100 protein-coding genes and 3 pseudogenes (2 of these 103 running past the window's edge) are annotated in these 113,015 nt (G+C 64.6%); 35 read left to right on the top strand and 68 right to left on the bottom strand.

From position 1 onward, the window contains the following. The 9 genes and pseudogenes from paaZ to paaA form a co-directional block, all read right to left on the bottom strand. Positions 1-261 carry the start of a phenylacetic acid degradation bifunctional protein PaaZ gene (paaZ, locus tag ACKLLE_RS01755; protein ID WP_420056569.1) on the bottom strand. The gene continues 1,794 nt to the left of window position 1, outside the view, so the window shows 261 of its 2,055 coding nt (coding positions 1-261); its start codon is at positions 259-261; its stop codon lies off the left edge, out of view. A 33-nt stretch (positions 262-294) separates the two neighbouring features. Beyond that, positions 295-1,521, bottom strand: a complete 1,227-nt coding sequence (locus ACKLLE_RS01750) for an OprD family porin (RefSeq protein WP_420056568.1) — start codon at positions 1,519-1,521, stop codon at positions 295-297. A gap of 31 nt (positions 1,522-1,552) precedes the next feature. Then, a pseudogene (locus tag ACKLLE_RS01745) lies at positions 1,553-3,121 on the bottom strand (cation acetate symporter); the annotation flags it as partial. Further along, positions 3,112-3,420, bottom strand: coding sequence for a DUF485 domain-containing protein (locus ACKLLE_RS01740; protein ID WP_009398359.1), 309 nt, complete (start codon positions 3,418-3,420; stop codon positions 3,112-3,114). The pseudogene ACKLLE_RS01745 and the gene ACKLLE_RS01740, both read right to left, overlap by 10 nt. Before the next feature lie 172 nt (positions 3,421-3,592). Beyond that, a complete protein-coding gene (gene paaE / locus ACKLLE_RS01735) occupies positions 3,593-4,669 on the bottom strand; it encodes a 1,2-phenylacetyl-CoA epoxidase subunit PaaE (RefSeq protein WP_420056567.1) in 1,077 nt (358 codons plus the stop codon). Between the two features lie 20 nt (positions 4,670-4,689). Next, positions 4,690-5,223, bottom strand: coding sequence for a 1,2-phenylacetyl-CoA epoxidase subunit PaaD (paaD, locus tag ACKLLE_RS01730; RefSeq protein ID WP_420056566.1), 534 nt, complete (start codon positions 5,221-5,223; stop codon positions 4,690-4,692). Next, positions 5,210-5,965 (bottom strand): 1,2-phenylacetyl-CoA epoxidase subunit PaaC, encoded by a 756-nt coding sequence (gene paaC / locus ACKLLE_RS01725; protein ID WP_420056565.1) that lies wholly within the window; start codon positions 5,963-5,965, stop codon positions 5,210-5,212. The genes paaD and paaC overlap by 14 nt, the downstream gene beginning before the upstream one ends. A gap of 11 nt (positions 5,966-5,976) precedes the next feature. Beyond that, positions 5,977-6,258: a 1,2-phenylacetyl-CoA epoxidase subunit PaaB gene (gene paaB, locus ACKLLE_RS01720; protein WP_009398366.1), complete on the bottom strand. Its 282-nt coding sequence runs from the start codon at positions 6,256-6,258 to the stop codon at positions 5,977-5,979. Between the two features lie 23 nt (positions 6,259-6,281). Further along, entirely contained in the window at positions 6,282-7,271 is a 990-nt protein-coding gene (paaA, locus tag ACKLLE_RS01715; RefSeq protein ID WP_279898671.1) for a 1,2-phenylacetyl-CoA epoxidase subunit PaaA, read from the bottom strand. A gap of 202 nt (positions 7,272-7,473) precedes the next feature. Here paaA and ACKLLE_RS01710 point away from each other — a divergent pair, with 202 nt between their 5' ends. Further along, positions 7,474-8,049: an NAD(P)H-dependent oxidoreductase gene (locus ACKLLE_RS01710; protein WP_420056564.1), complete on the top strand. Its 576-nt coding sequence runs from the start codon at positions 7,474-7,476 to the stop codon at positions 8,047-8,049. A 3-nt stretch (positions 8,050-8,052) separates the two neighbouring features. Continuing rightward, complete coding sequence (locus ACKLLE_RS01705; protein ID WP_420056562.1) at positions 8,053-8,634, top strand: TetR/AcrR family transcriptional regulator; 582 nt, start codon at positions 8,053-8,055, stop codon at positions 8,632-8,634. Positions 8,635-8,744: 110 nt separating this feature from the next. On the opposite strand, the gene paaK is transcribed toward ACKLLE_RS01705, so the two are convergent. The 6 genes from paaK to paaF all read right to left on the bottom strand — a co-directional run bounded on the left by paaK (position 8,745) and on the right by paaF (position 14,891). Beyond that, a complete protein-coding gene (gene paaK, locus ACKLLE_RS01700; protein WP_420056561.1) occupies positions 8,745-10,064 on the bottom strand; it encodes a phenylacetate--CoA ligase PaaK in 1,320 nt (439 codons plus the stop codon). 73 nt (positions 10,065-10,137) lie between these two features. Further along, positions 10,138-11,349 carry a 3-oxoadipyl-CoA thiolase gene (gene pcaF, locus ACKLLE_RS01695; protein ID WP_420056560.1) on the bottom strand — a complete coding sequence of 404 codons (1,212 nt, stop codon included), beginning with the start codon at positions 11,347-11,349 and terminating at the stop codon, positions 10,138-10,140. Further along, positions 11,346-11,786 carry a hydroxyphenylacetyl-CoA thioesterase PaaI gene (gene paaI / locus ACKLLE_RS01690; RefSeq protein WP_009398376.1) on the bottom strand — a complete coding sequence of 147 codons (441 nt, stop codon included), beginning with the start codon at positions 11,784-11,786 and terminating at the stop codon, positions 11,346-11,348. Before paaI ends, pcaF begins: the two co-directional genes overlap by 4 nt. Further along, the gene (gene paaH, locus ACKLLE_RS01685) at positions 11,779-13,296 is read right to left on the bottom strand and encodes a 3-hydroxyacyl-CoA dehydrogenase PaaH (protein WP_420056559.1); all 1,518 of its coding nucleotides are present in this window, start codon (positions 13,294-13,296) and stop codon (positions 11,779-11,781) included. The genes paaI and paaH overlap by 8 nt, the downstream gene beginning before the upstream one ends. Positions 13,297-13,300: 4 nt before the next feature. Continuing rightward, a complete protein-coding gene (gene paaG / locus ACKLLE_RS01680) occupies positions 13,301-14,092 on the bottom strand; it encodes a 2-(1,2-epoxy-1,2-dihydrophenyl)acetyl-CoA isomerase PaaG (RefSeq protein ID WP_420056558.1) in 792 nt (263 codons plus the stop codon). Between the two features lie 28 nt (positions 14,093-14,120). Further along, on the bottom strand, positions 14,121-14,891 hold the full coding sequence (gene paaF, locus ACKLLE_RS01675; protein WP_420056557.1) for a 2,3-dehydroadipyl-CoA hydratase PaaF: 771 nt from the start codon (positions 14,889-14,891) through the stop codon (positions 14,121-14,123). Positions 14,892-15,129: 238 nt separating this feature from the next. Here paaF and paaY point away from each other — a divergent pair, with 238 nt between their 5' ends. Both paaY and paaX read left to right on the top strand, forming a co-directional pair. After that, positions 15,130-15,729 carry a phenylacetic acid degradation protein PaaY gene (paaY, locus tag ACKLLE_RS01670; protein WP_064301286.1) on the top strand — a complete coding sequence of 200 codons (600 nt, stop codon included), beginning with the start codon at positions 15,130-15,132 and terminating at the stop codon, positions 15,727-15,729. 76 nt (positions 15,730-15,805) lie between these two features. Further along, entirely contained in the window at positions 15,806-16,729 is a 924-nt protein-coding gene (paaX, locus tag ACKLLE_RS01665) for a phenylacetic acid degradation operon negative regulatory protein PaaX (protein WP_420056556.1), read from the top strand. A gap of 12 nt (positions 16,730-16,741) precedes the next feature. Here paaX and ACKLLE_RS01660 read toward each other — a convergent pair whose 3' ends face one another. The 5 genes from ACKLLE_RS01660 to wecB form a co-directional block, all read right to left on the bottom strand. Continuing rightward, positions 16,742-17,833, bottom strand: a complete 1,092-nt coding sequence (locus tag ACKLLE_RS01660) for a GGDEF domain-containing protein (protein WP_420056555.1) — start codon at positions 17,831-17,833, stop codon at positions 16,742-16,744. Positions 17,834-17,957: 124 nt separating this feature from the next. Continuing rightward, on the bottom strand, positions 17,958-18,791 hold the full coding sequence (locus tag ACKLLE_RS01655) for a DUF4434 domain-containing protein (RefSeq protein WP_420056554.1): 834 nt from the start codon (positions 18,789-18,791) through the stop codon (positions 17,958-17,960). After that, positions 18,791-21,928: an NfrA family protein gene (locus ACKLLE_RS01650; RefSeq protein ID WP_420056553.1), complete on the bottom strand. Its 3,138-nt coding sequence runs from the start codon at positions 21,926-21,928 to the stop codon at positions 18,791-18,793. The genes ACKLLE_RS01655 and ACKLLE_RS01650 overlap by 1 nt, the downstream gene beginning before the upstream one ends. Further along, positions 21,925-24,099: a cyclic di-3',5'-guanylate-activated glycosyltransferase NfrB gene (gene nfrB / locus ACKLLE_RS01645; protein ID WP_420056552.1), complete on the bottom strand. Its 2,175-nt coding sequence runs from the start codon at positions 24,097-24,099 to the stop codon at positions 21,925-21,927. Before nfrB ends, ACKLLE_RS01650 begins: the two co-directional genes overlap by 4 nt. Further along, entirely contained in the window at positions 24,096-25,250 is a 1,155-nt protein-coding gene (wecB, locus tag ACKLLE_RS01640) for a non-hydrolyzing UDP-N-acetylglucosamine 2-epimerase (protein ID WP_420056551.1), read from the bottom strand. Before wecB ends, nfrB begins: the two co-directional genes overlap by 4 nt. Before the next feature lie 331 nt (positions 25,251-25,581). Here wecB and ilvA point away from each other — a divergent pair, with 331 nt between their 5' ends. The 5 genes and pseudogenes from ilvA (at position 25,582) to ACKLLE_RS01615 (ending at position 30,978) form a co-directional block, all read left to right on the top strand. After that, the gene (ilvA, locus tag ACKLLE_RS01635; RefSeq protein WP_420056550.1) at positions 25,582-27,141 is read left to right on the top strand and encodes a threonine ammonia-lyase, biosynthetic; all 1,560 of its coding nucleotides are present in this window, start codon (positions 25,582-25,584) and stop codon (positions 27,139-27,141) included. 79 nt (positions 27,142-27,220) lie between these two features. Further along, positions 27,221-28,369, top strand: coding sequence for an L-threonine dehydrogenase (gene yiaY, locus ACKLLE_RS01630; protein WP_420056549.1), 1,149 nt, complete (start codon positions 27,221-27,223; stop codon positions 28,367-28,369). Positions 28,370-28,547: 178 nt separating this feature from the next. Further along, positions 28,548-29,567: an HTH-type transcriptional regulator GntR gene (gene gntR / locus ACKLLE_RS01625; RefSeq protein ID WP_420056548.1), complete on the top strand. Its 1,020-nt coding sequence runs from the start codon at positions 28,548-28,550 to the stop codon at positions 29,565-29,567. A gap of 91 nt (positions 29,568-29,658) precedes the next feature. Then, positions 29,659-30,441: pseudogene (locus tag ACKLLE_RS01620) on the top strand (PAS domain-containing protein); the annotation flags it as partial. A gap of 42 nt (positions 30,442-30,483) precedes the next feature. Further along, positions 30,484-30,978, top strand: coding sequence for a methyl-accepting chemotaxis protein (locus tag ACKLLE_RS01615; protein WP_420056672.1), 495 nt, complete (start codon positions 30,484-30,486; stop codon positions 30,976-30,978). Positions 30,979-31,073: 95 nt separating this feature from the next. Here the strand turns inward: ACKLLE_RS01615 and ACKLLE_RS01610 are convergent, their stop codons facing one another. The 5 genes from ACKLLE_RS01610 to ACKLLE_RS01590 all read right to left on the bottom strand — a co-directional run bounded on the left by ACKLLE_RS01610 (position 31,074) and on the right by ACKLLE_RS01590 (position 36,472). Next, positions 31,074-32,270 (bottom strand): MFS transporter, encoded by a 1,197-nt coding sequence (locus ACKLLE_RS01610; RefSeq protein ID WP_420056547.1) that lies wholly within the window; start codon positions 32,268-32,270, stop codon positions 31,074-31,076. A 61-nt stretch (positions 32,271-32,331) separates the two neighbouring features. After that, complete coding sequence (locus ACKLLE_RS01605) at positions 32,332-33,381, bottom strand: heme-dependent oxidative N-demethylase family protein (RefSeq protein WP_420056546.1); 1,050 nt, start codon at positions 33,379-33,381, stop codon at positions 32,332-32,334. Positions 33,382-33,397: 16 nt separating this feature from the next. After that, entirely contained in the window at positions 33,398-34,366 is a 969-nt protein-coding gene (locus tag ACKLLE_RS01600) for a PDR/VanB family oxidoreductase (RefSeq protein ID WP_420056545.1), read from the bottom strand. Beyond that, positions 34,363-34,968, bottom strand: coding sequence for a dimethylamine monooxygenase subunit DmmA family protein (locus tag ACKLLE_RS01595; protein ID WP_009398401.1), 606 nt, complete (start codon positions 34,966-34,968; stop codon positions 34,363-34,365). The genes ACKLLE_RS01600 and ACKLLE_RS01595 overlap by 4 nt, the downstream gene beginning before the upstream one ends. Positions 34,969-35,047: 79 nt before the next feature. Continuing rightward, complete coding sequence (locus tag ACKLLE_RS01590) at positions 35,048-36,472, bottom strand: gamma-aminobutyraldehyde dehydrogenase (protein WP_420056544.1); 1,425 nt, start codon at positions 36,470-36,472, stop codon at positions 35,048-35,050. A 227-nt stretch (positions 36,473-36,699) separates the two neighbouring features. Between ACKLLE_RS01590 and ACKLLE_RS01585 the strand changes: the two genes are divergently transcribed. Both ACKLLE_RS01585 and ACKLLE_RS01580 read left to right on the top strand, forming a co-directional pair. Next, positions 36,700-37,449: a FadR/GntR family transcriptional regulator gene (locus tag ACKLLE_RS01585; protein ID WP_009398404.1), complete on the top strand. Its 750-nt coding sequence runs from the start codon at positions 36,700-36,702 to the stop codon at positions 37,447-37,449. Positions 37,450-37,503: 54 nt separating this feature from the next. Next, a complete protein-coding gene (locus ACKLLE_RS01580; protein ID WP_064301264.1) occupies positions 37,504-38,244 on the top strand; it encodes a PDC sensor domain-containing protein in 741 nt (246 codons plus the stop codon). 26 nt (positions 38,245-38,270) lie between these two features. On the opposite strand, the gene ACKLLE_RS01575 is transcribed toward ACKLLE_RS01580, so the two are convergent. The 3 genes from ACKLLE_RS01575 to ACKLLE_RS01565 form a co-directional block, all read right to left on the bottom strand. Continuing rightward, a complete protein-coding gene (locus ACKLLE_RS01575; protein WP_420056543.1) occupies positions 38,271-41,510 on the bottom strand; it encodes a transporter substrate-binding domain-containing protein in 3,240 nt (1,079 codons plus the stop codon). A gap of 7 nt (positions 41,511-41,517) precedes the next feature. Next, the gene (locus ACKLLE_RS01570) at positions 41,518-42,132 is read right to left on the bottom strand and encodes a response regulator transcription factor (protein WP_064301262.1); all 615 of its coding nucleotides are present in this window, start codon (positions 42,130-42,132) and stop codon (positions 41,518-41,520) included. 286 nt (positions 42,133-42,418) lie between these two features. Continuing rightward, the gene (locus ACKLLE_RS01565; protein WP_420056542.1) at positions 42,419-42,988 is read right to left on the bottom strand and encodes an eCIS core domain-containing protein; all 570 of its coding nucleotides are present in this window, start codon (positions 42,986-42,988) and stop codon (positions 42,419-42,421) included. 146 nt (positions 42,989-43,134) lie between these two features. Here ACKLLE_RS01565 and ACKLLE_RS01560 point away from each other — a divergent pair, with 146 nt between their 5' ends. Continuing rightward, the gene (locus ACKLLE_RS01560; protein ID WP_420056541.1) at positions 43,135-43,764 is read left to right on the top strand and encodes a LysE family translocator; all 630 of its coding nucleotides are present in this window, start codon (positions 43,135-43,137) and stop codon (positions 43,762-43,764) included. Between the two features lie 2 nt (positions 43,765-43,766). Here ACKLLE_RS01560 and ACKLLE_RS01555 read toward each other — a convergent pair whose 3' ends face one another. Further along, positions 43,767-44,324 carry a TetR/AcrR family transcriptional regulator gene (locus ACKLLE_RS01555; RefSeq protein ID WP_420056540.1) on the bottom strand — a complete coding sequence of 186 codons (558 nt, stop codon included), beginning with the start codon at positions 44,322-44,324 and terminating at the stop codon, positions 43,767-43,769. 92 nt (positions 44,325-44,416) lie between these two features. Here ACKLLE_RS01555 and ACKLLE_RS01550 point away from each other — a divergent pair, with 92 nt between their 5' ends. Both ACKLLE_RS01550 and ACKLLE_RS01545 read left to right on the top strand, forming a co-directional pair. Next, positions 44,417-45,148, top strand: a complete 732-nt coding sequence (locus tag ACKLLE_RS01550; RefSeq protein WP_420056539.1) for an SDR family oxidoreductase — start codon at positions 44,417-44,419, stop codon at positions 45,146-45,148. A 27-nt stretch (positions 45,149-45,175) separates the two neighbouring features. Further along, positions 45,176-45,769, top strand: coding sequence for a 2-hydroxychromene-2-carboxylate isomerase (locus ACKLLE_RS01545; protein ID WP_420056538.1), 594 nt, complete (start codon positions 45,176-45,178; stop codon positions 45,767-45,769). A gap of 60 nt (positions 45,770-45,829) precedes the next feature. Here ACKLLE_RS01545 and ACKLLE_RS01540 read toward each other — a convergent pair whose 3' ends face one another. The 3 genes from ACKLLE_RS01540 to ACKLLE_RS01530 form a co-directional block, all read right to left on the bottom strand. Next, positions 45,830-46,894 carry a 3-deoxy-7-phosphoheptulonate synthase gene (locus tag ACKLLE_RS01540; RefSeq protein WP_420056537.1) on the bottom strand — a complete coding sequence of 355 codons (1,065 nt, stop codon included), beginning with the start codon at positions 46,892-46,894 and terminating at the stop codon, positions 45,830-45,832. Positions 46,895-47,431: 537 nt separating this feature from the next. Then, positions 47,432-48,097, bottom strand: coding sequence for a response regulator (locus tag ACKLLE_RS01535; protein WP_009398444.1), 666 nt, complete (start codon positions 48,095-48,097; stop codon positions 47,432-47,434). Positions 48,098-48,145: 48 nt separating this feature from the next. After that, on the bottom strand, positions 48,146-48,694 hold the full coding sequence (locus ACKLLE_RS01530) for a PQQ-dependent catabolism-associated CXXCW motif protein (RefSeq protein WP_064301256.1): 549 nt from the start codon (positions 48,692-48,694) through the stop codon (positions 48,146-48,148). 170 nt (positions 48,695-48,864) lie between these two features. On the opposite strand from ACKLLE_RS01530, the gene ACKLLE_RS01525 reads away from it, so the two are divergent. Continuing rightward, positions 48,865-49,497, top strand: coding sequence for a response regulator (locus ACKLLE_RS01525; protein WP_064301255.1), 633 nt, complete (start codon positions 48,865-48,867; stop codon positions 49,495-49,497). Between the two features lie 106 nt (positions 49,498-49,603). On the opposite strand, the gene ACKLLE_RS01520 is transcribed toward ACKLLE_RS01525, so the two are convergent. Together ACKLLE_RS01520 and exaA are read right to left on the bottom strand one after the other, a co-directional pair. Next, a complete protein-coding gene (locus tag ACKLLE_RS01520) occupies positions 49,604-50,257 on the bottom strand; it encodes a pentapeptide repeat-containing protein (RefSeq protein WP_420056536.1) in 654 nt (217 codons plus the stop codon). Between the two features lie 167 nt (positions 50,258-50,424). Then, a complete protein-coding gene (gene exaA, locus ACKLLE_RS01515; protein ID WP_240160484.1) occupies positions 50,425-52,212 on the bottom strand; it encodes a quinoprotein ethanol dehydrogenase in 1,788 nt (595 codons plus the stop codon). A 369-nt stretch (positions 52,213-52,581) separates the two neighbouring features. On the opposite strand from exaA, the gene pedF reads away from it, so the two are divergent. The 3 genes from pedF to ACKLLE_RS01500 are packed head-to-tail and all read left to right on the top strand — an operon-like array spanning position 52,582 to position 54,714. Continuing rightward, entirely contained in the window at positions 52,582-53,019 is a 438-nt protein-coding gene (gene pedF / locus ACKLLE_RS01510; RefSeq protein WP_064301253.1) for a cytochrome c-550 PedF, read from the top strand. A gap of 4 nt (positions 53,020-53,023) precedes the next feature. Further along, positions 53,024-53,779 carry a quinoprotein dehydrogenase-associated SoxYZ-like carrier gene (locus tag ACKLLE_RS01505; protein ID WP_064301252.1) on the top strand — a complete coding sequence of 252 codons (756 nt, stop codon included), beginning with the start codon at positions 53,024-53,026 and terminating at the stop codon, positions 53,777-53,779. A gap of 8 nt (positions 53,780-53,787) precedes the next feature. Next, entirely contained in the window at positions 53,788-54,714 is a 927-nt protein-coding gene (locus ACKLLE_RS01500; protein WP_420056535.1) for a quinoprotein relay system zinc metallohydrolase 1, read from the top strand. A gap of 44 nt (positions 54,715-54,758) precedes the next feature. Here the strand turns inward: ACKLLE_RS01500 and ACKLLE_RS01495 are convergent, their stop codons facing one another. Beyond that, positions 54,759-55,706 (bottom strand): LysR family transcriptional regulator, encoded by a 948-nt coding sequence (locus ACKLLE_RS01495; protein ID WP_420056534.1) that lies wholly within the window; start codon positions 55,704-55,706, stop codon positions 54,759-54,761. Positions 55,707-55,791: 85 nt separating this feature from the next. On the opposite strand from ACKLLE_RS01495, the gene ACKLLE_RS01490 reads away from it, so the two are divergent. After that, positions 55,792-56,715, top strand: coding sequence for a carbon-nitrogen hydrolase family protein (locus ACKLLE_RS01490; RefSeq protein ID WP_420056533.1), 924 nt, complete (start codon positions 55,792-55,794; stop codon positions 56,713-56,715). Positions 56,716-56,825: 110 nt separating this feature from the next. Here the strand turns inward: ACKLLE_RS01490 and ACKLLE_RS01485 are convergent, their stop codons facing one another. Both ACKLLE_RS01485 and ACKLLE_RS01480 read right to left on the bottom strand, forming a co-directional pair. Further along, positions 56,826-57,965, bottom strand: a complete 1,140-nt coding sequence (locus tag ACKLLE_RS01485) for an HlyD family secretion protein (protein ID WP_420056532.1) — start codon at positions 57,963-57,965, stop codon at positions 56,826-56,828. After that, positions 57,962-59,611 (bottom strand): MFS transporter, encoded by a 1,650-nt coding sequence (locus tag ACKLLE_RS01480; RefSeq protein ID WP_420056531.1) that lies wholly within the window; start codon positions 59,609-59,611, stop codon positions 57,962-57,964. The genes ACKLLE_RS01485 and ACKLLE_RS01480 overlap by 4 nt, the downstream gene beginning before the upstream one ends. A 298-nt stretch (positions 59,612-59,909) precedes the next feature. On the opposite strand from ACKLLE_RS01480, the gene ACKLLE_RS01475 reads away from it, so the two are divergent. After that, entirely contained in the window at positions 59,910-60,974 is a 1,065-nt protein-coding gene (locus ACKLLE_RS01475; RefSeq protein WP_420056530.1) for an MBL fold metallo-hydrolase, read from the top strand. A 177-nt stretch (positions 60,975-61,151) separates the two neighbouring features. Further along, positions 61,152-62,492: a diguanylate cyclase gene (locus ACKLLE_RS01470; protein WP_420056529.1), complete on the top strand. Its 1,341-nt coding sequence runs from the start codon at positions 61,152-61,154 to the stop codon at positions 62,490-62,492. Between the two features lies 1 nt (position 62,493). Here ACKLLE_RS01470 and ACKLLE_RS01465 read toward each other — a convergent pair whose 3' ends face one another. From ACKLLE_RS01465 to cprA, 5 genes are all read right to left on the bottom strand, one after another. Continuing rightward, positions 62,494-63,213, bottom strand: a complete 720-nt coding sequence (locus tag ACKLLE_RS01465; protein WP_009398475.1) for a TorF family putative porin — start codon at positions 63,211-63,213, stop codon at positions 62,494-62,496. Then, complete coding sequence (locus ACKLLE_RS01460; RefSeq protein ID WP_420056528.1) at positions 63,128-64,054, bottom strand: phosphatase PAP2 family protein; 927 nt, start codon at positions 64,052-64,054, stop codon at positions 63,128-63,130. Before ACKLLE_RS01460 ends, ACKLLE_RS01465 begins: the two co-directional genes overlap by 86 nt. Positions 64,055-64,056: 2 nt before the next feature. Next, positions 64,057-64,746: a lipopolysaccharide core heptose(II)-phosphate phosphatase PmrG gene (gene pmrG / locus ACKLLE_RS01455; protein ID WP_420056527.1), complete on the bottom strand. Its 690-nt coding sequence runs from the start codon at positions 64,744-64,746 to the stop codon at positions 64,057-64,059. Positions 64,747-65,062: 316 nt separating this feature from the next. Beyond that, positions 65,063-65,377 carry a DUF7693 family protein gene (locus ACKLLE_RS01450; RefSeq protein ID WP_420056526.1) on the bottom strand — a complete coding sequence of 105 codons (315 nt, stop codon included), beginning with the start codon at positions 65,375-65,377 and terminating at the stop codon, positions 65,063-65,065. A gap of 93 nt (positions 65,378-65,470) precedes the next feature. After that, positions 65,471-66,607, bottom strand: coding sequence for a cationic peptide resistance protein CprA (cprA, locus tag ACKLLE_RS01445; protein WP_420056525.1), 1,137 nt, complete (start codon positions 66,605-66,607; stop codon positions 65,471-65,473). 350 nt (positions 66,608-66,957) lie between these two features. On the opposite strand from cprA, the gene ACKLLE_RS01440 reads away from it, so the two are divergent. Continuing rightward, entirely contained in the window at positions 66,958-67,938 is a 981-nt protein-coding gene (locus ACKLLE_RS01440) for an alpha/beta hydrolase family protein (RefSeq protein ID WP_420056524.1), read from the top strand. A gap of 45 nt (positions 67,939-67,983) precedes the next feature. On the opposite strand, the gene ACKLLE_RS01435 is transcribed toward ACKLLE_RS01440, so the two are convergent. Next, positions 67,984-69,777: an ABC transporter ATP-binding protein/permease gene (locus ACKLLE_RS01435; RefSeq protein WP_420056523.1), complete on the bottom strand. Its 1,794-nt coding sequence runs from the start codon at positions 69,775-69,777 to the stop codon at positions 67,984-67,986. A 172-nt stretch (positions 69,778-69,949) separates the two neighbouring features. Between ACKLLE_RS01435 and ACKLLE_RS01430 the strand changes: the two genes are divergently transcribed. From ACKLLE_RS01430 to ACKLLE_RS01420, 3 genes are all read left to right on the top strand, one after another. Continuing rightward, complete coding sequence (locus ACKLLE_RS01430) at positions 69,950-71,287, top strand: dihydroorotase (RefSeq protein WP_420056522.1); 1,338 nt, start codon at positions 69,950-69,952, stop codon at positions 71,285-71,287. Positions 71,288-71,289: 2 nt separating this feature from the next. Then, positions 71,290-71,697 carry an RNA polymerase-binding protein DksA gene (gene dksA / locus ACKLLE_RS01425; protein WP_420056521.1) on the top strand — a complete coding sequence of 136 codons (408 nt, stop codon included), beginning with the start codon at positions 71,290-71,292 and terminating at the stop codon, positions 71,695-71,697. A gap of 533 nt (positions 71,698-72,230) precedes the next feature. After that, complete coding sequence (locus ACKLLE_RS01420; protein ID WP_279898623.1) at positions 72,231-72,455, top strand: hypothetical protein; 225 nt, start codon at positions 72,231-72,233, stop codon at positions 72,453-72,455. 39 nt (positions 72,456-72,494) lie between these two features. Here ACKLLE_RS01420 and ACKLLE_RS01415 read toward each other — a convergent pair whose 3' ends face one another. The 13 genes from ACKLLE_RS01415 to ACKLLE_RS01355 form a co-directional block, all read right to left on the bottom strand. Then, positions 72,495-73,727 carry a hypothetical protein gene (locus ACKLLE_RS01415; RefSeq protein ID WP_009405358.1) on the bottom strand — a complete coding sequence of 411 codons (1,233 nt, stop codon included), beginning with the start codon at positions 73,725-73,727 and terminating at the stop codon, positions 72,495-72,497. A gap of 124 nt (positions 73,728-73,851) precedes the next feature. Then, the gene (locus tag ACKLLE_RS01410; RefSeq protein ID WP_420056520.1) at positions 73,852-75,603 is read right to left on the bottom strand and encodes a phosphoethanolamine transferase CptA; all 1,752 of its coding nucleotides are present in this window, start codon (positions 75,601-75,603) and stop codon (positions 73,852-73,854) included. A gap of 146 nt (positions 75,604-75,749) precedes the next feature. Beyond that, entirely contained in the window at positions 75,750-76,844 is a 1,095-nt protein-coding gene (locus ACKLLE_RS01405) for an NAD(P)-dependent alcohol dehydrogenase (RefSeq protein WP_279898614.1), read from the bottom strand. Positions 76,845-76,982: 138 nt separating this feature from the next. Then, positions 76,983-78,038, bottom strand: coding sequence for a hypothetical protein (locus ACKLLE_RS01400; RefSeq protein WP_420056519.1), 1,056 nt, complete (start codon positions 78,036-78,038; stop codon positions 76,983-76,985). 73 nt (positions 78,039-78,111) lie between these two features. After that, positions 78,112-80,511 (bottom strand): hypothetical protein, encoded by a 2,400-nt coding sequence (locus tag ACKLLE_RS01395; protein ID WP_420056518.1) that lies wholly within the window; start codon positions 80,509-80,511, stop codon positions 78,112-78,114. A gap of 10 nt (positions 80,512-80,521) precedes the next feature. Next, on the bottom strand, positions 80,522-81,676 hold the full coding sequence (locus ACKLLE_RS01390; RefSeq protein ID WP_420056517.1) for a hypothetical protein: 1,155 nt from the start codon (positions 81,674-81,676) through the stop codon (positions 80,522-80,524). After that, positions 81,655-83,091, bottom strand: coding sequence for an alkaline phosphatase family protein (locus tag ACKLLE_RS01385; RefSeq protein ID WP_420056516.1), 1,437 nt, complete (start codon positions 83,089-83,091; stop codon positions 81,655-81,657). The genes ACKLLE_RS01390 and ACKLLE_RS01385 overlap by 22 nt, the downstream gene beginning before the upstream one ends. Then, positions 83,078-84,313, bottom strand: a complete 1,236-nt coding sequence (eboE, locus tag ACKLLE_RS01380) for a metabolite traffic protein EboE (protein WP_420056515.1) — start codon at positions 84,311-84,313, stop codon at positions 83,078-83,080. Before eboE ends, ACKLLE_RS01385 begins: the two co-directional genes overlap by 14 nt. Then, complete coding sequence (locus ACKLLE_RS01375; protein ID WP_009405369.1) at positions 84,310-85,194, bottom strand: TatD family hydrolase; 885 nt, start codon at positions 85,192-85,194, stop codon at positions 84,310-84,312. The genes eboE and ACKLLE_RS01375 overlap by 4 nt, the downstream gene beginning before the upstream one ends. A gap of 56 nt (positions 85,195-85,250) precedes the next feature. Next, positions 85,251-85,991, bottom strand: a complete 741-nt coding sequence (locus tag ACKLLE_RS01370) for an EboA domain-containing protein (protein ID WP_420056514.1) — start codon at positions 85,989-85,991, stop codon at positions 85,251-85,253. Then, on the bottom strand, positions 85,988-86,875 hold the full coding sequence (locus ACKLLE_RS01365) for a UbiA family prenyltransferase (protein WP_420056513.1): 888 nt from the start codon (positions 86,873-86,875) through the stop codon (positions 85,988-85,990). Before ACKLLE_RS01365 ends, ACKLLE_RS01370 begins: the two co-directional genes overlap by 4 nt. Further along, entirely contained in the window at positions 86,872-88,758 is a 1,887-nt protein-coding gene (locus ACKLLE_RS01360) for a 3-dehydroquinate synthase (RefSeq protein ID WP_420056512.1), read from the bottom strand. Before ACKLLE_RS01360 ends, ACKLLE_RS01365 begins: the two co-directional genes overlap by 4 nt. Before the next feature lie 186 nt (positions 88,759-88,944). Further along, positions 88,945-89,217, bottom strand: coding sequence for a hypothetical protein (locus tag ACKLLE_RS01355; RefSeq protein WP_420056511.1), 273 nt, complete (start codon positions 89,215-89,217; stop codon positions 88,945-88,947). 134 nt (positions 89,218-89,351) lie between these two features. Between ACKLLE_RS01355 and ACKLLE_RS01350 the strand changes: the two genes are divergently transcribed. Continuing rightward, positions 89,352-90,458, top strand: coding sequence for a Gfo/Idh/MocA family protein (locus tag ACKLLE_RS01350; RefSeq protein ID WP_420056510.1), 1,107 nt, complete (start codon positions 89,352-89,354; stop codon positions 90,456-90,458). A 43-nt stretch (positions 90,459-90,501) separates the two neighbouring features. On the opposite strand, the gene ACKLLE_RS01345 is transcribed toward ACKLLE_RS01350, so the two are convergent. Next, on the bottom strand, positions 90,502-90,966 hold the full coding sequence (locus ACKLLE_RS01345) for a hemerythrin domain-containing protein (RefSeq protein ID WP_009405377.1): 465 nt from the start codon (positions 90,964-90,966) through the stop codon (positions 90,502-90,504). Between the two features lie 96 nt (positions 90,967-91,062). Continuing rightward, complete coding sequence (locus ACKLLE_RS01340) at positions 91,063-92,817, bottom strand: glycoside hydrolase family 15 protein (RefSeq protein WP_420056671.1); 1,755 nt, start codon at positions 92,815-92,817, stop codon at positions 91,063-91,065. A gap of 197 nt (positions 92,818-93,014) precedes the next feature. On the opposite strand from ACKLLE_RS01340, the gene ACKLLE_RS01335 reads away from it, so the two are divergent. Beyond that, positions 93,015-94,070 (top strand): M28 family peptidase, encoded by a 1,056-nt coding sequence (locus ACKLLE_RS01335; protein WP_420056509.1) that lies wholly within the window; start codon positions 93,015-93,017, stop codon positions 94,068-94,070. Here the strand turns inward: ACKLLE_RS01335 and ACKLLE_RS01330 are convergent, their stop codons facing one another. Beyond that, positions 94,071-94,928: an SDR family oxidoreductase gene (locus tag ACKLLE_RS01330; RefSeq protein ID WP_009405380.1), complete on the bottom strand. Its 858-nt coding sequence runs from the start codon at positions 94,926-94,928 to the stop codon at positions 94,071-94,073. Positions 94,929-95,099: 171 nt separating this feature from the next. Between ACKLLE_RS01330 and ACKLLE_RS01325 the strand changes: the two genes are divergently transcribed. Beyond that, positions 95,100-95,624, top strand: coding sequence for a hypothetical protein (locus tag ACKLLE_RS01325; RefSeq protein ID WP_420056508.1), 525 nt, complete (start codon positions 95,100-95,102; stop codon positions 95,622-95,624). A 175-nt stretch (positions 95,625-95,799) separates the two neighbouring features. On the opposite strand, the pseudogene ACKLLE_RS01320 reads toward ACKLLE_RS01325, so the two are convergent. Both ACKLLE_RS01320 and ACKLLE_RS01315 read right to left on the bottom strand, forming a co-directional pair. Beyond that, positions 95,800-96,093, bottom strand: a pseudogene (locus ACKLLE_RS01320) (short chain dehydrogenase); the annotation flags it as partial. A 14-nt stretch (positions 96,094-96,107) separates the two neighbouring features. Further along, positions 96,108-97,310, bottom strand: a complete 1,203-nt coding sequence (locus ACKLLE_RS01315; RefSeq protein WP_420056507.1) for a zinc-dependent alcohol dehydrogenase — start codon at positions 97,308-97,310, stop codon at positions 96,108-96,110. Between the two features lie 141 nt (positions 97,311-97,451). On the opposite strand from ACKLLE_RS01315, the gene ACKLLE_RS01310 reads away from it, so the two are divergent. Then, the gene (locus ACKLLE_RS01310) at positions 97,452-98,093 is read left to right on the top strand and encodes a dTMP kinase (protein WP_420056506.1); all 642 of its coding nucleotides are present in this window, start codon (positions 97,452-97,454) and stop codon (positions 98,091-98,093) included. Here the strand turns inward: ACKLLE_RS01310 and dapA are convergent, their stop codons facing one another. Further along, positions 98,094-98,957, bottom strand: coding sequence for a 4-hydroxy-tetrahydrodipicolinate synthase (dapA, locus tag ACKLLE_RS01305; protein WP_420056505.1), 864 nt, complete (start codon positions 98,955-98,957; stop codon positions 98,094-98,096). Positions 98,958-99,710: 753 nt separating this feature from the next. Here dapA and ACKLLE_RS01300 point away from each other — a divergent pair. Then, positions 99,711-100,532, top strand: coding sequence for an NADPH-dependent oxidoreductase (locus ACKLLE_RS01300; RefSeq protein WP_420056504.1), 822 nt, complete (start codon positions 99,711-99,713; stop codon positions 100,530-100,532). Positions 100,533-100,581: 49 nt separating this feature from the next. Here ACKLLE_RS01300 and ACKLLE_RS01295 read toward each other — a convergent pair whose 3' ends face one another. Then, positions 100,582-101,070 carry a DoxX family protein gene (locus tag ACKLLE_RS01295; protein WP_420056503.1) on the bottom strand — a complete coding sequence of 163 codons (489 nt, stop codon included), beginning with the start codon at positions 101,068-101,070 and terminating at the stop codon, positions 100,582-100,584. Positions 101,071-101,161: 91 nt separating this feature from the next. Then, entirely contained in the window at positions 101,162-101,461 is a 300-nt protein-coding gene (locus ACKLLE_RS01290; RefSeq protein ID WP_420056502.1) for a DUF2790 domain-containing protein, read from the bottom strand. Between the two features lie 131 nt (positions 101,462-101,592). On the opposite strand from ACKLLE_RS01290, the gene ACKLLE_RS01285 reads away from it, so the two are divergent. The 3 genes from ACKLLE_RS01285 to ACKLLE_RS01275 all read left to right on the top strand — a co-directional run bounded on the left by ACKLLE_RS01285 (position 101,593) and on the right by ACKLLE_RS01275 (position 103,882). Beyond that, positions 101,593-102,501, top strand: a complete 909-nt coding sequence (locus ACKLLE_RS01285) for a LysR family transcriptional regulator (RefSeq protein ID WP_420056501.1) — start codon at positions 101,593-101,595, stop codon at positions 102,499-102,501. A gap of 160 nt (positions 102,502-102,661) precedes the next feature. Then, a complete protein-coding gene (locus tag ACKLLE_RS01280; RefSeq protein ID WP_420056500.1) occupies positions 102,662-102,958 on the top strand; it encodes a GIY-YIG nuclease family protein in 297 nt (98 codons plus the stop codon). A gap of 309 nt (positions 102,959-103,267) precedes the next feature. Further along, the gene (locus ACKLLE_RS01275) at positions 103,268-103,882 is read left to right on the top strand and encodes a class I SAM-dependent DNA methyltransferase (protein ID WP_420056499.1); all 615 of its coding nucleotides are present in this window, start codon (positions 103,268-103,270) and stop codon (positions 103,880-103,882) included. A gap of 62 nt (positions 103,883-103,944) precedes the next feature. Here the strand turns inward: ACKLLE_RS01275 and ACKLLE_RS01270 are convergent, their stop codons facing one another. From ACKLLE_RS01270 to hflK (ACKLLE_RS01255), 4 genes are read right to left on the bottom strand one after another with little or no spacing between them, the layout of a single operon-like run. Continuing rightward, the gene (locus ACKLLE_RS01270; protein ID WP_420056498.1) at positions 103,945-105,894 is read right to left on the bottom strand and encodes a heavy metal translocating P-type ATPase; all 1,950 of its coding nucleotides are present in this window, start codon (positions 105,892-105,894) and stop codon (positions 103,945-103,947) included. 13 nt (positions 105,895-105,907) lie between these two features. Next, a complete protein-coding gene (hflK, locus tag ACKLLE_RS01265) occupies positions 105,908-106,936 on the bottom strand; it encodes a protease modulator HflK (RefSeq protein WP_420056497.1) in 1,029 nt (342 codons plus the stop codon). Further along, complete coding sequence (gene hflC / locus ACKLLE_RS01260; protein ID WP_420056496.1) at positions 106,933-107,931, bottom strand: protease modulator HflC; 999 nt, start codon at positions 107,929-107,931, stop codon at positions 106,933-106,935. Before hflC ends, hflK (ACKLLE_RS01265) begins: the two co-directional genes overlap by 4 nt. After that, a complete protein-coding gene (gene hflK, locus ACKLLE_RS01255; protein WP_420056495.1) occupies positions 107,928-109,916 on the bottom strand; it encodes a protease modulator HflK in 1,989 nt (662 codons plus the stop codon). The genes hflC and hflK (ACKLLE_RS01255) overlap by 4 nt, the downstream gene beginning before the upstream one ends. A gap of 213 nt (positions 109,917-110,129) precedes the next feature. Here hflK (ACKLLE_RS01255) and ACKLLE_RS01250 point away from each other — a divergent pair, with 213 nt between their 5' ends. After that, positions 110,130-110,345, top strand: coding sequence for a hypothetical protein (locus ACKLLE_RS01250; protein WP_420056494.1), 216 nt, complete (start codon positions 110,130-110,132; stop codon positions 110,343-110,345). A 112-nt stretch (positions 110,346-110,457) separates the two neighbouring features. Beyond that, positions 110,458-113,015 carry the 5' portion of a CheR family methyltransferase gene (locus ACKLLE_RS01245; RefSeq protein ID WP_420056493.1) on the top strand. The gene runs 1,564 nt beyond the window's last position, so only the first 2,558 of its 4,122 coding nucleotides appear in the window; the start codon lies at positions 110,458-110,460; its stop codon lies off the right edge, out of view.

Genomic DNA, 113,015 nt, shown 5'->3' with positions numbered 1-113,015 from the left:
CAGGGCATAGAGCTGCTCCTTGCGCTCGGCAAGGTACAGCGCCAGGGCCTTGAGCCGCGCTGCACGCTGCTGGAAATCCAGGGCCATCAGGCCGGTGCGGCCCTGCTGGCGCCCCCAGGCGAGGGCCTCGGCGAAGTCCGGACGTTCCTCATGGCTGTAGCCCAGTAAGTGGCCGTCGATGGCGCTGCGCAGGGGCTGGGCGCCGTGCTGGCCGATCCAGCGGCCGGCGATGAAGCTTTGCAAGGTAGGGGCAGCAGACATCGGTGTATCCTCCAATTCTTTCAGGAAGCGCTGTTACCACAGCGCCAGGGTGTAGCCGACGATCAGGCGGTTTTCGTCCAGGGCATTGGTCAGGCCGTTGCCGGAACGGAAGGTGACGTTGCGCCAACGCAGGCTGACGTTTTTCAGCGGGCCGCTCTGGATCACGTAGGCGATATCGGTGTCGCGTTCGCGCTCGCGGCCGTTGTCGATACCCGCCGCCTTGGCGTGGCGGCCGTCGGTATAGCGGGTCATGAAGCTCAGGCCGGGAATGCCCAGGGCGGCGAAGTCGTAGTCGTAGCGCGCCTGCCAGGAGTCCAGCCCGGCGCGGGTGAAGGTGTTGTAGGTGACCAGGTTGACGGTGTACGGGTCGCCGCCGTTAAGGAACGGGAAGGCACTGTCGCCGGACATCTGCTGGAAGGTGCCGCTGAATTTGTGTGCGCCCACGGCCAGGGTGAACATGCCGTTGAAGTTGCGGTTATCGATGCGTCCGGCGCGTTCGGCGCCGTCGCCGCGGCTGTCGAACCAGCGCAGGTCACTGCGCAGGCTCATGCCCTCGGCCAGCGGCAGGGTATGGACCAGGCCGACATACTGCTGGCGATAGATGTCTTCGAGCTTGGCGTAGTAGTAACTCACCGCCAGTTGCGGGCTGAAGGCGTAGCTGCCGCCAGCGAAATCGAAGTGATCGCTGCTGGCGGCGCCGTAGCCGATATCGTCGTTGCTCGAGGAGTCGCGCAGGTTGGCCTTGGTCAGGCGCCCGCCATTGAGGGTCAGACCGTCGATGTCCTGGCTGGTCAGCAGGCCGCCCTTGAAGGTCGAGGCCAGCAGGCGGGTGTCGTTGTAGGTGACCACCGGCAACAGCGGTTGCAGGGTACCCAGGCGCAGCACGCTTTTCGACAGGCGCACCTTGGCGGTCACGCCCAGCTCGCTGTAGTCGTCCACCGGTTCCAGGCTGTCGCGGCCATAGGGCAGCAGGCCGGTGCCACGGCGGTCGCGGCTGGAGTCCAGCTTGATGCCCAGTTGGCCCATGGCATCCACACCGAAACCAAGGGTGCCATCGGTAAAGCCGGACTCCAGTTTGGCGGTAAAGCCCTGCGCCCATTCCTCGGCCTTGGATTGCGGCGCGTTGTCCTGGCGGAAGTCGCGGTTTATGTAGTGGTTGCGCAGTTCGATCTTCGCGTGGCTGTCCTCGATGAAGCCGGCCAGGGCCGGGGTACAGGCGAGGGGCAGGGCGAGTCCGGCCAGAAGGCGAATGGGGTTCATTGTTGTTATTCCCGAGTCGTCGTTTGCGTGATTAGTGTTTGCTGGCGCTGGCGGCGCCGATGCCGGTCATGGAGCGGATGAACTGGGCCAGATAGCGGCCGCGTTCCTCGCTGGCCCGGGCCGAGCGGTCGGACACCGAGAAGGCCCAGGCGGCGAGGAAGGCCGCGCTCATGGAGAACAGCGCCGGGTTGGAGTAGGGGAACAGCGCCTTGTCGTGATGCAGAACGTTGACCCACACCACCGGGCTCAGCACCAGCAGGATCACCGCCGAAACCAGGCCGGCCAGGCTGCCGGCCACGGCGCCGCGGGTGGTCAGGCCCTTCCAGAACATGGACAGGAACAGCACCGGGAAATTGACCGAGGCCGCGATGGCCAGCACCAGACCGGACAGGAACGCGATGTTCTGCGACTCGAACATCAGGCCGAGGATGATCGCCAGCACGCCGATCACCAGGGTGGCAACACGGGAAACGCGGATCTCATCCTGTTCGCTCGCCTTGCCCTTGCGCACCACGCAGGCATAGAGGTCATGGGACACCGCCGAGGCGCCGGACAGCGCCAGGCCGGCGACTACCGCAAGGATGGTGGCGAAGGCCACGGCCGAGATAAAGCCAAGGAACAGGTTGCCGCCCACGGCCTGGGCCAGGTGCACGGCGATCATGTTGCCGCCGCCGATGATCGCGCCGCTGGCGTCACGGTAGGCAGGTTCAGTGCCGACCATGACGATGGCGCCGAAGCCGATGACGATCAGCAGCAGGTAGAAGTAGCCGATGAAACCGGTGGCGTAGAACACCGATTTACGGGCTTCCTTGGCATCGCTGACCGTGAAGAAGCGCATCAGGATATGCGGCAGGCCGGCGGTGCCGAACATCATGCCGAGGCCGAGGGAAATCGCATCCACCGGGTTCGACAGCAGCCCGCCCGGGGCCATGATCGCCGTGCCCTTGGCATGTACCGCCGCGGCGCTGGCGAACATCGCCTCGGTGCTGAAACCGAAGTGCTTGAGCACCATGAAGGCCATGAAGGTGGTGCCGGAAAGCAGCATGACGGCCTTGATGATCTGCACCCAGGTGGTGGCGAGCATGCCGCCGAAGGTGACGTAGAACACCATCAGCACGCCGACCAGGATCACCGCGTACAGGTAGCTGATGCCGAACAGCAGCTCGATCAGCTTGCCGGCGCCGACCATCTGCGCCACCAGGTACAGCAGGGCCACGGTCAGGGTGCCGAAGGCCGAGGTCAGGCGTACCGGGGTCTGTGCCAGGCGGTAGGAGACCACGTCGGCGAAGGTGTACTTGCCCAGGTTGCGCAGGCGCTCGGCGATCAGGAACAGGATGATCGGCCAGCCGGCCAGCACGCCCAGGGCGTAGAGCAGGCCGTCGTAGCCGTTGAGGAACATCATCGCCGAGATACCGAGGAAGGACGCGGCGCTGATCATGTCGCCGGCGATCGCCAGGCCGTTCTGCATCCCGCTCAGGCCGCCGCCGGCGGTATAGAAATCGCTGGCCGAGCGGGTGCGCAGGGCAGCCCAGCGGGTCACCCCGAGGGTGAAGACGGCGAACAGCAGGAACATGCCGATGGCGGTCCAGTTCATTGCGCGCACTCCTGCTTGACCTTGTCGTTGAGCGGATCGAGGACATTGTTGGCGCGGTATACGTAGATACCGGTGAGGGCGAAGGACAGCAGCACGATCAGCACGCCCACCAGCATGCCGACGCTGGTCACCCCGCCGCTGAGGGACTGGCCGAGGGTGCTGGGGGAAAAGGCCACGAGCAGGACGAAACCGTAGTAGATCACCAGCATGGCGGCGGTGAGGCTGCCATTGAGGCGGCGCTTGCGCCGCACCAGTTGCCGGAAATCGGGGTGGTTGCTGATGGATTCGATATCACTGGGGGTCATGGGTGCGCTCTCTTGATCTTGTTGTAGTTGTTGTGTCGTTCACGCTTGGGGGTATTGCTTTGTTCTTTCGGGCCTCATCGCTGCGGTTCGGCGGTCCGACAAGCCAGCTCCCACAGGGATCCCTGTGGGAGCTGGCGTTGCCAGCGATGAGGCCGGTACAGACGAAAAACCTTTAAAGCTGATCGAAATCCAGGACCACCCGCTCGCTCAGCGGATAGCTCTGGCACGACAGCACATACCCGGCCGCCACCTCGTAGTCTTCCAGGGCATGGTTGCTATCCATCTCCACTTCGCCCTCGATCACCTTGCACTTGCAGGTCGAGCAGACCCCGGCCTTGCACGAGTAGGGCAGTTCGGCGCCGATGGCATTGCCGGCATCCAGCACGCTTTGGCTATTGCGCGGCAGCTCGAAGGACAGCGCACGGCCGTCGCTGATCACGGTGACCTGGCTCATCGCCGAGTCCTGCTGCCGCGCCGCTTCCCGTGCCTGGCGCCGCTCGTCGCTGCCGGCGGCGGCAAACAGTTCGAAGTGAATCCTGTCCGCGGCCATGCCTCGTGCCTTCAGGGCGTCGCGCACGGTCTCGGTCATAGCCTGCGGACCGCAAATGAACGCCGCTTCCAGTTGCGGCACGTCGAGCCAGCGGCTGAACAGCTGCGCGCATTTGTCGGCATCGATGCGGCCGTTATAAAGGTCGATGTCCTGCTGCTCGCGGCTGAACACGAAGATCAGGTTGAGGCGTTGCAGGTAGCGGTTCTTCAGGTCTTCCAGCTGCTCGCGGAACAGCGCCGAGCCACTGGCGCGGTTGCCGTAGAGCAGGGTGAAGCGGCTGTTCGGTTCGGCTTCAAGGGTGGTCTTGACGATGGACAGGATCGGGGTGATGCCGCTGCCGGCCGCCACCGCCAGGTAGTGACCCTGACGCGCTGGATCCAGCGCGGTGTGAAAGCTGCCGGACGGCGGCATGACATCGATCACGTCACCGGCCGCCAGCACCTCGTTGGCGAAGGCGGAAAAGCGTCCGCCGACCACTTTCTTCACCGCCACCCGCAGTTCACCGTCGTTGACGCCGGTGCAGATCGAGTAGGAGCGGCGCACTTCTTCATCATCCAGGCGGGTGCGCAGCACCAGGTACTGGCCCTGGGTGAACCGGAAGGTCTCGCCCAGTTCACGCGGTACATCGAACAGGATCGATACGGCATCGCGTGTTTCGCTGCGCACTTGCTTGACGGTCAGGCTGTGGAACTGGCTCATGGGGAATCTCCAGCAAGCGCTCAAATGCACTTGAAATAATCGAAGGGCTCGCGGCAGTCGCAGCAGCGGTACAGGGCCTTGCACGCGGTGGAGCCGAACTCGCTGAGCACCTCGGTGTGGCTGCTGCCGCACTGCGGGCAGGCGATCACCTGAGGTTCGCCGAGCAGGCTGCGTTTGTTCGAACTGCCCAGTGGCGCGGCGATGCCGTAGGCGCGCAGGCGTTCACGGCCGCTGGCGCTGATCCAGTCGGTGGTCCAGGCCGGGCTGAGCTGACGCTTTAGCGCGGGCTCGGCGAAGCCGGCCTGTTCCAGCGCGGCGCGGATATCCTGCTCGATCACCTCGGTGGCCGGGCACCCGGAATAGGTCGGGGTCACGGTGACCTGCAGGTGGCCGTCGGCCCAGTCCAGAGCGCGCACGATGCCCAGGTCGACCACGCTGACCACCGGCACTTCCGGGTCCATGACCTGCTCCAGCACCGTCCACGCCTGGTGCAGGTCATCGGGCCGCGAGACGCGGGCGCCGCGGTCGCTGGCGATCAGCTCACCAGGTTGCATCGGGGTAGGCTCGCGGCAGGAACTGCATTTCCGCCAGCAGCAGGCCCAGGTGCTCGCTGTGCACGCCATGGCGACCGCTGAGGTAGAAGTGACTGGCCGCTGGCGGCACCGGTAGGGTGGCGCGCTCGAAGGTGGCTTCGACCTGCGTCTGCCAGTCCAGCGCGACCTGCTCCGGGTTGCCGATCACACCGCTGTGGAACAGGCGCTGCTCGAGCGCATCGGCCTCCACCAGCTCGACGGTATAGCGCCAGACCTGGGGCAGGGCGGCGAGCATGCGCTGGCGGCTCTCCTCGGTGCCGTCGCCCAGGCGCTCGACCCACTCGCTGGAGCGGCGCAGGTGATAGCTGACTTCCTTCAACGCCTTGCTGGCGATGGCCTGGAGACGCTCGTCGCTGGAACGGGCCAGGCCTTGCAGCACGGCGAAATGCCAGGCGTCGTAGAAGAACTGCTTGAGAATGGTCAGCGCATAGTCGCCGTTGGGTTGCTCCACCAGCAGCAGGTTGCGATAGGCGCGCTCGTCGCGGCGGAACACCAGGTGGTCGGCATCGCGGCCGTCAGCCCTCAGCTCGGCGGCATATTCCAGCCAGTTGCGCGCCTGGCCGACCAGGTCGAGGCCGACGTTCATCAGCGCCAGCTCTTCTTCCAGCGCCGGGGCGCGGCCGCACCACTGGCACAGGCGCTGGGCCTGGACCATGGCGCTGTCGCCCAGGCGCAGCAAATACTGGATCAGGTCGTCTGTCATGGGCGCCGTCATCACATATGCCCCACTTCAGGCGGCAGCTCGTAGAAGCTGGCGTGGCGATAGATCTTGTCTTCGGCAGGGGCGAACAGCGGATCCTTCTCGTCGGGCGACGAGGCAGTGATCAGCGCCGAGGGCACCACCCACAGGCTTACGCCCTCGTTGCGGCGGGTGTACAGCTCGCGGGCATTCTCGATGGCCATGGCGGCATCCGCGGCATGGACGCTACCGACATGCTTGTGGTTGAGGCCGTGCTTGCTGCGCACGAACACTTCGAACAGGGTCCATTCGGACATGGCGATTTCTCCTCGGACGGCGCTCAGGCGGCGTTTTTATTGGCTTTTTTCTTGGCGTGGGCGACAGCGGCAGCCCGTACCCAGGCACCGTCCTCGATGGCCTGGCGGCGGGTGGCGACGCGCTCCTGGTTGCACGGACCGTTGCCCTTGAGCACTTCGTAGAACTCGTCCCACTGGATCTGGCCGAAGTCGTAATGACCGCGCTCGGCGTTCCACTTCAGCTCGGGATCCGGGGCCGTGCAGCCGAGCAATTCCAGTTGCGGCACGGTCTGGTCGATGAAGCGCTGGCGCAGTTCGTCATTGCTCTGGCGCTTGATCTTCCAGGCCATGGACTGGGCGCTGTTGGGCGAGTGCTCGTCGCTCGGGCCGAACATCATCAGCGACGGCCACCACAGGCGGTTGATCGCGTCCTGGACCATGTCCTTCTGCGCCTGGTTGCCCTCGCGCATCATGGTCAGGAGGATTTCGTAGCCTTGGCGCTGGTGGAAGCTCTCTTCCTTGCAGATGCGGATCATCGCCCGGGAATAGGGGCCGTAGCTGGTGCGCTGGAGCACCACCTGGTTGACGATCGCAGCGCCATCCACCAGCCAGCCCACCGCACCGATGTCGGCCCAGCTCAGGGTCGGGTAGTTGAAAATGCTGGAATATTTTGCTTTTCCGCTATGTAGCTTTTCAATTTCTGTATCACGATCGGCGCCGAGGGTTTCCATGGCGCTATACAGGTACAAACCGTGGCCGGCCTCGTCCTGGATCTTCGCCATCAACTGCAGCTTGCGCTTGAGCGATGGGGCACGGGTTACCCAGTTGCCCTCCGGCAACATGCCGACGATCTCGGAGTGGGCGTGTTGGGAAATCTGCCGGATCAGCGTTTGCCGGTAGGCGTCCGGCATCCAGTTCTTCGCCTCGATCTTGATCTCGGCATCGATGCGCTCCTGGAAGGCGCGCTCCTGCTCGGACATCTCGTCGAGGGTCTTCAGGCGCTTGACGCCGGTTTCGACCAATTGTGCGTACATGTGTGTCTCCCGCCTTTTTGTCGTGGGGGGGCTTTGGGCGTGAGTACAGTTATAAGTGATACAAAACCAAATATCAAACACAAAAACACGTGTCGTAACTGGTTTGTGTATCGCATTGCGCGATGGCGGGTCGGGGGTTGCTAGATGTACCAATGGTATATACCTTTGGTACATCAATTCAGCCCTCGCAGGAGTACGTTCCATGCATGCCCTCATCGTGGTTGCCCATCCGGACACGCAGTCCCTGACCCATCGCGTCGCCGCCGAGCTGGCGGCAAATATCCCCGCGCCCCACGGCTTCGAGATCGCCGACCTGCATGCCGAAGGGTTCGATCCGCGCTTCAATCCGGACGACCTGGCGCTGTTCCGCAATCAGTCTCCGGTTCCGGCGGATGTGCTTGCCGAGCAGGCACGTATCGACCGCGCTGATGCGCTGGTGCTGGTGTTCCCGGTGTATTGGTGGTCGTTCCCGGGGCTGCTCAAGGGCTGGATCGACCGGGTGTTCAGTGGCGGCTGGGCCTATGACCAGGCCGAGCAGGGGCTGCTGCAGCGCCTGCCGGTCCACCTTGTGGCGATCGCCGGCGCCGGCCCGCAGACCTACGACAAGCACGGCTATTCGGTGGCCATGCATACCCAGATCGAACACGGGATCTTTGGCTATTGCGGTGCGCGGATGGCATCCTCGGTGCTTTTGACCCAGGCCGATGAAGATTTCCCCCAGGGGCATTTCGACACCGCACGGCGCCTGGGTCGCGAGTTGTTCGACAAGAGGACCTGAGGCATGAGTGATACCCGCAAGCGGCTGACCCGCGAGCAGCGTCTGGAGCAGTTGCTGGAGGTGGCCCGGCAGGTGATTGCCGAAGAGGGCAGCGATGCCCTGAGCCTGGGACGCCTGGCGGAAGCGGCGGGGATCACCAAGCCGACGGTGTATGACCACTTCGGCACCCGGGAAGGGCTGCTGACGGCGCTGTACCGGGATTTCGAGACACGCCAGAACCTGCTGATCGACGCGGCCATGGCCGCCGGCGAGGCCACGCTGGAAGGCAAGGCGCGGGCGATTGCCGACAGTTATGTCGATTGCGTGCTGGCCGAAGGCCGGGAAATCCCCGGGGTGCTGGCGGCGCTGGAGGGCTCGCCGGAATTGGCGCGCTTGAAGCGCGAATGCCAGCAAGACTTCCTGGGCAAATGCCGCGCGGTACTCGGGCCCTTTGCCGGGGCGCTGTCGAGCGCAGGGTTATGGGGCATGCTCGGGGCCGCCGACGCCCTGTCCGGGGCGGCGGTGGCCGGGGAGATCGGGCATGAGCAGGCGCGGGGGGAGTTGTTCGAGGTGATTGTCAGCCTGGTTTCGCGTAGCCAGGGGTAGGTCGCGTACCCCTGTGGGAGCGGGTTCACCCGCGATTGCGTCGGTGAGCTCACCATCGTCATCGCGGGTGAACCCGCTCCCACAGTGTCCGTGTACGGCTTTCGCGTGCTTCAGACCGCCTGCTTGCGCTTGTCATACACATGACAAGCCTTGCCCTCCGACCTTTTGATCGAATACGCCGGCTGCAACACGATCCGCGAGCTGATGCCGATGTGGGTCTTGATATGCCGGCTCAGCTCCGAACACACCTCCTTCTGCTGCGCCTCGCCCAGTTGCTGGTGCTCGCCACGCAGTTCGACATGGATGTCGATGCTGTCCAGGTTGCCGGTACGGTACAGGTGGATCTCGTAGCATTCGGCCAGTTGCTTGACCTTGAGCACCTGCTCCTCGACCTGGGTCGGGAACACGTTGACCCCGCGAATGATCAGCATGTCGTCGCTGCGCCCGGTGATCTTGTCGATACGCCGCATCGGCCGTGCGGTGCCCGGCAGCAAGCGGGTGAGGTCGCGGGTGCGGTAGCGCACCATCGGCAGCGCTTCCTTGCTCAGGGTGGTGAATACCAGTTCGCCCAGTTGCCCGTCGGGCAGCACCTCGCCGGTCACCGGGTCGATGATTTCCGGGTAGAAATGATCCTCCCAGACCGTCGGCCCGTCGCGGCTTTCCGCACATTCCATGGCCACGCCCGGCCCCATGATTTCCGAAAGCCCGTAGATATCCAGGGCGCTGATGCCCAGGCGCGCTTCGATCGAGGCGCGCAGCTCCGGGGTCCACGGTTCGGCGCCGAAGATGCCCAGGCGCAGGGCCAACGTGTGCGGGTCGATGCCCTGGCGTTCGATCTCGTCGGCCAGGTTGAGCATGTACGACGGCGTGACCATGATGATGTCCGGCTGGAAGTCGCGGATCAGTTGCACCTGCTTCTCGGTCTGGCCGCCGGACATCGGAATCACCGTGCAGCCCAGGCGCTCGGCGCCGTAGTGCGCGCCCAGGCCGCCGGTGAACAGGCCGTAGCCATAGGACACATGCACCTTGTCACCCTTGCGCCCGCCGGCGGCGCGGATCGAGCGCGCTACCAGGTCGGCCCAGGTGTCGATGTCCTTCTGTGTGTAGCCGACCACCGTCGGCTTGCCGGTGGTGCCGCTGGAGGCATGCAGGCGGACGATGTCGTGCTGGGGCACGGCGAACATGCCGAAGGGGTAGTTGTCGCGCAGGTCGTTCTTCACCGTGAAGGGGAACCTGGCCAGGTCGGCGAAATCCTTCAGGTCCGACGGATGCACGCCCAGCTCGTCGAAGCGCTGGCGGTACATCGGCACGTTCTGGTAGGCGTGGTCCAGGCTCCAGCGCAGACGCTCCAGCTGGTGGGCGCGGAGTTGGTCGATGCTGGCGGTTTCCATCGGGTCGAGCACGGAGGCGGGGGCAAGCTGCATGTTCATGGGTTCACTCTGCATGTTGTTCTTGTGAGTGCATGGCGCCCAGCATAACCCGGCGCCGGCGAGCGTTCTGTATTCAGTGGTCGAGTCGTTCGATGATCAGCGCCAGGCCCTGGCCAACGCCTATGCACAGGGTGCACAGGGCGTAGCGCCCCTGGCGCCGCTCCAGCTCGTGCAGCGCCGTGGTGACCAGGCGCGCGCCGCTCATGCCCAGCGGGTGACCGAGGGCGATGGCGCCGCCATTGGGGTTGACCCGCGGATCGTCGTCGGCCACCCCCAGCTCCCGCAGCACGGCCAGGCCCTGGGCAGCGAAGGCTTCGTTGAGTTCGATCACGTCCATGTCGGCCAGGGCCAGGCCGGTGAGTTCCAGTACCTTGCGCGTCGCCGGCACCGGGCCGATGCCCATGATCCGCGGCTCGACCCCGGCACTGGCCATGCCGATCACCCGGCCTCGGGCCGTAAGGCCATAACGCCTGGCGATTTCAGGACTGGCGAGGAGCAGGGCGCAGGCGCCGTCGTTGACCCCCGAGGCATTCCCGGCGGTGATGCTGCCGCCCTCGCGGAACGGCGTGCCAAGGCGCTGAAGTTGCTCCAGCGTGGTGTCGCCGCGCGGATGCTCGTCGTGCTCGACCAGCGTGTCCGGCCCCTTGCGCTGGGGAATCCGCACCGCAACGATTTCCTCGGCCAGACGCCTGCTGGCCTGGGCCGCCGCGGCGCGCTGCTGGCTGCGCAGGGCGAAGGCGTCCTGGTCGGCGCGACTGATAGCGAACTGCTCGGCAACGTTCTCGGCGGTCTCCGGCATGCTGTCGATGCCGTACTGGCGTTGCATCAGCGGGTTGACGAAGCGCCAGCCGATGGTGGTGTCGAACAGCTCGGCCTGGCGGGAAAAGGCGGTCTCGGCCTTGCCCATCACCAACGGCGCGCGGGACATCGATTCGACGCCGCCGGCCAGCACCAGCCCGGCTTCGCCGCAACGGATCGCCCGCGCTGCCGCGCCGACCGCTTCCAGCCCGGACGCGCAAAGGCGGTTAAGCGTGACACCGGGCACGCTGACCGGCAGCCCGGCCAGCAGCGAGGCCATGCGCGCCACATTGCGGTTGTCCTCGCCCGCCTGGTTGGCGCAGCCATAGAACACGTCATCGACCTGGCTCCAATCCACCTGGGGATGGCGTTCCATCAGGGCGCGCAGGGGAATGGCGCCGAGGTCGTCGGCACGCACAGTGCTCAGGGCGCCGGCATAACGGCCGATAGGCGTGCGTACGGCATCGATGATCAGGGCGTCGTTCATTTCAGGGTTTCCTCTGGCAGCACGGTGCCGCGTATCTGGTAGGACTTGCCACGAAACACGGCGATCAGCTTGCCGTGCTGGTTTTCGATGCGCACGTCGTAGACCCCGGTGCGCTTGCCCCGGCTCAGTTCGGTGCAGGTGGCGGTCAGGGTGTCGCCGGCAACGGCCGGGGCGACGTAGTCGATACTGCAACCCTGGGCCACGGTGGCGTCGTTGTGGCTGTTGCAGGCAAAGGCGAAGGCCGAGTCGGCCAGGGCGAACAGGAAGCCGCCATGACAGGTGCCATGGCCCTGGAGCATGTCGGCGCGCACGCTCATGCCCAGGGTGGCGCTGCCCGGCCCGCTGGCCAGCAGGCGCATGCCCAGGCCCTGGCTGGCGGCATCGCGGTCATACAGGGCCTGGGCGCAGCGGCTGGCCAGATCCAGACGGTCATTCATGAAAGGGCACTCCTTCGGCCAGTTGCCGACGCAGTTGCAGGGAAGGGCGGTAGCGTTCTTCGCCATAGGCGGCTTGCAGATGGTCAAGGACCCGGACCAGGGTGGCGGCACCCAGCTGGTCGGCCCAGGCCAGCGGCCCCTGCGGGTAATTGACCCCGGCGCGCATCGCCAGGTCGATATCCGCCGCCGAGGCCACGCCTTGCAGCAGGGCGTCGGCGGCTTCGTTGGCGAGCATGGCGACGGTGCGCAGTACGCACAGGGCCGGGCTGTCTCGCAGCGGGGTGGCGGCGATGCCAACTTTTTGCAGAAGCGCCACCACCTGGTCCAGCGCTTGGCGCGAGGTATCTGCCGAGCAACCGAGCGCGAGACGGGTACAGCTGCGGTAATCCAGCGCCAAGTCCAGCAGCACCAGTTGCTCCAGGCCTTCGTCGATACTGCGCTGGCTGGCGAGGCGACCGTCGCTCAAGGCGACCATGGCGTCACCAACGCGCAGCAGGCCACGCCCGGCGCGCCGGTGGATCTTCACCTGGTGTTCGGCCAGGCGCTCCAGCAATGGCTGCAATAGCCCGGCATCACCTTCGACGATCACCTCCGGCACGGCGGCCGTGCTATTCAGGCTGGCCGGCTGCGGTCGCAGCGCACCTTCGCGGTAATCGTAGAAACCACGTCCGCTCTTGCGCCCGAAATGCCCGGCGTCCACCAGTTCCTTCTGAATGAGCGAAGGCTGGAAGCGCATGTCCTGGTAATAGGCATCGAACACCGAGTTGGTCACCGCATAGTTGACGTCGTGCCCGATCAGGTCGGTCAGTTCGAAGGCGCCCATGGCGAAGCCACCTGCCTCGCGCAGCACGGCGTCGAGGCTGGCGCAGTCGGCAACGCCTTCCTGCAGCAGGCGAAGGCTCTCGGCATAGAAAGGCCGGGCCACGCGATTGACGATAAAACCTGGGGTCGAGCGCGCCAATACCGGCTTCTTGCCCCAGGCCTGGGCAGTGGCGAGGACCGTGGCGACGACATCGGCATCGCTGGCGAGCCCCTGGATCACTTCCACCAGTTGCATGACCGGGGCCGGGTTGAAGAAGTGCATGCCCACCAGCCGCTGCGGCCGCTGCATACCGGCGCCGAGGCGGGTGATGGAGATCGACGAGGTGTTGCTGGCAAGGATGCAGTCCGCAGTGCACAGCGCTTCCAGCCGCGCCAGCAGCGCTTGCTTGATTTCCAGGTTCTCGACGATGGCCTCGATCACCAGTCCGGCGTCCGCCAGTTGCTCCAGGCTGTCGGCCGGACGCAGGGCGGACAGGCAGGCATCCCGGGCCTGCACGCTCAGCTTGCCGTTGGCGACGCGCTTGCCCAGTTGTTTGCCGATGCCTTCGATGGCCTGGGCGGCAGCGCCCGGGCGATTGTCATGGAGCCAGACCCGGTGCCCGGCACTCGCGGCAACCTGGGCGATCCCCGCGCCCATGGCCCCGGCGCCGATCACCGCCACCGTCACGTTGTGGTCCAGTGCACTCATCGCCTCAATACCCCTTGAACGCCGGCGTGCGTTTTTCCACGAAGGCGGCCACGCCTTCGCGATAGTCCTCGCTGCGCCCGGCCAGGCGCTGCAGGTCGCGCTCCAGCATCAGTTGTTCCTCGAAGCTGTTGTCCAGGCTGGCATGCAGGCTGCGCTTGATCAGGCCCAGGCCGTAGGTGGGCTGGGTCGCCAGCTGGCGGGCGAGGGCGATGGCCTGATCGCGCAGTTCGGCGTCGTCCACCACCTTGTAGATAAGGCCCCATTCCAGCGCCTGCTCGGCCGACAAGCGTTCGCCCAGCAAGGTCAGGGCCTTGGCCCGGGCCATGCCGACCAGCCGCGGCAAGGCCCAGGTGCCGGCGGAATCCGGGATCAGGCCGATCTTGCAGAAGGCCTGGATAAAGCTGGCCGAACGCGCGGCGATGACCAGGTCGCAGGCCAGCGGGATATTCGCCCCGGCTCCGGCCGCCACGCCGTTGACCGCGCAGATCACCGGGATCGGCAGCTCGCGCAGGGTGCGGATCAGCGGATTGTAGAAACGCTCGATGGACAGGCCCAGGTCGGGCACCTCGGCGCCGGGGGCAACATTGCGCTCGCTCAGGTCCTGGCCGGCGCAGAAGCCGCGGCCTTCACCGGTCAGCAGGAGGACCCGAACCCCGGCATCGTTCTGCACGACCTTCAGCGCCTCGCGCACTTCCTGGTGCATCAGGGTGTTGAAGCTGTTCAGTTGCTCCGGGCGGTTGAGGCACAGGGTGGCGACCCCGGTCTCGATGGAAAACAGGATGTGCTGGAAGCTCATGAGGCTGTCCTCGGTGGCGAAAGGGGGCTTAGCGGCCGTGGAAGTCGGCGCGGCGTTTTTCCTGGAAGGCGCGGATGCCTTCGTTGCGGTCGGCGGTGCCGGCCAGCAGGGTGAAAGCGTGACGTTCGAAGCGCAGGCCGCTGGCCAGGTCGAGGTCCTGGGCCTTGAGCACGGCTTCCTTGGCCAGGCGTACCGCCAGCGGTGCCTTGTCGGCGATGTACCGAGCAATCTGCAGGGCGCGTTCGACGGTGAATTCCGGTTGGGTGATTTCGCTGACGAGGCCGGCCTCGAGGGCGCGCCGGGCGCTGATGGCCTCGCCGGTGAGGACCATCTGCATCGCCAGCGACTTGCCCACCGCGTGCAGCAGGCGCTGGGTGCCGCCTGCGCCGGGCATGATCCCCAGGTTGATCTCCGGCTGGCCGAAGCGCGCGTCGCTGCCGGCAATAAGGATATCGGCGTGCATGGCCAGCTCGCAGCCACCGCCGAGGGCGTAGCCGTTGACGGCGGCGATCAGTGGTTTGGCGAAGCGGGTGATCTGCTGCCAATGCTGCTGGCGCGGGTCGTCGAGCATGCCGACCAGGTCGCGCTCGGCCATTTCGTTGAGGTCGGCGCCTGCGGCGAAGGCCTTGCGGCTGCCGGTGATGACCACGGCGCGCACGGCTGGGTCCTCGGCGCAACGCTGCAGTTCTGCCGCCAGCTCACCCAGCAGTTCGGTGGTCAGGGCGTTCAGTGCTTGCGGACGATGCAGGGTGATCAGGGTTACCGCCTGATGCGCCTGCACCTCAAGGGTGTGCGGCATGACGTCGTTCCTCGCAAGGCTCGCCTGGCCCCGGGGCCGGCGTTTTTTATTGGACGGGCTGCTTGGCCCTTTCGCCAGAGTATAGGCATAATGCGATACAGAAAAACAACATTAATAATAAAAAACGTGTCTAATGGCTGGGTGCTCTTTTGAGGGTTCACCGTTATTGCTGGGTGAAACTGCTAACAAGGGTTTCTCCATGCGTGCCTGATGCGTATCGTTTTCGAGGAAATTTCTCATGGCTTGTTACAGTATCGATGGCCTGACCCCGGTGGTTCACCCCACCGCCTATGTGCATCCCTCGGCAGTGCTGATCGGCGATGTGATCGTCGGCCCGCAGTGCTATGTCGGGCCCCTGGCCGCATTGCGCGGCGACTTTGGACGTATCGTCCTGGAGGAGGGCGCCAACCTGCAGGACACCTGCGTGATGCACGGCTTCCCCGCCAGCGACACGGTGGTCGAGCGCAACGGCCATGTCGGCCACGGCGCGGTGCTGCACGGTTGCGTGGTCGGCGAGGACGCGCTGATCGGCATGAATGCGGTGATTCTCGACAATGCGCGGATCGCGCCGCGTTGTATCGTATCGGCCGGCGCCCTGGTCAAGGCGGGCTTCCAGTGCGAAGAGCAGTCCCTGGTGCTCGGCTCGCCAGCCAAGGTCACTCGTCGTCTCAGTGACGACGAGGTGGCCTGGAAGCAGACCGGTACCCGTGCCTACCAGCAACTGACCCGGCGCTGCCTGGAAACCCTGCACGAATGCGCGCCGCTGACCGAGGTCGAGGCCGGGCGCGGACGCTATCGTGACGACGCGGTGCGGCCGAAACTGCCCGGCGGTGCTTGAGCGTACCCGCGCGCCCGGAGCATGGTCATGCCGAGGGCGCGGGGGTATATTCCTTTCTTTTTCAAGCGGATCGCCTATGTCGTCGCTCACACCCCTGGACCACCTGATCGAGCGTTTCCAGCAACAAACCCCGATTCGCGCCAGCTCCCTGATCATCACCCTTTATGGCGACGCCATCGAACCTCGCGGCGGTACGGTGTGGCTCGGCAGCCTGATCCAGTTGCTGGAGCCCATGGGCATCAACGAACGCCTGATCCGCACCTCGATCTTCCGCCTGACCAAGGAAAACTGGCTGACCGCGGAAAAGGTCGGCCGACGCAGCTACTACAGCCTCACCGGCACCGGCCGGCGGCGTTTCGAAAAAGCCTTCAAGCGCGTCTATGCGGCCAACCCGCCGGCATGGGACGGTTCCTGGTGCCTGGCGGTACTGACCCAGTTGCCCCAGGACAAGCGCAAGCAGGTCCGCGAGGAACTCGAATGGCAGGGCTTCGGCGCCATCTCCCCGGGCGTGCTCGGCTGCCCGCGCTGCGACCGTGCCGATATCAACGCCACCCTGCAGGACCTCGGCGCCCAGGAAGAAACCATTCTCTTCGAAACCACCGCGCAGGATGTGCTGGCGTCCAAGGCCTTGCGCGCGCAGGTACGGGAAAGCTGGAAGATCGATGAACTGGCGAGTCACTACAGCGAGTTCATCCAGTTGTTCCGGCCGCTGTGGCAGGTGCTGAAGGACCAGGGCAGCCTTGATCCCAAGGCCTGTTTCCTGGCCCGGGTGCTGCTGATCCACGAATACCGCAAGCTGCTCCTGCGCGACCCGCAATTGCCGGACGAGCTGCTTCCAGGTGATTGGGAAGGCCGCGCCGCGCGCCAGTTGTGCCGCAACCTCTATCGGCTGATCCAGGGGCCGGCGGAACGGTGGCTGGAGGCCGCGATGGAGACGGCGGACGGGCCGTTGCCTGCGGTCAGCGAGGGGTTCTACAAGCGCTTTGGTGGTCTTGGCTAAGTTGCCACGACGCTACAGGGACTGTGCTGGCCTCCAAAGCACATAACGATCCTTCCCTGTCCGCTTGGCTTCATACAGCGCTGCATCCGCCCGCCCCAAGGCTTGGCCCAGGCTGTCCCCGGCGTCCATGCGGGTCAGGCCGATGCTCACTGTCACCGGATGTTCCCCTGGCGTTTCCCGGACCAGTGAGCACAGCGCCGCCAACCGCGCCTCGGTGGCGGCCTGGTCCAGACCCCACAGGTAGACCACGAACTCCTCGCCGCCCAGGCGCGCATAAACGAACTCGCCCATGCTCGCCCGGATAATGCCGGCGATGCGCTTGAGTACCACGTCGCCGCTGTCGTGGCCGAACTGGTCGTTGACCTTCTTGAAGTTGTCCACGTCGATCATCGCCAGGTAGCGCGCCGCACCCGGATTGTCGTCGTGCATATGCCGCTCGGCCTGGGCAACGAACGAGCGGCGGTTGGGGATCTCGGTGAGTACATCGATATAGGCCTGGTCCAGCAGCAGGCGCGACATGTGGAAATTCTGCAATTTGGCCTGGCGCTGGACGATGTAGCTGTAGAAGGTCAGGCCGGTGATGAAGGCGGCGTAGCTGATGATCATCAGGCCATGCAGGTCGAAGACCTCGTTGCCTTCGGCCTGGAACGGATTGAGCAGCAGCCAGGTGATCAATGCCGAGCAAAAGAACGACCAACGCCGTACCGGCAGCACGGACGTCGAGTAGAGGATGCTCGAAGCCGCCATGATCAGCCAGGCGGGCTGATGGGCTTCGGGCGTGCCGTCGACCACCATGCGTACGGCGAAGGCCATGAGGCTGACGAAGAACAGGTTGAGCCAGTTGAAATGCTCGGCCTGACGCACGAACAGCAGGATCACCGCGAGGATGGCCATGGCGCAGATCAACACCATTGAGCGCCAGGAAAAACCCTGGTGGCCGATAAAGCTCACCAGCAGGTCGAAGAGGATCCAGATGCCGATGCTCAGGCAGAACACCAGGATGCAGAAATGCCGCAGGCGCTCGAAGTCGTGCTGGCGGAATTCGGCGCGTACCGAGGGTGATGCGGAGCGATGGCGGACCTGGTTTTCTATGGTTTTGTACATGCTGCGTCCGTTACAGGTTCGAGAAGCGACACGGAACCCTGTGGGAGCGGGTTTACCCGCGATTACGGTAGCGAATTCACCGACGCAATCGCGGGTGAACCCGCTCCCACAGGGTTCCGTGTCGCTATTGAGAGCTGGGCAATACCTTCGCCCACGGCCGGTAGTTCAAGGCAAACACCGCCTGCTCATGACAGCCGTCCTGCAGCGCCGGCTGCTGCGGCACTGCACGAAACGGCTGCCCCTCGGTGCTGACCTGGCGAAACGCTTCGCGAATGATCCCTACCGTGCAGGGCAGCGCCCTGGCATAGCTGTCCCGTACCAGCGGCGGCAGGCGTCGGGTGCCGTTGCCGTCCTGCCACCAAAGCTTCAGGTTCAGCCCCGTCAAGCGTGCGAACCATTCGGCCTGCACCCCGGGCGCCAGCTTGCCGGTCGTGAATGCACTGAGGTGCAGCGGCGCATCGAGCTTGCGGTTGAAGGCCTGCAACTGAACGAAGAGCGCCTCCCGCCGATCGGCGGCCTGGAAATGCAGGTCATCCAGTTCCATCGGCAGGTACCAACCCGCCACCGACAGGCCCCACCGGCGCACCTCACGCTGCTGGGCGAGGGAATCGCCCAGTTGCGATTTCCAGTAGGCCGCCAGGCCGCCGGCATCCAGTTCGTTGATCCGGGTGTAATAAGCGCTGTCCAGGTACAACCCGACCACCAGCTCCAGCCCCTGGGCATGGGCCTCCTTAAGGCTCGCCGCAAGCCAGCCCCCGGCGCCGCCGAAGCGTTCGTCGCCATAGCGGGTCCATTGCACGATCAGGGTCTTGCCGCCATGGGCTACCGTGTCGTGCCATAGCTGGCGCCATTGCCCGGCGCTGAGCACGGCGTCGCGGCTCTGGGGTTGATAGATTACCCGCTGGTCGGCAGCGACCGGCAGGCAGACCAGCAGCAGGAAGAACAGGATACGGTGCATCAGAAGGTCAGCTCCACGCCCAGCAGCACGCCATTGGCGCGTTCGTACAGATTGCCGCCCAGGCCCTGCTGGTACTCGGTGCGTACCTTCAGCGAGCCACGGTAGGCGTTGTACCTGTCGTCATCGAACCACCATTGCCAGCGCAGGCCGATACCGACGCGCAGGTCCTGGCGCCAGTCGTTGTCCGGGTCCTGGCTGCCGAATTCGAGGAAGCCGTAGGGCATGACGGTTTGCGGCGAACGGGTGTCGAGCTTCCAGGTGTGGCCCTGCTGGTAGCGCGATAGCCACTGGTGATCGCCGGCCCGGGTCCACCAGGCGGCATCGAGGTACAGGAAGCGTTCGTTCCAGTCATCCTCGTCGACCCGCCAGTCGGCACGGTAGTCGCCCTGGTCGAAGAACGAGGCGGTGGCGCGCAGCAGCAGGTCGTTGCTGCTCGAGGCATGGCTGCGCAGGTCGCGCCAGTTGCGTCCGACCTTCGCCGGGCTGAACAGTTGGCCGAGGCTGAGGCTGTCGTAGTGGCTGTCGTCGATCTCGCGCTGGTGGTACAGCTCGCTGTACAGGTTGAGGTTGGCATTGCCCAGCGGCTTCCAGCGCAGGCCGATGCCGGTACCCATGCTTTGCGCGTAGTCACTGCGCCCGCTGCCGCCGAACAGGACCCGGCCATAGACCGAAAGGGTGCTGCCGTTGCGGCTCGGTTCGTCGCCCAGGGCGTGGTCCCACATGGCTACTTGTACGTTCTGCGATTGCGCGCGGCGCTGCGGATTGTCGCTCGCACGGAAGTTGTCGTTGGTCGAGGCGCCGGCCGGCGACCAGGTGCTGGCCAGGGTCACGGTGTCGCGTCGCGACAGGGTTTCGTGGGCGCGGCGCTGGCGGAATTTGCGTGCTTCCAGGCTGCCGTACTCGTCGTCGCCATCGACCAGGTCCTGTTCCACATCCAGCACCCGGCGCAGTTCCTGGCGTGCGGCGGCGCTGTCTTCGACCTCGTCGTAGCGCCAGGCCAGGGTTTCGCCGATACGGTAGTCCTCGGGGAAGCTGCGGGTGGCCTGTTCCAGGTAGGGGATGGACTGGCGGCGCACGGCCTTGTCGTCGCTGCCGGCCAGGCGCATGCCGTAGTCGGCGCGGTAGCGCGGCTGGTCCGGGGCCAGGCGCACGGCTTCGGCCAGCCAGGCGCTGCTCTGGGCCATATCGCCGGCTTTCTGCGCGGTGATCGAGGCGTCGTAGTAGTGCTCGGCACGCGGCTGGTGCTGCAGGGCCTGGCGGCGCCGCTCCAGGGACTGGGGCAGATCGCCGCGGCGTTCGGCGATGGTCGCACCCAGGGCCCAGTCATCGGCACCGGGGTGCGCGGCACGCCGCCAGTGCTGTTCGGCCCGTTCGGGGTTGCCGGCGTTCAGGGCGCTTTGCGCGGCGGTCAGGCGAGCGTTGTCGGTCCATTCGGCAGGCGCCAGGCTGTCGAAGATGCGCTGGGCGCCGGCTGCATCACCGCCCGCTTCGAGGGCATAGGCCAGGGGCAGGCGGCTGCCGCGATCGCCCAGGCGCTCGGCGGCCTGGTAGTAGACCACTGCTTCGCCAGGATGCTCAGGCATGGCGCAACGTCCCAGCGCCCGCAGTTGCCCCGGTTCCTTGGGGTCGGCAGGAATGGCTGCGCGCACCGCGTCGCACTGGCCGCTCTCGGCAAGGCGAGCCAGCACCAGGCCACGGCTGGCGGCATCGACCCGCGGGATCAGGGCGACGGCACGACGGCTGTCCAGAGGAACATCGGCCTGGCTGTAGAGCCCGGCCAGGCGTTGCAGCAGCGGGGCGGACAGGCGTCCCTGATGGCGGTCCCACGCCTGTTCCAGCAGCGACAGGGCCTCATGCTTGCGCCCGGCGTTCAGCATCAGATAGGTGGCCTGGTTCAGTGCGTCGAGGCTGCCAGTCTGGCGATAGAGGCTTTCCCATGCGGCGCTGGCATCACGGCCCTTGCCGCTGCCTTCCAGAAGTTGCGCGCGTTGCTGGAGAATCGCCGGGGTCTGTGGCTGGGCGGCCAGCCACTCCATGATCTGCCGGGTCTTGCCTTGCTCGCGCCAGACTTCCAGCAGGCGTTGCTGGCGCTGGCTGTCCCACGGCTGGGGCAGGCGCCGGCTTTGCAACAGATCATCGGCATGCAGGCGCTGGGCGAGGATCAGCCAGGTCTTCGGGTCATCCTCGGCGCGGCATTGACGCAACTGATCGAGGGCGTGCGGCGGATCGTTGCGCGATAGCCATTCGGCAGTTTCCAGGCACGGCTTGTCCAGGTCGTTGCTAAGCGCCCGAACCAGCGCGCCATCTTCGCTTTGCCGGGCCAGTTCCAGCAGTTGCTGGCGGTACTGCGGCCGCTCGCGGTCGGCCTGCGGCAGCGTTTGCAACCAGCGCCGGGCCTGTTGTTCATGGCCCTCGGCGAAGGCGCGGTCGACCATGGCCAGGCGGGTCCTGTGCGCGGCTTCCGCCGAGGGCGCCTTGTCCAGCAATTGCTGCAAGGGCGCTTCGTCGAGACGCTGCACGTAGGCGTTGGCCAGGCGCTGCCAGTCATCGGCCTGCAGTTGCCCCTTCGCTGCCAACGGCGCCAGTTGCGCTACGGTCTCGTTCCAGTCGCCGACCTGCTCGGCCCAGTTGGCCCGGGACTGGCGCAGGATATTGTCGTCGCCGGCCGGGCGCAGCTGGTTCAGCCAGTCGAGGGCCTTCTGCGGGCCGTAGTGCTTGCCCAGGCTCAGGCTGTAGGCCTGGCGCAGGCGGATGCGCGGGCTGATCTGGCTGTCGTTCATCCAGCCTTCGACCACCGAGGCTTCGGGCGGGTTTTCCTCGATCCGGATCAGGCGCAGCTCCAGCAACTGCTGGCTGTCCTTGCCTTGGGCGGCGGCCATCCGCTCGGCCTCGTCATAGCGTTTCTGGTGGGCCAGGGCCTGGATCAGCAGGCTGCGTGCCTCGTCGTTGTTCGGCACCTTGTCCAGCAGGTAGCGGGTGAGGCGCTCCACCTCCGCCCAGTTCTGGTTCTTCGCTTCGCGGTAGCTGCGGTCCATGTAGGGGAAGCTGCGGAAACGCTCGAAATCGCTCATCGGTGCGGCAACGCTGGCGCTGCAAGCCAGCAGGCAGGTCAGGAGCAAGGGCACGGGCTGCTTCATGCCACCTCCCGGACGATGCTGTACGCCGCTTGCTGCTCCGTCGCCTGTTCGGCCAGGGCTTCCTTGAGCACCTGTTCGGTGATGATGCCCCGTTCGATCAGGTAGTCGCCCAGGCTCACTTGCTCCGGGTCGAAGTCGATCATCACCTGGTTGAACAGGGTGGTCGGCACCATGCCGCGGGTTTGCAGGAGCGTGCCGAGCAGCACCTGGTGGCGGCTGACCCGTTCGATCAGCGCGGCATCGTCCTTGTGCCGTTCCAGGACCTGGAGCATCTGCCGGGTTTCCTCCTTCTGCCAGGGGCTGGGGTAGTGATAGCGCAGGCCCAGGGTGACCCGTCCCTGAGGCGCCAGGCGGCAGCTCACCGGGCGCTTCAGGTGGCGGGCGATGGCGCCCAGGGATACCTGGCTGACCGGGCTTTCACTGGCCAGGACCAGGGTCTGGCCGTGTTCCTCGACGGGCAGCACGCCGTAGTGCATGGCGATCTTGCGCGGCAGTTGGGCGATCAGGTGCGGATCGATATTGAACGGGTCCAGCGGGGCCCAGGGCAGGTCCAGCTGTTCGGCCAGGGTTTCCACCAGCTGTTCGCTGCTGATCAGCCCACGCACCAGCAGTTCGCGGCCAAGGCGGCGACGCTCCGGGGTGGTGATCGCAGCTTGCAGTTGGTCCTCGGTGATCAGCCCTTTGTCGATCAGGCGCCGGCCCAGCGGAGTACGCGCGGGCGCCGCGAGGGCAGGGAATTCATGGGTGGTCTTGTCCCAGGCAACCCGCCGCGAGTCGCCCATTTCCAGGACCTGGCGCAGGGCGCGGATATTGGCGAAGAAATTCACGAAGTTGCTCCACATCATCCGTGGTGCCGACAGCAGGCCCTCGAAAATCCCGTAGTAGCGGGTGACGAACCAGGCGCGCTGGAACAGGCGGTTGAGCAGGAGGAAACCGTTGAGCCAGAGCAGGGTGGTCAGCAACTGGCTGCCTTCGAGGATCGACGGGAAGCGCCAGGCTTCGGGGAACAACCAGGTGATCAGCCACATGCTCAGCAGTACCAGGAGCAGCAGGTTGACCAGGAAACTCAGCAGGTAGGCGAACAGGCCACGGCGGTCGCGCCACAGGAAGTAGTTGAGCGCGCCCTTGCGGCTCCAGCCGAGGTTGCTGGTGCCCTGGAAGACGATGCCGACGATCCAGCGCGATTTTTGCCGGATCGCGTGCTGCCAGTCCCGCGGGAAGTGCTCGCGCACGCAGATCACCTGGGCGAACGCCTTGCTCATGCCGGGCGCCCAGACCCGCTCCAGGGCCAGTTCTGGATCGCTGATGGAATAGCGGGCGAAGATGCACTTCATGCCTTTCTGCTTGAGGCGGAAGCCGATGTCGTAGTCCTCGGTGAGGCTCTGCACGTCGAAGGCGATGCCGTCGCCGTCTTCGAGCAGGGCGCCGATGGCGCGGCGGCTGAAGCAGGTGCCGACCCCGGCGCTGGGCACCTGGCCGGTCAGGGCCTCGCGCACGATCACGTCCTTGCCGTGGTTCTCGGCGAACTCGTCGACATAGTGCCCGGCAGTGAAGCCGCGCCACTCCGGGGCGAAGGGATAGACCGGGATCTGGATCATGTCCTTGGCCGGCAACAGGTAGTTGAACAGGCGCAGTTCCATGGGCGAGATCACGTCTTCGGCGTCATGCAGGATGAAACCGGCGAATTCGATGCGGGCGTCCCGTTCGAAGCGCAGGATGGCGTCGATCACGTTGTTCAGGCAATCGGCCTTGCTGGTCGGGCCGGGGCGGGCGCAGACCACCTTGTGCACGTTGGGATAGTGCAGGCACACGGCATCGACGTCGGCCTGGGTCTGCGGGTCGTTGGGGTAGGTGCCGACGAAGATCTGGTAGTTCTCGTAGTCCAGGGTCGAGGCCGCCAGGCGGGCCATTTCGCCGACCACGCCAACCTCGTTCCAGGCGGGAACCATGATCGCCAGGGGCTTTTCCTGCACCTCGAACAGGCGCTTTTCGTCGGCATGTTCGTGCTTGCCGTAGACCCTGAAGCTGCGTACCAGCTTGCGTACCCAATAGACGATATCGATGAACAGGTCATCCAGGCCGAGGATGAACATCAGCGTGGCGAGGATGATCGCCAGCCATTTCAGGCCGTAGAGGACATAGGTGAGGACATCGACCCAGAACAGGCTCATGAGTCGTGGCGCCCGTCGGCGTTTTCCTCGAGCCAGCGGCTCAGTCGTTCGGCGATGCGCTCGCTGGCACGGCCGTCTCCCACGGGGAAGAACACTTTGCTCATGCGTTGGTAGGTGTCCGGGTCATCGAGCAATTGCCGGGTTTCCTTGACGATGCGTTCGGTCTGGGTGCCGACCAGGATCACCGTGCCCCCTTCGAGCACGGCCGGGCGCTCGGTGACCTTGCGCAGCACCAGCACCGGCTTGCCCAGCGCCGGGGCCTCCTCCTGGACGCCGCCGGAGTCGGTAAGGATCAGGTAGGCGCGGTCCATCAGCCAGACGAAGTGCTGGTAGTCCTGCGGGGCGACGAGGTGGATATTCGGCTGGTTCGACAGCACCGAGTACACCGCCTTCTGGACCTGCGGGTTGAGGTGCACCGGGTAGACGAACTGCACGTCCGGATAGCGCAGGGCCAGTTCGGCCAGGGCCAGGCAGATGCGCTCGAAGCCGGGGCCGAAGTTTTCCCGGCGGTGGCCGGTGATCAGGATCAGGCGCTGGTCGTCGCGCAGCTTGCTCAGGGGCGAGTCCGGGGCCGGGTGCCATTGGCTGTGCTTGAGGTGATCGCGCATCCACAGTAGGGCGTCGATCACCGTGTTGCCGGTAACTTCAAGATGCTCAAGGGGCACGCCCTCACGCAGCAGGTTGTCACGCGCGTCCTTGGTGGGCGGGAAGTGCAGGTCGGCGATCACCCCGGTAAGGCGCCGGTTGGCCTCCTCCGGCCAGGGCTGGCGCAGGTTGCCGGTGCGCAGGCCGGCCTCGACATGGGCAATGGGGATCTGCCGGTTGAAGGCGGCCAGGGCGGCGATGAAGCTGGTGGTGGTGTCGCCGTGGACCAGCACGATGCGCGGCCGGATCCGCTCGTAGGCGGCATCGATATGCGCCAGCAATTGCTGGGACAGGCTGTTCAGGGTCTGGTTCTGGGTCATCACCTGCAGGTCTTCGTCGACATGCAGGCCGAAGTCGTTTAGCACCTGCTGGAGCATTTCGCGGTGCTGGCCGGTGGAGCAGATGCTCAGGTCGATATCCGGCCATTCACGCAGAACCCGGGCCAGCGGCGCCATCTTGATCGCTTCCGGGCGGGTGCCGAACACCATCATGACTTTGTAAGGCATTCCTTCGCTCATGGTCCGGTCCCTCTGAGGTTTCGAGTCATACGGGCGTGCATGGGTGCAGGATTTGATACAAGCAGGGGACTTGTGGGTTGTCCAATCCGGCAAGAGGGATATTGCGGGCCGTTGGCAATCTTTCGAATCAATCGTTGACTTGGCAGAACGCTTTCGCTAGCTTCGCTGGCATGAACACATTCCAGCACCTGCCCGCCCACAGCATTATTACCGCCATTATCCGATTGGCGGGCTAGCTGGCAGCTGCACCTAACCCGCCCTGGAGGCGGGTTTTTTCTTTCTCGACTCCCGGGCCCTTGCAAAAGACCAGGAGTCATCGATGACCAGTCTCACCGTAAGCCCCCCTAGCCTCGGCGCACCGAACCTGCTATCGGACTATGTGCGTCGCATCCTGTCCGCCCCGGTGTATGACCTGGCCATCGAAACCCCGTTGCAGCCAGCCCGGGCCCTGTCCGCGCAGCTGGGCAACCAGGTCCTGCTCAAGCGCGAGGACCTGCAACCGACCTTTTCCTTCAAGATCCGCGGCGCCTACACCCGTCTCAGCCGCCTGAGCCCCGAGCAGCGTGCCCGCGGCGTGATCACCGCATCCGCCGGCAACCATGCCCAGGGCGTCGCCCTGGCCGCCCGCGAGCTGGGTATCGTGGCGACCATCGTCATGCCCGAGACCACCCCGGCGCTGAAGGTCGAAGGCGTGCGCTCCCGTGGCGGCCATGTGGTGCTGCATGGCGATGCCTTTCCGCGCGCCCTGGCCCATGCCTTGCACCTGGCCCAGCGCGATGGCGCGACCTTCGTCCCGCCCTTCGACGACCAGGACGTGATCGCCGGGCAGGGCACCGTCGCCATGGAAATCCTGCGCCAGCAACCCGGCGCGCTGGATGCCATCTTCGTCCCGGTGGGCGGCGGTGGGCTGATCTCGGGGATCGCCGCCTACGTCAAATACCTGCGCCCCGAGGTCAAGGTGATCGGTGTCGAGCCGCAGGATTCCAACTGCCTGCAAGCCGCCCTGGCGGCCGGCGAGCGAGTGGTGCTGGCCCAGGTCGGGACCTTCGCCGATGGCGTGGCGGTGGCGCAGATCGGCGCCCACTGTTTCGATATCTGCCGGCATTACGTGGACGAAGTGATCACCGTCAGCAGCGACGAACTCTGTGCAGCGATCAAGGATATCTACGACGACACCCGCTCCATCACCGAGCCGTCGGGAGCGCTCGCCGTGGCCGGAATCAAGAAGTACGTGGCCGCCCGGGGCGTGCAGGGCCAGACCCTGGTGGCGATCGATTCCGGCGCCAATGTCAATTTCGACCGCCTGCGCCATGTCGCCGAGCGCGCCGAACTGGGCGAGCAGCGCGAGGCGGTGATCGCGGTGACCATCCCCGAGCGCCCGGGCAGCTTCCGCGCCTTCTGCCAGGCCCTGGGGCGGCGCCAGATCACCGAGTTCAACTACCGCTACCACCCGGGCAAGGAGGCGCGGCTGTTTGTCGGGGTCCAGACCCATCCGCTGACCGACCCGCGCGAGGCCTTGGTCGCCAGCCTGCGCGAGCAGGGCTACGAGGTGCTCGACCTGACCGACAACGAACTGGCCAAGCTGCATATCCGCCATACCGTCGGCGGCCATGCCGGGCCGGGCGCCGAGGAGCGCGTGCTGCGCTTCGAGTTCCCCGAGCGGCCGGGGGCGCTGCTGGGCTTCCTCGAGAGCCTTGGCAAGCGCTGGAACATCAGCCTGTTCCACTACCGCAACCATGGCGCCGCCGATGCCCGGGTGTTCGCCGCCCTCGAAGTGCCGGCGGACGAGCGTGCCGACCTGCCGGGCCTGCTCGATGCCATGGGGTATCGCTACTGGGACGAGACCGATAATCCGGCTTATCGCCTGTTCCTTGGCTGAGGTTGTCCTGGATCAACACCTGCCGCTCATTCCAGGCGGATGCTGAAAGCATCGAGATAGAGCCACTGAGGGATTAGCCATGAGCAGCACGTTTTTCATTCCGGCCGTGAATATCATGGGCATCGGCTGCCTTGACGAGGCGATGACGGCAATCGTCGGCTACGGCTTTCGCAAGGCGTTGATCGTCACCGACGCCGGCCTGGCCAAGGCCGGTGTCGCGCAGCGGATCGCCGAGCAACTGGCGGTGCGCGATATCGATTCGCGGGTGTTCGACGGCGCCAGGCCCAACCCGAGCATCGCCAACGTGGAGCAGGGCCTGGCGCTGCTGCAGCGGGAAAAATGCGACTTCGTCATCTCCCTGGGCGGTGGGTCGCCCCATGACTGCGCCAAGGGCATTGCCCTGTGCGCCACCAATGGCGGCAGGATTGCCGACTATGAGGGCGTCGATCGCTCGGCCAAACCGCAACTGCCGTTGGTGGCGATCAACACTACGGCCGGGACGGCCAGCGAGATGACCCGCTTCTGCATCATCACCGACGAAGCGCGGCACGTGAAAATGGCCATCGTCGACCGCAATGTCACGCCGATCCTCTCGGTCAACGACCCGGCGTTGATGGTCGCCATGCCCAAGGCCCTGACGGCCGCGACGGGCATGGACGCCCTGACCCACGCAGTGGAGGCCTATGTCTCGACGGCTGCCACGCCCATCACCGATGCCTGCGCGTTGAAAGCCATCGAGCTGATCAGCGGCAACCTGCGCCAGGCGGTGGCGAACGGCCAGGACCTGCCGGCACGGGAAGCCATGGCCTACGCCCAGTTTCTTGCCGGCATGGCCTTCAACAATGCGTCGCTCGGCTATGTGCACGCCATGGCGCACCAGTTGGGTGGTTTCTACGACTTGCCCCATGGCGTGTGCAACGCGGTGTTGCTGCCCCATGTGCAGCGCTTCAATGCCAAGGTTTCGGCGGCGCGCCTGCGGGATGTGGCCGCGGCGCTGGGCGTGGAGGTCGCTGAACTGAATGCGGAGCAGGGCGCGGCGGCGGCCATCGCGGCGATCGAGCAATTGAGCCGGGACATCGATATTCCACCGGGACTGGCTGTGCTCGGGGCCAAGGTCGAGGATGTGCCGATCCTGGCGAGCAATGCGCTGAAGGATGCCTGCGGCCTGACCAATCCGCGGCCGGCGAGCCAGGCGGAGATCGAGGCGGTGTTCAAGGCGGCGTTCTGATCGGAGGGCCTCATCGCCGGCAACGCCGGCTCCCACAATGTGCACGTGCACCGCGAAACCTGTGGGAGCTGGCTTGCCAGCGATGAGGTCCTCAGCAACACCCCAGGTACATTGCCTTGCCAGCCACAGGCTGCACCACTAACCTTGCCGGCTTTCCCCGCTATTTCGCCGAGCCGTCATGTCCCGCAGCACCTCCCGCACCACAGGTCGTCCCACCTTGGCCGAAGTCGCCCGGCTTTGCGGGGTGTCGCCGATCACCGTGTCCCGGGCCCTGCGCGGGGTGGCCACGGTAGCGCCGGAGCTGGTGGAGAAGGTCCGCGCCGCCGCTGCCCAGCTCGGCTATGTCGCCAACCCTGCCGCCCGCGCCCTGGCCTCGGCGCAGAGCCAGTCGGTGGCGGTGCTGATCCCGTCGTTGTCCAACCAGCTGTTCGTCGAGACCCTCGACGCGATCCACGATGTCCTGCGCCCGCGCGGGCTGGAAGTGATGATCGGCAACTTCCACTACGACGCCGCCGTGGAGGAAAACCTGCTGCGCAACTACCTTGCCCACCAACCTCGCGGCCTGCTGCTGACCGGCTTCGAGCGCAGCGAGGCGGCGCGGCGCATGCTCGCCGCCAGCCGCGTACCCTGCGTGCACATGATGGAACTGGGAGGCGAGGAGGGTGTGGTCTCGGTGGGCTTTTCCCAGCATGAAGCCGGGCGCGCCGTCGCGCGTCACCTGCTCGAGCGCGGGCGCCGCCGTCTCGGCTTTATCGCTGCGCAACTGGATGCCCGCGTCCTGCAACGCGCCGAAGGCTTCCGCCAGGCCCTGGGCGAAGCCGGGCTGTACGACCCGGCACTGGAACTGCTGGTCCCGCAGCCATCGTCCATCGGCCTGGGCGGCGAGCTGTTCGGCCAGTTGCTGGCCCGCCATGGCGACATCGACGGGATCTTCTTCTGCAACGACGACCTCGCCCACGGTGCGATCTTCCAGGCCCAGCGCCAGGGCATTCGCGTCCCGGAACAGGTGGCGATGGTCGGGTTCAACGACCTGCCGGCCTCGGCCCATATGGTCCCGCGCCTGACGTCGATCCGCACGCCGCTGGCCGCTGTCGGCCGGCACGCGGCCCAGGCCTTGCTCGATCTGCTCGACGGCAGAATCGGGCAAAATCCGATCCGGGACCTGGGTTTTGCCTTGATGATCCGCGAAAGCAGCTGAAAACTGCCGATAAATGGTGATGGCCAAGCGCTTGCACGGCGCTTGCGCCCATCTATGCTGAGCACAATTCCGCCAATGGAGTGTGCGTGACATGTTCGACTCCCATCGCAAATCGGATCTGGCAGAAATCGAGCGGTGTAATCGGGCGTTGGCCGAAGCCAACGCAAAACTGGCAGCGATCAGCCGTTCCATGGCCATGATCGAGTTCAGCCCCGATGGAGTAGTACTCGACGCAAACGAGCATTTTTGCAACGCCATGGGTTACAGCCTCGAGGAAATCCGCGGCCAGCATCACCGGATTTTCTGCGAGGAGGCCTACACCAAGACCGAAGAGTACCGCCAGTTGTGGCGCGACCTGGCCCAGGGCCAGGCACGTAGCGGTACCTTCCTGCGGCTCGATCGCAAGCGCCGGGAACTGTGGTTGGAGGCCAGCTATATGCCGGTGTTCGGCAGCAATGGCGTGGTCACCAGCATCATCAAGGTGGCCAGTGATATTACCGAGCGGGTGGTGCACGAGCACGAGGCGGACTGCCTGCTCGAGGCCATTGGCCGCTCGATGGCGGTGATCGAGTTTACCCCGGAAGGCCGGGTGATCACGGCCAACGACAACTTCCTGCGCACCATGCACTACCGCCTCGACGAGATCGTGGGCCAGCACCACAGCCTGTTCTGCCACAAGAGCGAAAGCGAATCGGCCCAGTACAAGGCCTTCTGGGCCTCGCTCAATCGAGGCGAGTACCACTCGCATCGCTTCGAGCGGATCAACAAACTGGGGCAGATGGTCTACCTGGAAGCTTCGTACAACCCGATCTTCGATACCAAGGGGCGGTTGTACAAGGTGGTCAAGTTCGCCAGCGATATCACCCATCAGGTCTGCACCCAGCAATCGGCCGCCGAGGCGGCCCACGCTACCTCGGTGCAGAACGACGCCTGCGCGCGCAAGGGATCGGAGGTCGTGCAGCAGACCGTGCATGTGATCGAAGAGATTTCCCATGACCTCAATGAAGCGGCACGCAGCATCGATGCGGTGAACCGCCAGTCGGAACTGATCGGGCAGATCGTCCTGACCATCCGCGGGATAGCCGACCAGACCAACCTGCTGGCCCTGAACGCGGCCATCGAAGCGGCGCGGGCCGGCGAGCACGGCCGCGGGTTTGCCGTGGTGGCCGAGGAAGTGCGCAACCTTGCGGCACGCACTAGCAAGGCCACGGTGGAGATCGTCGAGGTGGTGCGGCAGAACCACGACCTGTCGCTCAAGGCAGTGGCCAGCATGCAGTCCAGCCTGAGTCGAACGGGGCAGGGGGTGGACCTTGCGAATGAAGCAGGCGAGGTGATCCTGGAGATCCAGCAAGGGTCGCGGCATGTGGTGGATGCCATCAGCCAGATCAATTCGACGCTGCAACTGCACTAGCCTTCAGGGCCTCATCGCTGGCAAGCCAGCTCCCACAGGGGTTCTGTGGGAGCTGGCTTGCCAGCGATGAGGCCCTCAGCCCCACAACAGGGTTTTCAGACCGCAGCCGCCAGCTGCGCCACCACATGCTCCTTGCGAATCCGCGCCAGGGGTACGCTGACCAGTGCCAGGGTCAGCACCACCGTCACGGCGATCCCCCAGGCCGCCAGGGTAAAGCCCCCCAGTGAAATCAACCCGCCGGAAATCGCCGGCCCTACCGCCAGGCCCAGGCTCAGGAAGCTTCCCGCCGCCGCCACTACCCGGCCTTCGCGATCCAGCTCCGCCGCCAGCCCGGTGAGGTAGCTCAGGGCATAGAAGTAGGTGATGCAGATGGTCATGACCCCGGCGGTATACATCGTTTTCGAATGCTCGCCCAGGACGTAGCTGAGGCTGGTAGCCCCCGTCAGCAACACGGCGAGGATCACCGGCGTGCTCATGCCGAAACGCTTGCCGATCATCGCGGCCAGCAAGGGACCGACCAGTCCGACCACCGATTGCACCGAAAGCAGCACGCCCAGTTCGTCACCGCTGTAGCCGACCATGGTGCCGATGCGCTCGACGAACGCCCAGCCCATGGTGTCCCGTGCCTGGAACACGAACATCGCCAGCATCATGCACACCGCCGGCAGGCTGAGCAGGACATTGCCCTGGCCTGTGCGGCTGACCACCACGGTTTCGGCCAGGGTTGCACGCTGCGCCATGAACGGGATCGCCAGCAGCATCACCGCCATGGTCGCGGCCATCGCGTAGTACAGCCCGGGCAGGCCGAACGCCGCCATGACCTTGGCGTAGCCGAGCATCACCACGATCATCAGCAATACCGACAACACGTTCATGTGCCCGGCGATGCGATCCGGCTGTTTCGCACTGGATACCGCCGCGTTGCCGCAGGCCAGGGCCAGGCCGGCGCCGACTCCGGCAACGCAGCGCACCGCTGCCAGGGTGTAGAGGTCGACAATATGGGCGCTGACCAGGTTGGCCACGATTGCCAGCAGGGTGCCGGCGATCGCCAGCGTACGCCGGGGGGCGCGGCCCATGAACGGTGCCACCAGCAAGGAGGCCAGCATGGTGAAGCCGAACTCCGCCGACATCAGCAGCCCCGCCTGGGCCTCGTTGAGTTGCAGGTCGTGGATGATCGCGCTGATCAGGAACGGCAGGGCCCACAGGCCGAGCAGGCCGACACCGTAGGCCGACGCGGCGGCGGAGAACACCAGGCTCCAGCTCTCGGGCAGGAAGTTGCGTATTGTTTTCATTGTGGTTTTCCCGGATTTGCACGCAAAAAAGCGCGCCATTATCGGCGCGCTTGGGTTTTTTTCATTGCTGACTTTCGTCGACTGGCGTGCCGTCGTCGTATTGCGACAGCCAGGTCACCATGGCATCCCGGTAGCGGGTAAAGCCCTTGTAGTCCACCAGTTCCTGGTCCAGGTCGCGGATTACCCGGTGCATGCGCTTGGCCCATTGCGGGGCAAAGTCGGCCAGCTGTTGCAGGCTGACCAGGTAGGTGCGTACCGGGAACAGCACGGCGTTGCTGCGCGGCAAACGGTGCAGCGGTTGCAGTTCGATGCGCAGGTTGACCAATTCGCCGGCGTTTTGCGCAGTCACCGTGGTGCGGTCCGGTGCCCAGTCGGGCAGGGTTTCGGCAGAGGTTTCCAGGCGCGGGTTGACGGTGATGGACCAGTTGGTGCGCCGCACCGGGTGCCCCGGACGCAGGCGCAGGAGGAATTTCAGCGCACGCTGGAGAATGCCCATTTCATGCAGCTTCGGCACCGGGCCATGGAACTCCATGAAGCTCATGCCGAGGTTGAAGCGCAGCGAGTAGTCGGCGCGCTGGGTGGCCATGCCGGCGCCCATCACCAGGGTGTCGTCGCGCTCTTCGAGAAGAATGAATTCGCCCTGTGCCTGGCGGGTGATGTATTCCATCGGCTCCATTGGCAGGGTGCTGGCATCGCCGAAGATGAAGCTGTCGTCCAGGCCCAGCGGACGGTTGATCCAGCGCCACTGGCTGCCTTTCTTTTCCAGGCTGAAATGCTCCGGATAATCGCGGGAATACGATTCCATCAGCAGTTCGAGCAGGTCCCACTGGGCTTCCATCATGTGCGGCAGGGCGGCGTAATGCACACCCGGCTGGCTTTCAAGGATCTGCGCGCGGTGATGGCACTCGGAGATGTAGTGTTCGTCGATATCGAACTGGGCGCGCAGCGCGCCCTCGCCGAAGGGCACATGGGGCTCGACGTTCATCGAGTACATGTACTGGTCTTCCGGATAGGGGAAGGGCAGGCGCAGCACCGCTTCGCGGCTGTTGCGGTAGGTGAAGCCCCTGGCATCGAGGTCGGCGTAGCTTTCGATCGGCTTGAATACGGTCATTTGTTGTTGTCCTGTCTCAGAGGTCCACGACCAGGCGTGTGCAATTGGCGCGGGATACGCATGGCATGAATTTGCGCTTGCCCAGCTTGTCTTCCTCGCTGAGCCAGTCATCGCGGTGGTCCAGTTCACCGTCCACTTCCAGTACTTCGGTTTCGCAGTAGCCACAGGCGCCGCCGCGGCACAGGTAGGGCACCTTGTAGCCGGCCTGCTCGGCGGCTTCGAGCAGCGATTGCTCGGCCGGCACCTCGAGGGTCACGCCCTGGCGCGCCAGGGTGACGCTGAACGGCTGGCCACTGGAGCCTTGCTCGACGAAGCGCTCGTAGTGGATATGGCTGTCGGTCCAGCCAAGGGCGTGGGCGCCTTCGATGGTGTCGTCGATCATGCTGTCCGGGCCGCACACGTACACATGGCTGCCAAGGGGACGACCAAAGAGGATGCGCGGGATGTCCATGCGTTCATCCTCGCCCTGTACATAGAGGTGCACGCGGGTGCCGTAGCGCTCCTGCAACTCGCGCCCAAGGGCGATGTGCCCGGGGCCGCGCACGGCCAGGTGCAATTCGAAGCTGGCCTTTTTCAATTCCAGCTCTTCCAGTTGCGAGTAGACCGGGGTGATGCCTACGCCGCCGGCGATGAACAGGTGCTGGCGGCCGTGCTTGGCCAGCGGGAACAGGTTGGCCGGCTGCAGGATCTGCAACAGATCGCCTTCAGCGACCCGGTCGTGCAGGTAGCGCGAGCCACCACGGCCATCGGCGACGCGGCGCACCGCAATCTGGTAGGCGCTGGAGTCGTAGGGCGAGCTCATCAACGAGTAGGCGTTGCGGTGGGTCTTGTCGCCGTCCTCGAGGATCACCACCACATGGCTGCCGCCGGAGAAGGCCGGCAGGTGCTTGCCATCCGGGTCGACCAGGGTGAAGCGGGTGATTTCCGGGGTCATCGCCTCGATGCGGGCGACGCGCACGCTCAGGGTGCCGTTATGGGTGTTCATGTATCGAGCTCCTCGGCGGCGGGCAATTCGCCCGGGACCTCGCCGTCGGCCTTGATGCCCTGGAAGGCGGCCAGACGACGGGAATAGTGATCGCGCACCACCAGGTGCAACTGGCAGCCCGGGCAGACGAAGACGCGCTGGGTGACGTTCTCGGTGTAGGTGTCGCAATGCGCGCACCAGACCCGGCGGACCAGGGTGCCGCTGTGTTCGCGCAGCACTTCGTCGCGATTAAGGTCCACGGCGTTGGCCGCCTGCATGGCCGTACCGATGAAGCTTTCCGAGCCGCTGAGGTACAGGCGCGTGCCCATGCGTGCATCGCCGAGCCGCTCGCGCAGGGCATCGATCAGTTCCTGGTTGCTGGCGAACACCTCCAGCCCGGCGACCTCGGCCTGCTGCAAGGCCTGCAGATGGTTATGGCCGGAGAAGGATTCGACGGAGTAGAGCAGGGTGCTGTTGCCGCGCTGTTCGTTGGACATGTCGCCGATCAGGCGCAGCATGGCCGCGCCGCCGCTGCCCTGGCCCGCAATCAGATGGCGCAGGCCACCTGCCATGGGGTGCAGCCGGTCGTAGACCGGGCGGCTTTTGATGCCGGTGATTAGCATGGAGAGTCCTCTTATGCCATATTTCCTATGGTGTTATATGTTTTGTGTCGGCCGCCACAATCGGCGTTTTCATCGGTAATCAGTGCTTGAACATGACGTGGCGCACGCAGGTGTAGTCCTCCAGGCCATACATGGACATGTCCTTGCCATAGCCGGACTGCTTCATGCCGCCATGGGGCATTTCGCTGACCAGCATGAAATGGGTGTTGACCCAGGTGCAGCCATATTGCAGGCGCGCCGAAAGGCGGGTAGCGCGACCGATGTCCCGGGTCCACACTGACGAGGCCAGGCCGTAGTCGGAATCGTTGGCCCAGGCCAGGGCCTGTGCTTCGTCGTCGAACGGGGTAATGCTGACGACCGGGCCGAATACCTCGCGCTGGACGATCTCGTCGTCCTGCCGGGCATCTGCCAGCACGGTCGGTTCGAAGAAGAAACCCGGGCCATCGACCCGGTTGCCACCGGTGATTACGCGGATATGCGGCTGGGCCTTGGCCCGCGTGACGAAGCCCTCCACGCGCTGCAGATGATCGCGGGTGATCAATGGGCCGAGTTCGGTTTCCAGATCGTCCTGCAGGCCCATGCGCAGGCTGGCGACGGCCTCGCCCAGCTGATTGACGAAGCGCTCGTAGACACCGCGCTGTACATACAGGCGGCAGGCTGCGGTGCAGTCCTGGCCGGCGTTGTAGAACGCGAAGGCGCGGATGCCCTCGACCGCCGCATCGATATCGGCGTCGTCGAAGATCAGCACCGGGGCCTTGCCGCCCAGCTCCATATGGGTACGTTTGACGCTGCCGGCGGTGCTGGCAATGATCCGCGCGCCAGTGGCGACCGAGCCGGTGAGGGACACCATGCGCACCTTGGAATGATTGACCAGCGGTTCGCCTACGCTAGGGCCGCGACCGAACAGAATATTGACCACGCCCGCCGGGAACAGCCCGGCGATCAGCTCGGTCAGGGCCAGGGCGGTCAGCGGGGTCTGCTCGGAAGGCTTGAGCACCACGGTATTGCCAGCGGCCAGCGCGGGTGCCAGCTTCCAGGCGACCATCATCAGCGGGTAGTTCCACGGCGCGATGGAGGCGATAACGCCCAGCGGGTCGCGGCGGATCATCGACGTATGACCCGGCAGGTACTCGCCACCCGCCGAGCCCGACAGGCAACGGCTGGCACCGGCGAAATAGCGGAACACGTCGGCGATGGCCGGGATCTCGTCGTTCAGCGCAGCCTGGTAGGGCTTGCCACAGTTCAGCGACTCCAGCCGGGCCAGGTGTTCGGCATTGGCCTCGATCAGGTCCGCCAGCTTGAGGAGGAGGTGGGCGCGGTCTTTCGGCGGGGTCTGCGCCCAGCCGTCGAACGCCTGGTCGGCGGCTTGCACGGCGGCGTCCACCTGGGCGCTGCTGGCCTCGGGAATGTTTGCCAGCACTGCACCTTCGGACGGGTTGTACACGGCGTAGGGATCACCTTGGCCATCGACCAGTTGGCCGTTGATCAGGAGTCGGGTCTGCATTGCGTATTCCTGCTTGGAGTTATTGGTGAATACAGGCGCACAGGAGCAATGGCCTGTGCAAGGCTTAAACATATAAAACCATATCTTAAATTTGCTGCCTAGCCTCTCCGTGATTTTTTGCCTTGCCGCAAGGAAACGAGGCGCTAACACCTGGGCTGTGCTTCGCTATAAGATGCGAAACCGAATTTTTAACCGGGTGCCTTGGTGGTGCTCGAAAGGGAGAGGCAATGACTGCCCTGAATAGTGCCCGCAACACCGCGTTCATCCGCCTGCGCCAGGAGGGGCGCACCGATGAAGTGGCGCGGCGTCTGGTCGAGGCCATCGAACTTGGCCTGTTCGCCGAGGGCCAGCAATTGCCCAGCGAGTCGGAACTGGCCCTGCAGCTGGGCGTGGCCACGGTGACCCTGCGCGAGGCCTTGGTGGTGCTGCGCCAGCGTGGCCTGATCGAAACCCGTCGTGGTCGCAATGGCGGCAGCTTCGTCTGCGCCCCGGTGGAACTGCCCGAGGCGCTGCTTCTGCAAAGGCTGCGTGAAATGAGCGGGCCCGACCTGCGCGACCTCGGCGACGAGCAGACGGCGATCTCCGGCACGGCCGCGCGCCTGGCGGCCAGGCGCAGTTCGCCAGAGCAGCAGGCGCGCATCGGCCAGCATATAGAAACCCTGCGCCAGGCCGGCTCGCGTCTGGCCCGGCACCGTGCCGACGCACGCTTTCACATCGAGGTAGCGGCGGCTGCCCAATCCCTGCGCTTGACCCACGCAGAAATGCGCCTGCAGTCGGAAATCGGCGAACTGTTGTGGATGGAGGCGGCTGGCGGCGGCGATATCACCTTGGTGGAACAGGAACACCAGGCGATTCTCCAGGCCTTGGTCGCGGGTGACCCGGTGCTGGCCGGTGCCCTGGCCGAAGCCCACGTCACCCGGGGCATCAAGCGTTTGATAAGCCTGCGCCTGGAGCTGTTGGCGGCTGATCCGGACTGACTCCTTCTTCCCACCCCATGACCAGAACTGCCGGACCCTGTGTGAGGTAATGCCATGTTTGCCCCGAGCGATAACGCGTCCTTCTCGGCCTGCGCCCAGCAGCTGGACAGTACCCTGGGCACCATTTTCGGCCAGGTGCGCGAACTGGCCGAAGAAACCCGTACCCTGTGGCAGCGGGTCCTGGCCGAAGGTCGCCAGCCCGTGGCCCGGGACCTGGCGTCGCTGCGCCCGGCCATCGACAAGCAACTGTTCGCCACCGGGGCCTTTGGCTGTGGCGGTGGCGTGATCGTGGCCCCCAATGGCCTGGCCGACCGCGAGATGCACCTGGAGTGGTGGTACCTGGCCGATGGTGGCAAGACCTTGCCATTGCGTCCCAACTTCGACCGCCGCCGCGAGAATTACTACGACTACAACGCCATGCCGTGGTACAGCAAGCCGCGCGACACCGGGCGCAGCGTGGTGGAAGGGCCATACGTGGACCTCTACGGCACCAACATGTACGTGCTGACCTTCACCATGCCGATTTATGTCGAGGGCCGCTTCATTGGCGTGGCGGGGCTCGACCTTTCGCTGCATAACGTCGAGCGGCTCCTGGTGAAAAGCCTTATGCGCCTGGATCACGAGGCGGTGCTGGTATCCGCCGAGGGGCGGGTGATCGCCTCGAATACAGCGAACTGGATGGTCGGGGACCTGGTATCGACCCTGCTCAACGACATGCAACTGGGGGAGATTCGCCTGACCTTGTCGGAATCGGAGACCGGTTGGTCGCTGGTGCGCTTGCCAGGGTTGCGCTGAATTCTTCCAGCGTAGCGAGCGCAGCGTCAGGCGTTTCGTTCCAGCCGTGTCAGCAAGCGCTCCAGGCTCCCTTCCAGGGCGTGCTTCAAGTCCTGCAAGCGCGCGTCGTCGACTTCCTCGGCACATCCGCGCTCCAGTGCATCGCAGCGTTCCACCAGCCCTCGTGCCTTGAGCATTTTCATGCCTCCGCGAATCCGGTGCGCCAGGGCCTTCACCTGGGCAAGCGGAGCCTGCGGCCCCAAGGCCCGCAGCGAAGCCAGGTCCTGCTCGGTGCTTTTCGCCAACTGTTCCACCAGCCGGCGGATCATTTGCGGGTCGTTCTGCGTCAGATGCCGCAGCTCGTCCAGGTCGAAGCCGCTGTCATCCTCGGCCGTCGCCGACTCCAGCCCACTCAGATGGCTACGCAACGCGCCCAGTCCGATCGGCTTGAACAGGCAATCATCCATCCCCGAAGCCAGGCAGTGGTCCCGCTCTTCGGCCTGGGCATTTGCCGTCAGGCCCAGGATCAGGCAGCGCTGTCCCGGGCTTTCTTCCGTCCGCACCGCGCGGGCCAGTTGATGTCCATCCATCCCCGGCATGTTGCAGTCGGTAATCAGTACGTCGAAGTTGCCTTCCCGCCACATCTGCAAGGCCTGGGCGCCGTTGTCCGCCTGGCTGACCCGGTGGCCGAGCACGTCCAGTTGCTTGCCCAGCAGCATCAGGTTGGCCGGGTAATCATCCACTACCAGGATATTCAGCGACAGGGTGCTGACCGCGCTTTGCGTGGCCTTCGGCGCTGCGACTGCCCGCTCGCTGGCCCACGGCAGCAGCAGCGAGACCTCGGCCCGGGTCCCGTGCCCCGGCTCGCTGGACAGGCGCAGGGCGCCGCCCATCAATTCGCACAGGGTACGGCTGATCACCAGGCCCAGGCCGCTGCCCTGGCCCGCAGGCTGCCCGCCCGCCTGGACGAAAGGGCTGAACAGGCGGGCCTGGTCCGCCGCGCTGATGCCGATGCCGCTGTCTTCCACGACCAGGCGGACCCGTGCTTCATTTGCCTGGGATTCCAGCTCCAGGCCGACGCGCACTTCGCCGCGTTCGGTGAACTTCAGCGCATTGCTGATCAAATTCGCCAGGACCTGGCGCAGGCGCAGCGGATCCACCGCCAGCGGCCGCGTTGCCGGCGGCAGGTCGAGGCGCAGCTCCAGGCCCTTGAGACGGGCACTGCTCTCGAATACCCGCGCGGTGGCACGAACCAGTGCGCACAGGTCGGTCGGCTCCGGGGCGAGGGTCATGTGCCCGGATTCGATGCGGGCGATATCCAGCACGTCGCCGATAAGCTCCAGCAGGGCACTGGCCGAATCGAAGGCCACCTGCAGCGACGGCTGGTCGATGCGCCCTTGCCCGGCGTCCTTCAGGGCCAGCTCGAGCAGGCCGATCACCGCATTCATCGGCGTGCGGATTTCATGGCTCATGGTGGCGAGGAAGGTGCTCTTGGCATGATTGGCGCTGTCGGCCTGTTCCTTGGCCTGGCGCAGCTCGACGAGCAAGCCCTCGCTGATCTTCAACTGGCGCTGCAAGGCTTCTTCGGCAGCAGTGCGCTGGGCGACCAGGCGCCGCAGGTAGCGGTTCCACAGGACCACGGCGGCGATCGCCAGGCTGGCCGCCAGGAGAATCTGCAGGACCAGCCCGCGATAATTGCGCCAAGGGTTGTCGCTGACCAGCGCATTGGTGCGCCAGCGGTTGGCGAGCAGGGTCATTTCGTCCGGCTCGATGCTCAGCAGGGTCTTTTCCAGGATGGCGTGCAGTTCATTGTCGCCCCGGGCGGTGGCGAAGGCCGCGGTGGCCGGGCTGTCGTCCAGCAGTGCGGCAATGCGCAGGCGATCCTTGAACAGGCGGCTGATGAAATAGGCGGCGTTGATCTGCGAACTGATGGCCGCGTCGGCGCGACCCTGGGCCACGTATTCCATCAGGGCCAGCGGATCGTCGACTTCGACCAGTTCGATGGCGGGATGCTCGCGGCGCAGGGTGTCGGCGAACGGCGTGCCGCGGATCAGCGCCAGGCGCTTGCCCTGCAAGGCCTCGGCGGTGTCCGGGGCATCGGCGCGGATGGAGGTCACCAGGACCCGCGGCGTGGTCAGGTACGGCCGGGTGAACTGCAGGCCGCGGGCACGCTCGCCGCCATAGGGCAGGGCGCCGATCAGGTCGGCCTGGCCGCTCTCTACCAACTGGATCATCTGCGCCACGCTGGCGGCCTCGATGGTCTGGAAGCGCAGCCCGGTGCGCAGGCTGATCTGCTCCAGGAGATCGGCGGTGATCCCGCGGAACTGCTGCTTGTCGTCGAGGAAGGTCAAGGGCGCGAAGTACTTGTTGATCACCACCTTGAGGTCCGGATGCCGGCGGATCCAGTCCTGTTCCCCAGGTTGCAGTTGCAGCACCCCACGGTTGAGCAGCGGGCTGTTGAGGCCGCTGCTCCAGCGCCGCGCGACGTTGATCCGGTCGCTCTCCGACAGACTGGCCAGGGCCTGGTCGATGAGCCGCAGCAGGGTAACGTTGTCGTGTTCCAGGGCGAACCTGAACGACGAGCGCAGGGGCTTGACGTACCAGGCGATCTGCACGCTGTCGCGATAATGGTTGCCGATCAGGTAGTCGGAACTGATGGCGTCGCCGATGAAGGCGTCGGCATCGCCCTGGGTCAGGGCAGCCAATGCCGCCATGCTCGAGGCGTAGAGTTGCAGCCTGGCATCGGGATAGACCTGGCGGATGCGCTCCACCGGCAGGTAATGATCGACCATTGCCAGGCGCGCGCCGGCCAGCTTGTCGGCGGGGTTGCGCGGCTTGCCCAGCGGCGTGGCGACGATGGCCTGGTCATCGGCGTAGGGCTGGCTGAGCAACAGTTCGCTGTTGGCTTCCTCGAAGCCGTTGGCGCTGCCGAGCAGGTCGATCTCGCCGCGCTCCAGGGCGCGGATCGCGGCACTGCGGCTGGGGTAGTGCAGCACCTCCACGTCAACCTTCAACTGCTCGCCGAGCAGGCCGGCGTAGTCGGCGGTCAGGCCTTCGTAGTCGTGCTGGCTGACATTGATATCGAAGGGCGGATAGTCCGGTGCCGAGGTACCGAGGCGTAGCTGCTTCCTCTGCTCCAGCCACTGCCGGTCGGCAACGCCGAGCGTTGGTGGGGCACTGCTGCTCAGGGAGCGTCCGAGCAGTTCCCGCGGCACTGCCTCCTGCGCCGGCAGCGGCGGCGACAGCACCAGGCCCAAGGTCAGGACCAGCAGTGGCAGGATGTTCATCGGTCGTTCAGATCATCCCGCGGCGGTTCGCCAGGTCGAGCAGCTCGGCCAGGGAACGCACCTGGAGCTTGTCCATGATGCGGGTCTTGTAGGTGCTGATGGTCTTCGAGCTCAGGATCATGGCCTGGGCGATCTCGTTGTTGGTCGCGCCCTTGGCCAGTTGCCGCATCACTTCGAATTCGCGGTTGGAGAGGCGGTCCAGGCGGTCGTCCTCGGTTTGCGAGCGTGGGCCCAGGCTCAGCGCATCCGGCAGATAGGAGTAACCGCTGAGCACGGCCTTGAGCGCGCCGAGGAGGATGGACAGGTCTTCATCCTTGCGCACGAAGGCCGAGGCGCCGGCTTCGATGCAGCGTTTGGCGAACAGCCGCGGCGGCCGACCGGTGAAGACCATGATCCGCGGCGCCGGATCGAGGGCGCGCAGGCGTTCCAGTACGCTGAGGCCGTCCAGGCGGGGCAGGCCGAGGTCGAGCACGACGACGTCGGGGGCGAGCTCCTGGCTCAGGCTCACCGCACTGACCCCGTCGTGGGCTTCGCCGATCACGTCGTAGCCTTCGCGCTCCAGCAGCAGGCGGGCGGCAAAACGGATGGTGGGATGATCGTCGACGATCAGGATCTTGTGCATCGTGTAGGAAACTCCTGCATCAGGAATGGATTTTTCCCGAGTCACTCAGGAGGGAAAACCGCCGGTTCAGACGGGCCGCTCACGATACGTCGAATCAGGTTCGATGAGTACGAGGAGTATAGAAGCGTGGAAGAATTCAGCCTGCCTAGATGAAAATTCCTACAAAAAGCGCGAAGGGTCCTTCAGTAGGAAACGGCCCACGTAGGGCGAGGCATAGGATTTTGCCTGACTGTGCAGGGCAATCAGGCTGAAGGACGTGGCACATCCAGAGTAGGAAAACGCACCGTCAATGCCCGGCCAGCCGGCTACCGGGCATCAGGCGCAGGGTGTTGCTCACTTCGGCCTGGATCTTGTAGGCAGGTGCTTCCACGGCTTCGTAGTCACGGGTGTAACGCGCGGCGAAATCATCCACGCCCCATTGCTGGTATTGCTGCACGTGCTTGAGCTCGTGGGCCCAGAGCGCAACGTTGTCGCGGGCGTCCGCGGCGTTGCGAAAGACGATCACGTCCACCAGGGTGACGGCGGCGACATCCGGGTTCTGCAGAAAGGCGCTGGCGGCATCCAGTTGTTCGGGGTTGCCGACCTGATAGCGCGCTGCGTCGAGCACCTGGAAGTCATACCAGGGTTCGAGTTGTGCGCGGATGTTCAGCGGAATGGGTTCGACCCCGGCCGCCACCGCGGTGTCGCGTGACAACCTGAGCCAGTTGGCCAGGCCCGAGGAGGCCATGCGCGCGACATTGTCGAGCAGGGTGAACAGATCGCCGGTCGTGCCCTGCGGGGCCGTGGCGGCGGGTGCCGGGGCGACTGCGCCGAGGGCAAGACACAACAGCAGTGGACGGTACAGCGGAAACTTCAAGACAGGACTCCTGCCATTACGCTCGGGGGTGAGCAGTTTGACCGGGATTCGCCACGTTGGTTGAGCCACGCGGAAAAAATCCTCGAGGGCTTGAGGGCAGGCGGCGAGGCAGGCATCCTGCGCCCTTCGACCTGCCAGGAGCCATCATGGACGCCTCGACCCTTCTGCTTTACATCATCGCCGCCAGTGCGGTGATGATCACACCCGGGCCGGCCATGCTCCTGGCCTTGAACAATGGTGCCAGCCATGGCATGCGCGTGGCCGGCTTCGGCATGGCCGGGGCGATGCTCTCCGACCTGATCCTGATAGCCGCCGTGGGATGTGGCCTTGGCGCCTTGTTGCAGGCGTCGGAACAGTTGTTCAGCCTGGTCAAGTGGGTAGGCGCGGCGTACCTGCTGTACCTGGCGGTGGTGCTCTGGCGGGCGCCGGTGCGGGCGCTCGGGGTCAGTGGCGGCGCGGCGGCGGTCAGTGGCCGGTCGACCTTCGTCCGTGCGCTGATCGTCGGCCTGTCCAATCCCAAGGGCCTGCTGTTCTTTTCCGCGTTCCTGCCGCAATTCATCCGTCCGGAGCAGCCGGTGGTGCAGCAGTACCTGATCCTGGCGGTGATCACCGCATCCCTCGATTGCCTGATGATGGTGGTCTACGCCCTGGGCGGCCGGCATGCGGTACGGGCTTTCTCGGCGCGGGTCATGCAATGGATCAACCGGGGTTGTGCCGGGATGCTGGCGGTGCTGGCCGTGGGTTTGAGCCTGTACCGGCGCAACGATCTGCATTAAATCTATTCCATCGCCGCCCGCAGGAAATCCCGGCTGGCCGTCAACACGGCCCGCTGGGTCTGTTCTCCCGCCAGCATCCGCGCTATCACCAGCGCACCCACGCATTGACTGAGCATGGCCCAGGCCAGCGCTTCGTCGTTCAAGGTCACGGCCCAGGCCTGGTGCAGGGTGACCAGCCAGTGTTCCGCCTCTTCACGCACCGCGCTATCGGCGCGGGCGATCTCTGCGCCCAGGGTCGGGATCGGGCAGCCGCTTTGCGGATTGTGCACATGGGCCATGCTCAGGTATTGGTCGAGGCAGCGCTTGAGCAGGTCCGGCGTCAACTCGCCGCCTTGTGCACGCAGGTTGATCCTGCTGCCGGACAGCTCCTGGCGCACGATTTCGCTGAACAGGTCGTCCTTCGAAGGAAAGTGGTTGTAGAACGCTCCGCCGGTCAGGCCGATGGCCTTCATCAGCCCGGCCACGCCGGTGGTGGCGAAGCCGCCTTGCTTGGCGATGGCGCCGCTGCTCTGCACCAGCTTCTGCCGGGTCTGTTCCTTATGTTCGGTGGAATAGCGCACCTGGGCACCCTCGAATCGGTGGCTTGACGAAAGTCCGGATCATAGCATAGCGTTCGTTTACTAAACGATCATTCATCAATGAGGCAAGGCTCATGAAGGACAACAACAAGGTCGTACTGGTGATCGGTGCCGGCGACGCCACCGGCGGCGCGATCGCCAGGCGCTTTGCCCGGGAAGGCTATATCGCCTGTGTGACCCGGCGTAGCGCCGACAAGCTGCAACCCTTGCTGGACGAAATCCGTGCCGAGGGTGGCCAGGCCCACGGGTTCGGCTCCGATGCCCGCAAGGAAGAAGAGGTGGCCGCGCTGGTGGAGCAGATCGAAAGCAGCATCGGCCCGATCGAGGCCTTCGTCTTCAATATCGGCGCCAACGTGCCTTGCAGCATTCTTGAAGAGACGCCACGCAAGTACTTCAAGATCTGGGAAATGGCCTGCTTCGCCGGCTTCCTGACGGCCCAGGCGGTGGCGCGCCGCATGGTGGTGCGCGAGCGTGGCACCATCCTGTTCACCGGAGCCACGGCGGGATTGCGTGGCGCTGCCGGCTTTGCCGCTTTCGCCGGAGCCAAGCACGGCATTCGCGCCCTGGCCCAGAGCATGGCGCGGGAACTGGGGCCGCGGAACATCCATGTCGCCCATGTGGTGGTGGACGGCGCCATCGACACTGCCTTCATCCGCGACAGCTTCCCCGAGCTCTACGCGCTGAAGGACCAGGACGGCATCCTGGACCCGGGGCATATCGCCGACAACTACTGGCACCTGCATGCCCAGCCACGGGATGCCTGGACCTTCGAACTCGACCTGCGTCCGTGGATGGAACGCTGGTAATCGCCACCTTTGACAAGGACCCGAAGCATGAACAAGACCGTCGAATTCTTTTTCGATCTGGGCAGCCCGGCCAGTTACCTGGCCTGGACCCAACTGCCGGGGATCTGCGCCGAGCACGGGGCGCAGCTGGTGTTGCGGCCGATGTTGCTGGGTGGCGTGTTCCAGGCCACCGGCAACAGTTCGCCGGCGACGATCCCGGCCAAGGGGCGTTACTTTTTCAAGGACCTGCACCGGTATGCCCGGCGCTACGGTGTGCCGTTGAAGTTCAACGAGCACTTCCCGATCAACACCCTGGGCCTGATGCGTGCGGCGGTTGGCATGCAGTTGCGTCAGCCGCAGCGTTTCGAGCAATGGCTGGCTGTGATGTATCGGGCAATGTGGGCCGATGGGCGCAACCTTGGGGATCCGGCTGTGATCGCGCAGGTGCTGGAAGAAGCGGGTTTCGAGGCGTCCGGGTTCGAGGCGCTGACAAGCGATCCCGAGGTCAAGGCGGCGTTGAAGGCCGTCACTGAAGAGGCCGTGGGTCGCGGGGTATTCGGCGCACCGAGCTGCTTTGTCGGAGAGGAGCTGTTCTTTGGCCAGGATCGGTTGGAGTTCGTGGTGGAGGCGTTGAAGGCGTAAGTTTTCCGCGCGCTTGCCAGCGATGGCGTGGGTATCGCTGGCAAGCCAATCTTCAGGAACCTACGACAAACGGGCAGCCGCCTCGCGCAACATTGCCTCGGTGGCGTCCCAACCCAGGCAGCCATCGGTAATCGACACGCCGTACTTCAGCGGCGCCTTGCCCAGTGCCTGGCAGCCCTCGAACAGGTGGCTTTCGATCATCACCCCGACCAGCGAGCGATCACCCGCTACACGCTGGTCGATCACATCGCGCAGCACCGCCGGTTGCCTGAGGGGATCCTTGCCGCTGTTGGCATGGCTGCAATCGACCATGATCCGGGCCTCGACTCCGGCCTTGGCCAGCCCCTGGCGCGCCATGGCGACACTCGCGGCATCATGGTTGGGCCCCTTGTGCCCGCCGCGCAGGACCAGGTGGGTATCCGGGTTGCCGAGGGTTTCGACGATGGCCGGGTGGCCCTGGGCGTCCAGGCCGAAATGGCGGTGCGGGTGGGCCGCGCTGCGGATGGCGTCGCAGGCGATGCCGACACCGCCGTCGGTGCCGTTCTTGAAGCCCACCGGCAGGCCAAGGCCGCTGACCATCTCGCGGTGGATCTGCGATTCGGTGGTGCGGGCGCCGATCGCGGCCCAGCTCAGCACATCGTCGAAGTAGCCGGCGGCCATCGGTTGCAACAGTTCGGTGGCCACCGGCAGCCCGCGCTCGAGCATGCCCAGCATCAATTCGCGGGACAGGCGCAGGCCACCGTGCATATCGTCGCTGCCGTCCAGCTGCGGGTCGTAGGCCAGGCCTTTCCAGCCGACGGTGGTACGGGGTTTTTCCACGTAGGCACGCATCACCAGGAGCAGTTTGTCATCCAGCTGGCGGGCCAGCGCAGCCAGGCGGTCGGCGTATTCGAGGGCGGAGCGGGGATCGTGCAGGGAGCAGGGGCCGACCACCACGAGCAGGCGCGGGTCATGGCCGTCGAGTATCTGTTTGACTGCGTGGCGGTGCTGCTGGACCTGGGCCGCAAGGGCCGCGGACAGCGGCAGCTGTTGCTTGAGTTGCACGGGGCTGGGCAGACGCAGGCTCACGGAGGTGTTGGCTGCGGCGGGGGTGTTCAGTGGCAGTGCCTGGGTAGTCGCTTGCATGTTCGGTATTCCCTGGGCGGAAGGCGGGTTCGGTCCCGCGCCTTCGGCCCTATCGTTGTGTTCGACAGATACGTGTATGTGTGCTGATGCCACCCGAAACGGACCGGTCGGAGGCGGCTGGCTGGCCCGAACGGCAGTGGCTAAATCGCCAGGCAGAGCTTTGGTAGCGGTAGCAGGTGGTGTAGTTCATGTGTCGATTCCTCAGTGGTGTCTGGTGTGGACGGGCCGAAAAACAAAACCCCCGGAGGGCTGGGCCGTCCGGGGGTTCGAGAGTTCTCGTGTTCGGCGGCCCTGTTCGTGGGCGCCGGTGTGGGTATCAGCGGCGCCTGTGGCTAAACCAATACCCGAAATAAAACGCGGTTGGAGCGATGGAGCCACAGGCAGCCACGGACGCAACGGAACGCGCGAGGCGACCGGTGTGTTGTGCGTGGAGGTGAGTGGCGTGGTTCATGTGCTGCTCCAGTTGAATGCGACCGAGCTTACTTCAGCGCAACCGCGTGTATCAATGATTAATTCCGATCGTAACGATTAATTCGTTCAGCGGCGCAGGTAAGCCGTGAAGTCGATATCACCCGCGCTGAGGATCGCCTGCACCCGGTTGTGCACGTTGAGCTTGCGCAGGATTGCGGAAACGTGGGCCTTGACCGTGGTTTCGGCGATATCCAGGTTGTAGGCGATCTGCTTGTTCGATTCGCCCTTGGTCATGCGTTCCAGCACCAGCAGTTGCTTGCGGGTCAGGGCCTGGAGCAGCTCCGGAGCGAAACCCTGGGACTCGCTCTGGCTGCGGCGGCTGCCGCTTTTCTGGGTGCGGATGATGTCCGGCGGCAGGTACACGTTGCCGTTGAGGATCTGCTCGATGGCCTCGGTCATCTGCGAGCGTGGCGAGGACTTGGTGATAAAGCCCACCGCGCCATAGGTGATGGCCTGCAGGACGATCTGCTTGTCCTGTTCGGCAGAGACGATCACCACCGGAATGGTCGGCGCCTCGTTGCGCAGGTTGATCAGCCCGCCCAGGCCGTGCATGCCGGGCATGTTCAGGTCGAGCAGGATGAGGTCGAGATCGTCGTGCTCGCCGGTCAGCGCCAGGGCGCTGTCCAGGTCGGCGGTTTCCATTACCTCGCTGCCGGGGAAGCCATCGCTGATGACGTTATGAATGGCCTCGCGAAACAGCGGATGGTCGTCGGCGATCAGAATCTTGTACATGGCGTTTGCACCTTATTGTTTTGGTTTCGACCGCAAGGAAAACGTGATTCAGGGAAACGCTTCGGGCGTGGCGTTGACCACGGGCAGGCCGGCGTTTTCCCAGGCATCGAGGCCATCACGGTACCAGTACAACTGCGAGTAGCCCAGCGCCGCGGCGCGCTTGACCGCATTCCAGCTCAGCCAGCAGTCCGAGCGGCAGTAGAAGACGATGGCGCGCTGGCGATCGCCGTTGCTCAAGCGCTCGAGGTGGCGGCTGAAGTACCGGTTCCATTGGGCATCCAGCTCGCCGTCGCCGGTATTGGCCAGCCAGTGGCTGCCGGGCAGGTTGGCATGGGCTTCGCTGGCGATGAACTGGCCGTTGAGGAACGGGCGCTTGTACACGTCGATCAGCAGGGCTGGCGGTTGTTGCTCCAGCAGTGCCTGGACCCGGGCGGTGTCGACGGTGATGGCGGATTCGGCGGTGGCGGGCGTCGGGCTGCGATAAAGACCGCTACGGTAGCCGTCGGCAGAGAACAGCGCGGCATCGGCCAGGGCAGTGCTGGCGAAAAGGCAGGACAGGGCCAGGCAGGACAGGGCGGACAGGACACGGGGCGGCATGGTCGTCAGTCTCGTTTTTGTTATGCCGGTATTACAGGTCAGTGCCGAGGCTTTGTGAATGCGACCATCGACAGCAAAAGCGCTACCAAAGTAGTAGGCGAAGGGCTTGGGCAGGGCTCTAGCATGGGACCGTGGCGATAACGTAGCGATAACAACCAGAGAACACGCCGATGGACATCCTGCTGGTCGACGACCATCCGATGCTGCGCTTGGGCCTGAGTGCCGTGCTTGCCGAAGAACTGCCGGTGCGCGAGGCCGCCTCCGGTGAAGAAGCCTTGTTGCGTGTGCAGGAGCAGGTGCCGGGCCTGGTCCTGATGGATTTCGATCTACCCGGTATCAGCGGGCTGGAGACCACCCGGCGCTTGCGCCAGAGGCTGCCGCAGTTGCGCGTGCTGTTTTTCAGCGAACATACCGAGCTCGGGCTGGTGCGCCAGGCGCTGGATGCCGGGGCCTGTGGCTTCCTGTCCAAGTCGGTGGCGGCGGCAACCCTGCTCGAAGCCGTACGCCGGGTGCTGGCCGGGCATGCCTATATCGAGCAGGCCCTGGCGACCCAACTGGCGACCCAGCCGCACCGGGTCGAGGAAAAGAACGCCCGCCTGAGCGGCCTGACCCAGCGCGAAACCGAGATCTTCCTGATGCTGGCCAAGGGCACGTCGATGCGGATGATTGCCGAGCACCTGTGCCTGAGCGGAAAGACCGTGTCGAACTACCTGACACTGTTGAAGAGCAAGTTGCAGGTGAGTTCGCATGCGGAGCTGGTGCACCTGGCGATCGAGACGGGGTTGCTCAGGATCGCGGCCTGACTTGAGGGCCTCATCGCCGGCAACGCCGGCTCCCACAGGGGATTGAGAACACCGCAGAACCTTGTGGGAGCCGGCGTTGCCGGCGATGAGGCCGGTGTGAACACCATCAATCCCAGGTCTTGGGACAGCCTTCGCAACCTTCCATGTTGGCATCCTGGAAGTTCGCATAATGCTTGCGGGTACCCCGCAGGTCGGCCTTTTCCAGATTGCTTTCACCGAACTTGGCTTCCTGCAGGTTGGCGTCGGACAGGTTCGCCCCGAGCAGGTCGGCGCGGCTCAGCCAGGTCATTTCCAGGTCGGCGGCCTGCAGGTTGCTGTTGTGCAGCTTCGCCCCGGAAAGACGAGCGAATTCCAGGTAGGCGCCGCTCAGGTTGGCGTCATTGAATTTGGCCCCTTGGGCGAACATGCCCCAGGCCTGGGTGGCGATCAGGCTGGCGCCGGTGAGGTCGGCGATGCGCAGGTTGGCCTGCTGCAGGCTGGCACGGTTGAGGTTGGCGCCCTGCAACTGGGCCTTTTCCAGATTGGCCAGGTCGAGCCTGGCATGGCGCAGGTCGGCGCCCTTCAGGTTGGCGCCGGCCAGGTTCATCTTGCTCATGTCCTGGTTGTTCAGGTCGGCACCGGCGAGATTGGCATTCGGGCACTGGCTTTCCGGCTGGATCACGCAACCGTTGACGATCAGCGGCTGGTCGTCGCCATCGTCGGCGATCACGGCAAAGGCAGGGGTGATGGCGAGGGTCAGGAGTAGCGGGAGGTATTTCATGGGTAGCTCCTTCAAAGGGATGCACGCGTCCCCTGTGGGAGCGGGTTTACCCGCGATTGCGATGGTGAATCCACTGGAGTTATCGCGGGTGAACCCGCTCCCACAGGGGACGGGGTCGCTGTCAAAAGTACAGCGGGGGCTGTCAGGCCCCCGCTGGCGAGCTCAGATCAACGCTGCGCAGTCTTGGTATCCCAGCTTGGGATCTTGAACACCCAGAACGAACCGCCCTGTGCCACCGGCTTGGTCAGCTCGGCCATGTCGCCGCCCCACAGGGGCACCGCGCCGCCGTAGCCGACGGTCACGCCGATGTACTGCTCGCCATCCTGTTCCCAGGTGATGGGCGGGGAGACGATGCCGCTGCCGGTCTGGAATTTCCACAGTTCTTCGCCGGTCTTGGCGTTGAAGGCCTTGAAGTAGCCGTCACCGGTACCGGTGAAGACCAGGTTGCCCTTGGTCGCCAGCACACCGGCCCACAGCGGCAGGCGCTCCTTGTGTTCCCAGACCATCTTGCCGGTGGTCGGGTCCATGGCCCGCAGCGAGCCTACGTGGTCTTCGTACATGCGTTTGATGCGGAAGCCCATGCCCAGGTAGGCGGAGCCTTTCTTGTAGTTGACTTCCTCGGTCCAGTATTCCTCTTTCCACTGGTTGGACGGCACGTAGAACAGGCCGGTGTCCTGGCTGTAGGCCATCGGGTTCCAGTTCTTGCCACCCAGGAACGGCGGCGAGACTTCCACCGGCTTGCCCTTGGTTTCGCCCGGGGCAGGCTTGGGCGGACGCTGGCCTTCGTTCTCCACCGGACGCCCGGTCTTGAGGTCGATATGGCTGGCCCAGGTGATGTTGTCGGCGAACGGGAAGGCGTTCTTCAGCTTGCCGTTGGTGCGGTCCACCACATAGAAGAAACCGTTGCGGTCGGCGTGGGCGGTGGCCTTGTACTGCTTGCCGTCCTTGTCCTTGTAGTCGAACAGCACCAGTTCGTTGTTGCCGGAGAAGTCCCAGGCGTCGTTCGGGGTGTGCTGGTAGAACCACTTGACCTCGCCGGTGCTCGGATCGACGCCGACCTGGCCGGAGGTGTAGAGGCTGTCGTAGTCGTGCGGGTTGCCGTCTTTCGAGGTGCGCGCCCAGGTGTTCCATGGCCCCGGGTTACCGGCACCGACGATGATGGTGTTGGTTTCGGCATCGAAGCTCGCGCTTTGCCATGGTGCGCCGCCGCCGTGGCTCCAGGCTTCGACCTTGCCGGTCTCGGTGGTCGGATCATCCGGCCAGGACGGCGCCTTGACGTCGCCGGTCGGCGTGCTGTCCTTGCCGTTCAGTCGGCCCATGTGGCCTTCCACGAACGGACGCATCCACACCTCTTCGCCGGTTTCCGGGTCGCGGGCATAGAGCTGGCCTACAACGCCGAATTCGTCGCCGGAGCTGCCGTGGATCAGCAGGACCTTGCCGGTCTTCTGGTCCTTGATCAGGGTCGGGGCGCCGGTCATGGTGTAGCCGGCGGAGTGATCGCCGAACTTCTTGTTCCACACCACCTTGCCGGTGTCCTTGTTCAGGGCGATGACCCGGGCGTCGAGGGTGCCGAAGAAGATCTTGTCGCCGAAGATCGCCGCACCGCGGTTGACCACGTCGCAGCACGGACGAATGTTGTCCGGCAGGCGGTGGTTGTAGGTCCACAGGCGCTTGCCGGTCTTGGCGTCGAGGGCGAACACCCGCGAGTAGGATCCGGTGACGTAGACCACGCCGTCGTTGACGATCGCTTGCGACTCCTGTCCACGCTGCTTCTCGTCGCCGAAGGAGAACGACCAGGCCGGGGTCAGCTTGAACACGTTCTTGTCGTTGACCGCTGCCAGCGGGCTCCAGCGCTGGGCGTTGGTGCCCATGCCGTATTGCAGCACGTTGTTGGTGGTCTTGTGGTCGTCGGCGATGTCTTCCCAGGTCACCGGCTTGGCATGGGCAGGCGCCATGGCCAGGGTGCCGACCAGCAGCACGGCCTGCACGGCGAGGGACAAGGGGGCCAGCGAGAGGCGAGAGTGTGCGGCGGGTAACGATCTTATTGTCATCTTGGTGTTTCCCAATGGAGGTTTTGGCCTGCATAGACTGGAACGCCAGGGCCACCCCGGATACGGAAAAACTCCCGCCCTTGCCGGGAAAACTTCCCGGTCCGGACATGACTTGGCATTGCCCCACAAGCCCTACTACCAACGGACTAGGACGCGACCACCAAAGCAGCATGGGGACGCCTGCGGACGCTTCCTAAGATGGCTGGCAGAACCTTTCGCCAGAGAGGTTTTCGCGTGCAAATCGTGCAACCTGAAGTAGTCGAGGGCAAAACAATGACAACAGTTAAGAACGCCTGCCTGAGTGCCGTTTTCCTGGCCGGCCTGGTGAGTGCAGGGGCGGTCATGGCCCACGGCAACGTAGTGCCGACGGCGGTCAATACCGGCAACCTGGAAAAGCTCGGCGAAGAGTGGCGTACCGAGAACCCTTACCGTAACAGCCCGCAGCATGACGAGGCGGTCGCCATCGGTGCCTCGGCCTACAACCAGAACTGTGCGGCCTGCCATGGCCTGGAAGCCAAGTCCGGCGGCATCGCCCCCGACCTGCGCATGCTCGACGAAGGCGCCGCCGGGGACGAGTGGTTCGTCGAGCGGGTGCGCAACGGTTCGGTACGCGACGGCCGCGTCTACATGCCGAAGATGGCCGACTACCTGAGCCAGGAAGCGCTCTGGGCAGTCCGCACCTACCTGGACAGCGTGCACGTCACGGAGTGATGCCATGACCCGGGTGCCGTTGCTGCTGCTGGCGTTATGCCTGGGTGCCCCGGCCCATGCCCTGGATCCGGGGCCCGACCCGGTGCCCTCGGTGATGTGGGAGTTCTACCGCAAGCAATGGATTGGCGACGAGCCGTACCGCTTCGATCAGCGGGTCAAGGTCGTCGCACCGCCGTTCGCCGAGGACGCCCGGCAGGTACCGCTGCAGGTGGATGCCCGCGATGTGCCGGGCCGGGTCAGGCGCATGCTGGTCTGGGCCGAGCTTAACCCGCTGCCCAGGATCGTCGATTTTGCTCCGGGCCCGGACGTGCTGCCCTGGCTGGCGGTGCGGATCCGCATCGAACAGGCCACGCCGCTGCGTGCCGCCGTGCAGACCGAGGATGGCATCTGGCACGTCGGCTCGACCCTGATCGACGCTGCCGGTGGCGGCTGCACCGCGCCCAGCGTGGTGCGCAGCCAGCCGGGCTGGGAAGAACGGCTCGGCCAGGTGCTCGGTGGGCGCTATCCGCGCGAAGACTTCAGCCGCCTGCGCCTGTCGGTTGCGCACCCCATGGATAACGGCCTGATGGCCGGGATCCCGGAATTCTTCATCGAGCACGCCGAACTGTTCGACGCTGCGGGCCGGTCCCTGGCGACCCTCGAACTGTGGCCGGCCGTGAGCGAAAACCCCAGCCTGTCGTTCGACCTGCGCCGCCCGGGCCCGGTACGCCTGAGCCTGCGCGACAACAACGGCAATGCCTTCGACGCCGCCATCGAATGAGGTCCCGGATGCGAGCCTTGCTGTGCCTGTTGAGCCTCGTCAGCCTGCCGAGCCTGGCCGACCTGGATTACCGTCTCGAACCGCGCCGGATCGCTGACGACACCTGGGTGCTGGAGGGCAGCACCGAGAATTTTTCCCGTGACAATGGCGGCAACATCGTCAATACCGGGTTCATCGTCAGCGAGGCCGGGGTGGTGGTGATCGACAGCGGCCCTTCGCTGCGCTACGGCCAGGCCCTGCGCACGGCCATCGGCAAGGTCACCGACAAGCCGGTGGTGCAGGTGCTGATCACCCATCACCACCCTGACCACGCCCTGGGCAACCAGGCCTTCGCCGATGTGCCCATCGCCGCCTTGCCAGGCACCAACGCGCAGTTGGCGAAGGAGGGCGATGGCCTGGCGGAAAACATGTACCGCATGGTCGGCGACTGGATGCGCGGGACCCAGGTGCGGATGCCGGAACAGACGCTGGAGCCGGGGGTGAAACGCTTTGGTTCCCACCCACTGCGCTTGCTGGCGTTTACCGGCCATAGCGGTGCCGATCTGGCGGTGCTGGATGAGAAGACCGGGGTACTGTTTACCGGCGATCTTGTGTTCTACCAGCGTGCGCTGACCACGCCGCACAGCCCGGGGTTGCTGCAGTGGATGGAGGATCTCCAGCAGTTGCAGGGCCTGCCCTGGACGCTGCTGGTACCGGGACATGGCCCGGTCAGCCAGGATCGCCGGCCGTTCGAGCAGATGATGGACTACCTCGGTTGGCTGGACGATCTGCTGCGCGACAGTGCGGCCAACGGCCTGGAGATGAACGAAGTGATCGCCACGCCGATTCCGGAACGGTTCGCGGCGGTGAAATTGAGCAAGTACGAGTTGATCCGAAGCGTGACCCATCTGTATCCGCGCTATGAGCAGGACTCCATGGCAAGGGTGGAACAATAAAAGTGGATGCGCTGCATACCCTGTGGGAGCGGGTTTACCCGCGATTACGGTAGTGAGTCCACTGACGTAATCGCGGGTAAACCCGCTCCCACAGGGGCCGCGGCGCTCATCAGATCCCTGATCATCTCTATTACCACCTGGATCACCGGATCCCGCGCACTGTCCGCCCGCCAGCCCAGTTCCACGGAGTAACGCGGTAAATCGATCGGGCAGGGCAGGCAGATCAACCCGGACAACCGCGCCAGGGCCAGCGCCGCGTGGGTTGGCAGCGTGGCAATGCAATCGCTGCCGTGCAACAAGGCCGGCAATGCCGCGAAATGCGTGGTCGACGCCTCGACTCGCCGGTTCTGCCCAAGTGCCGCCAGCGCCTCGTCCACCACCCCGACATAGCCGCCGGACGACACCAGCACATGCCCGCGCCGAAGAAAGTCCTCCAGCCCCAGCTCACCCGGCAGTGCACTGAGACAGCTGTATCCACCGCTGCCCAGCACCTGACGTCCCAGTACCCGTGAAGCGATGGCCCCGGCGGTCAGCGCCAGGTCGATCTGCCGCCCCATCAACGCATCCGCGGCGAGCATGCTGTGGGTTTGCTTGAACAGCAGGCGCAGGCCAGGCGCCCGCTGCTTCGCCAGGTCGATCAGGGCCCGGCCGATGGCCAGTTCATGGTCGTCCGATAGCCCCAGGGCCACGGTACGGCCATGGAAGGCGGCCCCGGCACCGCTGACCAGCAACAGGCTCTGCCGGCATTTCTCCAGCGCTGCGCCGATGATCGGACGCAGTTCCTCGCTTTTCGCAGTGGGCCGCAACCCGCGTCCGGTGCGCTCGAACAGGTGATCGCCATACACCAGGCGCAGGCGGGCGAGGGCGGCACTCACGGCCGACTGGGTGATGCCCAGGCGAATCGCTGCCCGGCCTGCGCCGCCTTCCTCGTACAGGGCTTCGAAGACCTTCAGCAGGTTGAGGTCCAGCGAGCAGATATCGATTTGCTTCATATCAGATGGTGTGTGGACTGAATTGATTGATAACGCGGTGCTGGTGACTATGCCTCAATCTACCCACCACAAGCGAGACAGACCCATGCCAACTTCCATCGTTGCCGCTTTGCAGATCGGCTCGCGCCCCGAGGGCAAGACCGCCACCCTGGAGGCGATCCTGGCCTACGAGGAGCGCATCAAGGCGTCCGGCGCCGGCCTCGTGGTCATGCCGGAGGCGCTGCTGGGCGGCTATCCGAAAGGCGAGATCTTCGGCACCTACCTGGGCTATCGCCTGCCCGAAGGTCGCGAGGCTTTCCAGCGCTACTACGAAAACGCCATCGACGTTCCCGGCGCCGAAACCGACGAGCTGGCCGGCCTGGCCCAGCGCACCGGTGCGCACCTGGTGATCGGTGTGATCGAGCGATCCGGCAACACGCTGTTCTGCACTGCGCTGTTCTTCTCCCCGGAGGGCGGCCTGGTCAGCAAGCATCGCAAGCTGATGCCGACCGGTACCGAGCGCCTGATCTGGGGCCAGGGCGACGGTTCGACCCTGCCGGTGCTGGACACGCCGGTGGGCAAGGTTGGCGCGGCGATCTGCTGGGAAAACCATATGCCGCTGCTGCGCACGGCGATGTACGCCAAGGGCGTGCAGGTCTGGTGCGCACCGACGGTGGACGAGCGCGATGTCTGGCAGGCGTCGATGCGTCACATTGCCCACGAAGGCCGCCTGTTCCTGGTCAGCGCCTGTCAGGTCCAGCCGTCGCCGAATACCTTGGGTATCGAGGTGCCGCATTGGGACGCTGATCGCCCGCTGATCCAGGGCAACAGCGTGATCGTCGGGCCGCTTGGCGACGTGCTGGCGGGGCCTTTGCGCGGGGAAGAAGGCTTGCTGACGGCGCAGATCGACCTGGAGGAACTGGTGCGGGCACGTTATGACTTCGATGTGGTCGGGCATTACTCTCGACCGGATGTGTTTTCGCTGGTGGTGGACGAGCGGGCCAAGCGGACTGTGGAGTTTCGGCGCTAGGCAGGATCGGCCTCATCGCTGGCAACGCCAGCTCCCACAGGTATGGCGTACACCGCCGAAACTTGTGAGAGCCGGCGTTGCCGGCGATGAGCCAGCACAGGCGCCGCAGATCAGGGATCAGAATGCCGGCGCGTATCGATACTCACCACCACCGACATCCCCGGACGCAGATGTTGTGCTTCCGGCTGATCCTCATCCACGGTGATCCGCACCGGAATACGCTGGGCGATCTTGACGAAGTTGCCGGTCGCATTGTCGGCCTGCAGCAGGGCGAACTCCGAGCCGGTGGCCGGGGCGATCTGCTGCACATGGCCGTGCAGCTTGAGATGGTTCAGGGCATCGACGGTGAAGCTTGCCGGCTGGCCGATGCGCACATTGGCCATCTGGGTTTCCTTGAGGTTGGCGATGACCCATTTGACCTCCGGCACCAGCGCCATCAACTGTGCGCCGGAGTTGACGTAGGCGCCGAGGCGCGTGCCGATCTGCCCGAGCTGCCCATCGCGGGGCGCGGTGACCCGGGTGTTGTCCAGGTCGATGCGCGCCAGTTCCAGCGCAGCCTTGGCGTTTTCCACGGCTGCTTCCAGGGCCGCGCGGTTGACGATCACCGTCTCGCGGTCCTGGCGGGCGATTTCCAGGGCGGCCCGGGCCTGGGCCAGGCTGGCGACGGCGGCGGCATGGCTGGCGCGGCTGAGGTCCAGCTCGCGGCGCGACACCGAGCCGTCGCGGGCCAGTTCTTCGTTGCGGCGCAGGTCGGCCTGGTTGCGTGAGGCCTGGGCCGCAGCGTCGTCGATGGCCGCCTGGCGCTGGGCGATCACTGCTTCGGCGCTGTTGCGTTGCTGCAGGTTGTTGGCCAGTGCCGCCTGCTGCTGTTGCAACTGGGCCCTGGCCTGGGCCAGGCGCTGGGTGTAGATGCGGTCGTCGAGACGTACCAGCAGCTCGCCAGCCTTGACGAACTGGAAGTCGTGCACCGGTACTTCGACGACGTACCCCGCCAGTTGTGGACCGATGATGGTCACCTGGCCTCGCACCAAGGCGTTTTCCGTGCTCTCGATGGTGCTGCCGAAGGGTGGCAGGCGCCAGGCATACAGCACGACGAGAATCCCGACGACGGCCACGGCGGCGAAACTCAAGGTCGAGAGCAGGCGTACCCTGCGCGAGCGCTGCGGGCTGCCCGGTTCGCTGGGCGGAGCGAGGCCTTCCGGGGTTTCGGCGATGGCGGTGGTAGTGGTCGAGGGCGTTTCCTGGGTCATCGGCTCGGTGCGTCGCTTGAGGGGGTGGGGACCGCGGCCTGGCGTGCGAGATAGCGCAAGCGCAGGCTGCGGATGAAGATCCAGATCATGGTCAGCACGGCGATCGTGCCGATCAGCATGAATACATCGTTATAGGCCAGGATATTGGCCTCGCGGGTTGCCGCGCTGGCCAGCAGGCGCATGCCGGCCTCGTTGCGCAGGGCCGGATCGGCAATCACGCCCGCATAGCCGGCGCCACCACTCTGGATCCTGGCGTTGACCAGGGGTTCCAGGTAACCGAGGTTTTCCACCAGGTGACTGGAGTGGAATTTCTCCCGCAATGTCTGGAAGGTACCGAGCAGCGCCGCGCCGAGCAGGCCGCCGAGGTTGTTGCAGATACCGAACATCACCGAAAAGCTCACCAGGTTGCGCGGGTTGGCGCGTACATGGCCGATGCCCAGGGCCATGCTCGGGCCGAGGAAGAAGGTGCTGCCGAAGGCCAGCAGGAACTGGCTGAAGTACATCTGTGCCGGGCGGGTCAGGTTGCTCGACGAGCTGTCCATGAAGGCACCGGCTGCCATCGCCGCCAGGGAGACGAACAGCGGCAGCACCAGGTGCTGCGGGGTGATGGTCAAGGCGCTGGTAGCCAGCCCCGTCGCAGCGCCGAGCAGCATGATCCAGTACAACTGGCGCATCTGCTCGCTGCCCATGTTCAGCGCTTGCAGGAAGCCCACCGCCCCGGTGGACTGCTCCGAGGTCACCATGCGGATCAGCACCACGCACAGGGCCAGGCGCACGATGGCGCCGCTGCCCAGCCAGCGGGTCATCAGCAGCGGGTTGCTGCGGTTGTGCTCGATGGCGAGGCCGCTGCATACCAGGGCGATGGACGAGGCCAGGGCCACGCCGATCCAGGGCGCGTCCAGCCACCAGTCGATGCGGCCGAGGGAGAGTACTGCGCAGAGCAGCGCGGTGCCGCTGGCCATCAGCGAAAAGGTCAGGAAGTCCAGGGGCTCGAAGGTCTTGAAGCGGTCGCCGGGAGGGAGCTTGAGCATCAGCACGCAACCCAGTGCGGCCAGGGCCAGCCCCAGTTCGAACAGGTACAGGCCGCGCCATTCGGCGATCTGCAGCAGGTCTTCGGAAAACACCCGGGCCAGCGGTACGGCCAGTTGCGAGGCGCCAAGCCCGAGCACCATGGCCTTCAGGCGCCACTGCGCCGGGAACGCCTGGATCATGTAGTACAGGCCCAGCGAGCTGAGGGCCGCGCCGACCATGCCATGAGCGGCGCGCACGGCGATGGCCGAGTTGAGGTCGTTGACGAACAGATGGGCGAAGGTGACCAGGGCATAGAGCACCAGGAACACTTCGGTAAAGGCGCGCAGGCCGAATTCCTGGCGGAACTTGACCAGCAGCAGGTTCATCGACACGTTGGTCATGACGAACGCAGCGGGCAGCCAGGCCATCTCGGCACTGGTCGCGCCCAATGCGCCCTGGAGAAACGGCAGGTTGGCGGTGACCAGCGCGTTGCCCAGGCCGCCGGTGATCGCCACCAGCAGGCCCACCGCAGCAAAGGCCATGCGCTTGGCCGGGGCATGCAACGGCGTCGACGGGGAGCCGGGCAATGCAGGTTTTTCGTGGGGGAGCCACTGGCGGGGGGCGTATTTGTCCATTAAGCAGGGCGTTGGCCATGAGGATGTAGGAAAACTTTACGCGAGGTGCAATGGGAAGAGAATCATCAGGGACCCTACTGGCCTCATCGCCGGCAACGCCGGCTCCCACAGGGGGGAACACCACAGAACCTTGTGGGAGCCGGCGTTGCCGGCGATGAGGCCAGTAGGGTCCCCACGGAGCTTCCTGCTTGCATATTCCTCCAAGCTCATTGCCCGATCCCCGCCGGTTAATCTTCCTTCACTTGAATCCCCGGGCATCCCGAGTAGATTGGAAACCTCGCCCCGGAGGATTCCGCCCGTGAAACCCGAGCATGCCCATTCGCCCCAGGCCCGGCAGGGACGCTTTCACAACCTGACGCCACGTCCGGCCGACGCGCCGGCGCCGGACGCCAGGGTGCTGTGGAACCTGCTGTTCAACAAACCGCGCTTCACCGTGCCGCGGGTGGCATTGCCCGTGCAGCGCCTGACCCGCCAGGATCTGGAGCAGGCCGCCGACGGCAGCCTGTACCGCCTGGGACATTCGACCCTGCTGTTCAGGCTCGAAGGCCACTGGTGGCTGACCGATCCGGTGTTTTCCCGGCGGGCTTCGCCGTTCGCCTTCGCCGGACCCAAGCGCTTTCACGAACCGCCGATCAGCCTTGCCGAGCTGCCGCCGATCCGTGGGGTGATCCTCTCCCACGATCACTACGACCATCTCGACCGCGTCACCATCAAGGTCCTTGCACCCAAGGTGGAGGTGTTCGTCACGCCGTTGGGCGTCGGCGACCGCCTGCTGGCCTGGGGCGTGCCGGCGCACAAGGTGCGCCAGTTCGACTGGTGGCAAGGCATCGACGCCGGCGGCCTGCACCTGACCGCCACGCCGGCGCAGCATTTTTCCGGTCGCGGCCTGCGTGATGGCAACCGCACCCTGTGGTGCTCCTGGGTGATCGAAGCGCCCGGGTTCAAGGTGTTTTTCAGCGGCGACACTGGCTACTTCGACGGCTTCGGCGAGATCGGCCGACGTTTCGGCCCCTTCGACCTGACCCTGATGGAAACCGGCGCCTGGAACGAACACTGGCCCTACGTGCACATGCACCCTCGGCAGACGGTACAGGCCCATGTCGACCTGGGCGGTCGCTGGCTGCTGCCGATCCATAACGGCACCTTCGACCTCGCCATGCACGCCTGGTACGAGCCTTTCGAAACCGTGCTGGAACACGCGGCGCAGCAGGGCGTCAGCGTTGCGACGCCGGGCATGGGCGAGCGCTTCGACCTTCGCGCGCCGCAGGCCGGCAAGCGCTGGTGGCGCGAAGCGGTGGCCGAGGAAAAACGCGCCGAAGCCGGGGCGCGCCCACGGCGTTGCTGCCTGCACGGGGAGCGCTGACTGCCAAGACTTTCACGTTCAACGTGCAATAGAATGCGCGCCTGGCGAGCACATGACGCCCGCCAGCGATTGAACGCCCCTTCAGGTCCGAAGGGGCGTCACGCTTTCTGCTGAACTGAAAATAGGCCAGACATGCCAAGCGTTTCTCCAGAAGTACAAGCCAGGGAATGGCATTCCATGGTCGCGCAGTTCCCCGACGCGCTGACACACGCCTTGAAAGGGCTGGTCGAGACCCACAAGGTCACCCTCGCCGCACGTTTCTACGAACAGATGCTGGCCGACCCCAACGCCTCGCTGATCCTCTCCCATGAAGACGTCAAGAGCCGCCTGGGCAGCTCGATGCAGGCCTGGTTGGTGAAGGTCTATTCGGCCCGCGCCGGTGATGACTTCCTGCCGCTGGTGGCTTTGCAGAAGCAGGTGGGCGAGGTGCATGCACGAATCGACGTGCCGCTGCACCTGGTGCTCGGCGGTGCGCGCTATCTGAAAAAGCAGCTGTACCAACTGATTGCCGAGCAAGGCTGGGTCGCGCAGGAGCATGCGCAAATCCTGCGCCTGGCCAGCGAGACCATGGACCTGGCCATGGAAATCATGAGCCACGCCTACAGCCGCTCCCATGACCGCAACTCGCGCAACGAGGAAGGCTACCGGCTGTTCTCGGTATTGCAGAACATCACCACCGAGCGCGAGCGCCAGCGCGGCGCCTTGCTCGATTGGGAAAACAGCCTGATGTTCGACTTGGCGATGGGGGCCAGCGGGGCCAATCTGCCGCGCCTGGCCGCCGCGGATTTCGGCCTGTGGTTCCGCCATAAGGGCGCCTATGCGTTCCAGAACACCCGGGAAAGCGAGCAGATCCTGGCGATCATCCGTCATGTGGACGACGAGCTGCTTCCGCGTTTCCTCGCTGCCGCGGGCGACGAAGCGGCGCGCATGAGCCTGCTGCGGGAGATCCGTGACCGGACCAAGAGCCTGATGTTCAACCTCGATAGCCTGTTCAACAGTGCCAACGAGCTGGAAAGCGGCCGCGACGTGCTCACCCGCATGCTCAACCGCAAGTTCCTCCCGGTGGTGATCGGCAACGAGATCGCCATCGCGCAAAAGACCGGCCAGCGTTTTTCGGTGCTGTCGGTGGATATCGATCACTTCAAGTCGATCAATGATCGCTTCGGCCACGACGCCGGCGACCTGGTCCTGCAGCAGGCTGCGGAGATCCTCAGCAGCCACAGCCGCGCCGGGGACTACGTGTTCCGCATGGGCGGCGAGGAATTCCTGATGATCCTGGTCGACATCAACAATGCCAACGCGCTCAAGGTCGCGGAAAAGCTGCGGCACAAGATCGGCGCGGAAACCTTCAACCTGACCGAGGGCCGCAAGCACCGGCTCACCGTGAGCATTGGCGTGGCGACCTACAGTGGACACCCGGATTACCAGCATCTGTTGCGCCAGGCCGACCAGGCCATGTACCAGGCCAAGCAGGGCGGGCGGGACCGGGTGGTGTCCTACGACACCCTGGACGGCTGATTCAGAAGAAACTGCGCTGTGCCTTGAAGGTGATGGTGCTGTCGCAATAGGTGTTGATGCCCGAGTAGGCCTCGCAGCCACCACCGCTGAGGTCCGAATTGCTATAGATCAGGTCAAGGTCCATGCCCAGCCAGGGCCTTGAAAGCTGCAGCGACCAGTCGCTGAAACTCTGCACCTGGCTGCCATCGCCGATGGTGAAGGGTGTGCCCAACTGATGATGGGCGAGCTTAAGGGTGATTCCGGCATCCAGCAGCGGCACCCGGCCGAGATCGGCGAACAGGGTGCCGGTGCGGTTGTCGGGGTTGTTGCGCAGCGCGCCACCGAGGCGACTGCCGAAGATCGACAGGCCGCCATACAGCGCGTAGCTGTCGTTGCCGGAGACGTTGGGCAGGCTGTAGTGGATCAGCCCCACCTCGTAGCCAAGGCTGTCGTTGAAGCGCTGCCGGGTGCCCAGGTAGCTGTCCAGGCGCAAGGTGGTGTTTTCCGAGAGGCCCATGCTCGGCGCGTACTGGCCGAAGTACCAGCCGCTGGCGTGGCTGACGTCCAGCCCGCCATGGAAGGCGCCCAGGGGACCGGGCGATATCAGCCCCTGGGCCATGCTGCGGGAACTGGTGGTTCCCAGGCGGAAGTCGAAATCACCCAGCTGGCGCTGGATCTGCTGGGCCTGTGCGATCTGGCTGAAGGCCGTGGCGGCCAGCAGGAGTAAAAGCGGCCTGGTCATGGTCACTGCCCTGGAAAGCTTGTACTAGAGCCCCAGAGCTTACCGCCAGCGGGCGCGGGTTTAAACCCTGCTGGCCTTGCAATGCCAGCCTCCCGTAGAACAGCAGTGCGCTCGCCCAGCTCGCCAGCCAGACCACGATCCCCGCCCAGAAGGTATGCGACATATAGTGCCAGCCCTGCAGTACCCGGGTGGTGCCGTAGAGCGTGCCGATCAGCAGGATCGCCACCAGCAGCTTGCGCGCATGGGGCCAGCGGTGGCGCAGGGCGACGAAGTACAGCGCCAGCAGCGTGAAACCGCTGGAGGCATGGCCGCCCGGCCAGCAGCGGCCGGGGCCGGCCTTGTCGAACAGCGAAAAGTTGCTGAACCACTCCAGGTGCGGTTGATCGCCGCCATACAGGGTGGTTTCCACCGGGCAATACACGCCCGTATGGCTTTTCAGGTAATGGATAAGCGTGGTGCTCAGGGCGAAGGCCGTAACCACGTACAGCAGGTCGCGCCGGTGCTGTGCGGTAAACCGCAGCAGTGGAGCGATCCGCGCCTTGTCCAGCAGGCTGACTGCTCGTTGATGCCTGGCCAGCAGGGGCCATGAGAAAGACAGCAACATGCCCACGATAGCCGCCTCGCCGGTCCAGTCCGGAAGGATCCGCGGCCACTTGTGGGTGAGTTTTTCGAACAGTTGGCTGTGCTGCAGGATGTACTGCTGGGTGGCCGGGTCATAGAACAGGTCGTTGATCAGGCGATCCAGGCGGGTCAGGTCGAACAGCAGGAAGGTCGCGGCCGCCAGCAGCAGCGGCACGCCCAGGTTGACCAGGTAGAAGTCCTTTCGCGAAGCAGTCCGCATGCTTATTTCCCCGCGCTGGCGACGACTTTGCGCCATTCGTTGGCATTCATCTGGCCGAGAATCCGCGCCTTGCCGTCATTGTTCATCGACACGAACAGGGCGCTGGCGTATTCGCTGGAGCGCTCGCCACCGGGCACCTTGAGCTGGCGCTCGACGTGGTCGATGCAGCCACTGTGGGTGACCAGTACCAGGTTGACGCCGGGCCGTTTGCCTTGCAGGGCCGCATGGGTGAAATCGCGATCGCATTCACCGATCCAGTCACGACTGGCGACCTCCTTGCCGAAGATGAAGTGAGCCGTCTGCCGGGTGCGGTACTCGGGGCTGCTCAGCACTTCGGCGTCGCCCAGGCCAAGGCGTTGCAAGCCGTTGCCCACTTCGATCGCAGCCTGGCTGCCTTCTACGGTGATGCCGGTGGGGTCGCTCAGGCAGGGGTTGTCGGAACGGTCGCAGCGTTCGGCATGACGGATCAGCACGATCACCTTGCCCTTGGCCCATTCGGCATAAACCCCGCTATCGAGCATCTGCTGCTCACTACCCAGGCTCATGACATGTGTCCTCGAGAAAAGCCACGTGGCTGACGCGGCCAGAAGCAGAAGGGCGCACAGGCCCGGGACCAGCAGTTTTTTCGAAATCGGGAGACGTCGCTTGGGACGGGAGGGAAGAGCGGGATTATCGAAAACGCCTTGCAGCATGACTGTCACTCCGGGACAAGCACTACGGGAATGACGGCAATTTAGGCAACGGCGTGTCCGGGGCGGGTGAAGGAGATGTCAAAAAAGAGTTGTAACCAAGGTTTTCGGTTGCCCATGGTGCACTCGATAAGGGCTGCGCTGTCGCACAAAGAACAGCTTCAAAGCACGACGCGTACCTTGTGGGAGCGGGTTCACCCGCGATTACGTTAGTGAATTCACCATCGTAATCGCGGGTGAACCCGCTCCCACAAGGTACGTGCAAATCAAAGAATTATGTTTTGTCCTGCAGGAGCCGGCGATGTGTGGCGGCAGAACCCTACAGAACCTGCAGCATCCCCTCGACCCGCTGCCGTTCCCACTGGCTCATGAACTCCACGGGGTTGGTCCCGTAGGGATGTCCGGCATCGAAGATATAGGCGGCGCCTTCAGGGTTGTAGCAGCGCTCGCAATGCCCCAGGGCATCGCCATCGTTGTAAAGGGTGAAGACCCAGCCATCCACTTCCACCGTCAGCAGTCCATTGCGGACTTCGCTCCAGCCCTGTTCGCCGATTCGCCGCATGGGGCGGATGCCCTGGGCAATGTCGCGGAGAATCTGGTAGGCCTCACGGGGTGTCAGTGCTGGGGTCTTCAAGATTGGCGGGTATCTGGCGGAATTCGCGGGTGAGGGTACAGCAGCGGCCGACGGAATTCATCCGCCAGCCGCACGAATCAGCCGAAAGGCTAACTATTTGAAATCCCACTGCATCTGCGTGGCAATGCTGACCCCGCTGGAGGAGCGCACGCAGACATCCAGGTAGTCGGTGAACCGCGGGGGCAGGGCGATGCCTTCTTCGAGCAGGCGGCTGTTGTCGAACAGGTAGTTGAGGTCGGCGAAGCCGCTGTACAAGCGCAGCGCGCGCAGGACCAGGCGCGGGTTGGCCGGACCGATGCGGGCGGCGAAGTCGCCGGCCAGTTCCTTGAGGTCGTCCACGCCGATCTTGCGATAGCGCGCGCCCACGGGGCTGGCGCCATTGGCCGAGGCAAAGGCTTCGTCGATCTCGGCGAAGCTGCAGGCGGCATGATGACCGGCGGAAACGTGGTAGAGGTTATGCCGCAGTCGTGGCTTCAGGGCCAGGCCGATCAGGGCCTCGGCGCAGTAGTCCACCGGAATCACGTCGATCTGCTCGTCCAGCCCGCAGGTAAAGCTCTCGAGGGCGAAGCCCATGCGGAACACCCAGAAGATGCTGCCCGATGCCTGGCAGCCGAGGGTGCGATGACCAACCACGATGGATGGGCGTGCCACTACCAATGGCAGGCCTGGCAGATCCACGCTCATGCGCCTTTCGATCTCGGCCTTGGAGGCGGTGTAGTCCACCAATTGCTCGGCGCCGTCGGGAAAACTCCACGATTCGCTGATGGGCGAAGCCTGTTGCGGGCCGCAGCACATGGCCGTACCGACATGCAGGAAGCGCTTGAGGCGCTTGGAGCGGCTCATCACGTCGGCAAAGGCGAAGGTGCCTTCGACATTGACCGGCCAGATGCTCGGGTTCTTCGAGAAGGAGGCTACCGCAGCGCAATTGATGACCCGCTCGATCTGCATCAGGCGCGGGGTTTCCCGGGGCAGCCAGGCGGTGTCGAGAAAGTCGCCGCAGATGATTTGCTCGGCGTGCAGGAACTGCAGGGCACATTCGCCGACACCATGCTGGCGCAGATTGTCGCGCAGGCGTTCAAGGCCTTGGCCGCGGGTGTCGGCACGCACCAGGAACGACAGGTTGGCGCCATGGCCTTCGGCGAGCAGTTGCGCGGTCACCGCACCGCCGAGAAAACCGGTGGCGCCGGTCAGGAGAATGCGTTCTTCGATAGCGATAGGAGCGGCTTGCATGGTCTCAGGTGTCCTGCAAAGAGTGGGTTACCCATGTTTCAAGGCCTCATGCCGGAACTTCTGGATTAACCTGGGTTGTCGGTGTCTATACATTTTCAGGCGGCACGCGGTCGCTGTCCGCGCGGATGTTCATGCGCGCGGACCCGGGCTGTATGCCTTGCGGTATAGGCCTTGCAGCTCGATGGCAAGGCTGTGCCATGATCTCCGGGCACATCGAAGTTGGCAATTAAACAGAAGGGCAAAGCGGGTGAAATAAAGTTAATCAGGCCAGGGCAAAGTTGTACGCGACGGGAATTATTAAATTAATCTCATCGTGTAGATCATCACTGAATGACAATAAGAGATTGCGCATGAAGCGTTGTGTTTACCTGTTCGCTGTCCTGTTGACAGTTGCCCATGTGGCGGGCGCCGCTGACTTGCGCAGATTCGACCTGCCCGATGAGGCAGGGGCGCTGCATTACTATGCTTCGCGACCCGTCGGTGAGCGCAGCGTCCAGGCGGCGCTGGTGGTGCTCCATGGGCATCCGCGGGACGCCAGCCGCAGTTTCGCCGCCGGTCTGCAGGCGGCACGGATGGCCGGGCGGCTGGCGGACACCCTGGTGGTGGCGCCCTTGTACCAGGTGGAGGATGCGCGCCATTGCAGTTCGCCGGGCGAGCCTGCGGCGCAGCCCGGAGACGCACGCTGGACCTGTGGCAGCTGGCTGGCCGGAGAGCCATCGCTGGGAGCGCATCCGATCAGCGCCTTCGCTGCGCTGGATGCCCTGGTCATCGAGTTGGTCCGGCAATATCCCGGCTTGCGCAACGTCACCCTGGCCGGGTTCTCGGCCGGGGCACAGATGCTGCAGCACAGCGTGGCCTTTGCTGCCGAGCCCCCGGTCGGGGTCGGATTGCGCTACGTGATCGCCGACCCGGGGAGCTGGCTGTACTTCGATCCGGTGCGGCCAGTGGCGCAGGGCAGCGGGTTTGTCATGGAACTGCCGGCACAGGCGTGTGCCGGATACAACGCCTGGAAATATGGTACCGATGCCTTGCCCGCCTGGCTGCCCGCCGATACCGGGCAGGCCAGGGCGCGCTATGCCGCAGCGCGGGTGGATTACCTGGAAGGCGGCCTGGACAACAGTGCAGGGCAGGGCGCGTTCTATCCGGTGCTGGACAAATCCTGTGCTGCGATGCTCCAGGGCCCCTTCAGGTTGCAGCGGGGCCTGGGTTTCCTGGCCTATGAGCGGGCAGTGCTGAAGTTACAGCGCCGGATGCTGGTAGTGCCGGGTTGTGGACATCGGGTCGAGTGTGTCCTGCCGTCGGCCGAGGGGCGGTCGCTGTTGTTCGATTGACCTGGCGAATGCTCGGGCACGCGCCGTGGAGTACGAATGTACTCCTTAGCGTTCAACCAGGTTCCACCCACCTTTTCCGTCCAGCAGCAGATGATGGCTATGGAACACCGCCAAGGTCGCCCGGTGCCCCACGCTGACCAGGATGCTGTCCTTCATCCGCTCGCGCATCAGTTCGTACAGCCCATGTTCCAGCCCCTCGTCCATCGCCGAGGTGGACTCGTCGAGGAACAGGATCTTCGGTTGGTTCACCAGTACCCGGGCAAAGGCCAGGCGCTGTTGCTCGCCGATCGACAGGATCCGCCCCCAGTCACTGCTGACGTCCAGCTTGTCCGTCAGGTGCCCGAGATTGACCTCGCGCAGGGCCTGGACCAGACGCTTGTCATCGCCCGGCAGGTCCGGCGCCGGATAGGCCACCGCCGTGCGCAGCATCCCCAGCGGCAGGTATGGCCGCTGCGACAGGAACAGCGCCGATTCGCCACCCGGGCAACGTACCTCGCCCTCGGCATAGGGCCACAGCCCGGCAATGGCGCGCAGCAGGGTGGTCTTGCCGCAACCCGACGGCCCCTTGATCAGCAGCGATTGCCCGGGCGTCAGGCTCAGGTGGAAATCGCCCAGCAACGTCTGTCCATCCGGACGTGACACCTGCATGCCACGGATATCCAGCACCTGCGCATCCGCGATCCGCTCGACCCGCGGCAATTCCCGGGCCTGCTGGTTGGCATCCATGAAGCCGGTAAGGCGATCGAGGGTCGCGCGGTACTGGGCGAAGGTGTCGTAGGAAGAACGGAAGAACGACAGCGAATCCTGCACCTGGCCGAAGGCCTGGGAAGTCTGCATCACATCCCCCAGCTTGATCGCACCGCTGAAGAAGCGTGGCGCCTGGAGAATGAAGGGGAACACCACCGCGACCTGGCTCACGGCCAGGTTGAAACCGTCGAATTTCAGGCTCCGGTACACCAGCGCCCAGACGTTGAGGATCAAGGCCGAGAAACGCCCGAGCAAGGTGTCCCGTTCGATTCGCGAGCCCTGGTAAAAGGCCACGTTCTCCGCGTACTCACGCAGGCGCATCAGCGCGTAGCGGAAGTTCGCGGTGAGTTTTTCGTTGAGGAAGTTCAGGCGGATCAGCGGCTTGCCCAGCCTGAAGGCGATCCAGGTGGCTATCAGCACATAGAGGTATACGGCGAAGACCATGGCCCTGGGAATCTCCACCCCGGCCACCATCAGCGGTGCCGACAGCCCCCAGAGAATCGCGGTGAAGGCCACCAGCGACACCAGCGCACTGACTGCGCCAAGGCACAGGGTCACGGAGCCGGTGACGAAGGCATTCACGTCCAGTTCGATACGCTGGTCCGGGTTGTCGACCGGGTTTTCCAGGAACTGTCCGCGGTAATAGGCATCGCCGGCCATCCAGTCGCTGGTCAAGCGTTCGGTCAGCCAGGTGCGCCAGCGGATGCTGAAGGCCTGGGTCACGTAGTAGGTGAACAGGGCGCGCAGTACATGGATGGTCGCCAGCACCGCAAACACCCCCAGCAGGTACCAGAACGCCGCCTGGTCCAGGCCCTGGAGGGCACTGTAGAAACCGTTGTACCAGAAGGAAAACAGCACATTCAGGCGAACCGCGAACAGGGTCAGCAACAGCAGCAGGGCAAACGCGAGCAATGGCCGCCAACTGTGTTTCGGGCTCAGCCAGGGGCCGGCGATCTGCCAGAACTGCTGGCCCCAGCGGGTAAAGCGCACGGCCAGCCGCGCGCAGATGGCCAGGCTGAGCAGGGTGATCAGGGAGGTGAGGGCGAGCCAGCGCAGGCTCTCTTGCAGGGCTTGATGCCAGTCCATATCCATGGGCGGATTTCCGGGCGAGAAATGAGGTGAGCGTAGATGAGGAATGCCGTCGTCTGGGTGAAGGAATCTTTAATGGTTTTTTCCGGCGGCTTTGTGGTTTGCCGACGCGGCTCGACGTTGCATTATTCGGAGTGTTATAACGTAACGTTTTCACCGAGTCCCGAGCTGCATCATGAGCCGAATCCTGATCCGCAATGCCAACGTCGTGAACGAAGGCAGCACATTCTGCGCCGACATCCTGGTCGCCCATGGCCGCATCGAAAAGATCGCCGGGATCATCCACCAGCAGTGCGCCGCAGTGGAAATCGATGCCCGGGGCCAATGGTTGTTGCCCGGGATGATCGATGACCAGGTGCATTTCCGCGAACCCGGCGCGCCGCACAAGGGCAGCATTCACAGCGAGTCGCGGGCGGCGGTGGCCGGGGGCATCACCAGCTTCATGGATATGCCCAATACCCATCCGGCGACGTTGTCCCTGGAGGCCCTGGCGGACAAGAAACAGCGTGCGGCGCGCAGTTCGGTGGCCAATTTCGCCTTTCACTTCGGCGTCAGCAAGGACAACCTCGATGTGGTCGCCGCCCTCGATCCGCGCGAGGTGGCCGGGGTCAAGGTGTTCATGGGGGCGTCTACCGGCGACATGCTGGTGGATGACCCGGACGTGCTCGAGCGTCTGTTCGCCTGCGTTCCCACCATCCTCCTGGCCCACTGCGAACATACCCCGTCGATTCTCGCCAACGAGGCCGTTTTGCGCGAGTTGTACGGTGACGCCATCGGCCCACAGGTGCACCCGGTGATCCGTGACGCCGAAGCCTGCTACCGCTCCTCGTCGCTGGCGGTGGAACTGGCCAGGCGTTTCGACACCCGTCTGCACGTCCTGCACCTTACTTCCGCGCGCGAGCTGGCGCTGTTCGAGCCCGGTCCGCTGGCGGGCAAGCGCATCACCGCCGAGGTCTGCGCGCACCATCTGCTGTTCGACGAGCGTGACTACGCAAGCCTCGGCAACCTGATCAAATGCAACCCGGCGATCAAGGCCCGCACCGATCGTGATGCCCTGCGCCAGGCGCTGTTGTGCGATCGCCTCGACGTTATCGGCACCGACCATGCGCCGCACACCCTCGAAGAAAAATCCCGCCCCTATGCCCAGGCACCTTCCGGCCTGCCTCTGGTCCAGCACGCCTTGCCGGCGCTGCTGGAACTGGTCGCCGACGGCGTATTGCCGCTGACCCGGCTGGTGCAGAAGACCAGCCATGCGGTGGCCGGGTTGTTCGGCATCCAGGACCGCGGTTATGTCCGCGAGGGTTACTGGGCCGACCTGGTGCTGGTAGAGGCGCTGGCGCACGCCAGGCCGGTATCGCTCGATCCGCTGCTGTCCCACTGCCAATGGACACCGTTCCAGAACCACGCCTTCCGCCATCGCATCAGCACCACCCTGGTTTCCGGGCAACTGGCCTGGCACCAAGGGCGGCTGGTCGAGGGCTGCCAAGGACTACCGCTGAGTTTCAGGAAATGAACATGACCGAAGAAGAACTGCTGCAACAGCCTGAAGAGGCCTATATGAACGCCAGCCAACTGGCGTACTTCCACACTCTGCTGCTGAACGAACGGCAGGGCTTGCAGGAGCGGATCTCCGAGCAGTTCGAATCCCTCAAGAACCACGAGATCAACTCCGACCCGGCCGACATCGGCAGCACCGAGGAAGCCCGGCACTGGCAGTTGCGGGTGCTGGAGCGGGAAAAGAAGCTGCTGGACAAGATCGACGAAGCGCTGGAGCGCCTGGCTCGTGGCGAATATGGCTGGTGCGCGGAAACGGGTGAGCCGATCGGCCTGAAGCGCCTGCTGCTGCGCCCGACGGCGTCGTTGTCGGTGGAGGCCAAGGAACGGCAGGAGATGAAGGAGCGGCATAAGCAGAAGGTGCGGTGATCGAAGTGCCAGTGCGGGCCTCATCCCTGCATGGGTATCTACACCTTTGAGGTCAGAAGGCCTGTCAGTAGATCGCATCAGGGCTGACAGGTGCTTGTCATGACGTTTCCAGCGCCCTTGAGATCGAGCGCCGCCCGCGCGGCGCATCGCCGGCAACGCCGGCTCCCACTTGTTGCAACGTGCCATGGCCTGCGAAATCTGCGCTGCCAGCCTTTGGATGTTCGGCGATCTACCGCAGGAGATTGTTGGGTTCGACAGGGTATCGCGTCGTACAAGCAAGGCGATCACTATGGCCTGTCAGGCATAGGTACGTTGCAAAATGTGGGAGCCGGCGTTGCCGGCGATGCGCCGCGCGGGCGGCGCTCGATCTTGAGGACGCTGAAGATCTATCGGCATGCGCCTGGTGGTCATCATGCGCTCTCTCGACAGGCGACACGGGGTCGCCACCTAAAACGCCCCAGCGGCCATGCAATCAAACTTTTTCACTCGCGCGCGACTCTTCTGAAACACACCCCGTTGATCAGGAGATGGTCATGACCCACGACGATTCCAGGCAGTCCGACAAAACGCCGCAACCGCTGTCTTCGGAAAATGCACAAAAAGGCGCAACGTCGCCTGGCCCGGTGCTGCAGCAGCCGGACCCGCGTACCGAAGCGGTGGACAAACTCATCACCCCGGTTTCGATCAAGGAAAAGCAGGACGAGGCGCGGGAAATCGAGGAGCGGCTGGCCGAAGTCGAGAAGCGCGGACGGTCGTGAAATAGCCCTGGAGCACAGTTGTACTCCAGGGCGTCGGCCTCAGACCTCCCGCGCTCGTCGCGGCATCGCCAGCCGTTGCAGTGGCCCGACCATCTGCGCCGATCGGTTGCAGCAGGACGAGCAGGCCCACATGTAGCTGCCGGATGCGGCGGCGTTGGCGGGCGTGGCTTGCGGGCCGATGACCTGATATTCCACCGGATTCGCCACATTGCCCGCGCCGCCATACCAGAAGCAGATCTGGCTGACCAGCGAGCCGTTGAACTCCGCCTGGCTGCCGACCGCGCTGAATACCCGTGGCTCGGCACAGAAGCGCGATTGACCTGCAACCCGCAGGACCTCGGCGGCAGTGGCCTGGAACGCTGCATGGTCCAGTGCGGCGGCCGGCAAGGGCGTGGCAGGCACGATCAGGGCCGCGACCAGGTCGGCGATCCGCCCCAGGAAGGGATACATCGGCAGCCTTCTCAGGGTCGGGATGAAGTTATCGAAGGCCTGGGACACGGCGGCGACGTCACCCGGTTCGATCAAGCGCAGGCGCAGGGCCAAGGCCGCGGCCAGCATCACCTTCAGGCAGTCCTTTTGCGCGCCTGTGGCCTGGCCGCTGCTTCGTGCAGTGGCGGCCCGTGCCGCGAGGCTGGCGATCTGTGCGTGGTCGAGAAATTGCGCACGCAGGATATCGCCGTTGTTTCCCGTGGATGCCAGCCCGCGGTTGACGATGCGGTCCTGGGACGCCTGGATCGAGGCCTGGGCCCGCGGATTCAGTCCCGGGACAGTCGGGTCCGGCCGCGGGGGCAGCGCTCCGGGGCCATGGCCCAGTTCGTTGACCAGTGTCGTGAAATTGGCGATAGCCCCTTGTACATCGGCCAGGCGCACGAGCAAGGCGGGGTGTACCTGGGTATTGAAGCCGGCGCGGACCGTGCCCAGCAGGGCCGCCACATCGCGATGCTGGGGTTCGTAGAAGGAGTAGTCACGGCGGATCTGGGCAAAGGATGCCAAGGGCCCGAGTACCCGGCGCAACTGGCTGGTGGCGCCTTCCACATCGACGTTCAGCACCCCGGGCGCACCGGAGTTGGCGAACACATACAGGTCGCGGATCCCGTTATTGATCCGGGCGACTTCCACGGCATGGCTGTAAGGGCTGCCGACCAGGTGATCCTTGAGCGTCTCTGCGGCATATACGGTGTCGAGGTCCGGCAGTGGAAACGCGCCCATCCTTGCCGGGCTGGCGGCATAGGCGGCGATCACCCGATGGGCATAGTCCGAATCGATAGGCATGGGCTCTGATCTTCCGTGGTTGAGCAGCAGGGGCCGGGATATGGCCAGTTACTATTACGCGAATACGTGAAGCCTGTGTAGTGGGCGGTGAGCAAAACTGGCTTGTGCGCGAAGCTTTATCGCCTCAGGGATTGCCCGCAGTTTCCTGTACCTCGCCCAGCCCGTCCGTTGGCAACAGATCGAACTCGTGCAGCGCACCCTTGTGATAGGGGTCGCCGATCCAGCGCGGCGCCCTGATGAACTGCGTGCTGGCCACGCTCTTGGCCGGTTCGAAGCGGTCGTAGCTCAGGCCGGCCAGGTCCGACAGGGTGTGGATCAGGTGCGAGCTGCTGTAGGCGTTGTTGGCCATCGCCTGGAGATCGCGGGGATGGGCTGCCTGCCAGCTTGGCGAGGTCCAGAGGATGAACGGAATGGTGTACATCGGCCGGGTCGGGGCCGCTTCGTTGCGCCCGAGGCGATCATGGTCGCCCGAGCTGTAGACATCCTCGCCATGGTCGGAGAGGTACAGCAGGAAACCGTTGGGCGTGCTCGCCGAGTAGCGCTTGATCAAATCGGACACCACGAAGTCGTTGTACAGCACCGCATTGTCATACTCGTTGTAGGTGTCCACCTGGCTGCTGGACAACTGGGCCGGCACGCCCTGGCGGTCGTTGAACTTGCGGTACTCGGGCGGATAGCGGTACTCGTAGTCCATATGGGTGCCCAGCAGGTGGACGATGATGAACTTGTTCGGCGCCGGGTCCTGCAGGGCCTTTTCGAACGGAGCGAAGACCACATCGTCGTACTGCGCGGCGTTCTGGTTGCGCTGGTTGTTCAGGTACACCGGCTCGTCGGTCTGCTGGGAGAAGGTGGTGAGCATGGTGTTGCGCTTGCTCATGGTCTGCTGGTTGGTGATCCAGAAGGTCTTGTAGCCCGCCTGTTTCATCAGGTTGATCAACGACGGGTCGGTAAGGAAGCGATCCGGGTTCTGCTCGTCGCCGAAGGTCAGGATCTGCTGCATCACCTCGATGGTGTAGGGCCGCGGCGACACCACGTTGCGGAATACCGTCAGGCCCTTGTCGCTGGCCGCCAGGGCATCCAGGTTGGGCGTGGTGTCGCGGTTGTAGCCATACAGGTGCATATGCTGGCGAGTGGTGGACTCACCGAGCACCAGCACCAGGGTGCGGGGTTTGTCGCCACTGCTGTCCTGCAGCCCCTGTACCGGCGGCAAGGCGGCGTTCTGTTCCAGCAGCGCCTGCATGTTGTCCAGCTGCTGGCGGTACTGCCGGTAGCCGACCAGCAATTGCCAGGGCACGGCCGGCTCCATGCGCTGCTCGACCTTCTCCAGGGCATCGGCGAAGTTGCGCTGCTGGGTGACCATCTGCTTGTAGAACGGGTACACCAGGTTGCCCGCCAGCAACAGCACGACCAGCGGCAGCCGGCTGCCGAGCGGCAGGCTGAACGGACGGATGCGTTTCCACAGCCATACCGCCACCAGGGTATAGAGCAGCAGGGCGAACGCCAGCCAGATGGTGAAGTACTGGCTGAAGTATTCGCCGGCCTCCGCCGTGTTCGATTCGAACATGACGAAGATCACGCTCTGCGAGAATTCCTGGCGGTAGATCCCGTAATAGGTCAGGCCGACCAGCGACGCGGCCCACAGCACCACGCCGATCACCGCGCTGGTGCCGCGGGCCAGGCGCGGCATCAGCAGCAGCGGCACCAGCCACAGGCTGCTGAGGAAGAAGGCATCGCGCAAGCCGGCGAACCCGGTGGTGCCGCTGGCAAACAGCAGGACCTGGGTGATTCCCGAGAAATACCAGAAAAACAGCAAAGGCCAGAGCAGGCCGGACCATTTCAGTGGCGCTTTGGAAACAGGGGCAGGAGTAGCGGACACGGGTACCTCGTTGAACCTTTGGCTGTCGCCGGAATGAGCGGGTGGCTCACGCTATGCGGACGACAGTGAAAATTCCGTCAACGAAGTGGTTTTTTGTGTTGGATGCTGGCCCGGATGCCCGGGCCAGGAAGTGTATGGCCGGGGGCTCAGGGCTTGATGGCGATCTTCAGTACGCCATCGCGCTGATGGGCGAACAGGTCGTAGGCTTCGACGATATCGCCCAGTGCGTAGTGATGGGTGACCAGTGCCCCGAAATCCGCGCGATTGGAGGCGATCACGCTCATCAGCCGACGCATGCGCTCCTTGCCGCCCGGGCAGAGCGCGGTGTTGATGCGATGATCGCCCAGGCCGGCGGCGAACGCGCCCAGCGGAATCTTCACGTCGCTGGAATACACGCCCAGGCTGGACAGCGTACCGCCGGGCTTGAGCACCTTCATGGCCTGTTCGAAGGTGCTCGGCAGGCCCAGGCACTCGATGGACGAGTCGGCGCCGCGGCCGCGGGTCAGCTTCATCACCTCGTCGATCACATCGCACTGGTTGAAGTTCAGGGTGATATCGGCGCCCATGTTGCGGGAAATGCCCAGGCGGTGGTCGTTGCCGTCCACCGCGATGATGGTCGAGGCCCCGAGCAGGCGTGCGCCGGCGGTGGCACACAGGCCGATGGGGCCCTGGGCGAAGATCACCACGGTATCGCCGATGCGGATGTTGGCATTCTCCGCGCCCTTGAAGCCGGTGGACATGATGTCCGGGCACATCAGCACCTGTTCGTCGCTCAGCCCGTCGGGAATGGGCGCCAGGTTGCCCTCGGCGTCCGGCACCAGCACGTACTCGGCCTGGGTGCCGTCGATGAGGTTGCCGAAGCGCCAGCCGGCGGTGGCCTTGTAGCCATGGCATTCGCAGCGACCGGACTCCTGCAGGTAGCTGCCGTCCTGGGAGGCCACGCCATCCTGGGCGGCGTAGGAGTTGAAGTTGGGACAGATCGCCCCGGCGATCACCCGCTGGCCCTCCTTGTAACCCTTGACTGCGCTGCCCAGTTTCTCGATTACCCCGACCGGCTCATGACCCACGGTCAGGCCGCGGGCAATGGGGTATTCGCCCTTGAGGATATGCACGTCGGTGCCGCAGATGGTCGTGGTGGTGATGCGGATCAGCGCATCGGTAGGGCCGACCTGCGGTATGGGTTTGTCCGTCAGCTCGATCCGGCCGGGCTCTACGAAAACGGCTGCTTTCATGGTTGCCATGGGTCACCTCCTGGTTGAGGGATTGAGAAAAGTCCAGGACGGCGCAGATGGCAAGGCCGGGCGTGGCCTATCTGCCGAAGGGTTGTGGCAGGTCAAGGAATCGGCGTTCCTTGGCGGCTGCCACAGGATCCGCCTGGTTCAGAGCTGTACCAGGCGCAAGCGGCCTTCCAGCGGTACCACGGCGCCGTCCGGTGTAGGCAATGGCCGGCCCTGCAGGCCCATGCCTTCGCTGACGACCACTCCACCCGGCACCAGGCACAGGTTGGACGGCGTATCCAGGCCGCGGGCCAGCACGCTGACCTCACCGCTGCCCAGGTCGCAGTGCAGCAGCCGCCCGCTGAAGCGGGAAAAGCCGCCATGCAGCGCCTCGCCGTTCCAGGCGGCGGTCAGCGGTTGCTGCAGGCTCTCGCAGAGTTCCAGCACCAGCAGGTTGCCTTGCGTGTCCAGGGCCAGCCCGGTGGGCAGTTGCAGGCCATCGATCAGCACCTCGATCCTGCCGCTGTCCGGCCATACCCGGATCACCTGGCCGGCCCTGTCGGCGAAGTCCACGCCCTTGCGTTCGGGCGTGGCATGCAGCTCACCGGAGAACAGGCTGATCAGCACGGCGTCGGTCGCCGGCTCGTGGACCAGGGTGACCGGGACGGCTTCCTGGCCCTGGGCAAGGTCCGGCAGATGCACCAGCACCTGCTCTTGCTCTCCCGGCCGGAACGCCACCAGCTCGTTGGTATCGGGCTTGACCGCCAGCCAGCTGCGCAGGGTCGGGTGGTAGCACAGGGCATTGAGGTTGCCCTGGCTGTGGCACACCGGCTCCGGGGGGCTGTACTGCAGATCAAGCAATCTGGAACCGGCCACGTAGTCGGTCTGGCTGACCAGGCAGCGGCCCTCGCCGCAGGCGATATCGGACAGCCCCATGATTTCGTCGCGCAGCATGCGCGCCTGCATGTTCATGGCGCGGAAGCCCTCGGCCAGGGGCCGGGGCGGCAGCCAGGCGCCTGGTTTGCCGGCCTCGGCTGGCAGGCGGCTGATCCGCCCGGTGAAGGGGTCGCCCGGCTGGCCGCTGCCGGCTTCGACCAGCAGCAGGCTGCCGTCCTCGGCGAGATGGACGCCGCGGGGGTTAAGCAGGCCGCTGGCGACAAGGGTGGACGGGCGAAGGGTTTCGCGCAGGTGTTGCGCTATATGAATGGGCAATGGCATGGGTCATCCCTGCAATGCGGTGCCTCATCGAGGAAAAACGCCGGGCGACATCACGGTCACCCGGCGCAGCCTGTCAGTTGACGTTGAGTGTGTCGTAGTCGGCCATGCTCAGCTTGACCGGCGGGTAGTTGCGCTGCACCAGCTTCTGCGCCCAGAGCTCCAGCACCGAGCGACGACCTTGCGGCATGTCGCGGGTGATGGGCATGGCCAGGGTGCTTTCTTCCTGGTATGGCTTGCTGATCAGGCGTATCAGCTGGCCTATCGCGCCCTCGATCCGCTTCAGGTTATTGAGCGGCATGTATTTGTTCATGATCGGGTACAGGTAGTAGTAGATCTGGAAGATCTCCGGGTAGATAAAGCTGTCCCAGATCACCTGGGCCGCATCCTGTTGCTGGTAGACCTCGTTCCACTTGTCGACGAAGCGCTGCTTGAGGTCGTCCTCGCTGGGCAGGACCCGTATCGGCGCGAGGAAGTCCACATAGGCGCTCAGGTAGTCGAAGCTGAAGAGGATGTCGGCCGTGCCGTCCTCGTCGGGGTAGAAACGCAAGGTGGGAAAGCCCGGGGTCACCCCGGTGACGGTCACGGTGGCGATGCCGTTGGCGTCGGTGGTGATGCGCTTGTAGTCGTACTCCACCAGTTGGCTGTCGGGCTTGAGCCCGGCTTCGGGCTTGAGATAGCGGATCGCCGATGGCTCGCGGTTCTCGAAGCGCAGGCAGGCGCCCACGTTTACCCCGACACAGGTCTTGCGATAGTCCTGATAGAACACGGGCGTCCCAGGCGTGTCCGGCTCTTCGGTGACGAATGCCACCAGCCTGCGCCCCGCGCCTTCGGTTGCCTGGGTGGTGACCTCGGCCGAATCGGTGAACTGCGGAAGGTTCTCCTTGTTCTGCTCTTGCGAACCGTCGTCCGTATGGTCGTAGAACAGGACGAAATTCGGATTGTTGCGGGTACCGAGGTAGTAGCTGGAGGTTCCCAGCAGGTAGAGGTTGTTGTATTGCGCCACCAGCAGGTCGAGGTTCGCCGCGGGCTTGCCGTTCTTCTGCACCATGATCTTCAGCTCCTTGGTCTGGCCGACGTCAAGGAAACTGCCGCTTTCGATCACTTCGGCGGTCCAGGGCTGCTGGACCGACGTCGGCACCTGGTCGCCCTGTTTGCGCAGCGCCAGCGGATTGTCCCCGGTCAGCTGGGTCACCTGGGCTGGCGTAAGGGGCAGGTCGAGCAGGCCGGACTGGTGATCGAACGCGTCCTGTTGATACTTCGTGTAGTCGAACGAAAGCGGCGGCACGAGCGGAACGAAGGTGTCGCCCTGGGTGGTACCGATATCGAACGCGCCCAGGTCCAGTTTCAGCGGTTGTGGAATCAGCGGGTCGATGCCCGGCTTGGCGGGGCCCTGGATGAACGGGAAGCTGTTCATCAGGTCCAGCGACAGCCGGTTGTCATGGACCAGCGCCGAGATCACGCCCAGTTCTACCGCCTTGGGCTTCTGGTTGTAGGAGAGCGGAACCGCCACCGCGGTCTTCGCCACCAGGCGCTGGCCGTCGGGAGCCGTAGGGTACTCGCCGTCGTGCCACAGCCCCAGCACCCCCGAAGTGCAGCCATAGGCCGGGTTGAAGAAAATATCGATGGGGTTGTCGAGCGCCGCCTGGTACATCCGTTGCAGCTTCGCCGGGTCTTTTGACGCACTCACCGGTGGCTGGTCGTTGAACACGCCATTGTAGTCGTAGGCGGTCAGGTAGCTGCAGAAGCGGAACATAAGGCCTTGCACGCCTGGCTGGTCCAACTGGTCATGGAGGTTCTTCAGCAGTACCGAGTCGCCGAGCCGCCATTGCAGGTTGGCTTTCGGGAAGCAGGTTTGCCAGGTGGCGGTCACCGTGAGCAAACCTTTGAAGGCGGCCCAGTTGAAGTTGAGGAAGCGATCGAGCATGCGGTACTGCCGGGTGGCGGTCAGGCCGCAGGCAGCGTTGCCCAGCTCCAGGCGGTCGAAGTACAGCGCGGTGAAGGTGTTCTGCCAGGGGCTGACATCGACGAAGCGGGCTGGTGTCGGGGTGTCGCTGCCGAATGGGTTGCCGTACAGGTTGTAGGGCTGGTTTATCAGCGGGTCGTTGTCGATATAGCCGCCGCCGGGGCCTTCGCCACCGATGATGGTGGAGACGGTGTCCTTGTACGACACCGTGCCGCAGGCGTTGTCGCCGAAGAAGTTCCACTCGGCGGGCACGATTCCGTCCCCACCGGCATTCGGCGGCGCCTGGATGACCGCCTTCGGTGCGCTGGACAACTGCTGGTACTGGATCATCCAGGGAATCAGCTTCTCTGCGGCGTTTTCCGGGGTGATCTGGTACTGGCTGAGGAAGTCCCAGTTCATCTTCATGTTCACGGCGTCGTACAGCGGCAGCACGTCGTTGTTGTTGCCCGTGGGTGGGCTCCAGAACATGTGGCCCTTGAAGTAGATGCGGGGGAAGTTCAATACGCTCATGTCGTGCTCCTTAAGGACGCTGCCACTGGGCGCGCTTGAGCGACCAGACGTAATCGAGTTTGTTGTAGCCCTTGAACGCCGTCTCCGGCAAAGGCGCCGTGGGGTAGACGATGCCGTCCTTGCCATCCTGGCCGCTGAGCGTGAAGTTGAAGTAGCCGTCGTCCTTGGAATAGGCCGCCGTGCCGTGGCAGGCGGAGCACGAGGACTGGCTCTGGAACGCCGATTCCAGCTGCGAGTTGGCCAGCAGTTTCGGGTTGCTATCGATCTGGGTGCCGATCAGTTCGTAGCGCGACAGGTTGCCGTACCACTGCTGGAATTGGGCGTTGACAGGCACTGCCTCGGCGGTCGGCCCGGTGCTGTTGGTCATCGGCTTCGGCGGAATGGCGTTGGTGACTGTGTATTTGCTGTTGTTGACGTTCTCGAAGGTGGTCCAGACCCACTGGGGAACCAGCTTGTTGATTACGTGCAGGGCGCTGAGCGCGGCATAGCCGACCGTGTAGCTGCCGTCGTCGTTCTGGTAATAGGCCTGGGCGATGTAGTAGCCATCGTCCTCCAGCTGCTTCTGGTAGGTGGTATCGGTGCCGATCCATAACCAGCCCGCTTTTGCCTCCCAGGACGTGGCCGGGAAGTCCAGGTTGGCGGTCAGGGCACTCTGGCCGTTCGTGTTGTAGACGCCTTTCTGCACGATGTAGTCGAAGGTGGATTCGCTCATCAGCAGCTGGAAGCGCACCGGTTTGCCGCGTTGCGACGCCGGCACGGTCTTGCCATCCATTTCCAGCGGCAGGCCATCGACCTGCAGGATGGCATTGAGGTTGTGGAAGGCTCGCTGGGTGTTCATCCCCGGGATCCCGGCGGCCGCTTCCGTCACTGCCTGGGGCGGCGGCGCCAGCGTGTAGGCACCAGGATTGGCGCCATTGGCCAGGTACACCTGGTCCGACGGCTTTAGGGTTTCCCAGACCCGGTCCAGGCCATTGGCGGCAGGCTGGTTCAGGCAGTTGAACCAGTTCCAGCTGAGAGTTTCCTTGCTCGCTTTGAGCTGTGCCAGGGCCTGGGCCTGATTGCCGTTGAAGGTGAGGAAATTGCTGCAATCGAAGGGGTTGGTGTTATCAGCCTGGGCCAGTCCGGCCAGTGTACTGAGAACGGTTATTGAAATGGCTCGCCGCATATGTGCTCCTTGGCATTGGCCAGGTCGTTAAGGTTCTGCCCCAGGAAATGCCGAAGGAGCAGAGGTTTGACCGCCGTTGCCGCCATACTCCGCGGCAATGGCACGTCGCAATCGGTGATGAGCAACGGCCCGGCCTGCTCGCTGGCAGGCGGACGTCCATGACTGCCGCGGACCAGTCCGGTGTCCAGCGGGATCAGGTCCATGTAGTAGCGAAAGCCGAGCTTTTTCTGCAGCAGGCGGCGCGCCACTTTCAATTTGGGGAAGCGAATGGCCGGATCGACGAACAGCTCCACCGGGTCGTAGCCGGGCTTGCGGTGGATATCCACGGTGCGGGCGAAGTCCGGCGCCCGGGCGTCGTCGAACCAGTAGTAGTAATCGAACCAGCATCCCGGCGCGGCGACGGCCACCAATTCGCCGCTGCGCGGGTGGTCCAGTTGCCAGGTGCGCTGCTCATGTTTGTCCAGCACCTGCTCGATGCCGGGTTGACGCTCCAGCAGGGCCTTGACCCGGGCAATGTCCGCAGCCCGCCTGACATACACATGGGCGATCTGGTGATCGGCCACGGCAAAGGCGGCGCTGGCGCCCGGATCGAGCAATTCCCAGGTCAGCGACTGGCGCACCTGCAGCAGGCCTTCCTCGCGCAATACGCGGTTGATCGATACCGACCGCTCGACCGCTTCGATGCCGTACTCGGACAACAGCATCACCGCCGCGCCCTGGTCGCGGGCGAATTCCAGCAAGCGCCCGACCTCATGATCGATGGCCCGCACTTCGGCGCCGATCGACGGGTGCTCGGGGCCGACCTTCTGCAGGCTGTAGTCGAGGTGCGGCAGGTAGATCAGTTGCAGGTCGGGCCGGTTGAGCTGGAACTCCAGCAGGGCGCAATCGACGATCCAGCGACTCGATGCAATGCCCGCGGCCGGGCCCCAGAAACCGGGGAAAGGGAACTCGCCGATCTGCGCTTCGATGCGTTCGTGCAGCCCCGCCGGCGACGAGTACAGGCCGAAGATCTTGCGCCCGTCGGCCGGGTAATGCGGACGCGGAGTGATCGACGCATCGACATCGGCGTACATGTTGTACCACCAGAACAACTGGCTGCAGCGGAACCCGGGCAGCGCGCGCTTGAGGGTTTCCCAGACTTTCTCGCCCTGGATCAGCGCATTGGGCTGCAGCCAGAAGCGCACCTCGGCCTGCTCGCGAAAGTACCAGCCGTTGCCGACGATGCCGTGCTGTGACGGCGCTGCGCCGGTCAGGATCGAGGCCTGCACGGTGGAGGTCACCGCCGGGAAGGAGGGTTGCAGGCTGGCCATCCGTGCGGTTTTCAGCAGGGCGTTGATATGCGGCGTGTTGGCCCCTAGCAGCGCGGGCGTCAGACCGACCACATTGATCAGCAGCAGGGGTTTACGGGCAGGCATCGGCAAGTCCTTCATGCAGCGGTTGTTGCAGCAGGCGGCGTTGGCGCAGTTGGGCTTGAACCCAGTCCAGCTCGGCGCCGATACCGCGCAGTTGGGCCTGTTCGTCCGTGGGCCGCAGTTGCGCGGGCAGGACACCCCAGCTGTAGGTTTCCACTTCGAGTACCGGACGCAGGCCGGGGTGGGCCGCCAGGTAGTCGAAGGTCTGCCCCAGGGCGTGCTGGCTGCCGCGCAGTTCGGGCAGCAACAGCTGCTCGCTGAACAGCGGGACGTGAAAGTGAATGCGCAATTCCCGATAGCGGCCTGGATGGCTGGCGCACTCGTCGAGTGCGGCGGGCAGGTCGGCCCAGGCCACCAGCCGGCCGTCGTGGTCGCGGGCCTTGACCTGATGCAGGTAGGTGGCCTCGGAAAAACCGGCAAGGACGTCGTGCACCTGCCTGAAGTGCGGGGCGTCCTGGTCCGGCAGGCGGCAGATCATGGCGCTGGACAGCTGGATCTTGCCGATCGGCACGCCGGCCTGTTGCAGCCGTTGCAACGAGCGGTAGCAGTCTTCGAACATCACGGCCTGGTGGCAGACGTCGAAGCACAGCGCCAGATAGCCATGGTGCGGATCGCTGGACTGCCAGTGGCGGAAGAAGGCGATGGCCTGGTCGGTGTTCTCCAGCACGCAGTCAGGTTCCATTTCCAGGCAGAACACCACCTTTTTTCCCGTCTCCCCGTGCAAGCGGGCCAGGCCGGCGGTGAGCTGGCGCAGCTGGTTTTCGGCACGTTGCTGCAGCGCCGGGCTCCAGCCGGCGGCGTAGCCGAGGGGGACGGTGGAAATCACCCCCTCGGCACACCCGGCCGGCAGGGCGTGCGCCAGGATGCGCGCCAGGTTCAGGCTGTAGGCAAGGCGTTCGGGCATGGACCAGTCGGGAAGGTAGACGGCGGCCTTTACCGCACCCTTATGGAATTCACCGTAGGGAAAGCCATTGAGCGAGGTCAGGCGCAGGCCCGTTTCTTCCAGCAGGTCGAGGAACTGGCGGCGTGCCGCCTTTTCCTGCAACTGGCCGGCGGCGTGGGCGCAGATCCACAGGCCGCTGTCCTGATGGTCCAGTCCGCGCAGGCGGCGTACCGCCTGGAAGTGCCGGTCGATGGAAGCACGCAGCCCGGCCAGGTCCCGGGTCGCGTGCACGTTGCTGCAATAGCCGACCTGGCTGGGCGTCCAGCCCGTGGCGGCGCTCATTTGACCACCGGGTCCTGGCCGCGCAGGGCGGAGTTATCCTGCCAGGTCTTGCGCTGGTCGATGGGCAGCGGCGTGCTGACCAGCGTCTTGTCCAGCTGGCCGCTCTGGGCGAAGAAATCCACCGGGTTATGGAACAGCACCTGTTCCACCTGGGCCTCGCTGAAGCCCGCTTCGCGCATGGCCTGGCCGGTTTTCGGCACCTTCAGCGGATCGCTCACGCCCCAGTCGGCGGCGCTGTTGACGATCATCTTGTCGGTCCCGTATTGCTGGAGCAGCGCGACCATGCGCTGTTCGGACATCTTGGTGTTGGGGTAGACTGAATGGCCGCGCCAGCAGTCGCTGTCTAGCACCAGGGGCAGAGTCAGTTCGTTGAGGTGATCGATCACCACCAGGTGCTCCGGGATGCCAACTTCGCGGATCACCGCCAGGGTGCGCTTGGTGCCGCCGATCTTGTCGCGGTGCGGGGTATGCACCAGCACCGGCAGCTTGAACTGCCTGGCCAGGTCCAGCTGGAGGGCGAGGAAACGGTCCTCCTCGGGGGTGATGTCGTCGTAACCGATCTCGCCAACCGCCACCACGCCGTCCTTCACCAGGTAGCGCGGCAGGATGTTCACCACCTCCTGGGCCAGCTGCAGGTTGTTGGCTTCCTTGGGGTTGATGCCGATGGTGCAGAAGTGGTGGATGCCGAACATGCTGGCGCGGAAGCGCTCCCAGCCCACCAGGGTATCGAAGTAGTCGGCGAAGCTTCCGACGCTGGTCCGGGCCTGGCCCTGCCAGAAGGCCGGCTCGATCACTCCGGTGATGCCGGCGGCCGCCATGTTCTGGTAGTCGTCGGTGGTACGGCTGACCATGTGGATGTGTGGATCGAAATACTTGGGCATGCTGAATCCTCATCTACTGCGGGGAATGATCGGGTGTTCGATGGCGTAAATGCTGTTCAGGGCCCGGCGCAGTGCGCCTGCCACTCCGCCGGCAAGCGGCCTTGCCGGTGCAGGTCCGCCAGACGCTGGCGCTGGGCCGGTTCAAGCAATTGGAAGGCAATCAGCCGCGGCAGGCTGGCCGGCACGGCACGGTTGGCGGTCAGTTGCTCGTCCATCAGGTCGAGGGCGAGCTGGTTGAGTTCGGCGCCGCGGCGTTGCTCGATGCCGATCACCCGGCCAGCGTCGAGCCCCATGCCCAGGGCCTTGAGCAGCAATTGCTGGAACGCACGCTCGGGGTAATGGCGGGACGGGTAGGGGTTGTCGAGGGCGAGAGCAGCGAATACCCGCGGGTTGCTGGTGCGTCCGGCCAGCAGGGCCAGGTCCACGCAGGCGCCCTGGCTATCGAGCCAGTCCAGGGCCTTGAGCAGGGCGATTTTTTCCTCGTCGTCGCCCCACAGGAACAACTGCTGCAGCAAGGCTGGCCGGGCGTGCGCGGGATGGGCCCCGCTGACCTGGGCCAGCAGCAGCGCACGGGCCAGCTCGATCGAGTCCCGGCCCTCGACGCCGGGCACTGCCTGGCGGCGCAGATGACGCTTGCACTGGCTGCTCAGCATCGCCGCGCCGTTGGCGTCCGCGGTTTGCCCGAGGCGGTTGCGCGCTTGCAGCCACCATTGCTGCTCACTGATGTCGAGCAGCGCTGTCAGGGCCTGGTTCCATTCGGCCAGGCCGGTGTCGCGCAGGGTCACGTCCATGCTCATGTCGGTTTGATCCAGCGTTGCAGGCGAGGAAGCAGGAAGAACACCAGCACGCACAGCAGGCTGCCCACGGGCTGGTTGGCCACCGCCATCACCAGCGCGTCGAACAGCGGCAGTGCTGCCAGGCCTGCACCGATGAAGGCGCGGACCTTGAGGCGCCGAGGGTTGGCCAGGTGCAGCCAGTAGTGTCGGCCCAGCCAGCCGAGCCAAAGCAGCAACACGGGCCAGAACCACAGGGTTTCGGCGTACACCGCCAAGGCCAGCGGGCTGAGCATCAGCAGCAGGGGCAGGCGGCTGACCAAGCGGTTGCGGTGCTCCTGGCTGGCCAGGTAGGTCAGGCCGCTGATGTAGACACCCAGCAGGATCGCGCAGAGCCAGATGGGCTCGGGCAGTACCGCCAGGCTGGCTGCGGCGCACAGGTACAGTGCCGAGCGACAGGCGCCCATCAGCCAGACGCTGTGCACGTATTTCTTATGCAACAGGTTGTAGCCGAGGATGCAGCCGACCAGCAGGGTGACGCTGCCCAGCAACCAGCCAGGCTGTTCGATCAACCGGCTCAGGCCCAGTGCCGAAGTGCCGGCCAGGGCCAGCAGCAGCCACGAGGCGACGCGCACCTGCTGGCGGCTGACCAGGCCAAGGGTGATCGGGCGCGGGTTGTTGTGCTGTCGATCCCAATCCGCATCCAGCAGGTCGTTCAATAGCATGCCGGCCAGGTACAACAGCGACAGGGTCACCAGTAGCAGGATCCATACCAGCGCTGACGGTGGTGCCAGGGCGCCGGCGCTGCTGGCCAGGAGCGCAGCGGCCAGGCAATTGGTCCACACCGTGGGCAGGTTGGAGACCCTGCCGAGGGTCATCCAGGCCTTGAGGTTCGGTGCCTGGCTCATTGCGCATAGCCCTCGTGCAGGTGGAAGGGCGATGCACCAAGGACGGACAGCCGAAGCAAGGCCTGCTCCATGATGCGGTCGTCGATTTCATGCAGGTCGATGCAGCCACCGATGCGGTCGAGCATGGGGATCGACAGGCGCCCCCCCAGATGCTGGCGGAACTCTTCCAGCCCCAGCAGCACCAGGGAGCGCCCCTGCGCATCCTTCAAACCCAGTTCCGGCGGGCACAGGTCGAAACCCAGCCGTTGCAACAGGTTGATGATCCGTTCGCTATCGGCATCGCCGAGCAGGCCAAGGGCATTGGCGTACAGCGCGTCGAGGGCCATGCCCACGGCTACCGCTTCGCCATGGCGCAGGCGGTGCTGGCCGAGTTTTTCCAGTTTGTGCGCGGCCCAGTGGCCGTAGTCGAGCGGGCGGCCATTGCCACGTTCGAAGGGATCGCCGGCGCCAGTGATATGCGCCAGGTGCAGTTCGGCGCAGCGGCGAATGGCGTGGCGGCTGGCGGCAGGCTCGAAGCGGGCGAGCTCGTCTACCTGTTGCTCCATCCACTGGAAAAACGTCCCGTCCTTGATCAACGCCACCTTTACCGCTTCGGCCAGGCCGGCGAGCTGGTCGCGGCGGCCGAGGCTGGTGAGCAACTGGAAGTCGTTGATCACCGCATTGGCCGGGTAGAAGGCGCCCAGCAGGTTTTTCTGGCCGAAGGCATTGATGCCGTTCTTTACCCCGATACCGGCGTCGTTCTGCGCCAGCACCGTGGTCGGGATGCGGATCAGGCGAATGCCGCGGTGGAAGGTTGCGCAGGCATAGCCCACCGAATCCAGCAGGGCGCCACCGCCCATGGCCAGCACATAGCAATGACGGTCCAGGCCGTGGTGCAGCATGTCGGCGTACAGCTGTTGCACTACCTCGTCGGTCTTGCTCAGCTCGCCGGCGGCCACGCTGATCGGCGCGGCCTTCAGGTGCAGGTCGGCGCTGCGGGCGCTGAACCAGCTCGAGATCTGCCCCGCAAGCTGCGGGTTGCATTGCAGCAGTTGTTGGTCGGCAAAGATCAGCACGGTCACCCGGCCATGCTGCCCGGCGGTCAGCTGCTGGCGCAGGCAGTCATTGCCCGGGGCGAACAGGTGATCGGTGAACAGCACCGGGTAGTCGTAGCTGACGGTGAAACGCCCACGCAGCGCGTGCTCTTGGGCTTGCCCGCGCAGTTTCTTCGCCAGGCCATGACCGGCCATGAACAGCCCGGGCAGGACCATGCCGGCGCACAGGGTGACCAGCAGCGCATTTTGCTCTGCCAGGAAGCTGCCCACGGCGCTATATGCCAAGGCATACGCCAAGGCCAGGCCGGCATTGGCCAGGGTGGTGACCAGGACGAAGCGGCGCAGCGGGTAGCGCTGCATGCCGGCAGCCACTACCGAGGTTTCCGCCAGGACGGGGACGCCGCGCAGGCAGATCAACGACAGGGTGCCGAGCGTGCGGCCAAGCTGCCCCGGCTGACGACGATGCAGCCCCAGGCGACCCGCGAGCATGCGGAAATACCCGGCGCCGAGGGCATACCCCAGCCAGGCGCCGAGGCACAGGCCGAGGAAAATCACCAGGTAACCGCCGGTTTCGCCCAGCGCGGCCACGGCCAGCAACGCCACCACGCTTGATGGCACCGGCAGCACCACGTCGAGCGCCAGCAGGGCGATCAGCAGCAGGGCCAGGTTGGCTTTTTGCGCGGGCGTCTCGGGGAGGTACGTCTCGAGGTGGGTGAGGAAATCCAGGATCTGCTGTTCGAATGCCAGGAAGCTGGCGATCACCAGCCCCGAAAAGCAAATCACCGATACCCAGAAGGGGTCGGCATACACCCGTTTTGCGGGTGCACGACGCCAAGGAGCGCGCTTCATCAAGCATCCCTCTTGATAGTGTTGTAACTGATGTCCGTTTCAGTGTTTTGAGGCTGAGCGTCAGTGCTCGGAAGAAAAAAGGTCTCCGGGAGCGGGTGATATTGTTTTGATGGCTAATTTGACGGTTGTCACAAACTTAGCCGGTCGCCGGGCTTTTGCAAGGCGCCGGCTGAACGAATTGCCGACTTAGGTGTCGGCGGCTTTCGCAACGGTTGCCTCGGCATCCATCCGGGTGTTTTTCTTCCAGCCACGCAGGTTCATGGCGCACAGGCACACCTGCAACGCGATCAACGCCCAGGCCTGTGCCTGCCAGCCCCATAGGGCCCACAGCAGGTTGCTGGCGATAAAACAGCAAAAGCCGAGCTTGCGGCGTCCCGGGCGGCGCGAACCGATGCACCAGGCAGCCAGTACGGTCAGCGCCATGGCCGGCCAGTCCAGCAGGTCGATCCAGTATTCCATCCGATAAATCCCTCTGTGGTACCTTTCGATGTGTGACTGAATGGCCCGGAGCGCGGTTCAAGCAAATTTATGGAACCGCTCTGGGCTGCGCCTTGCCAACACTTCTGCGTGTCAAAGACTACAAGGAGGGCAACATGCCCAATGCAGAAGGCAAGATTCGATATGGCGTGGTGGCGGGCGGCTCGATTTCCCAGGGTGCGTTCATGCCCGGCGTCGGGCAGACCGACAACTCGGTAATGACTGCGCTGGTGACCGGCGATCCACAGAAGGCCACGAAGCTGGCCGACCGATACGGCCTAAAGGCATACGCCTACGAGGACTACGCCGCGTTGCTGGCCTCAGGCGAGGTCGATGCGCTGTACATCGCCACCCCGAACTTCCGCCATCGCGAGTTCGTGGTACCGGCCCTGGAGGCGGGGATCCACGTACTGCTGGAAAAGCCGATGGCTACCAGCGAAGAGGACTGCCAGGCGATGATCGCCGCCGCCAAACGCTCCGGGGCCAAGTTGATGATTGCCTATCGCCTGCATTGCGAGCCGGGCACCCTGGACATGATCGGTCGGGTCCGCGCCGGTGATTTCGGCGACCCGCGGCTGTTCACCTCTACCTTCACCCAGACGGTCAAGCCCACCAATCACCGGGCGCACAGCGGCTTCGGCGCCGGCCCGGTGCCAGACATGGGCCCCTATCCGCTGAACATGGTTCGCCAGTTGTTCAACGCCGAGCCGATCGAAGTGTCGGCCATCGGTGTCCATTCACCCGGCAGCGCCGTGGACACCTGGGATACGGTCACGGTCAGCCTGCGGTTTCCGGGGGAACGCCTGGCGCAGTTCACCCTGAGCTACTGCCTGCCCGACAGCGAGCGTTTCCAGTTGCTCGGCACCAAGGGTGAGATCGAAGCGTCGCCTTGCTTCGGTTATGGGGAGGGTGTAGCGATCAGTTACCGTGCCACCCTGGACGGCGAAGCCCGAGAGCAGGTGCACCCGGTGGTCGATCAATTCGCCGGCGAAACCGCGTATTTCTCCGATTGCATCCTGCAGGACCGGCAGCCGGAGCCCGATGGCGAAGAAGGATGGCGGGACGTGCGGGTGGTGATGGCGATCGAGAGGGCATTGCAAAGCGGGCAGCCGCAGCGCCTGGAGCCGCTGGAGTCGAGGCGCACTGCGCAGCGTGAGCAGCGTCGGGAATTCCCGCTGGCGCAGGTTCCGCCCTTCATCGATACCGAATCGCCTACGCAGTAGGGCTCAAGCCTGCGCGCCTGGCGGGGCGCGCAGGCATGTTGCATCAGGCCGCGCGCTGCTCGCCCTTGAGCAGCTTCTTTTGCATCTCCATGGCCTGGCCCAGTTCATCGAGCTTCGCCTTGCCCAGCAGCTTCTTCGCGGTCGGGAACAGCTCGCTTTCCTCTTCCTCGATATGGTGCTCGAGCAACTCCTTCATGACCTTGACCCGCCCGGCGAACTCCACCGTTCCGGGTTCGGTTTCCAGCAGGTCGGGAATCACCAGGGAGTCGACGGTACGGTGTTCTTCCTTGGCTTCGTAGTACATCTTCGCCTCTTCCTTGCCGCCGGCCTGCTTGATGGCCGGATAGAGGATTTCTTCTTCCAGCTGGGTATGGATCTGCAGTTCCTGCTCGATGCGGTGCAGCAGCTCGGCGCGTTTCTTGACGGCGCGCTCGGTAGTGGAGGACAGCTCCTCCAGCAGCTTTTTCACCAGTTCATGGTCCTTGGTCAGCAGCTCGATAGCGTTCATGGATTCACCTCTTCATGGGCTGGATAAACACGGTCTTGCACAGGGGTGGAGCCGGGTTCAAGCGAAAGGGTTCAATGCCGATGATGGCCGGCACGATCAACGTTGCGGCCCCTGGCCGCCGATGGCCAGTGCGGCGCGCAAGGCTGCCAGGTGGGTCAGGCCCTGGGGCAGGTTGCCGAGGAAATGGCCCAGCCCGGGATCGATCATTTCCGAGTAGATGCCCACGCCGTGGGCAAGGCCCGCGAGCGCATCGTGCAAGGCGGACCGGGCGCGCTCGTCCTGGCCGAGCAGGGCCCAGGCCTCGATCAGCCAGAAGGTGCAGGCCAGGAAGCACCCTTCCTCCTGTGCGGCCTGGCTGTAGCGATAGTGGAAAGCCCCGGCGCCGAGCTCTTCATGGACCGCGTCCAGGGTGCTGCGCAAGCGTTCCACCGACGGGTAGCCGAAGCGCACGGCCAGGGCCACGGATGCATCCAGGCGATCACTGTCCGGGTAGAACAGGTACGCCTGGCGCGCCTCGCTCCAGCAGTGCTTCTCGATCCACGCCCGGACCCGCTCGCGTTCGCGCTGCCAGCGTTCGCGGCAGGTGGTCGGCAGGTGCCCGCCATCAGCCAGTTCGATGGCCCGGCTCAGTGCCTGCCAGCAACTGATCTTCGAGGTGGTGTAGTGGCGGCTTTGCTGCAGCTCCCAGATCCCGGCGTCCGGCTGACGCCAGCGGTCCGCGCATTGGTCGGCCAGGCGCGAGAGGATCATGGCGCTGGAGGTGTCGAGGATGTTGCCGCTGTCGATAAAGCAGCGCGCGGTCTCGAAGATATCGCCGTACACCCCGTGCTGGAGCTGGTCGCGCGCGTCGTTGCCGACCACTGGCGGGGAGTTCTTGTAGCCGGGCAGGTCAACGGGCCGCACGCACTCGCCCAGGGCGCCATCGAGTGTGTAGAACACCCGCGGCCCGTGCTCGCCGAGGCGGCGCAACAACCAGGTGAAGGCCGCCTTGGCCTCCGGCTGTGCACCGATGCCGATGAAGGCTTCGATGGTGTAGCTGGCATCCCTGATCCAGGCGAAGCGGTAGTCGTAGTTCTTCAGGCCACCGATGCGCTCGGGCAACGACGTGGTCGCCGCCGCCATGATCGAACCGCTGGGCGAGGACAGCAGCAGTTTCAATGCCAGGGCATTGCGTACCACCGTGGACCTGTACGGTCCGTCGTAGTGCAGGGTGGTTGCCCATTGCCGCCATTCGCGGTCGGAGCCGTCGATACGCTGGTCGATCAGTTCCAATGCCGGTACCACCAACGGCTCGTTGTGCCCGGCGATCAGCGCGAGCACGGTTTTCTCGCCCTTCGAGACCCGGGCGCGGGCCCTGACGCCGAGATCGTCCTTGCGCTGGATGGCCAGCCGTTCGTCATGCAGGAACAGCCCGAGAATGTCGCCGGCATAGAACACGCAGCCATTGTCGTTCGACGCCAGGTAGGGGCTGACGGTGTCGGCCTGGGTGCCGAAATCGATGGCGACATCGAACTCGAGGCTGCCTTCCAGGCCTTCGATGCGCCGCGCCAGTTCGGCCCAGGGCAGGCGCCCGGCCGGGCCGCTGTTCAAGGATTCGACCAGGCGCGCGCGGCCGCTGGGGGTGATGAACAGGGTTTCCAGCACGTTGCTGTCGGGCAGGTAGCGCCGCTCGGTGCGAAAGGCTCCGCAGGGGGTGATCGCGAAATAGCCGCCAGTCCTGGGCGACAGCAGGCGGTCGAACAAGGGCGGCGAGTCCATGTGCGGCACGCACCACCAGTCGATGGAACCATCCAGTCCGATCAGCGCCACCGAGCGGCCATCGCCCAGCGCCGCATATTCCTCCAGCAGCAGCCAGCCGCCCTGGTCGCGTCGAGGTTCGCCGTGTTGGGTGTCAGGGGTCGAGTCTGTGGTCACGGTGCGGCCTCTTGAACGGTGGGGTCTGTTTCTGGGACAGGCCGGCGAAGCCGGGAGTTCGTCCGGAATCAGGCTGAACGCGCTGCCGCGCGCGGCGGTCAACCGCAGCATCGACGCACAAGGGAGCTGCAAGGGTGGATATCGCCACGCTATTGGAAGAACTGCTGGCCGCTCGTGGGCCCGGTGGCCAGGAGGACGAGGTGCGGGTGATCTGCCAGCGGATGCTGGAGCCGCTTTGCGATGAAACCCGCATCGACGAGGCCGGCAACTTGGTCGCAGTGATCCGTGCCGGGGGCGACGCTGACCCTGCCTCATCGATCAGGGTCATGGCGCATCTGAACGAGATCGCCATGATCGTCAAGAACGTCATGCCCGACGGCACCCTGCAAGTGCTGGCGCTGGGCGGCGCGCAGCCGATCAGCTTCGGGGTCTGCCCGGTGGATATCCTTGGCGACCGCCTGGTGTGTCCCGGAGTGCTGTCCTACGGGTCCATGCATAACAGCGGAAACAGTGCCAACGGGCGTGACGTGCTCAAGGGGGCGGTGCAGTGGAAGGATGTGCATGTCGTCACCCGCCAGACCAGGGCGCAGCTCGAAAGCGCCGGGGTTCGCCCTGGTACACGTGTGGTTTTCAGCCAGCACTGGCGCAAGCCTTTCCGCGTAGGGGACTGTATTGCAGCGCACTTTCTCGATGACCGCGCGCCGTTGGTCGCGGTCATCGAATGCGCCAGGCGCCTGGTCGAACGGCGCGAGCAACTGCAGCAGGATGTCTGGTTCGTGTTGACCACGATGGAGGAGGAATCCAATGCCGGTGCCATGTACGCCGCTTCATGGCTGCCGGGCAACACTACCCTCGCCGTCGAGGTCGGGCCTGTACTCGATGAGTACGGCACGCGCCTGTGCGCCGACCCGATCGTCAATACGGGTGACCAAAAGGGCTATTACAGCCGCAGCGTGGTACAGGGCTTGCTCGCGGCCTGCACGCGGGCAGGGTATGACCCACAGGCGGCGCTATTGGTAGATTTTGCCTCGGATGCCAGCGCGGTGCTGAGCAGCGGCATCGATGCCCGCGCGGGCTGCATCGCCATTCCTACGGAAAATACCCACGGTTTCGAGATGGTCGTGATGGACGGCATAACAGCCTGTGCGGCCAGTCTGGTGGAATACCTGATCCGGCCGCAGGCCGGTTGATCAGAGAATCGGCTTGCCGCCCGTCACCGCATAGCGCGAGCCCGAGATATAGCTGCCTTCGTCCGAGCCGAGCAGCACATAGATCGGCGCCACCTCGACGGGCTGGCCCGGACGGCCAAGCGGTGTTTGCGAGCCGAAGTTCTTCACCGCGTCTTCAGGCATGGTCGCCGGGATCAGCGGCGTCCAGATCGGACCCGGCGCGACGCTGTTGACGCGGATGCCCTTGCTGCCGAGCAACTGCGCAAGGCCTGCGGTGAAGTTGGCGATGGCGCCCTTGGTGGTGGCGTAGGCCAGCAGGGTCGGAGTCGGGTCGTCGGAATTGACCGAGCTGGTATTGATGATCGAGCTGCCGGCAGGCATGGACGGCAACGCGGCCTTGCAGATGCGGAACATGGCGGTGATGTTCACATCGAAGGTGCGCACCCATTCCTCGTCGTCGATGTCGTCCAGGCTTTCCCGGGTCATCTGGAACGCAGCATTGTTGACCAGGATGTCGATGCGGCCGAACCGGCCCACGGTCTTCTCGACGATATCCTGGCAGTGCGCCTTGCTCGCCAGGTCGCCAGGCAGCAACAGGCACTGGCGCCCGGCAGCCTCTACCCAGCGTGCGGTTTCCTGGGCATCTTCATGCTCGTCAAGATAGGCGATGGCCACATCCGCACCTTCGCGTGCGTAAGCGATCGCCACGGCGCGGCCAATGCCGCTGTCGCCGCCGGTGATCAGGGCGATCTTGTCCTGCAGGCGACCGCTGCCGGTATAGCTTTGTTCGCCGCAGTCGGGGTATGGCTCCATCTTGCGCTGCGAGCCGGGGACGTCCTGGGGTTGGGTGGGGAAAGGCGGGGTAGGGTAGTCGTGCATGGCGATTCTCCTTCGATCGATAAGGCTGATATGGATTCGAAAGACAGGGCCGTGCAGGGTTGAGGTGGATCCCTGGTCGGTGCGACGAGCGGTCCTGTGCCGCGATTCCACTGAATCTTTATGCCGTGCCTGGTTCTACCGCAGACGTTCAAATGCCACCGGGAGCATCGAGTGCCGCGCATCATCACCCCGTCCACCCCCGAACACGAGATCAACGAGCGCAATGCCATGATGTTCGGTTCGCCCAAGGAACGCCTGGATTTCTACCGCCGCGAGATTCAGTACGAAACCAGCATCCTGGCCAACCGCACCGACGCCTACCTCACCGCGCAATCGTTCCTGGTGATCGCCTTCGTGTCGTGCATGGGCAACCTGAATCCCGGCTGGGGTCCGAGCTTTACCCTGATGGTCGCGCCGTTCCTGGCATTGCTCGGCGTGTTGAGTTCACTCAATGCCTGGCCGGGCATCCATGCGGCGTTCAAGATCATCGAGCATTGGCAGCTCAAGCAAAGCCATCTGCTGCGCAGCGAGCCGATGATGGGCCTGGCCTATGACGAGTCGCCGCTGTTCAGCGAGGCGGAAACCTCGCGGGTCGGGCATCGCAAGTCGCTGCTGTTTTCCCTGCGCACGCCGTGGATCTTCCTGGTGTTCTGGATCGTGCTGGGCAGCTACTCGGTGTATATCCAGATGGCCTGAAGGAATACGGGGCCTTGCCGGCCCCGTATCGATCGATGCGGCTTCAGTACCTGCGACGCCTCAGCGTTGCCAGGGCAACGCCGCCCAGCAGCACCATCGCCCCGGCCAGCAGCAGGCCCGGCGCCTTGTGCAACTTCGGTGAAGCCTGTTCGACGGGCTCCCAGCCGTCCTCCGGTTCGACGAAGGCCGAAGCCTCCACCAGCGTCACCGGCAGCACGGCACCGTCTACCAGGGTCAGGGCAAGGTCGCGGATCTCCCCGGCGACCCGGTCCGGAAACACCGGCTCACCCTCGGGATCGAGGCTGTCGTAGATGAAGCGGGTGCCCTCCAGCCAGCCCACTGCCGTGAGCAGTTCAGGGCCGAGGTAGTACTTGCCATCGAGGAAAAACCCCGGGAACTGGTGGGCGCGTTCGATGCTTTCCACCTGGTAGCGTTCGCCGGCCTTCATGCCTGTTGCTGGATCGATCATGGTTGCGTTCTCCTTCATACGTAATCCGTGCCCAGGGTTCCGGCCGCCGCACCCGGCACCAGGATGACCTTGCGGCAGTCATCCTCCTTCTGGTCGAACATCTTGTAGCCCAGCGCCGCTTCTTCCAGGGCCAGTCGGTGGGTGACGATCATTTCCGGTTGCAGCCGCCCGGCCTCGATATGTTCGAGCAGCTCCGGCAGGTACTTTTGCACGTGGGTCTGGCCCATCTTGAAGGTCAGGCCCTTGTCGAACGCATCGCCGAACATGAAGCCGTGGATAAAGCCGGCGTAGACCCCGGGCACGCTGACCACGCCGCCGCGGCGCACCGCAGCGATGCACTGGCGCAGCGCCTTGCCGCTGCTGGTTTCGATCTTCAGCGCGGTGAGCACCGTTTCGGTGGTGCTGCCCTTGGCTTCGAAACCGACCGCATCGATCACCGCGTCCACCCCGCGCATGCCCGGGGTCTGGCGAATGATGCTATCGGCCGGGTCGTCGTCCTGCTCGAAGTTGATCGGGATCGCCCCGTAGGCTTCACGGGCGTAGGCCAGGCGATAGTCGTTGTCGTCGACGATGAAGATGGTCTGGGCGCCGAGCATGCGCGCGCAGGCTGCGCTCAGCAGGCCAACCGGGCCTGCACCGTAGATGGCCACCGACGAACCCTGACCGACGCCCCCGTTGATTACGGCCTGCCACGCGGTGGGCAGGATGTCGGAGAGGAACAGGACCTTGTCGTCGGCCAGGCTGGTCGGCACCTTGAACGGCCCGACGTTGCCCTTGGGCACCCGCACGTAATCGGCCTGCCCACCCGGAACCCCGCCATACAGGTGGCTGTAGCCGAACAGCGCTGCGCCTGGTGGAATGGCTTTTTTGTTGATGATGGCGCCACGTCCGGTGTTGGTGGTCTCGCAGGCGGCGAACAGGTCATGGTTGCAGAAGAAGCAACTGCCGCAGGCGATCACGAACGGGATCACCACCCGGTCGCCGACCTGCAGGTTGGTCACCGCGCTGCCGGTGTCCTCGACGATGCCCATGAACTCGTGGCCGAAGATGTCGCCATGCTCGGTTTCGGGGATCTTGCCGTGGTACAGGTGCAGGTCCGAGCCGCAGATCGCGGTGGCGGTAACCCGCAGGATAATATCGTCGGGCTCGTGTAGTTGCGGGTCCGGCACGGTATCCACTCTGACGTCGTTGGCGCCGTGATAGGTCAAAGCTCTCATGCGCTGTCACTCCCTTGGTGGTGGTACGGTCTATTCAGGGGAAGCCGGCAGGCGGGGCAAAGTTCACACGGATTGATCGGAGGTGCGCCGCAGCGGGCCGCGGCCTGTACAATCCGGCGTCTGTACGCTGCGAGATTCAGCATGTCCTTTATTCGTCCAATGCTGGTGTCCCTGGATGGCCCCAAGGGAACTGGCAAGACCACGCTACTGGAAGCCGTCACCCGGGTACTGAGGTGCGACGGCCGAAAGGTGATCCGCCTAAGCGAGCGAAACAACGATCCCCACCGGGCCGAAACCATGGCGCTGGTCAATCGGCTCGCCCGGCACCCCGACGCGGACCTGGAGCTGGAGGTATGCGAACGCCTTGCAGACAGCCGTGCCTGGATTTCCCGGCAGGTCCTGCCGGGGCAACCCGCAGGCAGCATCATCCTGATGGACCGCTGGTACCCGTCCGAGGCGGCATTCCGGCGCAGGGTGCCGTTTGCCGAGGTGTTGCGGATCAACCTGGAGCGCGGCGTACAGGTGCCGGACCTGGCGGTGGGCGTGCTGACCGATCCGCAGGTGTCCTGGGCAAGGGCAGCGTCGCGCACGCGAGGGCTGGGGAGCACCGTCATCCTCAGGCTGGAGGAGCATGTCGCCGCTACCCGGGCCTTCGAGCAGGCGGCGCTGCAGCAGGGATGGTACCTATGCCGCAACGAAGGGACGGTGGAGGAAGCGACCCTGGCGGTGGTGGCTGCGATACGCCGGATAGCACCACCGTCAAGGCTGCAAGACCACCCCTGATTAGAGCAGCGCCGCAAGCACCGTTTGTAGGCGTCCGAGGGTTTGGGCACCGCTGGGCTGCATGGGTTCGCGCAGCTCGTTGGCGATCAGACCCTGCACGCTGAGCGCTGCCTTGACCACGGCGGGATTGGCTTCGCAGAAGGCGGTCTGGATCCACGGCAACAGCCGATAGAACACTGCCCGGGCCGCGCTGACATCACCTTCGTCCATATGCCGCATCATCTGCACGTAGAGGTCTGCCCGGACATGTGCCGAGGCGGAGATGGCGCCGGCACCGCCCAAGGCGAGATGGGTGAAGATCTGCAGGTCTTCGCCGGCCAGCACCTGGGCATGACCATCGCCGATCAGGGCCAGGGTGGTTTCGATATCGCCACCGCAATCCTTCACCGCCACGATATTCGGGTGACGCACGATCCGGCGCAGTGTCTCCCGCTCGATGCGCACGCCGGTGCGATAGGGAATGTCATAGACCACCAGGGCAACGGACGCGGCATCGGCCACGGTCTGGAAGAACGACTCGATACCCTGCTGCGACGGTCGGATATAGCACGGCGCCGGGACCAGCAGCCCGGCGATCTGGCGCTGCTGGATTTTCTCCTGGAAGGCCAGGACCTCCTGCAGGTTGTAGCCCGACAGGCCCATGATCAGCTGATGCGGCTGGGCGACCTGCAGCACCGCATCCAGCACCGCAAGCTGTTCGCCCTTGTCCAGGGCGGCGGCTTCGCCAGTGGTGCCGCACACCACCAGGCCCCGTGTGCCTTCGGCGAGCAGCTTCTTCGCCAGGCCTTGAAGTGCCTCGAAATCGACCTCGCCGGAACGGAAGGGTGTAGCCAGTGCAACCCAGATACCGCGCAAATCAGACATGCATTACTCCTCGGGTAGACCGAACTGGGCGCCAGAGGAGAGAAGGGGAATCAAGCGGGGGAGACCTTGCGCTATCTGTCCTGTCAGCTCATCTGACGGGACAGCGCCCCGGTCAAATGAGCGGCTGTTTCTTGGATTTCTTGGCAACGGACAGGCATGCGCTGGCCGGGGCGTGGAGGCCCTGGGCAGTAGGCATGTCGTCGTTGTTCAAGATCATGGTGGTTCTGTGCTGGAGAAAATGTTTCCCGATAATGCGCAAGGTCCGGCCGCTTAGTCAACACCCGAGCGGGACAGTGTCTGAGAACCGCGTTATGGCCACTGAGCGCATGCCGGGAGATCTTCAGCGCCCTTGAGATCGAGCGCCGCCCGCGCGGCGCATCGCGGGTGAACCCGCTCCCACATTTGTTGCAACGTGCCATGGCCTGTGAGATCTCCGTTGCCAGCCTTTGGATGTTCGGCGATCTACTGCGGGGAGGCTGTTGGGCTCGACGCGGTATCGCGTCGTACAAGCAATGCGATCACTATGGCCTGTCAGGCATAGGTACGTTGCAACAAATGTGGGAGCCGGCGTTGCCGGCGATGCGCCGCGCGGGCGGCGCTCGGTCTCAAGGACGCCGGAAAAGCCATGACGAGCACCTGCCAGCCCTGATGCGATCTACTGACGGGCCTTCTTACCTCAGATGAAACATTCCAGCCCAGCCCGTGTCCTGCGCGCAAATATTTGATAGCCTCCTATCATTTCGGAGGATTCCCATGACAACCAACGCCCAGTCAAAGCTCGCAGCACGCTATGGCGCGCAGGACATCGCACCGCTCGATGCCTGGAACGAAACCCTCGACCAGTTGCTTGATCATCGCAGCGTCCGCTCTTTCACCGATCAACCTCTGCCTGAAGGCACCCTCGAGACGTTGGTCGCCGCGGCGCAGTCCGCCTCCACGTCATCCAATCTCCAGGTCTGGAGCGTTGTGGCGGTGCAGGATGCCGGCCGCAAAAAGCGTCTGTCCGAACTCGCCGGCAACCAGGCCTATATTCACCAGGCGCCGCTGTTCCTGGTCTGGCTTGCAGACCTGTCCCGTGTCTCGCGTATCGCGGAGCAGCAAGGGGTTGAACTGGAGGCATTGCCGTACCTGGAAAGCCTGCTGCTGGGCACCATCGACGCAGCGCTGGCGGCGCAGAACGCCGTGGTTGCCCTGGAGTCGCTTGGGCTCGGGAGTGTCTATATCGGCGGCATCCGCAATGACATCGAAGGCGTCGCCAGGGAACTGGGGCTGCCTCCTCAGGTTTATCCGGTCTTCGGCCTGTGCGTGGGCTATCCCTCCACTGAGCGCCCGGCCAAGGTAAAACCGCGCTTGCCACAGCAGGCGGTGCTGCATCACGAAACCTATACGACCACCGGTGAGGAGCAGGTGCTCTCGGAATACGATGCGCGCCTGGGTGCCTTCTATCAACGCGAGGGCATGAAGGCGTCGGGCTGGTCGGAGCAGGTGGTCAGCAGGCTGCGTAATGTTTCGAGCCTGCACGGGCGTGAGGCGCTTCTGGGTGAACTGGCGCGGATGGGGTTCGGGCTGCGCTAGCCAGGGCGCTCAACCCTTCAGCGATGGTGATCAGGTCGGCTGTGATGCCTCAGAGTTCACGTCCGAAAAGGTGGTCCAGGGAATAACGACCGGCGCCGCGAAAGGCGATGTAGAAGAAGAGCACCGCCATCAAGACCGGATACTCCATGCCACGATCGATCCAGGGCCAGTTGGGGCCGAGAATGTAAGCGATGGCGGCCATTTGAACCGCCATCGCCGCCGCCAGTGCACGGCTGCCGAGGCCCAGGGCCAGCAGTACACCGCCGACGCCTTCGAGCAGCGCTACCAACAGGGCGAAGACCTCAGGAAACGGCAGGTGCAGCACCGTCTCGATCAGCCGGATGGAGGCGGCCATGGGGTCGGCCATGGAACCATGGGACGTGCGCAGCAGCTTGGGTAAACCATGGCTCAGCATGACAATGCCCAGGCAGGCGCGAAGCGACGCATAGGCCAGTGGTTCGCCACGCTGATAGAACCCGGCCAGAGCGGGGAACAGCAATTTGGGCGAGGCATCGACGTTGCGGACGAAGGGCTTCATGGGGGCGGTTCCTTGGCGAGTGGTCGTAGCGGTGATGATTGGATGGTCCCGGTGGCCGGTTGGCAGAAGTGCCGGGCATTGCGGTCCTCGATCAGCTGTTGCTGCAGGCCTTGGATAGCGCGCGGTAGGTAATGGCTTCGACGTTCCCCCGCGAATCGAGGTAAGTCATCCTGGCTTCCACCACCTGACAGAGGACGGTGTCAGGTACTTCGCTGGTGAGCACCTTGGTGACGTCCAGCGGCATGCCATAGTGGTACGCGCGGACTTCCATGGGTTGTTGTGAGGTGACGGCAAGCGCGCTTGCCGAGGTCAGCAGCGCCAGGGTGGCGATGGCAAGACCGATACCACGGGATGCGCCTGTAACCAGGGCCGTTCTTTTGACTGCACTCATGCTTCGCCTCCCATCAAGTTCGGGGCTGGTTTGTCCACTGCACTGGAAGACATTCTGTTTGGGTGTCTGGGCTGGATAAATCCCGACAATCTGGTAAGACTGTTCAGTCATTCAAAACAATCGACACGGTCATGGACAAGCTGGACACCTTGCACCTGTTCATCCGCATCATCGAACAGGGCAGTTTCACCCGGGCCGCTAACGCCCTGGATATTCCCCGCGCCACGGCAACCCTGGCGATCAAGGAACTGGAAGCGCGCCTGGGTGCCCGGCTGCTCGAACGCACCACCCGGCAAGTTCGCCCCACACTCGACGGCCAGGCCTTCTACGACCGGTGCAAGCGCATACTGGGCGACCTGGAAGAAGCTGAATCGGCGCTCAGCACATCGGCGGCCAATCCGCGAGGGCTGCTGCGCCTGGACCTGCACGGCTCCCACGCGTCGCAGATCATCCTGCCGCATATCCAGGATTTCCATCGCCGATACCCGCAGATCAAGCTGGCGATCAGCTGCGGGGATCGCCTGGTAGACCTGGTGAGTGAAGGGATCGACTGCGTGGTGCGTGCCGGTAATCCGCGCGACTCCTCGCTGGTGATCAAGCGCCTGGCCTTGATGCCGGAAGTCGTCTGCGCCAGCCCGTCCTATCTGGAGCGCCATGGCATACCTGTTTCTCCGGAAGCGCTCTCGGAACATCAGGCGGTAGGTTTTTTCGCCAGCAATCACGACATCCGCTATCCGTTCAGTTTCCTGGTTGACGGACAAGTGCAGGACTATGAACCGGGGGGCTGGATCTCGGTTAACGACGCAGAGCTCTACCGCACCTGCGCCCTGAATGGATGCGGGCTGATTCAAGTGTCGCGCTTCCGTGTCGAGGAATACCTGGCCTCCGGGCAACTGGTGGAAGTATTGGCGGACTGGCCAAGCCCTGGGTTGCCCGTTTCGGTGCTTTATCCCTATCACCGTCAGTTGTCGCCGCGGGTCAAGGTGTTTGTGGATTGGGTGTCGGGACTCTATGTCGAGCGTTTTGGGCCGCTGGGTTGAGGCGTGGGGGTCGATTGCTTATAGATGAGCGGGAGAGGGTGGACCACGGGAGTCAGAGAGAAAGTCACCACCAGCGATGGTCTTAGCTTGATACCACCACTGAATGCTCTTTTAACCCCTTCACCCTCGCTGTCCTTGGGCATTCAGTGAGGGCATCTACATGATCGCTATAACGCGCCGCCTGGAACCAATGGATCGTATCGACGAACTGGGTGACGCATCGGTGCCATTCTGGTTCGACGTGCATGCGATGGTTTTTTCGAGCAACGCACCCACGTTGGAAGCAAAGCTGCACGATCACTTTGCATCAGGCCGGCTCAACAATATCAATGGGCGCAAGGAGTTCTTTCGTGCGGACATTGCCGAGATCGGAAAAACATTCGAGAGAATTATGACGCTGTCGTCGAGTTCACTCATGAGGCGCCGGCAGAGCTGTATCGTGAAAGCCTTCGAATGACCGCAAAGGCTAAAAGACACAGGGACGACATACCGTGATCTATCAATTAATCATTAACCAAAGGCTCATCGAGGTATTCCAGGCCAAGGTCGAGGCAGAATCCAACTCCCTATGAACACGAAGACATAACTCGTTAAGAAAGTGGAGGCCAGGAGCTGGGTTGCCCAATCAGCGGCTTAGGCAGGTTATGAGCACTCATGATATGGCATATTATTTAACATAATATACATTATACGAACCTTCATGCCTTCCAATCACCCCAACCCTGCACTACATTTCAAACCCTGAATCGATCCAGGATTGCCATCCATGCCGCACCACCCATCCGCCGAGCGCATCATCGATCTTTACGAGCGCCATGCCCGAACCTGGAGTCGTCTGCGTGGCGATCGATTGATCGAACGCAAATGGATCGAACGTTTTCATTCACTGCTGCCTCCGTGCTCGGCCATCCTCGACCTTGGCTGCGGTTCCGGCCAGCCCGTGGCGCGCTATCTGATCGAAGCCGGCCATGGGTTGACCGGCGTGGATTCTTCGAGGCAAATGATCGCCTTGTGCAGCGAGCGTTTTGCCGGGCATCGATGGATTCACGGGGATATGCGCAGCGTAGCGCTGAACCGCCAGTTTGCCGGCATCCTGGCCTGGAACAGCTTCTTTCATCTGGCGCACGAGGACCAGCGTCGGATGTTCCAGGTGTTCAAACGCCACGCGGCGCCCGGCGCATTGCTGATGTTCACCAGTGGCCCCAGCCATGGCGAGGCCCTTGGCGAACTCGAGGGCGAGACGCTGTATCACGCCAGCCTTGATCCGCAGGAGTACCGGGCATTGTTGAAAGCCCATGGTTTCGTGGAGCTGGATCATGTTGCAGAGGATCCGGAAAGTGGCGGCCTGACCGTCTGGCTGGTTCGTGCCCTGCCGGACTGATATTCATCCGGCTTATAACTAAACTAAATGAATATTTAATTGAGTTATATAAACGCTAGCCCTCAAGACCCACTCTCCACGCCTGTCTCGTCGAACCGCAACAACCGCCCGGCATTCCCCAGCACCAGCAAGGTACTTAGGTTGTGCAGCAACGCCGCGATCATCGCGCCTGCTGCGCCGAGCAGGCCAAAGGCCGCTGCCACCACTATCGCCAGGGTCCAGCCGAGGCCGATCACCACGTTCCACTGCAATGTGCGCCGACATTCCCTGCTCAAGCGCACGCAGGTGCCCAGCCGGCGCAGATCGCCGTTGATCAGTACGATATCCGCCGCTGCCAGGGCAATATCCGCCCCGCCCGCCCCCATTGCCACGCCCACTGCACCAGCCTTCAGTGCCAGCGAGTCGTTGATGCCGTCACCCACCACCATGGGCCGGAAGCCGGCCTGCAATTCGCGGTTGACGTGATGCAGCTTGTCCTCGGGCAGCGCCTGGGCGACTACCTGGGTAATACCGGCCTGCTGCGCAACCGCTTCGGCAACGCTTTGCCGGTCGCCGGTCAGCAGCAGTTGCCGGTGCAGGCCCAGCTCACGCAGTTGCGCCAGTGCTTGCGGGGCCTCCTGCCGTAGCGTGTCGGCGAGCAGCAGCCAGGCGATGAAGCGGCGCTCCAGGGCGAGGCCGGCGATAGGGCCGTCGTGTTCCGGAATCGGCGGAATGGCGATGCCCAGTTGCGCGAACAGTTCCGGGCGACCCAGTGCGGCCTCTCCCCGCTTCGTCCTGGCAACCACGCCGAAGCCCTGGCGTTCATGCACGTCGCTCAGCGTCGGCAATTGCTGGTGAGGCACCAGGCGCGCCAATGCGCGGCTCACCGGATGACTGCTCGCTGCCCCGAGGCCGGCGGCCAGCTCGATGATTTCACTGTCCGGGTGTTCGCTGCCCGCCGGGATGATGCGCTGCAGGTGCAGCGAGCCATGGGTCAGGGTGCCGGTCTTGTCGATCACCAGGGACGACAGGTCCGCCAGTTCTTCGAGGAACGCCGAGCCGCGAATCAGGATGCCGTGCCGCGCCGCCACGGCGATGCCGGCAATCGCCGTGGCCGGAGCCGACAGCACCAGCGCGCAGGGACAGGCCGCTACCAGCACCGCCAGCATGGCCTGGGCGTCGCTGGTGATGAACCAGGTAGCCGCGGCGATCAGCAATACCAGGAGCAGGTAGCGACCGGCATATCGCTCAAGCAACCGGGTGATCGGCGGTTTGGCCTGCTCGGCGCGCTGCATCAGGGCAATCACCTTGCCCAGGGTCGAGTCGCTGCCGACCCGGCTGATGCGCACTTTCAAGAACCCGTCGAGGTTGATCGCGCCACCGTGGATGTCCGCTCCTGGCCCGACTTCCTGGGGCAGTGCCTCACCGGTGATCGGCGAGTTATCGAGGCTGGCCTGGCCTTCCAGTACCTGCCCGTCGGCAGGCACCCGGTCACCGGCGCGTATTTCCACCAGGTCTCCCGGTACCAGGCTGGCGTTGTCGACTTCGCGCACCTGGCCACTGGCATCGAGCAGGCGCGCCTGGCTGCGTGTCAGGCGTCCCAGGGCTTCGATGGCCTCCTGCGAGCCCAGCATGCTGCGCTCTTCGAGCACGTGGCCGAGGATCATGATGATCGGCAACAGTGCCGCAGTGGCCAGGTCACCGGTGGCCCAGGCGCCGAGCATGGCCAGGGCGATCAATTGGTCGGTGATCCCGTGCAGGCTCGGGTGCAGCAGGCTATGCCAGGCCGAGCGCAATACCGGCACTGCCACCAGCAGCGAGGCTATGCCGAGCAATACATCGGCCACGCTGTCCTGCCCCGGAGCCAGCCAGCGCCAGAGCAGGCCCAGGCCAAGCAGGCCCAGGGCGATCATGGCCAGGCTCAGTTGCCGCGCGGCCTGGCGGCGCTCGTCCCCGGACAGCAGGCCGGTGCCCAGATGCAGGTGGCCATGGTGGTGATGGTCGCGGCCGTGATGGTGGTGATGGGCGCTCATTGGAGTCCTTTGATCAAGGTTTGGGACCGTCGAGGATCAGACGACCGCTATCCTGCGGATCGACCAGGGTCACCGAGCCTGCTCGGGAGAGGATCGCCGGAACCCGCTCGCGATAGAGGCGCAGCATCAGGCCCGGGTCGTCCTGCTGACCGAGGCCGACGATGGTCGCAGTCGCGGCCTGTGCGCGGGACAGGCGTTCCCGCGCTTCGGCTTCGGCCACCTGCACGGTGCGGTCGGCGTTCTGCGTGGCCTCCTGCAGGCGCCGGGCGGCGTCGGTGCGGGCGCCGGCCACTTCCTGCTCGGCCAACTGGCTGGCCGTCAGTACCGAGTTGAAGGCATTGACGGCTGGCTGGGGCAAGGCCGATTGCACATCGACCCGGACCACCTCGATGCCCAGGTCGGTGCCGGCGGCCTTGAGCGCCGCCAGGCTGCGGTTGATGCCGTGCTGCAGGTCGCCACGCAAACGCTCGCGGCGTTCGGCAAGCTGGCTGTCGGTGCCGACCAGTTCGGGGCGGGCGACCAGGATGGTGTCCATGTCTCGCGAGGCGCAGATCTGCACGGCGTTGCGCTCCACCAGGCGATCAAGCGCCGTCTCGACATGAGTGCCCTGCCGCGTAAAGGCATAGGGTTCGTTAACCTGATAGAACACCCGCACGTCCAGTTGCACGATGCCGGCGTCACCGGTCAGCAGATAGCCGGAGCCGGCCGTGGCATCGCCGGCCAGCTTCACATCGTGATCGGCCTTGACCGCCGCTTCCGAGCGCAGCAGCAGTTCGACCCGGCGCTCGGTGACGCGCCCAGCCGATGGCAGCATCAGTACCTGCTCGAACGGCCGTGGCCAGGCCAGCAGCAGCCCGGCATTCTGGATGCGCTGCTCGGCGCCCAGGCGCAGGACCACCGCACGGCTTTCCGGGCCGATCTCGCGGACATTGCCGAACAGCCAGCCCAGCGCCGCCAGCAAGGTCACCCCGTACACCGCGATGAAACCGATGCGTCCAGCCTGCAGCCAGGGCGCGGCGCTCCCCTGCCCTCGCTTGCTCATGGCCTCGCTCCTGCTGGCGGACCGTCCACCAGCACGCGGAACGGCGCGGCGTCGGTGCGCAGGACCAGGCGCGTGGCCGGATTGACCAGGTTGTCCAGGGTATCCAGCGAGCGCAGCAGGTTGTACAGCTCGGGCGCACCGGCGTAGGCCTTGCCATAGATCTGTGCGGCCTGGACCTGGGCGCGAGCCTGGATATCCGCAGCCTTGACGCTGGCGTCAGCTTCGATGATGCGTGCATCGCGTTCAGCGGCGGAGCGGATCTCGGCGGCCTTGCGCTTGCCTTCGGCGGTGCGCTCGGTGGCGATGGTTTCGCGCTCGGCACGCATCCGGTCAACCGTCGCTTCCAGCGTGACCTTGGGCAGGGTCAGGCGCTCGATGCCCACTTGCACCACCTTGACCCCATAGGTGTCGCGCAACTGGCCAGTGATCTGTTCGCCCAGGCGCTGCTCGAAGGCGTCGAGGCGCACCTTGCTCGCATCGACGTTGACCAGGTCGGCCAGTTCGAAGCCGCTGGCGCTGGTTTCCAGCGCCGAGCCGACCAACGTGCGGATCTGCCGCGCGGCTTCGTCGGGCTGGTTCTGCACCGCGCGCATGAAGCGCTTGACGCTTTGCGGCGTGGCCTCCACCTGCCAGGCGATATAGGCCTGGACAATGATGCGCAGGCCGTCCCGGGTGCCGACGTCCTGCAAGCCGCTCGAAGTGGTACGCAGGCGCAGGTCCACCGGCACGGTGTTCTCCAACGGCAGCGGCCAGCGCCAGGCCAGGCCGGGCTCGAGCAGAACGCGTGCGGGGTTGCCGAAACGGGTCACTACCGTGGCCTCGCCGGTGCGTACCTGCACCAGGCAAGCGGCGGCGAGCATGACCAAAGCCAGTGATCCCGCCACCAGCAGGCGGCGCCAGGTCGGCCCGGTGGCGGCTCGTTCATGCGCGTGGTCATGGGCATGATCCTGGCCGCAGCCATGGGCATGGGAGTGATCGGCGTGATCGTGGCTCAATGGGCACGCTCCTGGTCAGGTCGGGTTGCGGGTTTGCCTGTGCCCGGGCCCGCAGTGGGGTCCACGGGGAATGCATAGCTGCGCAGGTCCAGGGTCGGGGCCTGCGCAGCTCCGAGGCGGTGGTCGATGATCAGGCTGCTGGCCTTGCCCAGGCCCTTGGCCAGATGGTCCAGGTACTGTTCGAGGACAAAGGCCTGTCCTGCCTGCTGCCAGGCGCTGCGTTCGGCGCTGAAGCGCAGCTCGGCGATTCGCGCCCTGGCTTCGGTTTCATGGGCGCCGGAGGTGGCCTGGTGGTCAAGGCCGGTCGCCTTGGTCCGCGCCTGGCTGTTTTGTTCGGCGGCTTTGCCACGGTCACGGGCGATCAGGGCCTGGGCGGTGATCTGTGCAGCCTGGACGCCGTGGTAGGCATTGGCCGCGCCGGCCGGCGGATGGATCGCCTCCACCGAGGTGACGAGCACCTGCACGCCGCTGTCCAGGCGATCCAGATCCGCCTGGACAGCCGCGCCTATGTCCTGGCCAAGCGCCTGCCGCTCGGCGCCGAGCACGCCATCGAGGCTCCGGCTGGCAAAATCGCGAACCAGCACACGGTTGGCGATGGTGCGCAGGAGCATGGCGACGTCGGTGCTGTGATAGGTCGCGGCCAGCGCGGCACGGTCGTCCAGGCCGATGCGATAGATGAAGCGCACGTCCATATTGACGATCTGGAAGTTCTGCCGGCCGCCGCCGTCGCCCGCGATAACCTGGGCATTCTCGCTGATATGGCTAGCATCCCACAGACGGTTCGCCGCGGCGGGCGCCGGGCCTTCCGCATCGGCCAGCGGGTCGGCCAGTGCAGCGTCGCCGCTGGTCGCCAGTTCGTGGACCTGGCCATTGTCGACCACCAGGACCCTGCCCAGCGGCCAGGGCAAACCGAGATGCAGCCCGGGTTGCCACACCTCGACCGGGTTGCCGAAGCGCTCGTAGATGCCGCGATTGTCCATCGCGATCTGCGTCACTCCGGTCAACAGCCAGCCCACCATGGCGACCAAGGCCAGCACCGGCAACGCGGCACGGCGCATGAAGTCGAAGGCCCAGACCTGACGCAGGTCGATGCCGAAACGCTGGTGCAGCTCGTGACGCAGGAACGCCAGCGGGCGTGGCGGCCATTGCAACAGGCCGCACACCAGGCTGCGGGCCAGCAGGCGTGGTTCCTGCCCGGCGCGCCTGGGGCTAAATACGGAAAACAGCGCGCGCAGGATCAGTTCCATGGCCAGGGCGCCCGGCAACAGGCCGGTCAGCACCGCAAGGCGTACCGGCCACAGCCGCTCGCCGCCTGTAAACAGCAGGCAGGCGATCGATAGCACCTGCACGGCCACCAACCAGCGGATCTGTGCCGCCAGGTCCGCGGCTTCCGGCCACACGACCGGGTTTTCGCTGGCCAGATGACGCTCCGCCACCACCAAGGCAAACGCCGCCAGGGCCAGCACACCGCCCGCGAGCCAGTGCAGTTGACCCGCCGCGGCCGGCGCCGGGAGGTCGAGGCGCCAGGCACTGGCGACCATTACCAGCGCCAGTACCGCCAGGCCTGCAAGCCACAGCGCTTCGCTGCCCAGGCGCTGCAACTGGCGCCGTCCTGCCAGGCCAATGCGCAACAGGCCACGTTCCAGTGCACTGAGGGGCGGATCGTCGGGATTGTCCGAAGCGCTCCACAGGGCCAGGCGCACGGCCTGGTGACCGATGGCTTCGGCGCGCCATCTGGCCACGGCCCAGGCTGAACGTCCTGCTGCCGCCAACAGCACCAGGGCCGCCGCATTCATGGCCAGCACCACTACCCATTGGCTTGCCGGATCGAATACGCCAATAAACAGTGCGCCGAGCCACAGCAGCGCCGCAGTCAATGTCGAGCCCTGGACCAGGCGGGCCAGGCGAAGGGTATGCAGGGAGGCTTGTTGAAAGCGCGGTGTTTCCTCGAACTGCCCGTCCGTGCTGGCTGATTTGGCGCTCATGTGAATACGGGAACTCCGGGAAGGCTTATCGACCGGTTCTTGGGGCTGGGTGCGCGGGTTATGTTATAGCGGAGCTTGTGAAAAAGTCGTGTTAATGTAACTAAATGATTCAAGTTTCATCTTCAGTTCAGAGACTGCAAACGGCAAGCAACCATCCGCCCATGCCAAGGGTCAAAAAATAAACCGAACCTAAATCTGCCAAGGAAATCTCCGATGAGTTTGCCCAACGAACCCCTACGGACAAGGCAATTACTGCAAGGCGCACGACTGGGCGACGCAATCGCTGCCCACCTTGAAGGCCTCAAGCGCCTGCAAGCCCAGGTCAGTTATATGACCAGGGCAGCAGAACACGTGGACATGCAACTGAGCACGATCGAGAACGATCTCGAACAGGTTCGCGCGCAGCTTGGCGAAACACCCCTCACTTGAGCCCTGCGCGCAGGTTTTATGCGGTAAAGTTCGGCGCTTGCGCCAGGACGGCAGCACCGTGGCTGTCCAATCCTTCAATGGCAGGTCATCACGCGTCAGCAGAGCATTAGGAATGAACAAACCCGACGAGACGCTACAGGCCGAGACGCCCTACACTTCCCTGCCCAGTTTCCTGCCATTCCCCATCGTTGGCCTGGGGGCTTCCGCAGGCGGGCTGGCCGCGCTGCTGCATTTCTTCGAAGAAATGCCCAATGAAAGCGGCATGGCCTTCGTGGTGGTGATGCACCTTTCGGCTGAACACGAGAGCAGCGCCGACCGCATCCTGCAGAAGGTCACGCGCATGCCTGTGCAGCAGGTGACCAAGCCCACCCCGATCGAGCCCAACCACGTCTACCTGATCTCCCCTGCCATGCAGTTGGAAATGCTCGACGGCTACCTGCGCGTTACCGAGCGGCCCAGTGGCCAGCCGCGACATATCGCCATCGATGTGTTCTTCCGCACCATGGCCGACGCCCATCGGCATCGCAGCATCGGCATCGTCCTGTCTGGTGCCGGCAACGACGGCAGCGCCGGGCTGGTGAGGGTCAAGGAACAGGGTGGCGTGACCCTGGCCCAGTCCCTGGACGATGCCGAATACGAAAGCATGCCGCACAATGCCATCGCCACTGGTCAGGTGGACTTCGTCCTGCCGGTGGTGGACATGCCGCAAAAGCTGGTGGAACTGTGGGAAAACATGCGCAGCATCGAGTTGCCGCTGGGCGAAGAGATCGAGGCGCCGCTGCACAATCCCGAAACCGCCGAGGACGAGCGCGCCGCCGATGCCGCCCTGCGCGAGATCATCATCATCCTGCGCGCCCGCACCGGCCATGACTTCAAGCATTACAAGCGGGCCACCGTACTGCGCCGGATCGAGCGGCGCATGCAGGTCAACCGCCTGAGCGACCTGCCGGCCTATCGCGACTTCCTCAACGTCAATACCGAGGAAGCCCGCGCCCTGCTCGACGACATGCTGATCGGCGTGACCAACTTCTTCCGCGACCGCGAGGCTTTCGAAGCGCTGGAGCGTGAAATCATTCCGCGCCTGTTCGAGCTCACCGGCGAAACCGACCCCACGGTGCGGGCCTGGTCGGCAGGCTGTTCTTCCGGCGAGGAGGCCTACTCCATCGCCATGCTGCTGGCCGATCATCTCGACTTCAGCCATGCCAGCCACAAGTTCCAGGTGTTCGCCACCGACATCGATGAACATGCCATCGGCGTCGGCCGGGCCGGGGTCTATCCCGAGGCGGTGGTCACCGATATACCGCCGGCGCGCCTGCGCCAGCATTTTGCCAAGGAGCAGACCCACTTCAGGGTCAAGAAGGAAATCCGCGAGCGCGTGCTGTTCGCCCTGCACAACCTGCTGCGCGACCCACCTTTCTCCAAGCTGCACCTGATCAGTTGCCGCAACCTGCTCATCTACCTCGACCGGCAGGTCCAGGCGGACATCCTGCAGATGTTCCACTTCGCCCTGGCCCCGGGTGGCTACCTGTTCCTCGGCAGCTCGGAATCGGCGGACGTCTGCCTCGACCTGTTCACCCCCGTGGACAAGAAGAACCGGATCTACCGGGCCAAGGCCAGTTCCAGCCTGGGAAGACCGACCCCTGCCCTGCCCCTCAACGCCTTCACCGGGTTTTCCTTGCCCAATGTCGAGCGCAACCTGGAGCGGCGCAAGGTGTCCTTCGCCGAGGTCCACCAGCGCGTACTGGAGCAGTACGGCCCGCCCAGCGTGGTGGTCAACCAGGACTCGGACATCGTGCACATGTCCGATCGCGCCGGGCGCTTCCTGCGCTATGTCGGCGGCGAACCGTCGCACAATCTTCTGGTGCAGGTGCTGCCTGAACTGCGCCTGGAGCTGCGTACTGCGCTGTTCCAGGCCTTCCAGACCGGCAAGAGCATCGAGGCGCGGCGCGTGCAGCTCGAGCGCGAGGGGCGCAGTTACTACGTGAACATGGTGGCCCGGCCATTCCGCGACCTGGATGCCGACTTCGTCCTGGTACTGTTCGACGAGGTCGAGGAAACCATGAGTGCCGAAGTCAAGAGTATCCGCGACGACGGCAAGGACAGCGTGCTCTCCCAGCTTGAAGGCGAGCTGCACCGGACCAAGGAGCAATTGCAGGCCACCGTGGAGCAATCCGAGACCTCCACCGAAGAGCTGAAGGCTTCCAACGAAGAACTCCAGGCCATCAACGAAGAGCTGCGCTCCACCACCGAGGAGCTGGAAACCAGCAAGGAAGAGCTGCAGTCGATCAACGAAGAGCTGATCACGGTCAACCAGGAACTCAAGAGCAAGGTCGAGGAAACCGGCAAGATCAACGACGACCTGCAGAACCTGATCGCCTCCACCGATATCGCCACGGTGTTCGTCGATCGGCGCATGCGCATCAAGTCCTACACGCCGCGGGCCACCGAGATCTTCAGCATCATTCCCTCGGACACCGGCCGCTCGCTGCTCGACATCACCCATCGCCTCGACTACCCGGGCATGGCCGATGACGCAGTGGCCGCCTTCGAGTCGCTGCGCATCATCGAATGCGAGGTGCCAAGCACCGATGGTCGCTGGTATATCGCCCGTCTGCTGCCCTACCGCACCACCGAGGACCTGATCGACGGCGCCGTACTGACCTTCATCGA

The organism is Pseudomonas bharatica (assembly GCF_048586865.1).
GTDB classification, from domain to species: domain Bacteria; phylum Pseudomonadota; class Gammaproteobacteria; order Pseudomonadales; family Pseudomonadaceae; genus Aquipseudomonas; species Aquipseudomonas bharatica.
The sequence above is the reverse complement of the archived record's forward strand: the minus strand, read 5'-3'. Positions and strand labels throughout refer to the sequence as shown.

Bases quoted from the DNA above. Each gene is read 5' to 3' on its own strand.
- paaB (WP_009398366.1), bottom strand. From the start codon at position 6,258: ATGTCCGAATGGACCCTGTTCGAAGTGTTCGTGCGCAGCAAGCACGGC.
- pedF (WP_064301253.1), top strand. From the start codon at position 52,582: ATGACAACAGTTAAGAACGCCTGCCTGAGTGCCGTTTTCCTGGCCGGC.
- ACKLLE_RS01365 (WP_420056513.1), bottom strand. From the start codon at position 86,875: ATGAGCCAGGCACCGAACCTCAAGGCCTGGATGACCCTCGGCAGGGTC.
- ACKLLE_RS01590 (WP_420056544.1), bottom strand. From the start codon at position 36,472: ATGCAGACCCGACTCCTGATCAACGGCCAACTGGTCGATGGCCAAGGT.
- ACKLLE_RS01520 (WP_420056536.1), bottom strand. From the start codon at position 50,257: ATGAAATACCTCCCGCTACTCCTGACCCTCGCCATCACCCCTGCCTTT.
- hflK (WP_420056495.1), bottom strand. From the start codon at position 109,916: ATGAGCGCCAAATCAGCCAGCACGGACGGGCAGTTCGAGGAAACACCG.
- ACKLLE_RS01345 (WP_009405377.1), bottom strand. From the start codon at position 90,966: ATGAACGCTATCGAGCTGCTGACCAAGGACCATGAACTGGTGAAAAAG.
- ACKLLE_RS01740 (WP_009398359.1), bottom strand. From the start codon at position 3,420: ATGACCCCCAGTGATATCGAATCCATCAGCAACCACCCCGATTTCCGG.
- paaY (WP_064301286.1), top strand. From the start codon at position 15,130: ATGGCTTGTTACAGTATCGATGGCCTGACCCCGGTGGTTCACCCCACC.
- paaX (WP_420056556.1), top strand. From the start codon at position 15,806: ATGTCGTCGCTCACACCCCTGGACCACCTGATCGAGCGTTTCCAGCAA.
- ACKLLE_RS01390 (WP_420056517.1), bottom strand. From the start codon at position 81,676: ATGCGGCGAGCCATTTCAATAACCGTTCTCAGTACACTGGCCGGACTG.
- paaA (WP_279898671.1), bottom strand. From the start codon at position 7,271: ATGTACGCACAATTGGTCGAAACCGGCGTCAAGCGCCTGAAGACCCTC.
- ACKLLE_RS01355 (WP_420056511.1), bottom strand. From the start codon at position 89,217: ATGGAATACTGGATCGACCTGCTGGACTGGCCGGCCATGGCGCTGACC.
- ACKLLE_RS01575 (WP_420056543.1), bottom strand. From the start codon at position 41,510: ATGAACATCCTGCCACTGCTGGTCCTGACCTTGGGCCTGGTGCTGTCG.
- ACKLLE_RS01610 (WP_420056547.1), bottom strand. From the start codon at position 32,270: ATGAAAACAATACGCAACTTCCTGCCCGAGAGCTGGAGCCTGGTGTTC.
- yiaY (WP_420056549.1), top strand. From the start codon at position 27,221: ATGAGCAGCACGTTTTTCATTCCGGCCGTGAATATCATGGGCATCGGC.
- ACKLLE_RS01605 (WP_420056546.1), bottom strand. From the start codon at position 33,381: ATGACCGTATTCAAGCCGATCGAAAGCTACGCCGACCTCGATGCCAGG.
- ACKLLE_RS01385 (WP_420056516.1), bottom strand. From the start codon at position 83,091: ATGCCTGCCCGTAAACCCCTGCTGCTGATCAATGTGGTCGGTCTGACG.
- ACKLLE_RS01275 (WP_420056499.1), top strand. From the start codon at position 103,268: ATGCCGCACCACCCATCCGCCGAGCGCATCATCGATCTTTACGAGCGC.
- ACKLLE_RS01570 (WP_064301262.1), bottom strand. From the start codon at position 42,132: ATGCACAAGATCCTGATCGTCGACGATCATCCCACCATCCGTTTTGCC.
- ACKLLE_RS01430 (WP_420056522.1), top strand. From the start codon at position 69,950: ATGAGCCGAATCCTGATCCGCAATGCCAACGTCGTGAACGAAGGCAGC.
- pcaF (WP_420056560.1), bottom strand. From the start codon at position 11,349: ATGAACGACGCCCTGATCATCGATGCCGTACGCACGCCTATCGGCCGT.
- dapA (WP_420056505.1), bottom strand. From the start codon at position 98,957: ATGTCTGATTTGCGCGGTATCTGGGTTGCACTGGCTACACCCTTCCGT.
- ACKLLE_RS01505 (WP_064301252.1), top strand. From the start codon at position 53,024: ATGACCCGGGTGCCGTTGCTGCTGCTGGCGTTATGCCTGGGTGCCCCG.
- ACKLLE_RS01485 (WP_420056532.1), bottom strand. From the start codon at position 57,965: ATGACCCAGGAAACGCCCTCGACCACTACCACCGCCATCGCCGAAACC.
- ACKLLE_RS01465 (WP_009398475.1), bottom strand. From the start codon at position 63,213: ATGACCAGGCCGCTTTTACTCCTGCTGGCCGCCACGGCCTTCAGCCAG.
- ACKLLE_RS01750 (WP_420056568.1), bottom strand. From the start codon at position 1,521: ATGAACCCCATTCGCCTTCTGGCCGGACTCGCCCTGCCCCTCGCCTGT.
- ACKLLE_RS01270 (WP_420056498.1), bottom strand. From the start codon at position 105,894: ATGAGCGCCCATCACCACCATCACGGCCGCGACCATCACCACCATGGC.
- cprA (WP_420056525.1), bottom strand. From the start codon at position 66,607: ATGCAAGCCGCTCCTATCGCTATCGAAGAACGCATTCTCCTGACCGGC.
- ACKLLE_RS01435 (WP_420056523.1), bottom strand. From the start codon at position 69,777: ATGGATATGGACTGGCATCAAGCCCTGCAAGAGAGCCTGCGCTGGCTC.
- ACKLLE_RS01280 (WP_420056500.1), top strand. From the start codon at position 102,662: ATGATCGCTATAACGCGCCGCCTGGAACCAATGGATCGTATCGACGAA.
- ACKLLE_RS01285 (WP_420056501.1), top strand. From the start codon at position 101,593: ATGGACAAGCTGGACACCTTGCACCTGTTCATCCGCATCATCGAACAG.
- ACKLLE_RS01540 (WP_420056537.1), bottom strand. From the start codon at position 46,894: ATGCAAGCGACTACCCAGGCACTGCCACTGAACACCCCCGCCGCAGCC.
- ACKLLE_RS01295 (WP_420056503.1), bottom strand. From the start codon at position 101,070: ATGAAGCCCTTCGTCCGCAACGTCGATGCCTCGCCCAAATTGCTGTTC.
- ACKLLE_RS01655 (WP_420056554.1), bottom strand. From the start codon at position 18,791: ATGCACCGTATCCTGTTCTTCCTGCTGCTGGTCTGCCTGCCGGTCGCT.
- ACKLLE_RS01490 (WP_420056533.1), top strand. From the start codon at position 55,792: ATGCCAACTTCCATCGTTGCCGCTTTGCAGATCGGCTCGCGCCCCGAG.
- ACKLLE_RS01705 (WP_420056562.1), top strand. From the start codon at position 8,053: ATGAGTGATACCCGCAAGCGGCTGACCCGCGAGCAGCGTCTGGAGCAG.
- ACKLLE_RS01310 (WP_420056506.1), top strand. From the start codon at position 97,452: ATGTCCTTTATTCGTCCAATGCTGGTGTCCCTGGATGGCCCCAAGGGA.
- ACKLLE_RS01300 (WP_420056504.1), top strand. From the start codon at position 99,711: ATGACAACCAACGCCCAGTCAAAGCTCGCAGCACGCTATGGCGCGCAG.
- paaC (WP_420056565.1), bottom strand. From the start codon at position 5,965: ATGACAGACGACCTGATCCAGTATTTGCTGCGCCTGGGCGACAGCGCC.
- ilvA (WP_420056550.1), top strand. From the start codon at position 25,582: ATGACCAGTCTCACCGTAAGCCCCCCTAGCCTCGGCGCACCGAACCTG.
- ACKLLE_RS01650 (WP_420056553.1), bottom strand. From the start codon at position 21,928: ATGAAGCAGCCCGTGCCCTTGCTCCTGACCTGCCTGCTGGCTTGCAGC.
- ACKLLE_RS01480 (WP_420056531.1), bottom strand. From the start codon at position 59,611: ATGGACAAATACGCCCCCCGCCAGTGGCTCCCCCACGAAAAACCTGCA.
- paaK (WP_420056561.1), bottom strand. From the start codon at position 10,064: ATGAACATGCAGCTTGCCCCCGCCTCCGTGCTCGACCCGATGGAAACC.
- ACKLLE_RS01470 (WP_420056529.1), top strand. From the start codon at position 61,152: ATGGTCGCGCAGTTCCCCGACGCGCTGACACACGCCTTGAAAGGGCTG.
- ACKLLE_RS01350 (WP_420056510.1), top strand. From the start codon at position 89,352: ATGCCCAATGCAGAAGGCAAGATTCGATATGGCGTGGTGGCGGGCGGC.
- ACKLLE_RS01290 (WP_420056502.1), bottom strand. From the start codon at position 101,461: ATGAGTGCAGTCAAAAGAACGGCCCTGGTTACAGGCGCATCCCGTGGT.
- paaG (WP_420056558.1), bottom strand. From the start codon at position 14,092: ATGAGCTTCCAGCACATCCTGTTTTCCATCGAGACCGGGGTCGCCACC.
- ACKLLE_RS01360 (WP_420056512.1), bottom strand. From the start codon at position 88,758: ATGAAGCGCGCTCCTTGGCGTCGTGCACCCGCAAAACGGGTGTATGCC.
- pmrG (WP_420056527.1), bottom strand. From the start codon at position 64,746: ATGCTGCAAGGCGTTTTCGATAATCCCGCTCTTCCCTCCCGTCCCAAG.
- nfrB (WP_420056552.1), bottom strand. From the start codon at position 24,099: ATGAGCCTGTTCTGGGTCGATGTCCTCACCTATGTCCTCTACGGCCTG.
- eboE (WP_420056515.1), bottom strand. From the start codon at position 84,313: ATGAGCGCCGCCACGGGCTGGACGCCCAGCCAGGTCGGCTATTGCAGC.
- ACKLLE_RS01500 (WP_420056535.1), top strand. From the start codon at position 53,788: ATGCGAGCCTTGCTGTGCCTGTTGAGCCTCGTCAGCCTGCCGAGCCTG.
- ACKLLE_RS01370 (WP_420056514.1), bottom strand. From the start codon at position 85,991: ATGAGCATGGACGTGACCCTGCGCGACACCGGCCTGGCCGAATGGAAC.
- paaE (WP_420056567.1), bottom strand. From the start codon at position 4,669: ATGAGCCAGTTCCACAGCCTGACCGTCAAGCAAGTGCGCAGCGAAACA.
- ACKLLE_RS01400 (WP_420056519.1), bottom strand. From the start codon at position 78,038: ATGCCATTGCCCATTCATATAGCGCAACACCTGCGCGAAACCCTTCGC.
- ACKLLE_RS01580 (WP_064301264.1), top strand. From the start codon at position 37,504: ATGTTTGCCCCGAGCGATAACGCGTCCTTCTCGGCCTGCGCCCAGCAG.
- ACKLLE_RS01420 (WP_279898623.1), top strand. From the start codon at position 72,231: ATGACCCACGACGATTCCAGGCAGTCCGACAAAACGCCGCAACCGCTG.
- ACKLLE_RS01600 (WP_420056545.1), bottom strand. From the start codon at position 34,366: ATGAACACCCATAACGGCACCCTGAGCGTGCGCGTCGCCCGCATCGAG.
- ACKLLE_RS01395 (WP_420056518.1), bottom strand. From the start codon at position 80,511: ATGAGCGTATTGAACTTCCCCCGCATCTACTTCAAGGGCCACATGTTC.
- paaI (WP_009398376.1), bottom strand. From the start codon at position 11,786: ATGAATGACCGTCTGGATCTGGCCAGCCGCTGCGCCCAGGCCCTGTAT.
- wecB (WP_420056551.1), bottom strand. From the start codon at position 25,250: ATGCCTTACAAAGTCATGATGGTGTTCGGCACCCGCCCGGAAGCGATC.
- ACKLLE_RS01375 (WP_009405369.1), bottom strand. From the start codon at position 85,194: ATGCCCAAGTATTTCGATCCACACATCCACATGGTCAGCCGTACCACC.
- paaD (WP_420056566.1), bottom strand. From the start codon at position 5,223: ATGCAACCTGGTGAGCTGATCGCCAGCGACCGCGGCGCCCGCGTCTCG.
- ACKLLE_RS01460 (WP_420056528.1), bottom strand. From the start codon at position 64,054: ATGCGGACTGCTTCGCGAAAGGACTTCTACCTGGTCAACCTGGGCGTG.
- ACKLLE_RS01560 (WP_420056541.1), top strand. From the start codon at position 43,135: ATGGACGCCTCGACCCTTCTGCTTTACATCATCGCCGCCAGTGCGGTG.
- exaA (WP_240160484.1), bottom strand. From the start codon at position 52,212: ATGGCGCCTGCCCATGCCAAGCCGGTGACCTGGGAAGACATCGCCGAC.
- ACKLLE_RS01415 (WP_009405358.1), bottom strand. From the start codon at position 73,727: ATGCCTATCGATTCGGACTATGCCCATCGGGTGATCGCCGCCTATGCC.
- paaF (WP_420056557.1), bottom strand. From the start codon at position 14,891: ATGCCGCACACCCTTGAGGTGCAGGCGCATCAGGCGGTAACCCTGATC.
- ACKLLE_RS01495 (WP_420056534.1), bottom strand. From the start codon at position 55,706: ATGAAGCAAATCGATATCTGCTCGCTGGACCTCAACCTGCTGAAGGTC.
- ACKLLE_RS01405 (WP_279898614.1), bottom strand. From the start codon at position 76,844: ATGGCAACCATGAAAGCAGCCGTTTTCGTAGAGCCCGGCCGGATCGAG.
- ACKLLE_RS01660 (WP_420056555.1), bottom strand. From the start codon at position 17,833: ATGTACAAAACCATAGAAAACCAGGTCCGCCATCGCTCCGCATCACCC.
- gntR (WP_420056548.1), top strand. From the start codon at position 28,548: ATGTCCCGCAGCACCTCCCGCACCACAGGTCGTCCCACCTTGGCCGAA.
- ACKLLE_RS01535 (WP_009398444.1), bottom strand. From the start codon at position 48,097: ATGTACAAGATTCTGATCGCCGACGACCATCCGCTGTTTCGCGAGGCC.
- ACKLLE_RS01330 (WP_009405380.1), bottom strand. From the start codon at position 94,928: ATGCACGACTACCCTACCCCGCCTTTCCCCACCCAACCCCAGGACGTC.
- ACKLLE_RS01595 (WP_009398401.1), bottom strand. From the start codon at position 34,968: ATGCTAATCACCGGCATCAAAAGCCGCCCGGTCTACGACCGGCTGCAC.
- paaH (WP_420056559.1), bottom strand. From the start codon at position 13,296: ATGAGTGCACTGGACCACAACGTGACGGTGGCGGTGATCGGCGCCGGG.
- hflK (WP_420056497.1), bottom strand. From the start codon at position 106,936: ATGAGCAAGCGAGGGCAGGGGAGCGCCGCGCCCTGGCTGCAGGCTGGA.
- ACKLLE_RS01550 (WP_420056539.1), top strand. From the start codon at position 44,417: ATGAAGGACAACAACAAGGTCGTACTGGTGATCGGTGCCGGCGACGCC.
- ACKLLE_RS01525 (WP_064301255.1), top strand. From the start codon at position 48,865: ATGGACATCCTGCTGGTCGACGACCATCCGATGCTGCGCTTGGGCCTG.
- ACKLLE_RS01585 (WP_009398404.1), top strand. From the start codon at position 36,700: ATGACTGCCCTGAATAGTGCCCGCAACACCGCGTTCATCCGCCTGCGC.
- ACKLLE_RS01440 (WP_420056524.1), top strand. From the start codon at position 66,958: ATGAAGCGTTGTGTTTACCTGTTCGCTGTCCTGTTGACAGTTGCCCAT.
- dksA (WP_420056521.1), top strand. From the start codon at position 71,290: ATGACCGAAGAAGAACTGCTGCAACAGCCTGAAGAGGCCTATATGAAC.
- ACKLLE_RS01250 (WP_420056494.1), top strand. From the start codon at position 110,130: ATGAGTTTGCCCAACGAACCCCTACGGACAAGGCAATTACTGCAAGGC.
- ACKLLE_RS01530 (WP_064301256.1), bottom strand. From the start codon at position 48,694: ATGCCGCCCCGTGTCCTGTCCGCCCTGTCCTGCCTGGCCCTGTCCTGC.
- ACKLLE_RS01545 (WP_420056538.1), top strand. From the start codon at position 45,176: ATGAACAAGACCGTCGAATTCTTTTTCGATCTGGGCAGCCCGGCCAGT.
- ACKLLE_RS01710 (WP_420056564.1), top strand. From the start codon at position 7,474: ATGCATGCCCTCATCGTGGTTGCCCATCCGGACACGCAGTCCCTGACC.
- ACKLLE_RS01315 (WP_420056507.1), bottom strand. From the start codon at position 97,310: ATGAGAGCTTTGACCTATCACGGCGCCAACGACGTCAGAGTGGATACC.